A 115,343-nucleotide genomic window follows, 5' to 3' on the forward strand; every position below is an offset into this window, starting at 1 on the left:
TTCAGTTCCTTGGCAAGCTGTGCAAACGTGTTATTGCAGCTTATGGCAAAGCTATCCGAAAAACTTCGCATCCCATAGGTATGGACTGAATCAAGTTGGCCGTTTATTTTTCTGCTGCAATCGAATAGCCTTGCGGGATTGTCGAGGCCATAATCGATGGCAGCGGCCGCAATGGCTGTTTTAAAAACGGAACCCATGATCTGCTCTTTTAGCATATGGTTCGCCAGCCCATCAAGTGGGCTCGCACCCTTCGTACCAGATCGCGATACAATTGCCAGGATGCTGTTTGTCGGAATATCCAAGAGGACTATGCCTCCTTTTTTTATTCCGTGGCTATCTGCAAGCTGTTCGGCTTTTTTTTGGATTTCAAGGTCAATTGAACTCCGGATATTTGCTGGATAAAAAGGGCTCCTTTCTCCCGCCAATCGGATATTCGCCCCATAAAGCGGCCGGCCTTTTCCATCGACATGATAGACAAGCTTCGTACCGCCATCACCAATCAAAAATGGGTCAAAGTTTTTCTCCAGTCCCGAGATGCCAATAGCTGTCCGGGGTGAAAACTTTTGCTTCGGATAGCGTTTCGTTAATTCTTGTTCATTTTCGCCAACGGCCCCAGCTAGCTGCTGAGCCACGCCATATCCCTCTGCTGCTTTTCGTTCTGCGGCAAAAACTCCCGGAATCTTCAATGCATTGATTGCCTTTACTTCATCTGCGGATAAGATCCTCGGTGCAGGTGCACCAAATGCGAACGGTTCCTTTGATTCCCTTACAGCCGCATTCAGTTCCTCCGCTGATCCACCTATAATTCCTGCAACTCTTGCCGCATCCCACTCCATGTTTTTCAAAAAAGGAAAAAGCATTAATACAGGGAATCTCGGACCTGCCAAAGCGAGGCCATTGCGGTCAAGAATGGAACCCCTGCCATTATCCAAAGGGGCCACCTGCGTCCTTTGCCTTACACTCTCTTCAAGGAGATTGATGTGGCGTGAGGAAAAGCTTTCCGGTTCGGCCAATTGAATCTGAAAAAGCCTGCCAAGTAATAGTAAAAGACCGAGGGAATACACGAATCCCATGGCTAAAGCACGTTTCTTCCACATAAAAAAACACCTCGTCAAAAGCTTTGACGAGATGCATTTTTTTCAAACATATTAAAGTGATTTACTACTTAATCGAAGTGATTCTTACAGACAATTCACCGCCTGGCGTCTGTACGGAAACAACATCGCCTACTTTTTTACCTATCAGGCTTCGGGCAATCGGGGAATCATTTGAAATTTTGCCGTCGAACGGATCAGCCTCCGCACTTCCAACAATCGAATACGTTTCTTCATCCCCGTCCGGAAGCTCCACGAACGTTACGGTCCTACCGAGCGCTACAGCATCGCCGGTAATTTCGCTTTCATTGATGATTTTTGCATTCCTGATCATATTTTCAAGTGTTGTGATGCGGCCTTCTACAAATGCCTGCTCTTCCTTCGCGGAATCATACTCGGAGTTCTCGGATAAATCGCCAAAGCTCCGTGCGACTTTAATCCGCTCCACCACTTCTTTACGTTTTACGGTCTTTAGGTGTTCAAGCTCCTGAACCAATTTATCTTTTCCCGCCTGTGTCATTGGAAATACTCTTTCTGCTGCCACTATGTTCACTCCTTCGATTCTGTCCACTCAATGTTTTTTTCTTCCGTATGTACGGGCATACCTTGATACGTTTCTAGCGCGTCCTGTTTCAGGGCGCGCAGTGTTTTGTTTCTATAGAAGGAGGGCAGCCCTTTGCAAGGCGCATTCCTCCGTTTGGCTTTGGGTAAGCGGGCTTCAATCGAACAGATAAAAAAGTTCCAACTGCATTTTCAGGTCTGCCCAACCCAGTATTCGGAAAATTTTTTCCAATTTCCTCTTCTATTTCTATGTTATTGTTTCATAAAATAGACTTTTGTTCAAGAATAGTTTGAATTTTTGTTACCATCAAATCAATGGCGACATGATTATGGCCGCCTTCTGGTATGATGACATCGGCATAGCGTTTGGATGGCTCAATGAACTGGTTGTGCATTGGCCTGACTACATTGACGTACTGGTCAACAACCGATTCAACAGTCCTTCCTCGCTCCTTAATATCCCTTTGCAGCCTTCTAAGGATGCGTATATCCGCATCTGTGTCTACAAACAGCTTAATATCCATTAGATTGCGCAAGCGCTCATCTTCCAGGATCAGGATTCCCTCAAGAATAATAACATCCTTTGGCTCAACATAGATCACTTCTTTTGATCTCGTATGAATTGCGTAATCATAGACTGGCTTTTCAATCGGTTCCCTGCTTAGGAGCATTTTTAAATGCTCTATCAACAGGTCATTATCGAAAGCGAGCGGATGGTCATAATTCGTTTTCAACCGTTCCTCGAAAGGAAGGCTGCTCTGGTCCTTGTAATAGTAATCCTGTTCGATCATCAGAATCGAGTGGCCTTTAAAGCTGTCAAAAATTGCTTTTGTAACGGATGTTTTCCCGGAGCCTGACCCGCCGGCCACCCCGATGACAACTGGTTTGCGTCCCATACTAGTTCTCCTTCCGCATCATGTTGTTCGGGTAGACTGGCTTGTCCAGCTGGAACTTTACGATTTGCAGAGGATGGCGGGCAGCGTCAAGCTCATTTTCGCCTTCATCCCAAATCTTTTCAATTACAGCCTTAAAGTTTTCGATTTCCGGTCCGAAAAACTCAACTTCATCGCCAGGTTTGAAAAAATTCCGCTGTTGCATGGTCACAATTTTCGTCTCTTTGTCGTAACCAAGTACAAGTCCGGCGAAATCGAATCTTGTCTTTTTGCTATGATTGCCAAACATTTGCTCTTTATACCCGGGAACGCCTTCGAAGAAAGCTGTTGCTGTTTCCCGGTTTGCGCACTTGTCGAGCTCTTCAATCCATTCCTGCCTGATGGAAAAATTGGCCGGGTCGGCACAGTAGGCATCAATCACCTTCCGATAAACACTAACGACAGTAGCGATGTAATGAATTGATTTCATCCTTCCCTCGATTTTGAGGCTGTCGATTCCAAGCTCAATCATTTTTGGGATGGATTGAAGCAAATTCAAATCCTTAGGGCTCATTGCAAAAGGCGAATCGGCCTCATCAAAAAGAGCCGTTTCCCCGTCGCCTTCCTGCCTATACAAATCGTAATCCCAGCGGCAGGACTGGCAGCAGCCGCCCCGGTTCGAATCCCTGGCCGTCATATGATTGCTGAGTGTGCAGCGCCCGGAATAAGCAATGCACATTGCACCATGAATGAAGGTTTCGATTTCAATATCCCCTTTTTCCTTCATCTCGCGGATATCTTCGGCACTCGTTTCGCGGGCAAGCACCACCCGTTCAAGCCCCTCCTCTTTCCAAAACTGGACTGCTTTCCAGTTGGAAAGGGATTGCTGTGTGCTCAAATGCACCTCGACACCAGGTGCCACCCTGCGGCATGTTTCGATAATAAGCGGGTCAGCCACAATGATTCCGGCGACTCCTGCCTCTTTTAGACCCATGAGGTACTCTTCAAGGCCGTCAATGTTTTCGTTATGGGCAAAGATATTCGTTGTTACATATATTTTCGCTCCATATTTTTTAGCGAATTCAACGCCTTCCTTCATTTCCTCAAAAGTGAAATTGTCGGCATTGGAACGGAGGCCATATTCCTGGCCGCCTATAAAGACAGCATCCGCTCCGTAATGGACGGCGATTTTCAGCTTCTCAAGGTTTCCGGCAGGGGCAAGCAGTTCGGGTTTTTTTACAATAACCCGCTTGCCATCAATGATTTCAGATATTCTGTCCTTTACCGCGCTCACAGCCAACTACCTCCTTTATTCAATTCTCCCCTGCATATCAATAAACCGTTTCTTTAAAGAAAAATCCGGTATCCAGCTGCCTTGCGGGTGGTTGGATTTCTTCAATCCTTGCAAGGAGTTCGCCCTTGGCCTCTTCATACCTTTCCGGATCCTCAAAATAAAGGTCTATCGCTTCTCTATATAGGCGGGTAACCTCAATAATATAGTCAGGAGACTTCATAATCCCGTCAATTTTAAACGAGTCAACTCCCGCTTCAAGCATGTCCTGCAGTTCGTCAATCATACACATATCGTTAGGGCTCATGATATGTGTCCCATTTGAATCCTCGAAAATGGGGTATTTATTCCCCCGCTCCTTGTCATGGAGGATCATATCCTTCTCGAGGCGGCGGTTCTCAATTTCCATTTCTTTGTCCTGGTAAAGGAAATAGTTCCCTAGAAGGGAACGCTTTGATTGAAACATGCAGCTCATTCCATGGACTTGGACTTCTATCTCGACTTCTGCGTTTTCTTTTATCTCGACAATTGCATCCATATTGATTTCTCGCGCCAGCACTGCCCTTTTGGCGCCTTTTCTGCCCCAATAGTTGCATGTATACCAGTTCGTTGCCGTCGTCTCAGTGTTCCAGTGAAGCTTCATCTCGGGAGCGGACTCACGTGCAGCAATCAATACAGCCGGATCTCCGAAAATGACCGCATCCGCTCCTGCATCAGCGGCAAAGGCGAGGTAGTCACCCAGTTCTTCCACCTTTTCATTATGAAAGATGGCGTTCATAGAGACATAAACCTTTTTCCCTTTGGAATGGCCGAGCCGGATGGCTTCGCGAACCTCGTCGCGGCTGAATTCACCGGCAAGCCTGAGCGCATATCTTTCTTCGCCTACTACAAATGCATCAGCACCTGCTTCTGCAAGCGGCATTATATCATGAATGCTTGTCGGTGTAACAAGCAATTCTGCTTTTTTCATTTCCTTCACCCCTTTTTATAGCTGATCGCTACCCCATCCCCTACAGGAAGGATGGTTGTTACATATTCTTCGAGGCTAGTAAGCCAAACATTGTAACCATGTATTTTTTCAGCAAGCTTCCCGAGCCTGCCGCTATCCGGTTCACGGCCATAGACAAGTCCTTTGAACAGCACATTGTCGGTAACCATGATACCCCCCGCCTTTAACAGTGGAGAATAGAGGGAAAAGAATTTCCTGTACTGTCCCTTCGCGGCATCTATGAAAATCGCATCATAGGGTGCTTCAGATGCCGCTTCGCCTGCGGTTTCAAGGGCATCGCCAAGAATGAGCACTACCCTTTCGGATTCGCCTGCGGCTTCCACATTGCTGCATGCAAGGCTGAATCGGTCAGAATCCCGTTCAATTGATACAATTTTTGCTTCGGGAAGCGCCTCTGCCATCCGGAGAGCGGAATAGCCAATAGCAGTCCCAATTTCCAAGATGCGGGCAGGACGATGAATTCTTAAAATTTGAAGAAGAGCCTCCATACCGGCTGGCTCCATAATCGGGACGTGATGCTCTTTTGCATAAGCTTCCATCTCAGCGAATAGGCCATTCCGCGCAGGTATTAAGCTGTCTATATAGGTCTGCAGTTTTTCATCCAACAATGGCAACCACTCCAAAGTTTTTTTGCTTGTCCCTCTTTAAACACGAAAAAATAGCGTTCACAGCAAGCAGCATAACAAGTATCTAATGGCTACGCCTGCTTGCCGTAATGGACGCTATTGTTTATTAAAAGGGAAATCATTCCTTTTTTTCTGAAACCTATTCCGCTGAGGGTGTATTTTCCCAAACAGAATAAAACACTTGAACAATTTTAACACAAAAGGCTTAGGAAATCCATGGTTTTTCCAGCCTCTTGGCTACTGGCTGTTTGTAATGTACTTTGCCTTTAACCGGTTATGCTCCTGCAGAGTTTTTGAGAAGTGAACTTCCCCATCCTTCGAAGCAAGGAAGTAGAAATAGCCGGTGTCTTCCGGATTCAGCGCTGCCTCTATTGACATCTTACCAGCGTTCGCAATCGGCCCTGGAGGCAGGCCTGGATATTTATAGGTGTTGTAAGGCGAATCCACCTCAAGATCTTTATACAGAACCCTGTCCTTATGTTTTCCGTGAGCGTACAGGACAGTCGGGTCTGTCTGCAATGGCATGCCCGCTTCAATCCTGTTATAAAAAACACTGGAAATCAAATGCCTGTCGGCTTTTTCAGTTGCTTCTTCCTCAATTAACGAAGCCATTGTCAATAATTGGTGAGGAGTGAGCTTCTTCCTCTTCATTAATTCCGAGTAAGGCCCAAGGACAGCTTTTGTTTTATCCAGCATGATAATCACAAGCTCATCGACTGTCGGCTTTTCTTTTGAAATCGGATAGGTGGCCGGGAACAAATAGCCTTCAAGCGGATATTTAACTTTATCGCCCAGGATATCATTGGTCAGCAATTCTGGATATTTAGCCATAAGGCTTTTCACAAATTCAGGATTGTTAAGCCTTTGGAAAACCTCCTCCTGGCTTTGGCCGGTGGCCTTTGATATCAGGCCCGCAATTTCTGCCAATTGCTTCCCTTCTGGCACAGCTATCCTATACTTTTCCTTTTGGACCACCTTGCCGGTTTTCAAGCTTTTGATGATTTCAGGAATGGTCATGGAAGGTGTCATTTTATAATCCCCAGCCATGAACCCAGATTCATTATTAAATTTTACATAGTATTTGAAAATCCTGGCGTTTTTGATAATCCCATTCTTTTCGAGTGTGTTGGCAATTCCTGATACCGATGAACCGATGGGAATGACGATCTCTTTAACATCCTTGCTAGACGGATCGACAGGCTCAAGGGCTGACTTTACATATAGATAGCCTCCGCCGCCGATTAGGCAGACGAGTATGATGGCTGTCAGCGAAATTGAAAGGACTATCTTCCTGACAATTTTCGCCTCGCTTTGATGCTCCATCATTTTTTTGCGGATTAACTCTCTTTTTGTATTTTTCGTATCAGCAGACATTCTGCTTTTCCCCTCCTGTTTTCGACAGGACCCGCTTATCGCTGTGGATTGGTCTCTGCATTTTGCCTATTATACAATATTTTAATAAAAAACTACCGTCTCCATTTCAGCATAAGTTGAATACCTTGTCAATTTAACAAAAAATGGGGCAGCGATGTCTATAAAAATAGGGCCGGCTGCATGCCGGCCCTAACCTGTTGTTAATCTTCGTGGTCTTCCTGGTCGTCAAGGAAAGTATTCAGCACTTCCTCAATCAAATCCCATTCTTCTTCGGTTTCAATCGGAAGAAGGTCGCCCGCTTTCCCCTCTGCTCCTGGAACAAAGGATGAAGCATGGATTTCAATTTCTTCGTCTTCGCTGTCGTCCGCACCTGCAGCGTAATACAGGACGTACGATTTTTCAAACTCTTCCGATTCGAAAGTATAAAGAATTTCATAAAGCTGTTCGTTTCCGTTTTCGTCTACTACTACAATCTGGTTATCACCGTGTTCCATATTTTTCACCCTTCACTTTTTACTATCAAGATAGCCTTGCAATATCATGACTGCAGCCATCTTATCGATGACCTTTTTTCGCTTTTTTCGGCTTACATCCGCTTCAAGCAAAACCCTTTCCGCTGCCATCGTGCTAAGCCGCTCGTCCCAAAGGACGGTTGGCAAGGAAAAGAGCCTTTCTATCTCATCCGCAAAGCGTATGCTTGCCTCTGCCCGCGGGCCAATTGTGCCATTCATGTTTTTTGGCAGGCCGATGACCACCTGATCAACGCCATACTCTTTTATTAATTGACCTAAACGCTCAAAACCAAACTCGTTTTTTTCCTCATCGATCTTAATCGTTTCCAGACCTTGCGCGGTCCATCCAAATTCATCGCTGAGGGCGACGCCGACCGTTTTTGAGCCGACATCCAATCCCAGAATCCGCATTGATTAGCCTCCGCGCTTTTGCTTTAGATAAAATTTCACAAGCACCTCAATGATTTCATCCCGCTCCAGCTTCCTGATGATGTTGCGGGCATCTTTATGGCGCGGGATATATGCAGGGTCGCCCGAGAGAAGATAGCCGACGATCTGGTTGATTGGGTTGTACCCTTTTTCCTGAAGCGCTTCGTGCACCTGGAAAAGGACTTCATCTACATCGTGTTCAAATGGCTCTTCGGGAAAATTGAATCTCATCGTCTTGTCTAATGAGCTCATTGCATGCACCTCGCCTTTTCGTTTCCATTGAAAATAAGATGTAACATGTTTATTCTACACTAATTGCCATGATTATCAAATTGATTTAACCCATTCTTCCGCGAATTGAAGTGCTGCTTCAAGCTTGGAGGGGTCTTTTCCGCCTGCCTGCGCCATGTCAGGCCGGCCGCCGCCGCTGCCGCCGCATCTTAAAGCGATTTCCTTCACAAGCTTTCCGGCATGGAATCCCCTTCCAAGAAGGTCTTCGGTGACAGCCGCAATAAGGTTGACCTTCCCTTCATTTACACTGCCAAGTACAATGACCGCCGAGCCAAGCTTTTGCTTCAGGTCATCGGCCATTCCGCGAAGCCCAGCCATATCCTGCCCTTGGACGCTTGCTGCAAGGAGGGTAATCCCATTAACCTCCTTCGCGCTTGAAGATAGGTTTCCTGCTTCAATATTGCCCAAACGCGCTGTGAGTGATTCATTTTCACGCTGGAGGTGCTTTAACTCCGATAGAAGGCCGTCAATCCGTGTTGAGATATCTTTAGGATTGGCTTTCAGTTTTTCTGCAGCATCTTTCAGTAAATCGATTTGGCTGTTCATCAGCTCATAAGCTCCCTCGCCAGTTACAGCTTCAATTCTCCTGATTCCCGCGCCAATCCCGCTCTCCCCGGCAATTTTGAACAATCCAATGACAGATGTATTTGGAACATGGCATCCGCCGCACAATTCAAGGCTGTAGTCCCCAACCCTTACGACGCGGACAATATCCCCATATTTTTCTCCAAATAGCGCCATTGCTCCCATTGCCTTTGCCTCGCCAATTGGCTTAAGCGAGATATCGACCTGTATATTTTGCCAGATTTTCTCATTGACGATTTTTTCAACTTGCTCAAGTTCCTCTGGCTTAACCTGGCCGAAGTGGGAAAAGTCAAAGCGTAGGCGGTCCGCTTCAACGAGGGAACCAGCCTGGTTGACATGTGTTCCCAGGACATCCTTTAGCGCCTGGTGCAGAAGGTGGGTTGCAGTGTGGTTTTTGATGACTTTAACCCTGTTTTCCCTATTTACTGTCGCAGCAACACTTTGGCCCTTTTTAAAGGTACCCTCCTCAACGATGGCACGATGGAGATTCTGTCCATTCGGCGCCTTCTTAACATCCTTTACAAAAACCTTTACCCCATCGCCAATGACATATCCCTGGTCAGCAATCTGGCCGCCGCTTTCAGCGTAAAAAGGTGTTTGATCGAGAATAAACTGGACTTCCTCCCCGGTTGCAGCCTGCTCGGCCAATTCGCCGTCTTTTACGATAACAAGCACGTTTGCCTGCGTTTGAAGCTGATCATAACCGACGAATGTGCTTTCGGCTTTAATCTCACCGAGAACTCCGCTTTGAACCTGCATGGACTCGACATCCTGCCTTGCAGAGCGCGCGCGTTCCCTTTGGGCTTCCATTTCCTCTTCGAAGCCATTGTGGTCTATAGACATTCCGCTTTCTTCCGCATATTCTTCAGTCAGTTCAACGGGGAATCCGTACGTGTCATACAGCCTGAATACGTCAGCACCCGAAATGACCGAACTGCCTTTTTCTTTTTCTTTTTTAATGACGGATTCGAGAATCGCAAGGCCTTCATGCAAGGTCTCGTGGAACCGTTCCTCTTCATTCTTAATGACCTTCTGGATAAATTCCTGTTTATCCTTTACCTCCGGGTAAAAATCATGCATGATTTCCCCTACCACAGGTACCAATTCATACATGAATGGACGATTTATGCCAATCTGCTTTGCATAACGGACTGCACGGCGGAGGAGACGCCTTAGAACATAACCCCGTCCTTCATTTGAAGGAAGCGCACCGTCACCGATAGCGAAGGAAACCGTCCGAATATGGTCAGCAATAACTTTGAAAGCAACATCGGTTTCCTTTGATTGTCCATACGTAGTGCCCGAGATTTCCTCGGTCGCCCTAATGATCGGCATAAACAGGTCGGTATCAAAGTTGGTAGGAACGTTCTGGACAACGGAGGCCATCCGCTCCAATCCCATTCCGGTATCGATGTTTTTCTTTGGCAGCGGTGTATACGTACCATCCGGATTATGGTTGAACTGGGAAAAGACCAAGTTCCACACCTCAAGGTAACGCTCATTCTCTCCACCTGGATACAGTTCTGGATCGTTTTGATCATTTCCGTAATCCGGTCCCCGGTCATAGAAGATTTCCGTATTTGGGCCGCTCGGACCTTCGCCGATGTCCCAGAAGTTGCCTTCAAGCCTGATGATCCGCTCGGCTGGAATGCCAATATTCTTATTCCAGTAATCATATGCTTCATGGTCTTCGGGATGGACGGTAACAGACAGTTTGTCTGGGTCAAAGCCCATCCATTTTTTAGAAGTCAAGAACTCCCATGCCCATTCAATCGCTTCTTCCTTAAAGTACTCACCGATTGAGAAGTTTCCGAGCATTTCAAAGAATGTATGATGGCGCGCGGTTTTGCCGACATTTTCGATATCATTTGTCCTAATGGATTTCTGAGCATTTGTGATTCTCGGATTATCCGGGATTACGCGTCCGTCAAAATACTTTTTAAGCGTTGCTACACCGCTGTTGATCCATAGTAACGACGGGTCGTCATGCGGCACAAGCGGCGCGCTTGGCTCAACATGGTGATTTTTTTCCTGAAAAAACTCCAAAAACATTTTCCTAATCTGAGAACCTGTTAGATGTTTCATTCGTATGCCTCCCTAATATTTTTGAATAAATTTTAAAAAAGAACACAAAAAAGCCCTCATCCCTGGACAGGGACGAGAGCTTGCCTCGCGGTACCACCCTGATTATGGGCGAAACAAACAGCCCATCTCTCAATGCTGCCTTAACGCGGCATAACGGCAGTAATTAGCTGCACTCAGGATTAGCCTTCTGCCATTTTTCACCCCGGACTTCTTCCAGCCATGGAAGCCCTCTCTGTCCGCGGAACGCGGTTGGATTACAAAAGGCATACTCGATCCATCATCATGTTATCCAATACAAATTTCATCTATAGCAAGCATTATAGCGATGCGGAACACGTTTGTCAATTCAGGCGGGATGCGAAAATGTTTTTTCTAATCAGCCTTGGCCGCTTGCGAAAATGGTAATTGCATGCAGGACGGCTACTTTTAAAATGGCCAAAACAGGCACCGCCAGAATCAGCCCTGGTATCCCCCCTATTTCCCCACCCGCAAGCAATGCCATTATGATTAACAATGGATGCATGTGAAGGCTTTTGCCAACGATATAGGGCGACAAAATGTTCCCTTCAATAAACTGGAGTGAAAATACAATTGCCAGGGTGATGAACATCAACTTAACCGAAGAAGAAGCAGCAATGATGACAGCCGGAACAGCACCAATAATTGGCCCAAAGTAAGGGATTACGTTGGTCAGGGCGACGACAAGGCCGAGCAGCAGCGGAAAACGCAGCCCAAAAAGCCAGAATAGCAAAGACGAAATCACTCCCATAATCGTACAAACTAGCAGCTGCCCCCTAATATAGCCTCCAAGTGAATCATCTACATCACTAAGGAAACGGATCCCCTGCCTGCGCCATTTTTTCGGCGTCAAATACCAGGCCGCCTTTTTAAGCAAAGCAAAATCCTTAAGCATATAAAAGGCGATAAAAGGAATGACCGCTATTATTAGAATTGAATCCGCAAAACCGGCAAGCGAGCCGATGACGAGGTCGAATAGGCTATTAAGCTTTTCTTCCATTCCAGTAATTCCAGTGTCAATCCTCTTTTGCATGCCAGTTGGCCAAGCCTTCGTTTTTTCCTCCAGGCTGGAAATCAGCTCCCTATAATGGTTCGCAAAATCCGGCGCACTGGCTGACAGTTCTTGGATTTGCGAGACAAAGGCCGGGATTCCTTTGTAGAGGGCAAGCCCTATTCCCCCGAAAAAGATGATATAAATAAGCAAAACCGCTATTCCCCTATGAATCCCCCGCGCATTAAGCTTTTCGACCACTGGATGGAGAAGGTATGTAATAAATCCAGCTGTTAGGAATGGGACCAATAAATGGCTAATAATGCGGGCTGCCGGAATCCAAAACGGCTTAAGCTTCATCAATACGAAAATAGTGGATAGCAACAAAAGGATAAATACAATCCGGTAAACCCATTTCATTTGAATGTTCATTAGCCTCACCGCCTTCATTGTGTAGTTTTTGAAGGAAGGCGCGGGTTTATGCCTTTATTATGGCAAAGGAAGAGGCCCAGGCAATGGCCCGGGCCTCATGGCCTTTTAGCTTGAATAACGGCGCTCATTTTCATCGAAAAGATCATCAAGCGAGCTCAAGGTTCCATCCTCTTCGACCTGATGGGTATGGATGAGCCCTTTCTCAAGGGACAGCTCAATAAAGCAGTTCCAGCAATAATACTGGTTAATGCCTATTTTGCCGATATCCTTGCTTTGGCAATTTGGACAGCTGAACATAGGAAAGGCACCTCACACATTGTCGGGATTAACGATAATGGCATCCTTTCCTATTGCCGGGGGGCCGCTTGGTTTAACGATTTTTTTGCCGTCCCGCAGGTCCGAAAAGAGTCCATCCGATAGTTCATACCCCACAATTGTGCCCACTTCTTCCAAAAAATATACGTCATTCAAAAGCCCAAGTGAGTCTCCTTCCTCCGACAGGACCATTTTTCCGGCAAGCGGGCTGTGATGGGAAAGAGTATACCCTTTTCTTTCTTTTCCGCTCCGCTCAAGGCTTTCGATGGATGGAATAATTATTCCGTCCGGTCCAATTGAGGTAATGGAGGCAATTGCTAGAAAAAGCGTCTGCTTCAGAAAGCTTCCTCTTTTCACTAGCAGCCCCTGTACTTTATCCTCAGCAATGCACAGATCTGAAACAACGCCAACCTGCTCCCCGCTATTTTCTAAAATAATAGGGAGGCCTTTCATTAATCCGAACGTCCGCAAGACTTCTCCCGCCTTTCCGAACATGGTACCCCAGACGGGCTCACCCTTTAAACCATAGGGGACTTGGCTTATAGTTTCAGGCAAATCACATGAAATCATAAGGGGAAACGTTTTCCATGCCGATTAACGGGTCTGTTTTCATTAATACTTCCTCAAGTGAAGGTGCGCCGTACGCTCTGCGATTTTCTTTCAATTCAAAATTGCAGCCTAAATCGCCATCCGGCTGCGCATTAGAATGCTGTTCATGATTACCGGCTTCAATTGCCTCCATCAGCTTATCAGCCAAGGTGGTCTGCCTTGTTTGTTCATCATTCCGCTCCACTCCAAGGCGGAAGGCATCTTCCTCACCGCATAAAATGAGGAATTGCCTGCTCCGGGTAATGGCAGTGTAGATCAGGTTTCTCCGCAACATCCGGAAGTAGCTTCTCGTCACCGGCATGATGACAATTGGAAATTCGCTTCCCTGCGCTTTATGGACTGAACAGCAGTATGCATGAGTAATCTGGTTTAAATCCTGACGCGTGTAGGTCACTTCAATTCCATCAAACGAGATAATTGCCATGTCCTGTTTTTCGGTGTTTTCCTTTGCGTAAAAAATGGACACAATTTCGCCAATATCCCCATTGAACACATTGCTTTCGGGCTGATTGATGAGCTGGAGAACCTTGTCGCCAATCCGATATTTTACATCACCGAATGCTAATTCCTTCTTTTTCCCTTCAGAATTTGGGTTGAACAATTCTTGGAGGATGACATTCAGCCTGTCGATACCTGCTGGCCCTTTGTACATTGGAGCGAGCACCTGGATATCTCTCGGGTGATACCCTTTTTTCCTGGCATTTGCGGCAACCTTCTCAACGACCTGGGCAAGCTGGCTGCCATGGCATTTGATGAATGACCTGTCCGGCTGCTGGGCAGCAAGGTCAACAGGCAGTTTGCCTTTTTTAATCTCATGGGCGAGCCGAATGATTGAAGAGCCTTCCGCCTGCCTGTAAATATCCGTCAGCCTGACAGTCGGAATCCGTTCGGATCGTAGCAAGTCCTTTAGTACTTGGCCGGGCCCGACTGAAGGAAGCTGGTCTTCATCGCCGACTAGTATGACCTGGATTGAGTCCGGGAGCGCTTTAAATAACTGGTGGGCCAGCCATATATCGACCATGGACGTTTCGTCAACAATCAGCAGTTTCCCTTCGAGTGTCGTTTCTTCATCATGGCTGAAGCCTTCACTCCCATTAAAACCAAGCAGCCTGTGGATCGTTACAGCGGGGAGTCCTGTAGATTCACTCATCCGTTTTGCGGCTCTTCCAGTCGGAGCGGCCAGCAAAATGGGAAATGCTTGATCTTTTTTCATGTAATCCTTCGGGTCAAGCGAGCAGCCGTGAAGCTCCGCATAAAGCTCGACAATCCCTTTGATGACGGTTGTTTTCCCAGTACCCGGCCCTCCGGTCAAAATCATCATCGGCGACTGAATCGCTGTCTGGATCGCTTCTTTTTGGGAAGGAGCATATTCCACTCCAATCCTTTCCTCAAGCTCGCCAAGTGCCAGCAGGAATTCCGACTCCGGAAATTGGGCGCTAAAATCCGTTTGCTCAAGTATCCGTTTAATATTCGTGACAAGGCCTTTTTCCGAATAATAAAGAGAAGGAAGATAAACATGCTGGCCTTCTCCAGCCACCTTTCCCTCTTCCTCCAGCTTAATCAGTTCGGCTGTAATGTCCTCGTATTCAATCAAGTCACGCTGGTTTTCTTCAAGCAGAGCCTTTACTTTTTCAAGCAAATCGCGGGCCTCAAGGAAAACATGGCCAGCCTGCATGCTTTGGGCTTCAAGCGTATAAAGGCACGCCGCCTTTATTCTGTCGGGGTGGCTTCCCGAAATCCCCAGCTGGTAGCCCAATTCATCGGCACGGCCAAATCCGATTCCCTCTATATCTTCGACAAGCTTATAAGGATTTTTCTGGATGATTTCAATGGTGGTTTCCTTGTAAACCTGATAAATTTTCATCGAAAGCTGCGGCCCGAAGCCGTATTGGTTCAATGCTACCATTACTTGTTCAAGCCCTTGGTGTTCCATTAAGGTATCGTACAGCATTTTTGCTTTTTCAGGAGGAAGCCTTGGTATGGAATCAAGGAGGGAGGGCTGGTTCAAAATGCGTGAAATGGCATTTTCCCCAAGAACCTCGACAATGCTTTCGGCTGTTTTCCGGCCGATTCCCTTAAACATTTCACTTGATAGATAGGCAATAACGCCTTGCTTAGACTGCGGGATGTCTTTCCGAAAATGGGTTACCTGAAACTGCAGCCCAAATTTCGGATGGTCCTTGAATTCGCCAAAAAAGAGGTAGGATTCCTGGTCATGGAGCTTTGGAAAATAACCGGTAATAACCGCTTCCCTGTCTTCATAGGTGTCATTCGTCTCATCGACGCGAATCCTGGCGACTGTATAAAGGTTGCTTTCATTGTGGAAAATCGTTACAATCGGCCTTCCTTTTACAAACTTCCCCTGTTCCGAAAATAGATCGAGAGAATTCTGCTGGTCCACAACCGTCCCTCCTTTCAAACAAAAATAGCCAAACCATACCGGCCTTAAATTTTTCTATTCATTATTCATCGCATCTTCTAAAAAACTTTTCACACTCAAAGCCATTTCGTGGCCGGGGTCGATTCTTATTGCCTCATCCAGCATTTCAAGGGCTTTGTGAGCCTGTTCCTTGAACGCAAATGCAACCCCTAAATTGTAGTAGGCATCTGCATGTTCCGGTACAAGACTGGTACACTCTTCAAACTGGGGAATCGCCAAATCGATCATGCCTTCTTCCGCAAGGCAAAGCCCGTATTGGAAGCGCGCATCCACATCGGTTGGCGCAAGCTCTGTGCTCCGCTGTAAGTATGGAAGAGCAAGCCGCTTATTCCCAAGCTGGGCGATTGTCATCCCAAGCATAAAGTAATTGTCGCTGCTATCGAGCCCTTTTTTCATGGCGGCCTCGAACATCCCTTTTGCATGTTCAAAGTTTTGATTATTATAATAAATGGATCCAATGCTATAATAAGCCGCCCCCGCATGCTCATCCAGTTCTATCGCTTTTTGGAAAAATTTCAGCGCCCGTTCTTCATCACCTGTTGCAGCAAGCAGGTTTCCAAAATTTATGTATGCGACCGGGTCAGCCGGATTTTCCTCAATAGCTTCATTAAAGGCCATGGCTGCTTCTTCCCAGTTCCCGGCCTGCATCAATTCGATTCCTTTTAAGTTTTTATCCATCAATATCACTCTCCGTCACGTGAAAGTATACCATAATCTCCGGGTAATTTTCTCCGTATTTTAACCAGAAAGAATGGGGGAAAAACCAAACAAAAACACCCGGCTCCCTTTGAAGGGAATCGGGTGTGCTGTTTCATCCATTATCGGTTCTGCCTATCCAACATAGTCAAGCATTTGGCCATCCCTATAAACATCGTCAATCGTACCGCCGCCGAGGCATTCATCCCCGTTATAGAATACCACTGCCTGGCCTGGGGTGACAGCCCGGATTGGCTCATGGAACAGAACCTGAACACGTTTGCCTTCCATCAGGCGAACTGTAACTTTGTTATCTTCCTGGCGGTAGCGGAATTTGGCTGTGCATTCAAACTCCTCAGTATTCGGCACATCCGAAACCCAACTGACATTATCGGCAAAAATGGAATCGGAATAGAGCAGTTCGTTGTGGAATCCTTGGCCAACATACAGGACATTCCTCTTTAAATCCTTGCCAATTACGAACCACGGGTCGCCCTGTCCGCCAATGCCAAGGCCATGGCGCTGGCCGATTGTGTAGTACATCAGGCCGTCATGCCTGCCTTTCACTTCGCCGTCCATCGTTTCCATATTGCCTGGCTGCGCTGGAAGGTACTGGCCAAGGAATTCCTTGAAATTCCGTTCACCGATAAAGCAAATGCCTGTACTATCCTTTTTCGTGGCCGTGGCAAGGTCCGCTTCTGACGCAAGCTTTCGGACTTCGGATTTTTCAAGGCTCCCGATAGGAAACATGACCTTGCTCAACTGGGCTTGTGTGAGCTGATTCAGGAAATAGGTTTGGTCTTTGTTTTCATCAAGGCCGCGAAGCATTTTGTACTCGCCGTCCCTTAATTCCACTTGCGCATAGTGCCCGGTTGCAAGATAATCCGCGCCAAGCTGCACCGCATGCTCAAGAAAGGCTTTGAACTTGATTTCCTTGTTACACATCACATCAGGGTTCGGCGTCCTTCCCGCCTTATATTCATCAAGGAAGTAGGTAAACACCTTGTCCCAATACTGTCTTTCAAAATTCACGGCATAGTATGGTATGCCAAGTTGGTTGCAGACCCGGATGACATCTTCGTAATCCTCGGTTGCTGTGCAGACGCCGTTCTCATCAGTATCATCCCAGTTTTTCATGAAAATCCCGATGACATCGTAACCCTGCTGTTTTAAAAGAAGCGCCGCAACGGATGAATCAACTCCACCCGACATGCCAACGACAACCCTTGTGTCTTTCGGCTCTTTACTATTCAAATCGTTCACCACACTTCTATATAAATGCCGGATTTAGAGCCCGGCCTGATGGAAATTTCAGGTTCTTCAAAATAAAAAGTGGTTTTATCGAATGTGTTGATTTGCGCTACGGGCACACGCTTTCCGCGGGGCGTCAGTGGAGCCTCCTCGGCGCTTGCGCCTGTGGGGTCTCCACCTTGCCGCTGCATCCCGCAGGACAAACCCGCTTCCTCGAAATGGCATTGCACGAAGGAAACGCGTTAGCGTTTTCGAGGAGTCGGTGCCCTCCGCTCCAATCAACAATTAAGTTAGGAATTTTAATCATAAACCAGCACTTATGGTGAAGAACCAAATTTCATTAAAAAATCCCACAAATCTACTTGCGCAGCCGTTTTACAATTTTGGCTGTTTCATGCGCAGCCTTCAAAATCGATTCTTCCGTTGTACCGAGCCCGAGGCTGAAGCGGATGGAACTCACCGTCCGTTCAGAATCCTTCCCAAACATCGCGACAAGGACATGCGATGGTTCAATGGACCCTGCCGTACAGGCGGAACCGCTGGAAGCGGCAATCCCGGCGAGATCGAGGTTTACAAGCATCGCCTCGACATTCGTCCCGGGAAAACTTAAGTTTACTATATGGGGCATGGAGTGGGCAAGCGAACCATTCAATTGGAAGGAGACAGATTCTTCGTTTAGTGTTTCTATAAACAATGTCTTTAAGCGCAAGTATTCCTCTGCCTTATCGGACATATCTACACGCATAATCCTTACCGCTTCCATAAATCCTGCAATTGAGACCAAATTCTCCGTACCCGCACGGCGCTTCCGTTCCTGTTCGCCGCCGTACAAACGCGGGGAAAGCTTTACCCCTTCTTTTGCAAAAAGGAAACCGATCCCTTTTGGTCCGTTCACTTTATGGGCGGAAACAGACAGCATGTCCACTCCTGCTTTTTTCACATCAAGCCTTAAGAGCCCGTAAGCCTGTACCGCATCGGTATGGAAAAGGGCCTGATGGCCGCTCAGCAGCTGGCCGATTTCTTCGATTGGCTGGATGGTCCCGACCTCATTGTTCGCATACATGATAGTAACAAGGATTGTATCATCCTTTAACGCCTGTTCAACATCGGAAACGGAAATCCGGCCTGTTTCATCGACAGGCAAATAGGTAACTTCAAAGCCATTCTTCTCAAGCTTTTTGCATGCGTTTAGCACAGCGTGGTGCTCAATGGATGTTGTGATGATATGCCGCCCATTGCCGCTGTTTGCCTCAACCGCTCCGAAAATAGCCATATTGGCGGCTTCCGTACCACCGCTCGTAAAAATTAGTTCGTTTGCCTTTGCACCGATACTCGACGAAATCGCTTGCCTGGCTTCGTCCAGCTGATGCCTGGCTTCCCTTCCAAAAGAGTGGATGCTTGATGGGTTTCCAAACAGTGTTCCCATCGCCTCGGACATCCTCTCAATCACCCGTGGGTGCATTGGGGAAGTGGCGGCATGGTCCAAGTAAATCCGTTCCATGATATCACCTTTCATCATTAAGGTCTTTACCCTATTGTTCCATTAAATATAAAACATATAAGAATCTTGGCTGCCGTGATCCGTATGGTTCGCCAAGTCTTCAAGTGTCGTGCTGTCAAGGACTTCTTTGATCGCGTCCCTGATCCTCGTCCATAGCTCCCGCTTCGCAGGTTCTTCATCCTCTATTCCTTCGACCGGCGTAATCGGCCCTTCGAGAACACGGATGATATCTCCTGAAGTAATATCGCCCGGATCCCTTCCAAGCAAGTAACCTCCATAGGCGCCCCGGATGCTTTTTACAAGGCCGGCGTTCCTTAAAGGTGCGATTAATTGTTCCAGGTAATGCTCGGACAAATCGTTGGCCTGGGCGATTGACTTAAGGGAGACCGGCCCCTCTCCATGCTTTTTCGCCAATTCTATCATGATTGTCAGTCCGTAACGCCCTTTTGTTGAAATCCTCAAATTCCCGCACTCCTATCCATTGGCACTTCTTTTACTGATTGCGTGCCTTTCAAATTATCTAAAATCCTGTCAGTCAGGGCAAAACATTGCGGCAATGCAATGCCGGCTAACGGGCCTATTGCAATACAAAAGGCAATCGTTCCCCAGCTTACCGGGCCGCCAAGCCTCCAGCCAATAAGCAGGACCGATAATTCAATAGCCCCTCTGACATTGCGCACCTTCCAGCCGGTTTTTTCAATGATCGCCGCCATGAGGCTGTCTCTTGGCCCCGTGCCAAGGCTGGCCGAAATATAAAGGCCCATCCCGTAGCCCAAAAAAAGCAGCCCCGAAATGAACATTGCAATTTGTCCGAAAAATCCAGACGGCTCCCTTAAAAAAGGGATAAGCATAAACATATCGATAAAAACTCCGACAAAAAGCATATTTAAAAAAGCCCCGACATGGGGAAGTTCCCGCGATAAAATCGCCGAGGCTGCCAAAATGACAATTCCCACGATGATGGTCCAGCTGCCGACAGTAAGCCCGAGATGTTTATAAAGCCCAACATGGAAAACATCCCAGGGAGACGCTCCGGCTCCGCTTCTAATGAGCAAAACGACTCCAAGAGACATGGCCATGAGGCCAATTGTATAAATCGCAAACCGCGCCCCAATTTGTCCCTTTCTTTTCTTGAACATGAATGAACTCCTTTGCTGCTGGCAATTACCATTGCTTTTTAATATTCATAGTAAGCTGATAGGCTTTTAAAATTATAGCATACCGGGAGGCAAAGTGCATTACCCCTAAGGATTCCGCCTTGGTCCGCTTAGCACTTGCATGATACACTTATACATAGACTTGCTAATTGGAGAGATGGACAATGATGCAGCAAAAACCGCTCGCCTTCCGAATGCGGCCAAGGACGTTGGAAGAAGTCTGCGGCCAGGAGCATCTGGTCGGCGAGGGAAAAATCATATCAAGAATGGTCAAAGCGAAACAGCTGGCCTCAATGATTCTTTACGGGCCCCCGGGAATTGGGAAAACGTCGATCGCAAGTGCGATTGCCGGCAGCACCCGGTATGCCTTTCGGACATTGAATGCAGTAACCAACAATAAAAAAGACATGGAAATAGTCGCAGCAGAGGCAAAAATGTCGGGAAAGGTCATCCTCCTCCTCGACGAGGTACACCGTCTGGATAAGGCAAAACAGGATTTCCTCCTTCCCTATTTGGAAAACGGGATGATTACAATGATTGGTGCCACGACGAGCAATCCGTACCACAGCATCAATCCCGCCATCCGGAGCCGGTGCCAAATTTTCGAGCTGAAGCCGCTCGAGCCGGAGGATATTAAAAAAGCGATTTTCAGAGCTTTAGAAGACGAGGAACGAGGACTTGGCTCAAAGAAAATCGAACTGGACAACGATGCCTTGGATCATTTTTCAAAAGGGTCCGGCGGGGATGTCCGCAGCGCCTTAAACGCCGTCGAACTTGCGGCGCTGTCAACTGAACCGGATGCAGATGGAATCATTCATATCAACCTGAAAACGGCCGAAGAATGTCTGCAAAAGAAGAGCTTCGTCCACGATAAGGATGGAGACGCCCATTACGATGTTCTGTCCGGATTCCAAAAGTCCATTCGCGGCAGTGATGCAAATGCGGCACTCCACTTTCTTGGGCGCCTGATAGAAGCAGGCGACCTGCCAAGTATTGCGAGAAGGCTGCTTGTCATCGCATACGAGGATGTGGGGCTGGCCAATCCCCAGGCGGGTGCGCGGACCCTGGCAGCCATCGAAACCGCCGAACGGGTCGGATTTCCGGAAGCGAGGATACCGCTGGCCAATGCAGTCATTGAGCTTTGCCTGTCCCCGAAATCCAATTCGGCCATCCTTGCGATTGACGCTGCTTTGGCTGACATTCGCAAAGGGGTGTCGGGAGAAGTGCCCGACCATCTTCGAGATGCCCATTACAAGGGAGCGAAAGATCTCGGCCGCGGCATCGATTACCTCTACCCGCATGATTATGATTCAGGCTGGGTCCGCCAGCAATACTTGCCAGATAAACTGAAAAACAAACAGTATTACACTCCGAAAAAGAACAGCAAATTCGAACAGGCTTTTGCGTCGGTTTATGAAAAGCTGAATGTCAAACATTAAATTGCTATTATGCCGTACGGCTGTTAATTATGCCGAAAGTTGTCCCAAAAAGGCATCTTTTCAAAAAAATTTCCCAATATGAAAATCCCCCGGGCGGCCGGGGGATTTCTTTTAAGATTATTTTTCGCCAGCATCGGCGACACGTTCAATTTTAATATCCTTCAACAGTTCTTGGACAACATAGCTCGCCATGATTAGACCGGCAACCGAAGGGACGAATGCGTTGGAGGACGGCGGCATTTGCGCCTTCCGAATTTCCGCCTTGTCATTGCCGACGACTTTTCGGACATCTTCCCTAATGACAATTGGGCTTTCATCGGAGAAAACAACCGGAATACCTTTGCGGATGCCTTCCTTCCTAAGCTTTGTCCGAATTACTTTTGCAAGCGGGTCTGTATGCGTTTTGAAAATATCGGCAATCCGGAACCGAGTCGGGTCCATTTTATTGGCCGCGCCCATGCTTGAAATCATCGGGATCCCTCGGTTCAAGCACTCTTTTATTAGGTGGATTTTATAAATTATCGTGTCAGAGGCGTCTATTACAAAATCCGGCTTATACTCGAAAACTTCCTCGTATGTTTCTTCGGTGTAAAACATTTTTAGGGAGATGACTTCACAATCCGGGTTAATGTCGGCAATCCGCTCTTTCATCAGATCTGCCTTTGGTTTCCCGACCGTGGACAAGAGCGCGATGACTTGGCGGTTCACGTTTGTTATATCGACGACATCCTTATCGATGAGGATCAGGCGTCCGACCCCTGAACGCGCAAGCGCCTCAGCTGAAAATGACCCGACTCCACCAATCCCAAGCACCATTACCGTGCTGTTTTTTAAAATATCCAAGCCTTCCTGGCCGATTGCAAGCTCATTTCGTGAAAATTGATGCAGCATTATACTCACTCCATTTTAGGTTTCCGGTTTGATATGTATCTTTTACCCGTAAAAATATATAACATACCACATTTAATAGCAAGCAAATATTACAGGTGGATATTCCGCACCACATTTTAGCTAGATTCATCCATATCGGCGGCTTTATTATGGATATCGAAAATTCCGAGGTGGATATCGAAAATTTTTTAAATATATCGCCACCTTTTGGGCGGATATCGAAAACTTTTTTAATATATCGCCCACTTTTTGACGGATATCGAAAACTGTCAAATTTCCGTCACAATTACCAGTGCAATCACATTTCCAATCGCAAGGGCAATTTTCGTTAAAAACCTGCCGGCTTCCGTGAACAAACACCAAAAAGCCCCCGGAACAAGTCCGGAGGCATATTATCATAGCTTAGTAAATGAGCAGAAGAGTCCCAATTTGTGCCGTTGCCAATTTCCTTCGTTTTGGCCCGCATAAAGCAGGTGGGTGTCCTGTTCACTGTATTGTAAGTCCCCGGGAAAGGGGCTTTTACGCAACAGAGAAACTCGGACTCCCGAAGAAAAAATGTTCGGTCAAAACATTTAGGCGATACAACGTACACTTCAGGACTCTTCTTAATTGACTACATCATAACATATTATGGTTGTGATTTTCAAGAAACAAGCTATGTTCCAATATCTTCCTCAAAGCCCTCTTTTCTGAAGACAAAAAGAAATTTTCCCAACCTCAGTCTACTCGCTTTTTTGCGTTTTCAAGGTGAGGTTTAACTCATCCAGCTGCGCGCTGCTGACCTCTCCCGGAGCATTTGTCAACAGGTCGCTGGCCGATGCGGTTTTCGGGAACGCGATAGTGTCGCGCAGGTTTGTACTGCCTGCAAGCAGCATGACAAGCCTGTCAAGCCCAAGTGCAATTCCGCCATGCGGAGGAGTTCCGTATTCAAATGCTTCAAGCAGGAACCCGAATTGCTCCTTTGCTTCCTCTTCACTAAAGCCGAGTATCTTGAACATTTTTTCCTGGATGTCCCTTTCAAAAATACGCAGCGATCCACCGCCTAGCTCATAGCCGTTCAACACAAGGTCGTACGCCTGGGCGCGGACTTTCGACGGGTCTTCATCAAGCAGGGCAAGGTCTTCCCTGAACGGCATTGTGAACGGATGGTGGGCGGCATAGTAGCGGCCATCTTCCTCTGAATACTCGAGCAACGGCCAATCTGTAATCCATAGGAAATTGAATTTGCTTTGGTCAATTAGGCCGAGATCTTTTCCTAGCTTTAGCCTCAAAGCGCCGAGAGCATCGGCAACGACTGATTTTTTATCAGCGACGAACAGCAGAAGGTCGCCTGCTTCGGCATCTACTACCGCGCTGAGTGACTGCGCTTCTTCCGGAGAGAAAAATTTTGCGATCGGGCCTTTCAAACCATCTGCTTCAACCTTTAGCCAAGCAAGGCCTTTCGCACCGTAAACAGCGGCAAATTCGCCGAGAGCATCGATATCCTTCCGCGAATACTTTTCTGCTGCGCCCTTAACGTTGATCGCCTTAACCTGTCCGCCGTTTCCAACCGCAGCCGCAAATACTTTGAAGCCTGAAGCCGCAACAACTTCGGAAACGTCTTTCAGCTCCAATTCAAAGCGGGTGTCCGGCTTGTCCGAACCATACCGGGCCATCGCTTCCTCGTAACGCATACGTGGGAATTGGGCAGAAACCTCGATTCCCTTTACTTCCTTCATCAGTTTGGACATCATTTTTTCCATCATTGCGATGATGTCGTCCTGGCTCATGAAACTCGTTTCAATATCGATCTGTGTAAATTCCGGCTGCCGGTCCGCACGGAGGTCTTCATCACGGAAGCAGCGGGCAATCTGGTAATAACGCTCGACTCCGCCAACCATCAACAGCTGCTTGAACAGCTGCGGCGATTGCGGAAGTGCGTAAAATTCGCCGGGATGGACGCGGCTCGGGACAAGATAGTCACGTGCGCCTTCCGGGGTGCTTTTTGTCAAAATAGGAGTTTCGATATCAAGGAAGCCTTCGCGATCAAGGAATTCCCGGATTGCCTTGGTTACACTGTGGCGCATTTTCAGCGTTTCAAAAATAACAGGACGGCGGAAATCCAGATACCTATACTTCAGGCGGACATCCTCTGAAGCGTCTGTCCGGTCCGAAATGATAAATGGAGGAGTTTTCGCTTCATTAATAATGGTAACACTTTCGGCGTGGATTTCGATTTTACCGGTTGCGAGATTTTCGTTAACGGTTCCTTCTTTACGCGCAACAACCGTCCCCCTAATATCAAGTACGTATTCATTACGGATTTTTTCTGCTGTCGCGAGCGCTTCCTCAGACAAATCCGGATTGAAAACTACCTGGACAATACCGGTCCGGTCACGGAGGTCGATGAAAATAAGGCCGCCAAGGTCACGCCTTTTTTGGACCCACCCTTTTAAAAATACCTTTTCTCCAATTGCGGCTTCAGGAACCTCACCGCAAAAATAACTTCTCCCGTACATACTGTTTCCTCCTTACTCCTGCTGTTCCCGGAATTGTTTTACAAAGGAAGCAAGCTCCACTTCCGCCTGGTCACCAGTTTCCATATTCTTAAGATTGATTACGCCTTTATCAAGCTCATCATCGCCAAGTACGGCTACAAAACGGGCATTCAGCCTGTCAGCGGCCTTGAATTGCGCCTTCAGCTTCCTGCCAAGGTAATCCCGCTCTGCTGAAACGCCCTCATTGCGAAGCTTCTGAAGCAGCCCGACTGTGTAGTCCTTTGCTCGGTCTCCGAGAGACACAAGGTAGCAATCGATTTTTTTCTCTACCGGAAGTCCAACTTTTTCGGCCTCCAGCGCAGCTATGAACCTCTCAATGCTTAATGCAAAACCGATTCCTGGTGTTTCCGGCCCGCCAAGATCTTCTGCAAGCCCATTATAGCGGCCTCCGCCGCACAGGGTTGTAATTGCCCCAAAGCCTTCCGCGTCACTCATAATTTCAAACGCTGTATGATTATAATAATCAAGCCCCCGGACTAGATTCGGATCGACCTCAAACGGAATGTCCAATTCGCGGAGATACTCCTGGACTTTTTCAAAATAGGCCCGTGATTCCTCGTTCAGGTACTCGACGATTGAAGGAGCGGTTTTCATTAATTCATGCTCGCGGTCCTTTTTGCAATCAAGGATCCGCAGCGGATTTTTTTCAAGCCTGTTCTGGCAGTCACCACAAAATTCGCCAATCCTCGGTTGAAAGTGGCGAACGAGCGCGTCCCTATGCGCTTTCCTGCTTTCGGCATCGCCAAGGCTGTTGAGGATAAGCTTCAGCTTTTTCAGGCCAAGATCCCCATATAATTTCATGGCCAGGGAAATGACTTCCGCATCGATTGCCGGGTCATTGCTGCCTAGCGCCTCGACGCCGAACTGGACAAACTGGCGGAAACGCCCCGCCTGTGGCCTTTCATAACGGAACATCGGCCCCATGTAATAAAGCTTTACAGGCTGATCTGGATAGCCGAACATCTTTTTTTCGACGAAGGATCGGACAACCGCCGCTGTCCCTTCCGGCCTTAGGGTAATACTTCGGCCGCCCCGGTCTTCAAATGTATACATTTCCTTCTGGACGATATCAGTTGAGTCACCGACGCCGCGGCTAAATAGTTCCGTATGTTCAAAAATCGGTGTCCTGATTTCCTGGTACTGATAAAGCCTGCAAAGCCGCCTAGCCGCCTCTTCAATCAGCTGCCACGTTTCGACCTTGCCAGGCAGAATATCCTGAGTTCCCCTTGGTATATTGATTGCCATGAGAATTCCTCCTTTTGTATGTAATGCAGGTGCCTTGCACCCATTCGCGCTAATTTGTGAAAATAAAAAAACTCCCCTCCCCTGTTTATTGCTAAACAAGGGACGAGAGTTTTGGATTCCCGTGGTGCCACCCTAATTGAAGCCCAAATGCGGGGCTCCCTCTTTTACAGTTAACGCCTGCAACGTTCTCCCCTACTGTCAGTTCAAGGAGAAACCTACGGAGTGTTCATTCATTAAACCTTCATGCGGAATTGCTTTCAGCCCGGGGCAATTCCTCTCTGTCCATGGTTTATGGCTTAACTACTATGCTCCATCATCGGTTTTGTCTAAATATGTCCATTGTCGCTAATCTAGGCAGCCTGTGCTTTTCTATTATCATAATGAGCCAATCAAAAGATGTCAATACCGGATTAGGAACGTTCCAGCCGTTTCTTTAATTTTCGGACATCCCTGATCGTCAACCCGAATTCACTGGCGAGTTCATAGGTACCAGACTGCTGTTCTTTTTCAATGAAATCGTGAAAGTCTACGCCAAAAACCCCTTTGCCAGCAGCATTTGCATGCATCCCTTTATCGCTGAACCTCATCCGCCTCATCCTCCATTGTGGGATTGTTTTACTAGTCTCTCCACTTTCCCGGAAAAAGTTTCAAGAATAAAAAAGTTAATTTCCCAAGTACCTTTTAGCCTAAAATGGATATATTGAATGAAATTTTCCAAACTTTCCGCTAAAATGATAACTAGGATAGGAGGTTGCGAATGGAAAGAAGATTTTTATTGCTGCTAGCATGCTGCATATTGGTAATCGGGACAGTTTTCCCCTTAAAGGAAGCCGCTGCCGGCCAAACAGCCGCCGCGGCCGTCGACAGCCTCAATATCCGGAGCGGGCCGGGCTTAAGCTTTAAAGTGGTATCCACAGCTAAAAAGGGCGCCAAATTTCCGATTATCGGCGAATCGGACGAATGGACCCAGCTGCAGCTGCCTTCAGGCGGGACAGGCTGGGCGGCAAACTGGCTTTTAACGCGAAAAAGTGAAAGCACTGCCGCAGTATCGTCCGTGGATAATTTGAGGATTAGAAATGGACCCGGCAATGGCTATGGAGTTTTAGGCTATTTGGCTAAAGGACAAGCTGTCAATGTTATGGAAAAAGACGGGGAATGGTGCAGGATAACAAGCACTTCGGGTAATGGCTGGGTTTCGGCCCAATTCCTGAATGGGTCGGTAAAGGACGAAAAAAAGGAAGCGGTCAATCCGCCTTCATCGGAAGAACAGGCCATGAAAACAGTCAATGCCGATCTCCTGAATGTTCGTTCAGAAGCTTCCCTTACTAGCACTCTTATCGGCAAACTGGCCAATGGCACGAAGGTTGAAGTAATATCGGAAGGGAACGGCTGGGCCCTTATTTCATTTTCGGGTAAAAAAGGCTGGGTAAGCTCTGAATTCCTATCATCACCGGTTAATGAAACTGTCCAAACCGCGCCAAAGCCAGCTGGGGTTACAGGTACCGTTACAGCAACTGCTTTGAGCGTACGAAATGAAGGTTCGCTCAGTGGCAAAATCGTTGCCACTGTAAATAAGGGACAGACTTTCAATATCTTGGCGGAAGCGAATAATTGGGCTAAAATTGAATACATGCCAGGCAAGGCTGGATGGGTCGCCGGTTGGTACCTGAATAAAGCAGCGGCAGGAACAGCACCCGTACCTCAGCAAGTGAAGGAAAGCTGGGCCGCGATTCTCTATGATGGCACAAATATCCGCCACAAAGCATCTCTCGATTCGAAAGTTGTCGCCCGTGCAAACAAAGGATCCGAGTTCAGGATTAAAAACATTTCCGGAAGCTGGTATGAAATCGAACTCAAGGGCGGCCAAACGGGGTTTGTCGCAGGATGGATCGTCGAGGTATCGGGCCTGGCCCCGCAAATAAATAAATCGGGCGGGGAAGCATACTTGAAAAACAAGGTGATTGTCCTTGACCCTGGCCATGGAGGGATAGACAATGGCACGACCGGGGTAAGGGGCACCTATGAAAAAGGGCTCACCTTGAAGACTGCCAATCTCGTCTATACGAAACTGGCCGCAAAAGGCGCGAAGGTCATCATGACAAGGGACCGGGACACCTATTTATCGCTGCCGTCACGTGTCAGTTCGGCCCACAACCATGGTGCCGACGCGTTCATCAGCATCCATTATGATTCCAACTATGACCGAAGCGTAAGAGGAATGACTACATACTATTACCATTCCTATCAAAAAAATCTTGCCGGAGCTCTCCAGGCATCTGCCTCAAGCACTACAAAGTCGATCAGCAGAGGGGCCAGATTTGGGGATTACCACGTCATCAGGGAAAACAAGCAGGCTGCCGCATTGATTGAACTTGGCTATTTAAGCAACGCCGAGGAAGAAATGGCTGTCCTCTCAAATTATTTCCAGGACGCAGCATCCACTGGGATCGTTGAAGGGCTTGCACGGTATTTTAAAGAGAATTGATTTACTGCTAATTCGCAGCGTGCCCCGGTAGTTTCAATTTACACTTTTTAATGTAAAAAGTCCCCTTTAATAGAGGGGACTTTTCTTTATGATGAAGATATCGATTAATTATTTAGGTATATCGATCAATTATTGAGATTTATCGATTAATTATTTAGTTATATCGATTAATTAATGAGATTTATCGATTAATACTGAATTTTAGCCAACGAAACACCCGCCAGATTCCCGGCGGGTGTTCCAATTTTCAAGCATTAAGCCTGAGTATCCAAAATAAGCGTAACGGGCCCGTCATTAATGAGGCTGACATCCATCATTGCCCCAAACCGGCCAGTCTCAACTTTTATCCCTTTTTCGCGCAGGAGGGAGTTGAACGTCTCATAAACTGAGTTGGCAAGTTCCGGCTTCGCGGCCGCCATGAAATTCGGTCGGCGGCCTTTCCGGCAGTCCCCGTACAGCGTGAATTGGGATACTGACAAAATGTCGCCGCCAACATCAAGGAGGGAAAGATTCATCTTGCCTCCCTCATCCTCGTAAATCCTAAGGTTGACAATCTTTTCAGCCAAAAAGGCAGCGTCTTTCTCTGTATCGTCATGAGTTACGCCCAGTAAAACGACAAGGCCCTTGGAAATTTCCCCAACTGTCTCCCCGCCAACTGTGACGCGTGCTTCCTTGCTTCTCTGTACGACTGCTCTCATTGTGAAACTCCTTAGTTCATTATTCTCCGAACCGAATAAATATCGGGAATTTGTTTTATCCTATCAACGACCCTTTGCAAATGGGCCACATTATGAATCGCTATCAACATGTTGATGGTCGCCATTTTATTTCGGTCAGACCTTCCGGAAACGGCGGTTATATCCGTTTTTGTTTCATTGACAGCCTGCAGGACTTCATTGAGAAGGCCTCGCCGGTCAAAGCCGTTAATTTCAATCTCAACATTGTATTCCTTCCGGTCATTGAAAGCGGACTCCCATTCAACAGGTATGAGCCTTGATTGGTCTTCACCCGGGTCGATATTCGGGCAATCCAACCTGTGTACCGATACTCCGCGCCCTTTTGTTATAAACCCGATAATTTCATCGCCTGGTACCGGATTGCAGCATTTGGACAGCCTGATTAATAGGTTATCGATGCCCGCAACTCTGACACCGGAATCGCGCTTTTTCACAGCGGGAGGCGGTGTTTTCAGATCGGTAAGAGCGGTGGCAATCGTGGCTTCCTGTTCCTGGTCTCGCTTTTTCCGCCATTTTTCAGTCAGCCGGTTAGCGACCTGGAGAGCGGTTACCCCGTTATAGCCGACAGCCGCGAACATATCCTCTTCATTCATAAAGTTGAATTTTTCAGCGACTTTTTTAATATTTTCGGTAGTCAGGATTTCTTTCAAATCAAAATTCATTGCACGGATCTCTTTTTCAATCAGTTCCTTGCCCTTGTCGATATTTTCATCCCGCCGCTGTTTTTTGAAAAATTGGCGGATTTTGTTTTTTGCCTGTGAGGTTTGAGCGAGCTTCAGCCAATCCTGGCTTGGCCCATAGGAGTGTTTGGATGTTAAAATTTCAATGATATCCCCGGTCTTCAGCTTATAATCAAGCGTGACCATTTTCCCGTTCACCTTCGCCCCAATGGTCTTGTTTCCAATTTCCGAGTGAATCCGGTAAGCAAAATCAATTGGCACCGAGCCGGATGGAAGTTCAATGACATCCCCTTTTGGAGTGAAAATGAATACCATATCGGAAAATAAATCAATTTTAAGCGACTCCATAAATTCTTCGGCATTCGCAGTATCATTCTGGAATTCAAGAATATTTCTGAACCAAGTCAGCTTTTGGTCGAAGGAAGAACTTTCACTGATGTTCTTTCCTTCCTTGTATGCCCAGTGGGCGGCAATACCGAATTCGGCAATCCGGTGCATCTCGCTCGTCCTGATTTGGACTTCCAGCGGGTCGCCTTTCGGGCCGATAACGGTCGTATGGAGGGATTGGTACATATTCGGCTTTGGCATGGCGATATAATCCTTAAACCGGCCTGGCATTGGCTTCCAGCATGTGTGGATAATGCCAAGCACGGCATAACAATCCTTGATGCTGTTGACGACGATCCTGACAGCAAGCAAATCATAGATTTCGCTAAATTGCTTGTTCTGCAAAACCATCTTCCGGTAAATGCTGTAAATGTGTTTAGGGCGCCCGGAGATTTCCGCCTTAATTGAAACCTCTTTTACACGCTCCTTAACCTCATTAATAACATCGTCAAGATATTGCTCACGCTCAGCACGCTTTTTCTTCATAAGGTTAACAATCCGGTAATATTGCTGCGGATTCAAGTACCTTAATGCAGTATCCTCGAGTTCCCACTTAATTTTCGAAATACCGAGCCTGTGGGCAAGCGGCGCGAAAATTTCCAATGTCTCATTGGCAATACGCTGCTGCTTTTCAAAAGGAAGATGCTTCAGCGTCCGCATATTATGCAGGCGGTCCGCCAGTTTTATCAAAATGACCCGGATATCCTCGGCCATAGCAACAAACATTTTCCGGTGGTTTTCCGCCTGCTGTTCCTCATGTGATTTATATTTAATTTTTCCCAGCTTCGTCACGCCATCAACAAGCATTGCAACTTCATGATTAAATTCCGTTTGGATATCATTGAGCGATACGGCTGTATCCTCAACGACATCATGAAGGAAACCCGCGGCAACCGTAGCGGGATCCATCTCCAGGTCTGCCAGGATGCCTGCTACCTGGATGGGATGGATGATATACGGTTCACCCGATTTCCGGAATTGGTCATGATGGGCCCAGGCAGCATACTCGTAAGCTTTCCTTACAAGCGCGACATGCTCCTCATTTAAATAGGCCTTTGTCTTGTCGATGACTTGTTCGGCGGTTAGCACCTGATCGTTCGCCATGAAATCACCTTTGTTTCGTATTAGGAAAAGATTCTTTTTAAAAAACTGCCGTAATTACCAATAGGGCAGCCTTTGCCTCAGTTCTATGATTAAATTAGAATGATTGTTACTATTATCGAGAAAAAAAACAAAGATGTAAAGGGAAAGGACGGTATTTTTCCAGGATAGCAAGAATTTCCCGGTATTTCGGCCAGTTCTTTCTTTATTTTGGAAAATTAACTTAGCTACTATAGAGATGTTAGTGGATATATTTGCCATAGAAGATGATAAAATCAAGAGAGCACCCGTGTGAGTGCTCCCCTCGTAACTAAAACTGCATCAAAGTCAATAAATCGTATCCTTCAAGCTTTTTGCGGCCATCCAGGTAACCCAGTTCAATTAAAAACGCGATACCCGCTACAACTCCGCCGAGCTCTTCAACAAGCTTGATTGTTGCCTCAATAGTCCCGCCGGTCGCAAGAAGGTCGTCTGTGATGAGTACACGCTGTCCTGGCTTAATGGCATCTTTGTGGATTGTCAGGACATCCTTGCCGTATTCAAGGCCATAGCTTACCTTAATCGTTTCACGTGGCAGCTTGCCTTCCTTCCTTACTGGCGCGAAGCCAATCCCAAGAGAATAAGCTACCGGGCAGCCGATGATGAACCCGCGTGCTTCCGGGCCGACAATAAGATCAATTTCTCTCTCACGGGCATATTCAACAATTTGGTCAGTCGCATATTTATAGGCTTCCCCATTATCCATCAGGGTCGTAATGTCCTTAAAGTTAATCCCTGGCTTTGGCCAGTCGGGTACAATGGTTACAAATTGTTTTAAATCCATTCCTTAAGTGCCTCCTCATTTTCAACAGACTCCATCAGGACTTGGGAGAACCAGCTCCTAAGCTGCTCGTAAGATGAATAGAGCAAATCCTTTTCAAGAGCGATTTGTGCAAATTTCTTTCGGTACGCACCCGACTCTGTCAGGTCACGTTTGGATGATGATTTCAAAATGGAAATGAATCCATTGTTTATTGTAACAAATTCCAGTTCAAAAAACACCTCGGACATAAAATCAATTGTTTCTTTCGTCCAGCCTCTTCTCTTTGCAAGCTGACTGCCATATCTACTTATATCAAAAGGGGAATTTTTCAAAAGAAAGGCATAATACCATTTAAAATGGTCCCTGCTTGGCATTGTGCTGAAAAATTCACTTGTTTCTTGGTAAAAAACTGCGTATATCCGTGCCGGGCTTTTCCCGGACAGCAGTTCTTCCAGAATTTCCTTGGATGGCGGCAGGTCGGCAAGGACGATGCTCGCCCCGTCAATCCTTGCTGAACTGGCCTCGGCAGTTGAAGAGATTGAGAGAATTTCGTCCTCAACCCCCTGTTTTCCCACGGAGGCAAGATTGGCTTCATTGAAAACAATGAACGTTTTCTTGATTTCGGGAAGCTTGCCGCGAAGAGAACCAATTGTCCTGGCTCCTCTAAAATCAAATAGCTGCCAGTTTCTGACGGCAATATCCTGGAGCATAAGCTGGGGCTTCCGGATATTGTTCCATTCATTAATTGACAACTCTCCTGCGACAGCAACCCTTGAGGATGGGGAAATTTGGTCAGCCAAGGCTCCTATGCCAAAGCCGATCCCGTCCAATGAAGCCTCCCCGTTCGAAAGCGTCAATTTTAAGTGGTTGCTGTCGCTACCAATCCTGCGAAGAGAAGTAATGGCGGCATCCTCGATCGATATCCTCGGTTTCGGATTATCCATACCGAATGGAGCCAGAAGAAGAAGCTCTTCAAGGGCGGAAAGAGTAGCATCAGAAATTGAAATTTCCGCATCCAGCTTAAGTAAGGGGACAAAGTCTTCATCACTCATTTGCATTGAAGCAAGGTTATTCAGCCTTGTACGAAAATCGGCTATATCTTCAATCTTTAATGTCATACCCGCCGCCATTGGATGTCCCCCGAAATGCGGAAGGATGTCCCTGCATTCAGACAGGTTCTTGAACAAGTCAAAGCCTGGTATGCTCCGAGCTGATCCCTTTGCCAGCCCCTTTTCCAAATCAAAGCTTAGGACAATGACCGGCCTGTAATATTTCTCTACAAGCCTTGACGCAACGATTCCTATAACGCCTGCATTCCAGCCCTCATTCCCGACTACAAGCACTTTATTCGCATCGGGAGGGTAATCTCGATCGACTTGTTCGATCGCCTCTGCGGTTATTTCCTGTACGATTGACTGGCGTTCCTTGTTAAGCCTGTCCATTTCTAGTGCGAGCTCTTCGGCTTCCAGCACATCACTTGTCAATAGCAGCTTGACCGCCATACTTGCATGTTCAAGCCGTCCGACAGCATTGATTCTCGGAGCAAGTGAAAAACCGATTGTTTCTTCATTAATAGTGGCCGGGTCAACCCCCGCACACTTAAAAATTGCCCTTATTCCGATATTTTTCGTAGCCCTCAGCTTTTCAATCCCCGATTTCGCAATCAGCCGATTTTCCCCCTTCAGGGAAACCAGGTCAGCAATGGTTCCAATTGCCGCAATTTCCAGGAGGTGCTCGGGAACATAGCCATAAAGAGCATGGGCAAGTTTAAAAGCAACACCGACACCGGCTAGTTCCCGGAACGGATAGATGCTTTCAGGAAGCTTAGGATGGATGATGGCAAGCGCATCAGGAAGGATCGGACCTGGTTCATGGTGGTCGGTGATAATTAAATCAACGCCAAGCTCCCTGGCAATGTCGGCTTCATGAACGCCAGCAATTCCTGTATCCACAGTAATGATCAGCTTAAAACCATTTTCAGCCGCTTTTCTAAAGGCAGCTTCATTTGGCCCGTACCCTTCTGTAAACCTGTCAGGTATGTAATAGTCGGCGTTCGCCCCCAACTCTTTTAACGTAAGCATCAAAACCGTTGTGCTGCTTACTCCGTCGGCATCATAGTCGCCATATATTAAAACAGGTTCCTGCCTATCGATTGCTCTTTTAATCCGAGAGACTGCCAATTCCATCCCCTTTAGTAGATAAGGATCGTGGAAATTTTCCCCGCCAAATAAAAAAGCCCGTGCGGCTTCAACAGTATCCAGCCCCCGGTTTACTAGCATTGAGGAAACAAGGTGAGAAATATTCAATTCCGCCGTTAACTTTTTCGCAATACTTTCATCGGATTCGCGGACAATCCATCTTGTTTTCGATTTTAACAAAACGTTCACCCCTCAACTGTTCCATTATACAGGAGAGGGAAAATCTATACAATGAAAAATATGGCACATCCAACTTGGAACCTGGCCGTTTATTTCCTCTCCAGGCACTTCGCTTTCCGTGGAGCGTCAGTGGAGGCCCCTCGGCGATTGCGCCTGCGGGGTCTCCCCTTGCAGCCGCATTCCACAGGAGTCTTCGTGCCTTCCGCTACAATCAACTAGCTTTTCAATTTCATTTGTGTTAAAAAATTCAGCCTATTGGTTAATATTAGAGCTCCTATCAAAGAAAAAAAGATGGCAAGTAACAATGCCATCTTATTATATAGCTATTCTACTTTTAATTTTATTGCTTTACCTGTCATTCCACCACGGGCATGTAAAACAAAACCTTTTGCATCAACAGGAACTTCAAAAACAATTTTTCCTGTTAAAGTTAAGCCGGGATTTAATGATTTTAAGAAGAAATCAATATTTCCATCATTTTCGCCAAGATCATAAGCAATTTGACCATCGGAAGAATAAGTGAACTCCCTACCTTGATCGTCAACTAATTTAAAGCTATTTGCATCCACAGTTATTGCGTCTTTTTGATTGTTAGTTAGGGATACTTCTACAATTTTATAAACGCCTGAGGCTTTCTTTTTAGTGTATTCATTTCCTACCTCTTGTCTATCTTCAACTGAACCAACTTTAATTGTTACGTCAGAGGAAACACCTTCATTAGACAAAGGTTTGTCTTCTATCTTTGGTGCTTTTTTACTACTACTATTACTCTCCGGTGTGCTGCTAGCTGGTTTAGCATTATCATCACCGCCACCTATACTTGCTATGATCCCGATAACAATTAGAACTGTTATACCAATTAGTGCTTTCATAAAAAAGCCCATTTTTAACTTTTCCCCACAGTGAGGACATCTTTTAGCAGATTTTGCAACTTCTTTACCGCAAGTCTTACAATTTTTCAGTTTTGCCAATTCTATCTCCCCTATTCTCTTATGTATAAAAGCAATACCTTACAATTATATTATAATTTGCAAAATATTGGAACATCAAACCGAAATAATTATATTGCAAAGACTTTGAGGTTAGAAGTACTTGGGTTACTTACTCAATTATTGAAAAAGTATTTTGATATCTAAACAAAACGATAAAAAAAAACCTCAGGAAATCCTGCGGTTCCAGAGTGTCGACAAAAGGCCGCGAGAGGGCATCTTCTCGCGGCCTTTTGTCATTTTTGTGGAAAATCCCAAGATTAATCGCAAGATAATTTTCCCCAGGACCTTACTCTTCGAGTATTCTTATGCAACTTGCCATGTCCAATTGGCAAGTTTCTTCAAATTCATTGCAGCAAAAGTAAGCATCGCCTGCATGGACAATTTTTTAAGGCCTCGTAAGGTTGTCCACCGCATACCATGCTTTTCTTTTGCGTCCGCAAAGACACGTTCAATCGTTTCTTTTCGTTTGGCGTATATCTGTTTAATCTCATGCGTGTGTCGCAAATGTTCTGCCTCTTCCAGGTAAGGCTCCCAAATGTGGCGCTGAATGAGCTTTTGATGGTTTTTACTTTCTGTACACTTTGATAGAAATGGGCAAGAAGCGCAAATTGCTGGATTTGACTTATACTGGCGATACCCTTCTTTCGTTGTTGTCGTGTACTTTAATTCCTGCCCTTCAGGGCAGAGGTAGCAATTGTAGTACTCATCATAAACATAGTCATGCTTTCGGAAGAACCCTTCTTTCGTTTTTGGACGCGTATAAGGAAGAACAGGCAACATCTGATTCTCTAATAGAAAATTAGTGATTGAGTGTGTTTTATAGGCTGCATCAGCTGCGACAGCTAGCGGCTTCTTTACCTTTTCAATTATCTTTTCGACAAGTGGCTGTAAGATATGGCTGTCATGTATGTTGCCAGGAGTGACGATGGTCCCCAACACAAATCCTTTTTCATCCGTGGCTGCATGAAATGAATAGGCAAACTGTTTCGTTCGCTCATCCTTTACATAATAGCCGCTCTCAGGATCTGTCGTACTCTCCTTGATTTCCTTCCACTCCTCCTTTTCAAATTTCTCAGGAGAAAATGGCTTTTTCCCGTGTTTCTCCCGATCTAAATTAAGCTCCATTTGAAGCTTTTCTTCATAGGCGCGGGTTTCCTTTCGAACGAGTTTCTTGCCATACTTGCGTTTATTGGCATTCGCTTTTACATGTGTAGAATCTACAAATACATGTTCAGGAGACAACAACCCTTTATCCATAATCTCCATTAAGATCCGATAGAAAATCTGTTCAAACACATCGGAATCATAAAAACGGCGTTCGTAATTTTTACCGAAGGTAGAGAAGTGCGGAACTTCCGTGTAGAAACCAAACCCTAAAAACCAACGATATGCCATGTTGGTTTCAATCTCTTTAATGGTTTGGCGCATGGAACCTATGCCAAATATGTATTGTATGAAAGTTATTTTAAATAGTACGACTGGATCAATACTAGGCCGGCCCAGTCCGGAATACAAGTGTTCTACCAATGGATAGATGAATGAAAAATCAATCGCAGATTCCAGCTTGCGCACTAAATGATTTTCAGGAACTAATTGATCGATGGTCAGCATTTCAAATTGTTCACGTTCATTGGCTTGATTTTTAGTCATCATGGCAGGTCACCTCATACATAGTGTTCTTTATATAAAGGGAATACTAGTCGATTGGAATGGAGGGTGGCGACTCCTGCGGGAATAGCGGGATAGTCGAGACCCTGGACTGAGCGTAGCGAGGGAAGCGGCTCGGCCCCGCCCACGGAAAGCGTCCACCCGGAATGGAAATCTAGACGCACTGTCATTTCAATTTATATTTTAAATTAAAAAAGACTGTAGGCAAACCCGAAACTCTTCGAGTTTGTCTACAGTCTGACCGCAGGAAATCCCGCGGTTCTTTAAATTATACCTGCGGCTGATCGGAGTACTTTTTCTTTTCCTTGTACGTGATCAGGACGCCTTTTTTCTTCAGTTCTTTATTTTTCCACTCTACCCAAATCTGGGCGGCGATGAAAATGGACGAATACGTACCGACAATCAAACCGACGAGCAAGGCGAGGGAGAAACTCCGGATCGATTCGCTTCCGAAGATCAGGAGCGCCACAACGGACAGTGCGACCATAAGAACCGTATTGACGGAACGGCCCAGCGTCTGCCTGATGCTAGTGTTAACAACATCCTCAATTTCCTGTTTTGTTTTCAGGCGGCGTCGCTTCTGCATGTTCTCGCGCATCCGGTCAAAGGTGACGATCGTATCATTGATCGCATAACCAACAACGGTAAGAACCGCGGCAATATACGTAATATCCACTTCCCAGCGGATAATGCTAAACAGCGGGAAGACGAAGAATGCCGCAAACAGCAAGGCAATAATCGCTGAAACACCCATCGGCAATTCGAAACGGAAGGCCACGAATATAATTAGACCCAAGCAAGCAAGCAACAACGCGTACATAGCGTTTTTCGCCAATTCCTTACCCACAGTCGGGGAAACGCTGTTCACAGTCGGGTCTTCGCCGAACACTTTATGCATTTCCGATTTCAGTTTAGTAACTTCATCCTTTGAAAAGTCCTTTTTAAAACGTGCCACACCGATATTCTTCTTATCGCCGGAAATTACGATATCATCCGTTTCAAATCCAGCTTTTTTCAGCTCGGAAGCAACTTTTTCAGTTGTAAGCGGTTTGGCCGAAAGAATATCAACCCTTGTTCCGCTCGTAAAATCGATGCCAAGATTAAGCCTAAAGATAAGAAGGATGATAATCCCTAAAACGGTAAGCGCACTGGTTGCTATGAAAAAGGCTTTCCTGTTTTTAACGAAATCGAAACGGTCGAACTTCGTTGGTAGTTCAAGTGTATCGACATTTTGGTCAAGGCTGTAAATCTGGCTCTTTTTAACGCCGAACCAGCTTGCCCTTTTATTCAGGAAGCCGCTGTTTACCCAAAGACCGAGCAGCCATCTTGATAAATAAACGTTTGTGAAAAAGCTTCCCAGAATACCAATGATCAAGCCTGTCGCGAATCCTTTGACGGAGCTTGTCCCATAGAAGAAAAGAACTGCCGCCGCAAGGAGAGTCGTAAGGTTGGCGTCGGTAATTGCGGAGAAGGAGTTTTCATTCCCCGCCTTGAAAGCGGCCTTGATCGATTTGCCGACCTTGATTTCTTCCTTGATCCGTTCATAGGTAATGATGTTCGCATCAACCGCCATCCCGACACCCAGGATAAGGGCAGCTATACCCGGAAGCGTTAGGACTACATTCAGCCAATCAAATATGAGTACAGTCAGGTAGATGTAAATCGTAAGAGTCAGTGTCGCGATGAATCCAGGGAAACGGTAGTACGCGATCATGAACAGGAAGATCGCCAATACGCCGATGATGCCAGCGAATAATGTTTTATCCATTGCCTGCGCACCGAATTGCGCGCCAACCGAAGTCGAGTAAATTTCCGTAAGCTTTACTGGCAGAGCCCCTGCGTTGAGAAGACTCGCTAGCGTCTGGGCTTCTTCAGGCGTAAACGATCCTACTATCGAAACTGTATTTTGGTTAAAGACTTCCCTCACGGTCGGGGCCGAAATGAAACCCGGCACTTCCTTGCCCACTTCTCCTCTGAAGGAATCTTTGCCTTCTTCAAAATCCAGCCAGATGACCAAATAGTTGTCTGGCGCCTTGTTGACAATTTCCTGCGTTACTTTCCGGAATTTGTCCGCGCTTTTTAATTTCAGAGAAACGCTTGGCTTTCCGTCCTCATCAAATGTTTGTTTGGCTCCGCCCTCCGCAAGGTCGGCACCGTCCATCATCAAATTGTCATCGGCATCCCTGAATGTCAGGTTTGCTTGTGTCGACAGGATCTCACGGGCTTTTGCCTGATCGGTTACGCCTGCAAGCTGGACCCTGATCCGGTCGGTGCCTTCAATTTGAATATTCGGCTCGCTCACGCCAAGCGCGTTGACACGCCTGTCCAGAGCTTCGGCAGTATCAATGAGAGCCTTTTTGTCAATTTTCTGGCCTTTCTTAGCCGGCTTCACTTGGTAAAGAATTTCAAATCCGCCCTGCAAATCGAGGCCGAGTTTAATATCTTTTAAGATGTTTAGTGATGTGGCGCCTATTAGACTTCCAACCAAGGCGATAACAAGTATAAAGGCCACAATCCTGTTGCGCTTAACCATTCAGTTGTTCCTCCTTCAATTCCATGCACATAACCTATTGCTACTTTTAACCAATATTCTCATTATGAATTATCAGCAATATCCTGTCAATTTGCTATAATTGGGAATTTGTACTAAAACGACCCTAATCCAAATGGCTCAAAAAAATAATAGCTCCGCATGGATAGCGGAGCCGCCGTCACAGGCATTATTTTAACAACTCTTTCCACTCTTCTTCGTTATCAAGGGAAAAGGGCGATTCCTTATACGTTTCCATTGTTGCAAAACTGATGAAGTCACTCATCTTTACCGTTAGGATATCCTGGACAATTTGATGGAATAGCTTTTCTCCTTTGTCCTTTTTCCATTTTTTCTTGACGAGATACATCCATAGCTCCTCTTTGCTAATTGAATTGTTCCCGAGAAGCCGGAATTCATCCAGCTTGCTTTCGAGGACAGGAGCAAGCGTTGACCGGTATTGATCGTAAACATGCCCTTTTTCCATTTGGCCCTCCCGTAACTGTTTGTCTTTTTAAGCCATCCGTGTGTCTTCTTGTCCACCTCGCTGCATATAGTTAATTGTATATGATATCCACTATTTTGAGAAGGTGGGAAACGAATGTCTAAGTTTTTAAAAGGGACAGCCATCCTGCTCTTGGCAGGCTTTATAACGAGGGTGCTTGGTTTCATCAACCGGATTGCCATTGCCCGCTTCATCGGCGAGGAAGGGGTTGGCCTGTATATGATGGCCTATCCAACCCTTGTCCTCGTCATTACAATTACGCAGTTCGGGCTCCCGGTGGCTATTTCAAAAGCCATTGCAGAAGCAGAGGCTCGCGGGGAATATGGTAAAATCAAAAAAATCCTCGTCGTTTCCCTTGCGACAACCCTTACCTTGTCTGCAATTTTCACACCCGCACTCATTCTGCTGGCACCATGGCTTTCCGAGACGCTGTTTACAGACAACCGTACATTCTATCCTCTTATAGCTATTGCTCCGGTGGTTCCAGTCATCGCGGTTTCATCGGTGCTGCGCGGCTATTTCCAGGGGCGGCAAAACATGAAGCCGGCTGCCTATTCCCAGATTCTTGAACAATTTTTCAGGATTGCGTTAATTGCCGTCATGACTAAAGCATTCCTTCCGTACGGCATAGAGTATGCAGCCGCGGGAGCAATGCTTTCAGCTGTTATTGGTGAAATCGTCTCATTGATTTACTTAATGACCGCTTTTAAACTGAAGAAAAAATTCCGATTGCGAAAGGATTTCTTTAAGTTTGTCCGGTCCGGCAGGCAGCCCTTTAAGGAACTAATGAATGTTGCAGTGCCTACAACAGGCAGCAGGCTGATCGGCTCCATCTCCTGGTTTTTTGAGCCAATAGTCGTCTCGCTCAGCCTTGGGCTCGCGGGAATCGCCGCGGCGGAAGCAACGAAACAGTATGGGGCGCTTACCGGATTTGCGATGCCATTACTCCTTTTGCCATCGTTTATCACTTATTCGCTTGCGACTTCACTAGTTCCTGCCATCAGCGAGGCGAATTCAAAAAATGACGGCAATTTGATTGAATACCGCTTGCAGCAATCGCTCCGTTTTTCTTTTTTAACCGGCGGAATTGCTGTTGCCGTGCTGTATGTCCTTGCTGATCCGCTAATGATGTTGATGTACGGTTCCAGTAATGGAGCGCAGTTCATTCGGATTATGGCTCCCTTCTTCTTATTCTATTACTACCAGGGACCCCTCCAGGCAGCGCTTCAGGCCATGAATCTCGCCAAGGCTGCAATGATTAACAGCCTTATTGGCGCTATTGTCAAAACAGCTGTCATATTTGTATTAGCATCCCAGCCTTCGTTCGGGATTAACGGGGCCGCGCTCGGCATGATTACCGGTTTTGTACTGGTCACCCTACTCCATTTTGCAACAGTATTGAAAAGAATATCGTTCTCATTCCATATAATGGAGTACCTTAAAGGTTTTCTTGCAATTGCTATTTCAGGAATATGCGGTTCTTTCATCTACATAAACATTGCGGGTGGGAATTCCCTTTTATTCCGTGTCGTACTTTCGGTAGCTAGCATGGCGACAATATATGTAATCCTTGTCCTTTTCCTAAAACTGATTAGGCCTGCGGAGCTAAAAAGAATTCCTTATATCGGACCTTTCCTATCAAGGCTTTCTTATTAAAATGGACCTTCAAAAATTAAAGAGGCTGGTGACAGGATATTCCACATTCCTGAAGCCAGCCCTTACTTTTTATCAAGCTTATCAATATAAAGATCTCCCCGGTCATAACTGCAAAAAGAAATTTTCCTGATTTCGGGTGCGCCCTGCTTCTTTAATTCCTGTCGGAGCCAAAAGCTCGTCTTGTTGATTCTTTTCAGGTTTTCCTCCTGGATAATCCCGTCAATTATTAAGGGCATCGTAATATCCCCCTCGGGAGCATTCTTTTTTTTCTTTCCTGGCGGCTCCTTTTTAAAAACGGAAAGCTTTCCTGAAGGCTCCAGAATCGCAAATTCTACATCGGAGATATTCCGTATGTTTTTTTCCCTTAGCTGAACAAGCAGGTCGTCAAAATTATAGCGCTGCTTCTTCATCGTTTTTTCATCAATTGTGCCCTTGTTGATGATAATGGACGGCCTGCCATCTATCAAATCCCTGAATCTTTTGCTCTTTAGGGATATAAATGCAAATACTATCTGAAGTGTCACAATTGCAATGATTGGGATAAGGGTATGGATTAAATGGTCATTCGTATTTTCAATCGCCATTGAAGCAATTTCCGCGAGCATGATTGTAACAACGAGATCAATGACGCTAAGCTCCCCAACTTCCCTTTTCCCCATCAAGCGAAAGGTAACAATTATAAGGAGATATAAAAGGATAGTCCGGAACAGTATCTCCCAATGATGAGCCATATTGACGCCTCCTGGATATCGATACCCTTATTCTCTTCACTCAGGCCCAAAAAAGTACGGTACATTTTTCCACCTGGGGCAATTTTGGAATTCTAATTTTAATCTTTGCGAATATGCTTGTACTAGGCAAAGACTTGGGCCTTGCTATTGGATTAAAGCGGGGCCGGAAGGGGAGGATGAAAATCGAGACCAGAGGCATCGGGAGAGGAATCGTTTTTGGGCTGATCTTCATATTTGTATTTGCAATGATCAGTTCATTAATCTTTTCGTTAATTTTGAGGTTTACGTCTGTTCGTGAGCTGTCGCTCGAGTATATTATTACAGCTATGTCCTTTATCGGCCTGTTTGGCGGAGGATTCCTAGCCGGCGGCAAAGCTGGAGAAAGAGGCTGGCTGATCGGGGGCATGACCGGGCTGATTTATTCGTTGATTGTCCTTATGTTTCAGTACCTGGGATATGACAGGCTGTTTGACGCGCAGCAAATCGTTTACCACATTTGTTATATCCTTATATCCATGATGGGCGGAATCCTTGGCGTGAATATTGCTTCGCCAAAAAGGACAGCTTCCTAAAAAGATGGGGTTCGGCTTATCCAGTGAATGAAGCAGTAGATACGTCCCCTGCTTCATTCGGCTTCAAACAAAAGGCATCCCACTCGTTGTGGAATGCCTTTTTTGTGTTGTTTAGCTGTTTGTTGTTTCAGAAGCGTGAACATCGCGGATTGCCGCACGATCATATGTAAGCCTGCTTCCATCCCCACAGCGGATGACAACTTTGTCCTCATCCAGTGAATCGACAAAACCATGAAGGCCGCCAATTGTTACAACGCGGTCCCCCTTTTTCAGTTCGCTCTGCATTTTCTGAACTGCTTTTTGGCGCTTCTGCTGCGGACGGATCAATAGAAAGTAAAATAGGACAAACATTAGGATTAATGGTCCTATTGTACCTAGAAGATTACCTCCACCCATATCATTACCTCCTTTCAGTACAATCTATTTAGAAATTTTTCGCATCGGGCTTATTGAAGCCATAACGCTCAAAATATTCTTCCCTGAAGTCCCCCAGACGGTCTTCCCTAATTGCCTGTCTGACTTGCTCCATCAATTCTATCAGAAAATGTAGATTATGATAAGATGTAAGTCGAATTCCGAATGTTTCTTCGCATCTAATCAAGTGGCGGATATATGCCCGGCTGTAATTTCGGCATGTGTAGCAGCTGCAATTCTCATCAATCGGCCCGAAGTCACGCGCATACTTGGCGTTCTTCACGACAAGCCTCCCATTGCTTGTCATCAAGGTGCCATTTCTTGCAATCCTTGTCGGAAGGACGCAGTCGAACATGTCGACTCCGCGGATCGCGCCATCAATCAAGGAGTCAGGCGATCCAACCCCCATCAAATACCTAGGTTTATTTGAAGGCAATAGCGGCGTTGTGAACTCAAGGACGCGGTTCATGACATCCTTTGGTTCCCCGACGGATAAGCCGCCAATCGCATAACCAGGGAAATCAAGGCTAACAAGGTCGCTGGCGCTTTGTTTGCGCAGGTCCTCAAATTCGCCGCCCTGGACTATTCCGAACAGCCCCTGGTCCCCTGGACGCTGATGTGCGTTCAGGCAGCGTTCTGCCCATCTTGATGTCCTCTCAACCGATTTTTTCATATACTCATGGGTTGCAGGAAATGGCGGGCATTCGTCAAACGCCATCATGATATCCGACCCGAGAGCATTTTGGATTTCCATTGCCTTTTCCGGTGAAAGAAACAGTTTGTCACCATTCAGGTGGTTTCTGAAATGGACGCCTTCTTCTTCAATTTTACGGAATTCACTCAAACTGAATACCTGAAAACCTCCGGAATCTGTGAGGATAGCCCGGTCCCAGTTCATGAACTTATGCAGGCCGCCAGCTTCACGGATGATTTCATGCCCAGGGCGTAGCCAAAGATGGTACGTATTGCTCAGGATGATTTTCGCTCCCATTTCCTTTAAATCTTCCGGGGACATCGTTTTTACTGTAGCCAATGTGCCAACCGGCATGAAAACCGGGGTCTCGAAGCTGCCATGCGGGGTATGGACCCTGCCAAGGCGTGCACCGGTTTGTTTACATGTTTTTATTAATTCGTATTTAATTGCAGCCAATGCAATTTACTCCTTCCATCGGTGAATTGAGCCATAAAGTGAGTATGGCAATTTCCCGATTCAAAAAATGAATACTATTTAAATAATCAGCATAGCATCGCCAAAGCTGAAGAATCTGTATCTTTCGCTGACTGCGGTCTCATATGCGTGCATGATTGTTTCCCTGCCCGCGAGAGCGCTGACAAGCATGATTAATGTCGATTTTGGCAAATGGAAATTGGTAATCATCCCGTCAATTGCCTTGAACTCGTAGCCAGGGTAAATAAAGATGCTCGTCCAGCCGCTGGACGCTGCGAATTGGCCATTTTGTTCGGATGCGACTGTTTCAAGCGTCCTGGTTGAGGTGGTTCCAACCGTAATGATCCTGCCGCCGTTTTCTCTCGTTTCGTTCAGAAGCCGGGCGGTGCCTTCTGTTACAATGTAAAACTCGGAATGCATATCATGCTCCAAGACATCATCCACACTCACTGGCCTGAAGGTGCCAAGGCCGACATGGAGTGTAATAAAAGCGATTTTGACACCCATTGACCTGATTTCGTCCAGCAATTCCTCGGTAAAATGAAGTCCGGCTGTTGGGGCAGCCGCGGAACCCCTCTCTTTCGCAAAAACGGTCTGGTACCGGTCTTTGTCCTCAAGCTGTTCCTTTATATAAGGTGGCAGAGGCATTTCACCAAGCTGCTCAAGAATCTCATAAAAAATCCCGTCATATTTGAATTCCAGCACCCTTCCGCCATGCTCGGCTTCACCCGTGCAAACGGCCGTAAGGAGCCCATTACCGAATTCAATTTCCGTTCCAACCCTAATTCTTTTTGCTGGCTTAGCAAGTGTTTCCCATGTATCTCCCTCAAGCTGCTTTAAAAGAAGAATTTCTATCTTCGCTCCAGTATCCTTTTTTGCTCCGTACAGCCGAGCAGGCAGGACTCTAGTGTCATTTAGGACAAGGCAGTCGCCCTCGCGCAAATATTCCTTTATATTCTTAAATATCTCATGTTTAATGCCGCCTGTTTTTTTATCGACAACCATCAGCCTGCTATTGGACCTGTTTTCAAGAGGAGTCTGGGCAATCAGCTCCTCAGGCAGATGAAAATCAAATATATCCACTTTCATTGGTAACACCCTTACTGTTTATAAAATAAAGGACAGGTGGTTAGCCTACCTGAACTTCCCGGCTATATAAAGTACAATCGATAAAACAACGCTAATCACAATGGATGTCACAACAGGGAAATAAAAGGTAGTATTTCCTTTTTTAATAAAAATATCACCTGGAAGCTTTCCCAGCTTTAGAATAGGCATAAGCAAGCCTATCAAAAAAATGATTGCGCCAATTGCCATCAGCATTTTGGACAATCCGGTCATTTTTCGGGCACCTCCAAATGGAAATGGCGGTAAACCAGCTCGGTTACAACCCGCCCCCTCGGCGTTCGCTGAAGGAAACCGATTTGAAGAAGATAGGGCTCATACACATCTTCAATCGTATCCGATTCCTCGCCAATAGTAGCTGCGATTGTATCAAGGCCCACGGGTCCGCCCCGAAACTTTTCAATGATCCCGGTTAAAAGCTTGTGGTCGATATGGTCAAGGCCAAGCCTGTCAACCTGAAGGAGTTCAAGTGCTTCCACTGCCATGGCAAGATCGATTTCTCCATTTCCCTTCACTTGGGCAAAATCACGGACCCGGCGGAGCAGCCTATTGGCGATCCTTGGGGTGCCGCGCGACCTTCTCGCGATTTCCCCGGCTGCCGGCCCAGAGATTGACGTATTCAGGATGTCAGCCGTCCGTTCAACAATTTCCTTTAGCTGTTCTTCCCTATAATACTCGAGGCGCGCCAAAACTCCAAACCGGTCCCGCAAAGGCGCGGAAATTGATCCAGCTTTTGTCGTGGCGCCAATTAGTGTAAACGGAGGCAAGTCGAGGCGGACCGAACGTGCTTCCGGACCTTTGCCAATGACGATGTCCAGGCAGAAATCTTCCATTGCCGGGTAAAGAACCTCTTCTATTGATCTCGGAAGCCTGTGGATTTCATCAATGAACAGCACATCCCCGGGTTCAAGCGAAGTGAGTATTGCGGCGAGGTCACCGGGCCTTTCAATCGCCGGACCCGAAGTGGTTCTCATATTCACGCCCATTTCGTTTGCGATGATTGTGGCGAGTGTTGTTTTCCCAAGCCCCGGCGGACCATATAATAGAACATGGTCCAGCGTTTCCCCACGCATTAGTGCGGCGCGAATGAACACATCCAGGTTCGATTTGACCTTATCCTGGCCGATATACTGGGACAATGTGCGTGGCCGGAGGCTTGTTTCAAAAACGATGTCCTGCTGGTCCGCCTCACTTGAAATAACTCTTTCGTCCATTCCTATCACCCTATTTTAAAAGTCTTTGCAGAGCTTTTTTAATATATTGGTCGGTTGACATTTTCTCTTTCTTTAATTCAGGTGAAATTTTATTGATTTCCCTTTCGGAATAGCCAAGTGCCTTAAGTGCCAAAACCGCTTCTTCAAACTCCCACGAACCGGTCCCCGGAGCAGGCGTCCCCTCATCCGGATTAAACAAATCAGGAAACAGGTTGGGGGTGATATGCTGAAGCTTCCCTTTTAAATCTAGAATCATTTGCCGCGCAGTTTTTTTGCCTACCCCCGGAAACTTCACAAGAAACGCTTCATCCTCATTTTCGATTGCCTGGACCACCTGGACCGGCTCCCCGAATGCAAGAATAGCAAGCGCTCCTTTGGGCCCTATTCCAGAAACGCTTAAAAGCTTAGTAAAAAGTGTTTTTTCTTCCCGTGAAGAAAAGCCAAACAGACCCATTACATCTTGCCTGACATAATGGTAAACAAAGACTTTCACATCGCTCCCGATTTTCCCCGTATAGGCAAAGGGATTCGGAGTGGCGATTTGCCAGCCAATTCCGGAATTTACAACAACTATGTATTCAGGACCTGCAAAGTCCAGTTTCCCACTAATAAAATCAAACACTGCTCTCTCTCCTCTTTCTTGCTGTACTCCATTCTACCATATTATTTTAATGAACCTGAACAAAATGGTTGCTTCAATTTCATTATTTCACTATAATTAGAAAGGTCTTAATTTTCAGATGGGGGTTATTAACAAATGAAAAAACTATTAGCATTACTGGCTGTTTTCACTCTGGCTTTCGCGGTGGTTGGCTGTTCCGACAAGGAAGGCTCCAATGGAGCAGAGGATAAAAACAAAGAAGAAAACAAAGCCGAGCTCACTGACCAGGCTAAATCAAAGATGTACAATGCTGTCCGTATGGCTGAAAACAAGGTTGATACTGTTTATGCCCATGACGCAGCTGAAGACGGAACTCCAGTTCTAAACGCTACTTTTGCTGACGAAGCGGCTGCCGAAACATTTTTAACAAAATACTACAGTGAAGATGTTGCAAAACAAATTTCAGAGCACTATTCAACAGGTGAAAAGACTCCTGAAGGACAAATCATCGTAAAAGCTGATCCATTCTTCGCACATCCGATTGCTGCGACAACCCAGAAAGATGTAACAATCGAAGGTGATGCAAACAAAGGAACGGTTAAAACTCAGGACGGCGTTACTTATACGGTTGAACTTAAAGACGGCAAGTATTTCGTTACAGGCGTTGAAAAGTAATAGAAAAAAACGATTGGGCATTTATTTCCAAGCGTTCAGACTGTAGACAAACTCGAAGAGTTTCGGGTTTGCCTACAGTCTTTTTATTTTAAAATATAAATTGAAATGACAGTGCGTCCAGATTTCCACTCCGGGTGGACGCTTTCCGCGGGCGGGGCCGAGCCGCTTCCCTCGCTACGCTCAGTCCAGGGTCTCGACTATCCTGCTATTCCCGCAGGACATTGAATGGCATCCTTGAATATGCCTACACACGAAGGAAACGCGGTAGCGTTTTTCGAGGAGTCGCCACCCTCCATTCCAATCAACTAAAATTTCCTTTATATAAAGAACACTATGTTTGAAGTGACCTGCCATGATGACTAAAAATCAAGCTAATGAATGTGAACAATTAGAAATGTTGACCATTGACCAGTTGGTTCCAGAATATCATTTAGTACACAAGCTGGAATCGGCCATTGATTTTTCATTCATCTAGTAGAACACTTGTATTCCGGGCTGGGTTCGGCCGGCCCAGTATTGATCCAGTCGTTCTTTTTAAAATAACTTTTATATAATTGCCATTCGCTCCATGCACCAAACCAAATTCACCTTATAGATTTCTCAAAAATGACAAAAGGCCTCGAGAGGATACCCTCTCGGGGCCTTTTGTCGACACTCTGAACGCTTGGGCATTTATTTCCAAGCGATTTATTTGCGCTATTCAGCTGAAATAGTGGCCTGACCAACCAGTTTTGGGTGTTATGAACTAGTTTTTCCAGACATTATTTAAGTTGCCGCCCTTAAATTGGGGGCGTGTTAGCGGATATCGAAAATTTCCGGTCCGATATCGAAAATTTCGAGACTGATATCGAAAAAATTTTTAAGATATCGAAAATTTCAAGGTAGATATCGAAAACTGTCAAATTTCAGACACAATTTCATTTACAAACCCTTGGTTGCTGCATCACCCCAAAGGATACCATTTTGCAGAACAAAAGGGAAAAACGCCTTCGAGACAAGCACAATTCCTATACAACGAGAACGGACCAGGCCAATTGCGGCCTGGTCCGTCTTTTTGGTTCCATTGCTGCAAGAGCAGCAAAACATTTATTCTATTCATGTCCTGTTTCAAAGGTAGAATACGCTTTAAAACTCTCCAACACTTCCACATACCGATCCTTCGTTTTTATTGGAATGCCTTTGCGCAATTCTGCCTGTTTCCTGCTCTCAAGCTTCTTAACATCTATTTGGAAAAACGATTGGATAATTTGGGAATAAGGAGGCCTTCCATTGAAAATGGCGAGGACCCCTTCCCCGTTCAGACCGAAATAACCATTTGTCTTAAGAAGAGGAGAAATATCCTCAATCTGTTTCCTCAGAACAACGGACTCCCTGCCAATATCAACCGCGGACCACCCTTGGTACTTTGCCCAAAATTCTTCCCAGTTTTCAGCCGTTTCAATCAGTTGCTCCTGGCTGACTTCCCCGTCAACATATACTTCTTCCAAGGTAACCTTTAAGCGAAGAGGTTCCTGCTGCCCGCTTGCATGTGTACTGGACATCCTTTCAGCCGCAAACGTCCTTAAATCCGGACAAATGAGCCCGCCAAACAGAATGATGAAGAATACAGCCGCCGTTAATGCTGATTTCCGCTTCATTTCGCCCACCTCTTCCTGGTCTCTTATCCTTTTGCCTGGTAATTTCTTTTATAGCATTTCCCGGTTTTGTTCGATTATCCTTATTTGGAAGAATTCAAAAATGAGGGGTGGGGTTAGTATGGATAAGTTAGCAAAAAGGCCAGATTTTATAAAAGAGGGATTTGTCCTTCTTTGTAAACAGGCTCCTTAGCAGGGAAACTAGCATCAACAACGCAATGGCGAATGACAAAGTTCCGAGCTTCGTTCCTGCTTGTCCTCTTTTTTTTACCTCTAATATGGGGACAAAGCCAAAAAGGCATTGCCCCCGTATGAAATTTAGGTTGAATCTATCATTGACTTAATCGTTTTTATAAATTTCCGCCTGGCGTTGAATTGATGTAAAGTTAAATCCTTAACCTGGCTTAACATACGGAAATCCAATGGGTCTCCCACTTTCACCAGCCTATTCCATTCCCTTAATATATCCGTTGGGTATATTAGAGCGTACAAGAACGCTTCATTTCTCATTAATGCGGCAAATTGGTTAAAAGCGATAAGCTTTCCGAGTGACCATTGTATAAAGGGGAGAATCCGGTTTGCATATTGCAAATAATCCAATACAGGAGGCCCGATGGACAGTAAGTCGAAGTCGATCAAATAAATCCTCCCATTTAAGGCTCTGAGGAAATTATGGTGGGCAACATCCCCGTGCAGAACCACCTTAGGCCCGTTTGAAAAGATGCCCGCATTTTTTTTCATCCCCTTAAGCCCAAAGTCAGCCCAGTTAATAATTTCTTCGAAAAGCTTGGTCCCTAGGTAAGGCTTAATGACTGATTCATTCGCAGAGAAGCGGTTCAACCTGTCCTTCCACTTTTCGATTTGCTTTGCGAGAGGTATGGTCAACTGATAACTTTCCGCGATTTCTTCGGTAACGGAATGGAATTTTTTCAGAACCATTAATCCACCTGCGCGGTCATCGCCATTACTGAATGAAAAATGCTTAGGGTGGTGTGGAATATATTGTATATACCCAAAATACAAACCATCAGCATAAAACGGCTCTCTTTTGCCTGGTCGCATGAAGGAATATGAATCGCGAAAGCCATGCTTTTTTAATATTGCCGTGAAGTTTTCCTGGAGGATCAGGCGGTTTAATGAAGAATAGCCTTTCACTATGAATTCACCCATAGTGGAGCGAATATAAAAAACGGCAGGCCGAATTTGTTCGAGCTCAAGAATAGTAGCAGGGAATGATTTTTTTAAATAAGAGAGGAGACGATTAATTAACTCATCGTCTCCTTGTGGTCTGTTCCCTCTAATCCTTGCTTTCATCGGCGAATCCGAACTGGCCTGGACCTGAAGGACCAATTCCGTAAGGATGCAGAAGCGGCGGCTGCGCAAAAGGGAACGGTGGAGCGAATATCCTTGGAATCAAAGGATCAAACTCCCTTTCAGCCATTTTCCTTTGTTGCCCATCCATTTGCCGGGATTGGGTGGTTTCCGTTCCGGGCTGGCTGCCCATCATTGGCAGTTGTTGCTCGCCATATGGCATTTGGCCGCTTAAAGTTGGCAGCTGCTGCCCGCCAAAGGATGGTTGGCCAAATTGCCCCATCATTGGGAGTTGTTGTCCGCCCATCGGGAATTGCTGGCCGTATGGCATCTGGCCGCCCATTTGAGTCGGCTGGCCGTACATCTGCTCACCGCCCATCGGGAACTGCTGGCCGTATGGCATCTGGCCGCCCATTTGAGGCATCTGGCCGTACATTTGCCCGCCGCCCATCGGGAACTGCTGGCCGTATGGCATCTGGCCGCCCATTTGAGGCATCTGGCCGTACATTTGCCCGCCGCCCATTAGGAATTGCTGGCCGTATGGCATCTGGCCGCCCATTTGAGTTGGCTGGCCATACATTTGCTCACCGCCCATCGTGAATTGCTGGCCGTATGGCATCTGGCCGCCCATCTGAGTCGGCTGGCCGTACATTTGCTCACCGCCCACCGGGATTTGCTGGCCGTATGGCATCTGGCCGCCCATCTGGGTCGGCTGGCCGTACATTTGCTCACCGCCCACCGGGAATTGCTGGCCGTATGGCATCTGGCCGCCCATCTGAGCCGGCTGGCCGTACATTTGCCCGCCGCCCATCGGGAATTGCTGGCCGTATGGCATCTGGCTGCCCGTTTGAGTCGGCTGGTACGGACTTCCGCTATATACAATTGATGATTCATCTTCCGCCATGCCTGCCCCAGGCATTTGTTGGCCATATGGAAGCTGCCTGCCTATATAGGAAGGCATTCCTCCAACCTGCTGTTGTCCGTATCCCATCTGAGGTATTTCTCCGGGATTTGGCTGCATAAACACCTGCTGGCCTCCCGTGGGCGGTGCCATATACATTTGCTGCCCGGAATACGTACCTGGCTGGAATTCAACAGGGTTCCCATACCCATACTGCTGGCTGCCATATTCACCATAATGCCCATAAGGCTGCTGGCCGTGGCCCATATGATGCCCCGATGGCATGGAAGATGAGGATGAGGAGGATGATTCCATCTCGTAGTGCGGCGAATACATCGTACCAGCAACTCCTGTCATCATTGGCGCTTCAGCTCCCATCATATATGGCTGTTCCCCGTACATTTCACCTTGGACAATTGGCTGCGGATAACATGGATCTGACTGATACATGACCCCCTGTACCTGTGGCTGCGGATAACATGGATCTATGGCCATTGCTCCTTGTACCATAGGATAAGGCGGGCAGTTCTCCACCGACATAATCGGTTCTGTCATTGGAGGGCACGGTACTGGGCATGGGTAACAAACCCCAGGCATCACCGGCGTAACAGGATAGCAATATTCTTCATACATAATTGGCTGTTCCTCGTAAATTGGCATCACTGGTGCCGGAGCAGGAGCTTGCTTCGGGACCTGAATTGGTATATTTGCCTTGGGTGGAACTGGAATTTCCTTCATTGGTGGGGGAACTGGCACTTCTTTTATAGGTATTATCGGCTTTTCTTTTACAGCCTGAATGGGCACTTCTTTTTTCGGCGGTATTGGAACTTCCTTTTTAGGTTGAATGGGAACTTCCTTTTTAATCGGGATTTCTTTTTTAATCGGCATTTCCTTTTTAATTGGCATTTCCTTTTTAATCGGCATTTCCTTTTTAATCGGCATTTTCTTTTTAATCGGCATTTCCTTTTTAACCGGGAATTCTTTTTTAGGCGAGATTTGCTGGACGGACATGTTGGCCATGTTCAACAAATAATTATTTTCGATGTCCACTTCCTGGATGCTCTGCTGGGGCATTTTAGGAGAATATGGTGCGATTGGCGATTCTAATGGCTGCGCTGGAATCGGGACATCTGGGGACTCCTCTGGCTCAGGCCCCTTTATGTTGGCGAACGGATGCTCAGCAATAGGCACTTCCTTCTTAACTCCGAGATGAATGGTAACCCCCGGTTTCCCTCCGCCTGAGGAAGATTCTTTCTTTATATTGCCTCCTCCGGATGGAACTTTCACTTTCATACCGGGCATTATCATATCAGGATTGCTGAGCTGTGAATTCAGTTTCTTCAGCTCTTCAAAATTCACGCCGTACTTCTTGGCGATTTTCCAAAGAGTATCCCCTTTCTGTACGATATGGATCTTCACTATGATTTCCCTCCTATGGCATAAGTCCATATAGTGTATGTCGGTCTGGGCAAAATGCTAACAATCTACATAGAAAGTTATGCCATTGCCCTGTAGAATATGATTGCGCCTTGCCGTATCCACCTTTGCCCAAGCTGTCGCAGGCTCGCCTTAGGTTATGTTAAACTAATAGTAAATGGAGATTACTTGCTTTAGGAGTGGTATATATGCAAGAGGAAAAGAAACTGCTCGGAGAAGAACGGAGGCAAAAGCTGCTTTCCCTTTTAAAAAATAGCAGCACGCCGATTACCGGAAGCGAGCTGGCAGCCACAGCAAAGGTCAGCCGGCAAATCATCGTCGGGGACATAACGCTGCTAAAAGCGAAAAACGAACCAATTATCGCTACAAGCCAAGGATACCTTTATTTAAGGCAATCCACGCTCTCCCCTACTTTCGAGAAAACAATTGCCTGCTTCCATCCCCCCGGCAAGACCGAGGAAGAATTAATGCTAATTGTCGATGAAGGAGTGACTGTAAGGGATGTTAAAATCGAACATCCTGTCTACGGGGACCTGACCGCCTCCATTATGGTTTCAACACGCCAGGAGGTTAAGCAATTTATAAAAAAAATCCAGGAAACGAAAGCGGCCTTTTTATCCGAACTGACTGGCGGCTACCATCTTCACACCCTGTCAGCTTCATCGGAACAGGCTTTGGCAAAAGCGGAAGCTTCACTTGAAAAAGCGGGATACCTGATTGAAATTGGCTAATCTTGGACCTGTACTGTTTGGATAAAGAGGATTTTGGAGCATGCTTTTTTGAAAAGATTGGGTTTAATAGCCACAAGGATTCATAAATTTACATAACGGTAGTTCCAATTTACACTTTTATTGTAAAAAAATCCCCAAATGTATGGGGATTTTCTTTTTGCGAAAATATATCGATTAATTATTTCTTTTATCGATTAATTTCTTCATTTTATCGGTTAATTATTTTCAAAGATCCATTTGACAACAAGCATAATCTAAAAGGCGCCGCGGCTCATTGCCCGGCGCCTTTACTATCAATAGATACATATAAAAATTAACTATGCCCCGGTTCCTACGACTTCTACCTTTTCCACAAAGTCCAGGCCCCTCAATTTTTCGAGAAGTTCTTCAATGTCCCCTTGGATTGCAGAGATGTCCAAGGAAATGGTTACATTTGCTCTGCCTTGAAGCGGGATTGTCTGATGGATGGTCAGGACGTTGCAGCCTGCATCCGCCACGATGGCAAGCAGCCTTGAAAGCGAGCCCGAACGGTCCTCCAGATGGAAGAAAAGCGTGATTAGCTTTTCCTTAATGACTGCAGAAAAGGGGTAAACGGTGTCTCGATACTTGTAATAGGCACTTCTGCTCAAATTAACGATTGCAGCCGCCTCACCGACGGATTCCGCCCTCCCTCTGTCCAGCAGTTCCTTTGCTTCAAGTGTCTTTTTCATAACATCCGGCAAGACATCTTCCCTCACCAGATAGAATTTTTTATCAAATCGCTTGGATCTCATCATGACACCTCTTTGGCCAGAACCTTACTCAACAAATTCAAACTCAAATTCAAGCAGCCTGACTGTATCGCCGTCCCGCGCGCCTCTTTCCCTTAAAGCATCGTCAATGCCCATGCCGCGCAATTGGCGGGCAAATCGTTTTACTGATTCATCACGGGAGAAATCGGTCATTTTGAAGAGGCGTTCTACGCTGTCGCCGACGATGACATACGCGCCATCCGGGTCCCTCGTAATTTTAAACTCCTGCTCTTTCTCATGCTTGTAAAGAACCCTGTTGACGCTTGTATCCTCAAGCGCTTCTTCATAAAGCGGGAATTCAGGGGTTTCCGCAATTTTATCCGCAATCGCGAACAACAAATCACGCAGGCCTTGCCTTGTAATAGCCGAAATAGGGAAAACGGGGAAGTCTTCCTTCAGATTCTCCTTAAATCGCTTCAGGTTTTCTTCTGCATCTGGCATGTCCATTTTGTTTGCGACGATGATTTGCGGCCTTTCTGTCAGCCTTAAATTATACTGCTTCAGCTCAGCGTTGATTTTTTGGTAATCGTCAATCGGGTCGCGCCCTTCAGACGCAGCCATATCGATGACGTGGACAATAACCCTTGTCCTCTCAATATGCCTTAAGAACTGGTGGCCAAGCCCCACTCCTTGATGGGCCCCTTCAATCAGGCCAGGAAGGTCGGCCATGACAAAGCTTCGGCCGTCTTCGGTTTCAACCACCCCGAGGTTTGGGACAATTGTCGTAAAATGGTACTCGGCAATCTTCGGCTTCGCGGATGAAACGACCGATAGGAGAGTCGATTTTCCGACACTCGGGAACCCGACCAAGCCAGCATCGGCAAGCAGCTTCAGCTCGAGAACAATGGTGCGTTCCTGACCAGGTTCCCCTTTTTCCGAAAGCTCGGGTGCAGGGTTCGCAGGTGTGGCGAACCTTGAGTTCCCTCGTCCGCCGCGGCCTCCTTTGGCGATAACGGCCGTTTGTCCATGTTCGATCAAATCAGCGATGACTTCATTTGTTGCTTCATCGTATACAACCGTGCCTGGCGGAACCTTAACGATCATGTCTTTGGCATTTTTTCCATGCTGGTTCTTTGACATGCCATGCTCTCCGCGAGGGGCTTTGAAATGGCGCTGATAGCGGAAATCCATCAGTGTGCTAAGGCCTTCCTCGACTTGGAAGATGACATTTGCCCCCAGGCCGCCATCGCCGCCTGCGGGACCGCCCATCGGCACATATTTTTCGCGGCGGAAAGCGACCATTCCATCTCCGCCATCCCCGCCTTTTACATATACTTTCACTTGATCAACAAACATATTTATTTCCTCCCGTCTAGCTGCAATACTGAAAAAACACGGCAAGGCTCCAATTTCCCTTCCGCTAGCGAAACGGCAAGAACACCTCGATGGCAAGCTCATTGTCCGAAAAATTCTTGACAGTGACGCCTGTGCTCTTCGATTGTTCAAGGAATTCTTCCAGCAGCTTGGTCCCTGTTATTATTCCGCTAAAATCAAAAATGAAACAAATCCCCTCATCCACCTGGTCAATGCAGACCGAAAGGCTGTTCTCCTGGAAAGGTTCCAAGGAACTGTCCAATAATGTAATAAATGCAGTTGTCCATTTTGTGATTTCGCTATCATTTACAGGCCTCGTTTCCGTTTCATGGAGCACCTCATATTCAAGCTGAAAATGATGGCCTTCCCAGTTTGCCGTTAACAGCAGCGACGCAAACATGGGCATTTTCAGATTAGATAGCTTTGATTCATGCTGTGTTTCAATGATGATCTGGTCAACAATGGCTTTGGCGCGGTCTACTTTATTCAAATCAAGATTCCCTTTGATGAGCTGCAATCGATTGAGCCAATCATGGCGGGAATATCTGAGCACTTCGACAACATTCCAATTTTTCTCCATATGCTACTCCTTGTACCCGTTCCTGTTTGCCCATAGTATAACAAAAAATGAAAGCCGCGTATGCAAATATGGCCTCTTGCGGAAAATCCTGCTATGTATATGGCCAGCTTTTTTCAAAAAAATGACATCAGTAATGAGAAAAAAAGAAACTCCAACCATGAAGGCTAGAGTTTCCATTGATCATTTAAACTTAAGCTTCTTGAGCTGCTGGATAAACGCTCACTTTTTTGCGGTCGCGTCCCATGCGTTCGAACTTCACAACGCCGTCAACTTTTGCAAAAAGAGTGTCGTCTCCGCCGCGGCCTACGTTTTCACCTGGATAGATCTTTGTACCACGCTGGCGGTACAGGATCGATCCACCTGTAACGAACTGGCCATCCGCACGCTTCGCGCCAAGGCGCTTAGAGATGGAGTCACGGCCGTTCCTTGTAGAACCTACTCCCTTTTTGGAAGCAAACAATTGAAGATCCAATTTCAATAACATTTATTCCACCTCCTGTTTTTTGAAGGTAATACGTATGTGCTTTCCGTACTCTTCCTCAATCGTCCTCAATGAGACTGCCATTCCTTCGAGAAGGATTTGGATGGTCTTCTGCTCCTGCGCCGGAATGTTTTCCGGAAGTGCGCAGCGGAGCAAGCCTTCACCATGTTCAAAGTCGGGAACGATGCCCGTCAATTCATGGATGGCGTTAATGGCTCCAACTGATACAGCGGATACGCCCGCACAGACGATATCCTTGCCTCTGTTGGCAAAAAACGCGTGGCCCGAGATGGAAAACGACTGAATCAAGCCGGTCTCATTTCGGTAAATTGCTGCGTCAATCATCAAATCACGCCTTACGCGTTGATTTTGCCGATAACTACTTTAGTGTACGGCTGGCGATGACCTTGCTTCTTACGATAGTTTTTCTTCGCCTTGTATTTGAAAACAATGATTTTCTTCGCACGGCCCTGCTTTTCAACAGTAGCTGTTACAGAAGCTCCTTCAACAACCGGGCTTCCAACTTTCACGTTTTCTCCGCCTACGAAAAGAACTTTATCAAAAGTAACTGTTTCGCCTGCTTCCGCGTTAAGCTTTTCGATGTAGATGGCTTGGCCCTCTTCTACACGGATCTGCTTACCGCCAGTTTCGATAATTGCATACATGAACTTGCACCTCCTCATAGTCTAAGACTCGCCATCACAGGCGTTTTGCGTGAAGCAAAAGCTTATGGCCTGCTCCTGAGCGGTTGTAGCACGGGTGCTACAAACATAACATGAAAATACTATCATAAGATGATGGACAGTGTCAATACGTATCTTCCGCTTTCTGCCTTAGTTCAGCGGCTTTTCCAAACTGCTTGATTGAATAAAAGTGGACAGGCGCCACTGCCGCTTTAATGATAATCTCGATTCCAAGCGATTCCTCAAGCCGTTTGAGATGAAATTTCGCCTCTCCTTCAAAAACGGACTTTACTTCAGGGGTTGCTTCAACAAGCACAGCCTCTTCCAGCAAGCCCCGGTGTTCCCATAGCTCCCGTTCAAGCCTGAACGCTTCTGTTTCAGGGCTTGAAACCCTGCCCGTCCCTTCACAGGCCTGACATTTTACGGCCAATGTTTCCGAGAGCGACGGCCCCAGCCTTTTTCTCGTAATCTGGAGAATTCCAAGCGATGTAAATCCGGCAATCCTCGTCCTGCGTCCATCCTTCCGCAATGCGGATTCCATTTTGGCTGTGACGAGGCCGCGGTCCTCCTCCGTTTTCATATCAATAAAGTCAACAAGGATGATCCCCGCGAGGTCACGGAGCCTGATTTGCCGCGCGATTTCATCGGCAGCAAGCAAATTCGTTTTTAGGACCGTTTCTTTCAGGCTGTTCTTTCCGGAAAATTTCCCTGTGTTGACGTCAATTGCAGTCAGTGTTTCCATTTCCTCAACCAGCAAATAGGCGCCGTTCGCAAGCCAAACGACCCGTTTTTGAAGCTTGCCGATTTCCGCCTCCGCGCCATGTAAGCCAAAAATATTTGCCTTGTCTGAATAATAGCTGAAGGCGGGGCTGTCTTCCTGCTTTTGAATACGCTTCTTTAGCTCGTTTAATAGTGCGGCATCATCGGAAACGACTTCTCCGCCGGCCATTTTTTCAATCATCGGGACTAGCTGTTCAACAAATGGATCCCTTTCTGCAACAGGACCCGGCTTTTTTAAGGATGCGGCTTTTGGTAAGAGCTCCTCCGATGCCTTCCTGAGCTCGCCTAGTTCTTGAATGAGTTCAGTATCCCGTGCATCTCCAGCAGAGGTCCGGAACAAAATCCCTTCCCCATCCATTTTTTCTCTCCCCCCCAACTGGCGAAGCTCCTCCCGCCTTTCCGGGCTGGCGATTTTTTTTGAGACAGCGAGGTAATTCCCAGATGGCATATACACAAGATGCGTGCCGGGCAGTTCAAGGATTCCCGAAACCTTGGCCCCCTTTGTGCCTGCAGCGTCCTTTTCCACCTGGACCAGGAGCCGTTCACCTTGCCGGACAAAGGCCGTGATGCTTTTCTTATCCTTTTCCGTGGATTTGTCCAAAACATACTCAGGCAATGAATCGCGGTGCAGATACGCATTCTTATCGGTACCAATATCAATGAAGGCCGCATTCATCCCAGGAAGGACCTTCGTAACGATGCCTAGAAATATATTCCCTACAAGTGATTGCCCTCCGGCTCTCCCGATTTCCAGCTGTTCCAATCTTCCATTATGAAAATAGGCGGCCCGCTTTTCCCTCAAGCCGCTATTAATAATCAGTTTATCCACGTGCATTCCCCGCTTTACAATTTCCTTTCTCCATTATAGACGCAAAAAAAAGCGTTCGCCAGGAGTAGCCCAGGAACGCTTTTCAATATGCATAAAACAAGTCGCTAATTTTCCCGGATGCCTTCTTTTCGGAAAAAAAGTAATGAAGGATCTCGTTCTCATCAAGGATGCCCTTATCGCCGCTCTCCCCTTTGACGACAATTGAATGCTTGCATCCGCGGCGGAATTTTCCGAGGACATGAAGGATGCCTTCATATTCCCAGGCGTTGATTGGCGTCAAAACTGGAATGGATGAACCGTTTTTGCCGTAGTACCGTTCTAGTAGAAATCTCATGAATACGAAGTGGCGCTGTTTCCATTCAAGGTAAAGGGAAAAATAAAGAAAGCCAGCCACAAGCCAAATATTCAAATGGAGGGGAACGGTCAACAATGTCGCGATTGAAAAGAAAGTCAGGCATGTGAACGAGGAGATGAGCATCCATTGGTGCGCGACAGGAAACGGCCTCCAAGTGGACAGAAGCAGAAACAGAAGCTTCCCCCCATCAAGCGGCCAAATCGGAAAGAGATTGAACAAAACGATCATCAAGTTGTACTTCATGAACAAAAGATAAGTCTGGTCGGGAATCAGTCCGTTGGCATGCAGCAGGTACGCCCCCCCCATCATCCAAATATGCTGGGCAGGGCCTGCAAGGATAACGATTGCTTCCTCCTTCAATGGGCGATTCCCGTGTTCGTCCATCTCGGCGACTCCGCCGAAGGGAAGGATCGAAATCCTTTTGATGCGCCATGAAAAAAACATCGCTGCCAGCGCATGCCCTATTTCGTGGATAAAAATGATTGCAAGGAGCAGGCAAAGCTCCAAAAAATGCGCAGTGAGCGTTGCCACAGCCGCTGCCAGCCAAAGCAGGGGATGGATATAGACAAGCTTTAGGAGGGATAAGGCTTTATTCAAAACGAATCACCTGGATCGGGTCGATAAAATCCCCGCCCTGTTTAATCGCGAAATAAAATTCCCCCTTTAATTCATCGGATCCCTGCCCTACGGTTCCAATCTCCTTTTTCTTATCGATGTATTCATATAGCCCTACTTCAATCGAATCGAGATTGCCATACCATGACTCCGTTTTATCGCCATGCTGGATGACCACTGTTTTGCCGAGTCCTTCCTTTATACCTGCGAACATGACAAATCCTTCGTTGATGGCCTCAATCGGAGCGCCTTTATCCGTTTCAATCATGATTCCCTGGCCATTTTTTTCGAAGTTCTCAAGAATTTTGCCCGAAGCGGGGACGGAAAAATTCTGCTCTGGCTCATTTTCTTCCTTTGCTTCTGGAAGAAGGGCGAGCGGCTTGCCGAACTTTTCCTCATACCATTGGCTTGCCCAAGCGAACTGGAAATCCTGGCTGAACCCTTTTACAATCAGGTTCTTTGCCGGTTCAAGTGCAGGCGCCTGGCTCTTGAATGCAATGGCAATCACAAGGAATAGGACGGCCGAGGCCAATAGCTTAAAGAAAAACACTTCCTTCCGAAAAAGCGGATGCCCATCCTCTCCAGGGCCGCCTTCAAAGGAGACCATATCATTAAAGCCATATTTTTCTTCATCCAAAAGCCAGCTTGTCGGCTTGCTTCCGGTTGTATTCCGATTATTCAGCCCCCGTTCTTTCTTCCGCCTTGCGATCCGCTTCCGGATTTCCTCCCTTTTGTGTTGCATGCACCCCACCAGCCCTTTTATCCCTTTTTGTACAAGTCTATGAAGGAGTTGTCCTCCGTATGACTGCCTGGGTTGCCAGAAGGGGATCCGGAAGCAAAAAAAGCCCCGTCCGGCAGTAAAACCGGGCGGGGTTTTTGGCATTCTATGAACGGACTCCGAAGAATCTCTTAATCTTTGTCAGCACGCTATGGTTTTCCTCACCCAATTGCTGAAGGGGGATGGACTCACCAAGAATCCTTCTCGCGATATTTCGGTAGGCAATGGCTGCCTTGCTGTTTGGATTCATGGCGATTGGTTCGCCATAATGCGATGCCTTTATGACTTCATCATCATCGGCGACGATGCCGAGCAGTTCAATCGACAAATGTTCGGTAATATCATCAACGTCCATTGTTTCGCCATTCCGCATCATGTGCGGGCGAATCCGGTTGATGATCAGCCTTGGCGGTTCCATATTGTCCTCTTTTTCCAGGAGGCCGATAATCCTGTCTGCATCACGGACAGCGGATTTTTCCGGGGTCGTGACAACGATGGCCCTGTCTGCGCCGGCTACTGCATTCTTGTAGCCATGCTCGATTCCAGCCGGGCAATCGATGAGAACATAATCGAAATCCTGCTTCAGCTTTTCGACCAGGTCCTTCACCTGTTCCGGCGTCACAGCCGTTTTGTCCTCCGTCTGCGCTGCAGGAAGCAAATAAAGCAGCCCGTCGAAGCGTTTATCCTTTACAAGGGCCTGATGCATTTTGCATCGTCCGGCCGCAACATCGACAAGGTCATAAATAATCCTGTTTTCAAGCCCCATGACAACATCGAGATTCCGGAGGCCGATATCCGTATCAACCAAGCAAACCTTCTTCCCCATCAGCGCCAGGGCAGTCCCCAAATTAGCAGAAGTCGTTGTTTTGCCGACGCCGCCCTTCCCTGATGTGATTACCATTGCTTCTCCCACGTTAACGCCCTCCTTCAAATCTAGTCAATCCAGGCCTGATGCCTGCCAGAGATTGCAGCCTGTCAAATACAATCTCATTCATTTCATTTATGTAAGCGCACTCTAAATCGCGCTGGCTTTCATTTCCCAGTTTTTCGGGTGAACTGGTCAAATAATGGCTAATCCGCAGCTGCGATGGCTTCATAGCCGATGCGGCGATTACCGCGTCCATGTTCCCATAGCATCCAGCGTGGGCGATTCCCTTCAGGACGCCCATGATGAAGATATTGCCGCCTGCCATCACCATTCCGCCGGGATTTACATCCCCAATCAGCAGCAGGTCGCCAGGCACCTCAAGTACCTGTCCCGATCTGATCATTTTCGCAACCGTTGTAACGGATTGCTCTTTCCAGCGCTTTTCCGCTTCCTCTTTCGTAACGACATTCGAATCGATTGCATCCACGATAAGGTTTTTCTTCTGGCCGATGAGCTCCACCAGTTCTTCCCGCTGAACCGCTGTTAAATAGCGGTTGCCGGTATTCACCTTAACATGCAGCAGTTGGGATTCCGCGTCCCTTTCATGCTGGCTGGAAAGCTTCCCAGCCAATTCCCTCTTCAATTCCTCATAGGAACACAAATCGTCCAGAAACAGCGTGATGCCGTCCTTCGTCCCTTTTATCATTACATTTTGCATCTTATTCATGGCCTTACTTCACCTCAATTGTCAAAAACACACAGATGGCCCTTCCGCCTGGAGGCCAGGCCAAAGGCGGTTGGCCCTCCCTAAATCATTCGACATTCCCTGCCAAAATTCCTCTATCAAAGGATCTCCTGTTCAGCCAATTTTTCAAAATAGCGCTTAAGCGGGTAAAAAGCGGCAACGACGAAAATCAAATTCAGGCATACGGTCGGCAGGAGCCTCGCATCGGCAAACTCCTTCAAGCTAATGTCGGTTATATGGATGAAGCTGTTCATTTTATAGATTACAAGTTCGAGAAAGGCAATGCCGGCCAAAATCACGAATGTTATGATAAACGCGTTCGCCTGGAGTACCTTCATCACCCTCATCACCAAATAGATTGTGAGTGGAAAAAGAAATAAATAAATTCCGATGATCTCCGTATAGACCATATCGAATAACAGCCCAAAGGCGAACCCGTAGAGAATTGCGTGCTTTTGCGACCCGTAAATAGCTAGGAGGAGCAGGGCGGCAATCAGGAACCTTGGTACAAGAATCCATTTTCCGTAAAAGAACTCCGAGGGAAGGAGCTGGACGAAAATGCTTTCAGCTGTAAAAAAAACGAACAATAAAAGAGGAAGAAAGAAACGGTTCACAATTCTTCCTCCTTATCATCGACCATTTCCGCTTTCTCCGGCTGCATCATCAGCCTTTTCATGACAATCACATCACCGATGTCATAAAAGTTTGCGCCCGGCTTCACAAGGGCAATCTGGTTGAGCCCATATTGATCAGGCTCTACTTCAACCACCTTGCCGACAAGCAGGCCTGCCGGGAATACGCCGCCGAGGCCAGACGTTATAACTGTCTGCCCTTTTTCTACTTTTGCTTCATAAGGGATTTTCTTCACCTTCAACAGCTTTTTCTCTTCATCATAGCCTTCTACAAAACCATAAATCTGTGATTTTCCTTGTGTGACAACGGAAATCCTGTTTTTCGGATCCATTGCGCTCAGGAGCTGGACCGTTGATGTAAAGTCATTGGCATTCTTTATTTTGCCAATCAGCCCTTCGGATGTAATGACGGCCATATTCTTGCCGACTTTATCCGAGGTTCCCTTATTAATGATAATCAATTCATTCCATCGGTCCGGATTGCGGCCGATGACAGCCGCATGGATTGTGTCCGAATCGCCAAGCGACTCACTTTTTCCAAGGAGCTTGCGAAGCTCTTCGTTCTCCTTTTTAAGCTTGTAAACTTCGGATTCAAGCCGGACCATATCTTCAACGCGTGATTTCAGCTCTTTATTTTCATTGTATGTATCCTGGAGGTCTCCGACATTTTCAAAAAAGCCCGCCACATACTGGGTTGGCCTAGAGATGAGCGACTGGGCCCAGCCGGTGCTATCCTTCAAAAATTGCTCCGGCCAGGACAGTTTGTCGCGCTCCCTTAACGAAAATCCGATCAATGCGACCAGGATGATAATACTTACAAGCAAAATAATGAGGCGTTTATTCAAAAACGATTGGGGCATGATTCTACACCTCTATTTACAAACATTTATCGGGAATCCCTTGGCCTGTTTTTAAACAAGTTGATATGGTCGAGAGCCTTCCCGGTTCCGATTGCGACGCAGTCAAGCGGGTCTTCCGCAATCAGCACCGGCATATTCGTTTCCTCGCCGATTACCTTGTCCAGGTTCCGTAGCAGGGCTCCGCCTCCAGTAAGGACGATTCCCCTGTCCATGATGTCCGCTGCAAGTTCCGGCGGAGTCTTTTCAAGAGTATTTTTAACGGCTTCCACAATCGCATACACCGTATCATGAAGCGCTGTAGCTATTTCCGCCGCAGTAATTTCTATTGTTTTGGGCAGGCCTGTCAAAAGGTCCCGGCCGCGGATTTCCATATTATCAATGCCCTCAGGCGTCCCGGCGGAACCGATTTCCATCTTAATGATTTCCGCTGTACGGTCACCAATCATGAGATTATAATTCTTCCTGATATATTGGATGATCGATTCATCCATTTCATCACCGGCGATACGGATGGACTGGCTTGTGACAATGCCGCCAAGTGAAATGATCGCCACTTCGGTCGTTCCTCCGCCAATGTCAACGACCATGCTCCCGGTTGGTTCCCAGACAGGAAGATTCGCTCCGATTGCCGCGGCGAACGGCTCTTCGATCGGGAATGCATCCCTTGCGCCTGCCTGCTTGGTGGCATCAATCACAGCCCGCTGCTCGACGGCTGTGATTCCCGATGGCACACAAACCATTATGTACGGCTTTCCGCCCCAAAGACTTTTATTTTTCATAGCCTTTTTAATGTAATCCTTCATCATTGTCGCTGTTGTTTCATAGTCGGCGATAACGCCATCCTTCATCGGCCTGAGCGCGACAATATTCCCCGGCGTACGCCCAATCATATTTTTCGCATCATTTCCGACAGCGACGATTTGCTTTGTGTCGGTTTGAAGGGCAACAACGGACGGCTCCCTTAAAACAATACCCTTTCCCTTCACATATATAAGTGTGTTGGCAGTCCCCAAATCAATGCCAAGATCTCTCGTTCCAATTCCAAACATACAAGTATCTCCCTTTCCCGTGCAAAAATGCAATCAATTTTGTGCCGAAATCATTCTATCAAAAATGGTTTTTATGTCGTTTTTTATCTGATTTTTTTCAGGCATCGCCCGGAAAAATCATAAGTAATATTATAGCGTAACGTTAAATAAAAGCATAGTGTTACAAATACCCTTTTTCCTTCAGGCTGACGAATTTATTTTCGCCGATGATGAGATGGTCAAGCACATCGATGCCGATTATCTTCCCGCATTCCGATAGCCTTTTTGTCACCTCTATATCCTCACGGCTCGGAGACGGGTCTCCGGAGGGGTGGTTATGGAGGCAAATGATCGATGCCGCGGAGCGCCGGAACGCTTCCTTGAAAACCTCGCGCGGATGGACAATCGAGGCATTCAGGCTGCCGATAAAAATTGTCTGCTTGTGGAGAACCTGGTTCTTCGTATTCAAGTAGAGGCAAACAAAATGCTCCTGGCTTAAAAAACGCATTTCATTCATGACATAGTTTGCCCCGTCCTCTGGCGACCTGATGACATATCGGTCGTTGTTCGTCATGTTGGCCACACGGCTGCCAAGCTCAAGGGCAGCCATAAGCAGGATCGCCTTTGCGGTCCCGATTCCCTTTATTGCGGTAATTTCCTCGAGCGATGCGGCTTTCAGGAGCCTCAACCCTTCAAAATGGGACAGAAGGCGGTTGGATAGCTGAAGGACCGATTCATCCTTTGTACCGGTCCGGAGCAATAGGGCGATCAGTTCATGGTTTGAAAGGCTTGCCGGCCCGCCTGCAATAAAGCGTTCACGCGGCCTTTCTTCCTGGGGATAATCACGGATCATCAATGAATTGGCAGTCAAACAAATTCCTCCCTGTTAGTAAGGGAGCCTGGGTTGGGAAAAAAGCGGAAAGCGGAAAGCCTGTCACAGGCACTCCTTTTCCCTGGCCCAATTGGTAAGGTATGAATTTTTTTAAAAGGGAAGCGGATAACCTGACTCCCCGAGTTCGCGGACCAAACGGGATACAGGCAAGCCCATGACGGCGAAATAATCGCCCTCAATCCGTTTGACAAGCATGCTGCCGAGTCCCTGGATGCCATAGCCGCCCGCCTTGTCATAAGGCTCGCCGCTCTCTGCATAATACTCGATTTCCCCGTCCGTCAACTCCCAAAAGTGGACTTCTGTTCTTTCGTAAAAACGGACTTCATTGCCAGGGCTTATAATCGCAACCCCGGTAAAAACCTGATGCGTCCTGCCTGACAAAAGCTTCAGCATCCTTATCGCTTCCTCGCGGCCCGATGGCTTGCCCAAGATGGCGCCATCACAAACGACGATCGTATCGGAGCCGATGACAAAATCATCTGGATGCCCGGCAAAAACGGCTTTTGCCTTCCGTTCGGCAAGGCCCATGACAATTTCCTCAGGAGACGTGCCCGGTTCGAAGCTCTCGTCGACATCTGAGCTGTAAATTTTGAATTTCAAGCGGAGATTTTCCAGAAGTTCTTTTCTTCGTGGAGATGAAGAGGCTAAAATGAGGTTCGGCATGCAATCACCTTTCTTTTTACTCGGTTTGGGGAGATACAGATTAATCGTATCAAACTTCCACCCATCAAACAATTTCTAATGGTTAAAGTGGCGAAACTTTTTGCTTCTTATTCATCTCCAAAAATTCGAGGCGAACCTGATTGCCGAAAAAAGAACGCCGCGGCATTCGCCAGGGCGTTCATTTCCCGAGGAATCGAATTAATATGTTTGATACTTTGCGAGAAAATTCAGGAGGTGTACCTGGGCAGCCTGCGCGGATTGTCCATCCCCCGCTTTTTCATAGCTTTCCAGGCTCTTAACGGCGTTAGCCAATTCGTTATAGAGCGCACCGATTGCCGGATTGGCAAATTCGCCGGCATTGATAGCTTCCAAGTCCTTTTTTACCGAACCAGCTACCGCGGCTTCCTTGCCGGCCATCGCCAATCCAGCTCCTGGGCTCAATAGGGCGAATAGCTCTGGCGCTTTTTCAAGGAACTGCTTTTCGTCTGCAGCTACTTTCCCCGCTTTTCGGGAAGGCAAAGTAATTTCCTTTGCGTAGATAGCAATCCCCTTTTCCTTTAATCCTTCACCAATTTCCTTTGCGCCTTCAATGCTGCCGGCAATTCCAATGAGAAGCATGGCCTGTCCATCTTTATCAAGGACTGCTCCAGGTATGCCCAATCCTTCAAGGTTTTGTTTGGCGGCCTCCGCTGAATCCCTGGTTGAGTAAAGGCCTTCCTGGATAACAAAGGCTGAGATGGGGAGCAGCTGGACCGTTGCACTTTGGGTTTTGGCATCTCCTGTTGCAGCTGGCTTTTCATCTCCATTCGGCTGCATTGCGGTTACAGCAGGTTTGTCGGTTAGAAGCAGCTTCAGCATAGCGGCTCCCAATCCCACGCCTACAATTATCGCAAATACAACAGTGAGGACGGCCGGCTTCATTGACCAGCCTTTCCTCTTTGAAGGCCCGGATGAGTGCTTTGGATAGATGGAGGCCGAATCGGACGCCTCTTTAATCACGAACGTTCCTTGCTCCGCAGGCTCTTCCTCAGGCAAAATCCAGTCGAAGATTTCTTCGCTCGCTTCCGCTGCCGCAGCCGCTTCCATATTTGCTGGCTGAATATCCTCGGTTGATTGTTGTTCAATTACTGGCGGCCTGTCCAAATTGGATTGTTCAGGGACGGGCCTTGATTCATTGTTTAATTTAATATTAATCGTATTTTGTTTCTTCTTGTCCACAATCAGCTCCCCTTTTGCCACCGGCTGGTTTTTTCCATCCTACCATAGGGGCAAAAAAAAATAACAAGGTTTTTGTCGCCTTGTTATTAGATGCTTTCGCCAATAAGCGATTCAATTTTCATTTGTCTCATTTTCGGATACCTCTTCGCCAAATGTGGTGAGAGGGTCCCGTTTCCTCGCTGGTTCCGGAGCACCGATATCAGGAAGCTGCTGGACAAGGTCTTTCAGCTCCGGCATATAGAATGCGGAAACAGTGATGCTGAATTTAATTGGTTCATCCTTTTCCTGAAGCGAGGTTAATTCCGCTCCTCCGGTATAGTCGATTGATTCGACAACTGTTATCCGTTTCATGCTTTCAAGTGTTTTAATGAACTTCTCAAGCTCGGCATAGCTTGGTGATTCAACGGAAAGCTGGACGGTGACTTTTTTGACACCTTCCGGGACCTTTATTACCGATTTTGGTGGTGCGGCCGTTTCATCCAGCTGCCCTTCATCGGTTTGGGCGTTTTCGCTGGATTCGCCGTTCTCCGATATCGTTTCTTCAGCCGCCGCCTCTTCCTCTAGTGCAGCGACGTCGCTATCTTTCGCAAAGGACATTGACAGGATTTTTGAGCGCGATACAACCTCGGCTTTTTCAAAGTCGAGAATCATTTGCTCGACTAGAGGTTTTACAGGTATTTGATACTGCATTTGCGTGGAGCTGTTGGCGGTAAACTCCTTGGCTTCTTCATCTCTCCCCTGGATAATGGAAAGCAGCTGTTCTTCTGTTTTCAGGCTGGCCTCTTTCGCCTCCAGGTCAGCCTTTAGCGGCTGGATCGTAAAAAAGTATGCACCCGCTGAAAAAACGATGAACAAAATCGCTAAGGCAGCGGGTATCCATTTTTGCTTATTTGATGAATGAAGCCTCATAAACCATCCTCCCCTTCACTTCGGATTTCAGCCTTTACAACATCCTTGTTCAGGGTAATCTGGAACTGGCCGGTGTATCGAGGCAGAAATTCCGTATTTGAGGAATTTGCAGCAGCCTGCAGTGTGCCATCAACATTCGCTGATTCTTGTTCGGTTTGGGCAGCGGAAAGGCTTGAAAGATCCGCCTCTTCGACCCACTTCGATTCGTTCAGGCGATTCAGGAAATAGGCTGCTTCACGGCTCGAATCAAACTGGACTGTCAACGCTAGCTCTCCTGTTTCCTGATAGCCAAAGGTTAGAATGAAGCCCCGTTCTGGCAGCATGGACGTGAATTCCTTCATGACCGGCACAGATGGTACTGTATACTGTTCCGCCCATTCAATTGCCTGTTCTAGCTGGGAAGCGGAATTCGCCGATATGATTTCAATGGCCTTCTCTTCCTCCAGGGCAGCAATCTTTTTTGTCGTGTCGATTCGATTTTCAACTACCGCAATATCGTTTTTAAGTGTGGTTGTCTGCCAGTAAAGGAACCCGCCCGCGGCTAGGAATAATACCGTAAAAGCCAATGCGGTGAAAATAATGCCTGAGCTTTTTCGCTCCTTCTTTGGAAGCAGGTTAATATCAATAAGCATTATTTCACCTCTTTCAAAGCAAGGCCCAGCGCCAATGTATGGCTTGGCGGAAGTACCCTGTTCCGGCCATTATGGACAGCCTCGGATGGAAGCGTGGCAACAGGCAGGCCGAACTGCTCGCCAAGATTAATGTGAATTTTATTCAGCATAGGATGGTCGCCGTCCAAAAGGATTTTTGTAACCCCTTTTGTCCCTCCGGAGGCGGAATACCGGTAAAAGTCCATCAGCTTGCCCATCTCGCTATAAATCGAGGAAAACTGAATTTCAAGCTCCGCGGGATCACCTTTAAAAAGGTATTCACATGTCCCGGCACGTTCACGCCGGACATCCCAACGATCGATATCAAAATCCAAAGGAAAATGCCTCATGTAATAAGGGATATGCCCTTCAAAAATGCACATGCTGACGCTTGTCAGGTTGATATGGGCTGTAAACAGATTCTCTTCCCTTTGCGCTTTGTCCATCATATAGTAAATGCGGTAAAGGGCTAATGGCGAAATATCCGCTGCCACTGGCTGCAGCTTCATACCCGACAGGAGATTCGAGTACTCCATTACGTATTTTTCTGGTGATGCGAACAAGAGAAGCTCCTTTTTCCCATTTTTTTCACCTAGCGGGTAGGCGTCAAAAACAGGGTCTTCAAAAGGTAGATGGATGCTCGAACCCAGTTCCATATACAGATGGCTCTTCACTTCATCTTCCCGTACATCCATCGGTATTGAAATTTTACGGATAATGACTAGCGGGTCGGGGACGATAAAATTCACCTGCCGCCTCTGAATCTTCCATTCTTCAATGCATTCATCCAGAATGGTGGACAGCGTTTCATCGTCGACAATTTTCCCATCAGAAATAATCCCTGGCGGGAGGAAGCGTTCCCCCCACTTTAAAGCAATTGGGGGATTCACGCTTTTTAGCTCCAGGTAGCGGATGGAGTGATCGTTGAAAATAAGGTTGATAATTCGTTTGTTGCCGAAGGAAAGGGAAAAGGCCATTGAAACTACCCCTTTATCTATATAAATCATAATGCTATGAACTCAATGGAGCTTTGTTAAGAATCTAATTATATATAGGTTGAATCAAAAATTTATATCCTCATGGAACCATGCCGTTGATTTCCTCTTCAGGCACTTCGCTTTCCGTGGGGCGTCAGTGGAGCCTCCTCGGCGCTTGCGCCTGCGGGGTCTCCCCTTGCCGCTGCATCCCACAGGAGTCTTCGTGCCTTCCGCTACAATCAACTAACTTTTCAAATTAATTCGTGTAAAAAAATTATTTCAACCGATGTAGTAAACTTAAGAATAGAAAAGATTCAGGTACAGGTCAATAAGTTCCGATCCATAAAAATATGCAACGAGCGTACCAAGGGCAATGAACGGCCCAAACGGTATTGGCTGGCGACGTTTTACAAGCTTGAGCATCAAGGCAAGAACGCCAAAAACCGCTCCAAACAACGTGGCAAGCAAGAAGGAAAGCAAAACAAGCTTTGTTCCGACCGCAAAACCGATGACCGCAAACAGTTTTATATCGCCGCCGCCCATACCCCCCTTGCTTACGAGGGCAATCAGGAGCAGAAGGATAAAACCAACTGCCGCGCCAAGCAGGGAATCCCACCACGGAGAAAGCGGCCAAAGCACTCGTTCAACTAAAAAAATCCCTGCAAACACAAGCAATATTTTATCAGGGATGATCATATAGTGGATGTCCGAAACAAAAATGATCATAAAAAGAGAAATGAGCGTCCAGGCAACCACAAGCTCCCACGACCAGCCGAGAACGGCGGGCGCCATGGCAAACAGGATGCCGGTCAACAGCTCGGTTATTGGATAAATAGGGGAAATCCGCGTACGACAGCCGCGGCATTTCCCCCTAAGGAATACATATGAAAAGACTGGAACCAAGTCCCATGGCCGCAGCTGCTGCCTGCAATTCGGGCAGGCAGAGCGCGGCTTAACGATTGATTGTCCTTCAGGCACCCGAAGTCCGACGACGTTAAAGAAGGAGCCTAGGGTGATGCCGTAGAGGAAAATAAAAATTAGGATGATGTAATTTATTAAAGTCATTGAAATTATTATCTCACGTTTGCACGATTAATGTCAGCGGGAAGTACGCCTGCTCCACCGGTTCCTTGGATTCCTTTGCTACCATTATTTACCAATTTAACTAAATCTACTTTCCCGTCAACTACCTTTACCCAAGATCCCGAAGTAGGAGCTGTAGTCCCTGTAGTAATTGTTGTAAGCCCTAGTTCATAATTTCCTCCATCTGGATCTTTAAATGTATCAAGATAGTTGTTAGCAGTTAAATATCCAAGTGGTACAAAATGTGTATCCTTTTGCAATAAAGTTTCGGTCGTAACTGCCAATTTTGTCGAACTCACCATTTGTTGAGCATTTGCTACATGCGCATCTTTCTTGGTGTTGCCAATCAACCCACCAATAGCCGGTACCGCAATAGCCGCAATAATCCCCAAAATAACGATAACCGCTAGCAATTCGATCAGGGTCAAGCCGCGCTGGTCTTTCATTTTTTTCTTTAAGCTTTTGAACATTTTTCCCACTCCTTCTAAGGTTATGAACCTAATATAATATTTCACTCCTATTATACAACAGCGAATGTTGTCAAACCTACAAATTTTTGGAAGATATTCGTCTATTTTTAGTATTTATTATCAAATTGATTGAACATTTCGAACATCGGCACCATGATGCTAGTGACGATGGTACCAACTAGGGCCGCAAGGACAACAATCATTAGCGGCTCAATCAATGATTTCAACTTGTCTGTGCCAATATCGACTTCTTTTTCGTAAAACTCGGCCACCTTTGTTAGCATCGCATCGAGTGAACCTGTTTGTTCGCCAATTGAAACCATTTGCGTTACAAGCGGCGGGAATGCCCAGTGATGCTCCATCGGAATTGTCATTGACTGTCCTTTTTCAAGAGAATCACGGGACTCCCGGATCACACGGGCAATCACTTCGTTTTCAACAACGTTCTCCACAATAGACATGGCTTGAAGAATCGGGACCGAGCTTGAGAATAACGAGCTTAATGTCCTGGTCATCCTCGCCAACACTGCTTTTTGCAAAAGCTTCCCAAAAATCGGCATCCGGAGCAGCGCGTAATCGAGATAATACTTGGTTTCATTCTTCCTCCGTATGGCCATTATGCCGCTGACAAACAAAATCGCAATAAGCAGCAGTAGCCACCACCAGCCTTGGACAAATTCGCTCGCCCCCATGACAAAACGGGTTATGGCCGGAAGTTCCCCTCCCAAATCATCAAACATTGTTACAAACGTAGGGACGATTGTCGTTAGGAGGAAAATGACAACCCCGATGGCAAGGATGCCGATTACAGCCGGATACGTCAAGGCAGAGACAATTTTTTGCCTCGTCATATGCTGCTTTTCAAAATGGTCGGCAAGCCTCTCAAGTGTCCCATCGAGATTTCCGCCTACCTCCCCGGCCCTTACCATATTTACAAACATGGGCGAGAAGATTTTTTTATGCTTTGTGACTGACTGTGAAAGCGGACGGCCTTCCCGTAGTTCGGATTCAACTGCGATCAGCGCCTTTTTAAGATGTTTGCTTTCAGTCTGGGAGGCGAGAATGGACGTCGCGTCAACAACCGTTACCCCCGCCTTTAAAAGGGTTGCAAATTGGCGGATGTAAATTACAAAATGCTCGAGTTTAACGGGATTCCCAATGGTTATATCCTTGGTGAGGAACGTTTCCGGCACTTCGGTGATGTCGACAACCCGGACCCCATCTTCCCTTAGCTTAAGGAGCGCCTCACGTTTGGAGACAGCATTGATGGTTCCCTGGCGCGTCCCTTTCCGGTCACGGCCCTCATATTTAAACCTGGCCATTTCTACACCATCTCCTGCAAATATGGCTCGGCCACTTCTTTTTGGATAAATCCTCTTTCAATCAGCTCTTTAATATTCGATTCAAGTGTATGCATCCCGAGGGCGCGCGACGTTTGCATCACACTCGGAATTTGGTGTATTTTCTCATTCCGAATCAAGTTTGCAATCGCCGGATTGTTTATCATAATTTCGGTCGCGGCCTTCCTCCCTTTTTTGTCGATGGTCGGGAAAAGCCGCTGCGATATAATCCCCATTAGGACAGATGCTAGCTGAATGCGGATTTGCGCCTGCTGTGCCGGCGGGAACACGTCCAATATTCGGTTAATGGTTGCCGGAGCGCTCGACGTGTGCAATGTACCCAGCACCAAATGGCCGGTTTCCGCCGCTGTGATGGCCGTTTGGATCGTCTCGAGGTCACGCATCTCCCCTACGAGAATAACGTCCGGATCCTGGCGGAGTGCTGCACGGAGCCCGTTCGCAAAATTGCCGGTGTCCATCCCCACTTCACGCTGGTCAATAATCGAGTTTCCATGTTTGTGAAGGTACTCGATCGGGTCCTCGAGCGTAATGATATGTTTTCGCATTGTCTGGTTCATGAAGTGAATCATCGATGCTAGAGTGGTTGATTTTCCGCTTCCGGTCGGTCCTGTCACCAGAACAAGGCCCTGCGGTTTTTCAGCAAGCTTCAGCAAAATTTCAGGCATGCCAAGTTCTTCTATGGTTGGTATCCTTGATGGGACCGTCCGAAGCGCCATCGCGATGCAATTCCGCTGGTGGTACGTATTTACCCGAAAACGGGATAACCCGGGAATGCTGTAGGAAAAATCCAATTCTCCTTTTTCCTTAAAAGCACCCCATTTATTATCAGGAATGATCGCTCTTGCCATTTCTTCCGTATCTTCCGGCCTTAAGGCAGCCGCATCAAGCTTCCTAAGTTCTCCGTTTATCCGGAAAACGGGAGGGATGCCCACTGTCAGATGAATATCGGATGCCTTATGTTCAAATGCAGCCTTTAGTATAAGGTCAATTTTCTCTCTCATATGTGCTCTCCTACTCCATAATGGCTACCCTTAACACTTCTTCTGTCGTCGTCAATCCCTGTTTTATTTTGAGCAGTCCGTCATCAAGCAGGAAGATTGTCCTGTTCCTTACAGCAATGTCACGCAAAACCTGGAAGGATTCCCCGTCCATAATCGCCTTTCTTAATTCATCATTAATGACAAGTACCTCATGGAGGGCGATCCTTCCCTTGTATCCAGACATATTGCAAGATGAACAGCCTTTGCCGCGCGGCACTGTTTCGATTTTAATCCCGCGCCTTTGAAAAATTTCAAGCTCCCGCTTAGATGGCTCGACGGTTTCCGCGCAGTCCCGGCATACTTTTCTGACTAGCCGCTGTGCAACAACGCCACTCAATGCGGATGCCACCATGAACGGTTCGACATCCATATCAATGAGACGCGTAATCGTGCCGAGAGAGTCATTCGTATGGAGCGTGCTAAGGACAAGGTGCCCCGTCAGCGAGGCCCTGATTGCGACATCGACCGTTTCCTTGTCGCGGATTTCCCCGACCATGACAATATTCGGGTCCTGGCGGAGAATGGACCGCAAACCGGCCGCAAACGTCATCCCTACATTCTGGTTCACCTGAATTTGATTGATTCCTTCAAGCTGGTACTCGACCGGGTCTTCAATTGTAATAATATTAACTTCCTCGCTGTTTAACCTGTTTAAGGCGGCATAGAGGGTAGAGGACTTACCGGATCCCGTTGGCCCTGTGATCAGGACTATTCCGGTCGGTTTTTCAATCATTTCCATGAACCGCCTGAAATTCAGCGAGTTGAAGCCCAGCTTGGTCAAATCGTTCAGCGTGCTCCCCATATCAAGGAGGCGCATAACAATTTTTTCACCGAATACGGTTGGAAGGGTCGATACCCTCAAATCGATTGGATGGAAATCAAGATTGACTTTGATTCTGCCATCCTGAGGGACCCGGTATTCGGTTATGTCGAGGTTGGCCATGATTTTAATCCTTGCCGCCAGTACACTTTGCATGCTTTTCGGGAGTACGCGTTCAACCCTTAAGACGCCATCGATCCGGTACCTGACGACCACTTTTGTTTCCTGCGGGTCGATGTGGATGTCGCTTGCCTTTTGTGCGGCCGCATTTGAAAGTAGCATATTGACAAGGCGGACGACTGGCGAGTCAAGGTCAGTTACGTCAACCTCGCTGGCAATATCCTTTGTTGGAAGGTCGCCAAGGAACTCCTCCAGCGCATCATCAGTGTTGTAATATTTATTAATTGCCCTAACAATATCATCTTTGGTCGCAATGGCAACCTCGATCTGAAATCCGGTGGACAGCCTCAAGTCATCGATTGCGAGGAAATCCAATGGGTCTGACATCGCGATAAACAGTTTGTCCCCTTCTTTTTTCAACGGAATGACAAGTTGCCTTCGCGCCATTTCCTTCGAGACAAGGTTGAAAAGATTTTTGTCAAACGGGTAGCTGAACAGGCTGATATGAGGTATCCCAAGCTGGATTTCCAGAACTTCGATTAATTGTTGCTCCGTGATGGTCCCGCGTTGGACGAGTGCTTCCCCAAGCCGTTGCCGCGGAGCTTTTTCAGCAAGGGCGGCCTGAAGCTGCTCCTCTGATAATAGACCCGCTTCAATAAGCAAGTCGCCAAGCCGTTTTTTCGTTCTAATCATAACTATCCCTGCTTATCGTCTTTTTATTTGGGAACTTCATTTGGCTTTCCCCAAAGTGTTCCGCCATCGTCGGCAGCCTGTCCGGGACCGGCTGAATCTTCTCCAGTTTCCGTTGGAGCATTGGGAGGAAGTTCCGGGTCTTCTGTGTTTGTTTCATCCGTTGAAACAGGAGAAGCCGCGTTGTCTCCCGGGCTTTCAAGTGGAGTTGTCCCAGGAGGCTGCTGGGTTTCTCCTACTAGGAGGGCATGGACTTCTATCCGGTGCACCGGAGGATAGTAATCCTCAGCTATGAAAATGGTTTCTAGCAGATTGCCCTCGCTATAGACCTCCCGATAAATTTTTATAATGGAGCCCTGTTTGCCCTCTTCTGTAATGTTTACTTGGCCAGCTTTTAATAACGGGCTAAATTGCTTGATTGTTTTTGGCTTAAACGTTTCTTCGTTGTCTGCTACTGCTTTATAGGCATACAGGAATTTGCTGCCCGTAATGCTTGCCGTCAATGTGCCGTCAGAGTAGCCAAAGCTGAGTTCAAATGAATCGGCGTTCGGGTTTTTGAAAATGAAATCCCTTCCGGTTACGGTGTCTACAAATGCCTCGGAACCTAGCTTTGAATAGTCAGGCAGTTCTTTGCTGATGTTCCGCTCAACGATTTCAAAATTTGTTTGCAGGATTGCAATATATAAGGCAGTGGCCATCATGCTAAGCGTTTTAGAGGAAAGGCCGCTGATTTCCTGTTTTTCAACAAATCTATTAAAAGAAAACTCGGAATCTCCTTCAATCTTAACACCTGAAAATTCCTTAACTGCCACTTCCAGCTCATAAGGAGAATCTTTTTCAACGATTGTTCCGGTCGCTATCGTGCCAGTGCCTTCAGATGGATTTTCCAAAAATTCACCCAGCCCGATTATAAACTCTCCGGAATTAAGCATCTTGGCAGGCTCAGTCAGCTTGGCTGCCAAATCCTTCAAGTTTATTTCCTCTCCAATCAGTGCGGGAGAAATTAAGTTAATCCATTCAACCAGGGCTGTTTCATCCAGGCTTACCCGCATCGCATTTTGTCTGCCGTCGACAAGCGTGGAAAGGGTTCCTGCCGGGTCGAATGCTATTCTTGCCGTCTCAAGGTCAATGGTTTTTTCTTTAAAATGCATTTTGTAGGTTGATTTTCCCTGCCAGTTGGCAACGGCTTCCTCCAGCAGCGGAAGTGCTTCCTTCGGGGTCTTTCCTTCTAGATTTACGCTTCCGACAGCTGTTCCAGGAAGATAGCCTTTCTCGCCTGGAAAAAGGGCTCCAAATACTTTTAGGCCATATTGTGAAAAGCCGAATACATACGCGGTACTTAGGACGAGTACAACAAAAAGCTTTAAAACCTGCTGATTTTTTTTCATTCGATACCGTCCTTCCCGGTGCGGGCCAAAAAATGCCTACACATTTCTGTTCCCCTCCGCTGCCTTTTCCAACCCTGCAGCCGTTTCTTGCAAGGCAGTGAGATAATCGTCATGTTCTTCAAATTGAAAGATATCTTTATGCGGATTGTTAAAATCTAAAACCGGCTGCCCGGCTTCTTTCTCGTTATGAATTAGGATTTCCAAATCCCCTTCTTCAAATGGACTTGTGATAACTTCACTAAACGGAGAAACCGGTCCAGTTTTATCAAAATAGTCTTCCAGTGCTTCAAGCTGGCCAATGTCTTCAAGAAACGGGATATCTGCTGGCTGCTCAATTCCAGGTTCGTTCTGTACAACTGGGTTTATTCTTTCGATAGGTTCGAGGATATCCCCTTGGCCAAATTGTTCTAAACCTATCAAACCCTCCAGTTCATCATTGGAAAATAGGACAGCCGCCTCTTCTGCCTCTAACCACGGAACAATCGTATCCTCCTTATCTGGCAAAAGAAGATCTTCCTTCACTACTGTTGGCACTACTGGCTCAATTTTTTCAAAAACAGGTATTGCACTATCATGTTCAGACGCTAACGATTCAATCCTGCCGATATCCTCCTGGTTGCTATAAAAAAAGGATCCAAGCTTTCGGTCGAACAGGAGCGCAGTCCCGCCTCCAATCGCAATAACAAGAAGAGCATTTTGCCATAAAGGAACAATCTGTGCCACAAATCCAGCAGCAACGGCAAAAATTAATGCAATTAACGCGATAACAACCTTTCCCTTACCCGTTATGCCAAGTGGGAGAAAATATAGAACAGGCAGAAGCAAGATAAATGAAGCCAGCCCGAATATCAATTCCAAATGCAAAACCCCCAATTCCCTCAAAAACTGGCAATATGTTTCAAGGTATTTCAAATTTACTAGGAAACTAAGATATAATGACAAAATTCTACTTTTTCCTTATTGTATAATAAACCAAAGACGATAAAAAGAGGACGGTGACCCATAATGGTGAAAACTTTCCAAAAACAAGGAGGGTTTTCACGGCTGTCCAAATTATTTTAAAGTTTTCTCCACAGCAAAAAAGCTGGCTCCATTAAAGGAACCAGCTTTTTTATGATTTCATTATTTTACATACGCTGCGACCCTGTTCCTGCCCGCCCTTTTCGCCCCAACGTAGAGGGCACGGTCAGCATGGCGGATGAGGGCCAGCGGGTCATCGGCATCTTCTGGCGCGGTGGCGATGCCAAAAGATGCTGTTATTTTAATAGAAAGCATTGGGCTTCTGCCTTCCATGTGTTCAGATAGGATGAATGGCCAATTGGCAATCGATTCCCTAATCAGTTCGGCTAGGTTGTACGCTTCACGGCTTGTCACTTCCGGCAGGAGGATGACGAATTCCTCGCCCCCATACCGGGCAACCGTGCCGGACTCCCCAACAATGTTTTCAATTCTCGATGCCAGTTCCCTCAATACTTCATTCCCGCTTTGATGGCCATATGTATCATTGACAGCTTTAAAATGGTCGATATCAAGTATTATTAGCGCGAGCCTCTCACGAACATTCTTTTCAAGCATTCCGAATTCCCTGGTCAATACCTTTTCAAAATAACGGTAATTATGCAGCTTAGTCAGGGAACAGCGCTCGCTATCTTCCTTTGCCTGCTCGTAATGGCGGGCATTTTCAACAGCGATTGCGTAATGTGAACACAGGATATCAACAATGATCAGCTGCGATTTTTCATACGCGCGCTTCCTCCTCGAAGCAAGGACTACAACCCCGACAATCTTCCCGTTTTTCATTGTTGGGATACCAAGGATACTCTCGGCATCAAGAGGGATATTCGCGCTCGCAATGTGGCGCCATTCCTTTCTTGAACCAAAGAGGACAGGTTTTCCGGTGCCCCACACAGTTCCGCTTATTCCTTTATGTTTTTCGAGGCCCATATGGGTGTTAGGCAGGACTACACCATTTTCAACCCGCCTTGACAGGTAAATGTCATCATTGTCCTGTATTTCGAGAACATAAGCGTAATCGACAGGCAGCATGCCCGTAAGCTTTTGCAAAAACAGGTCAGTAACCTCGTCAACATTGATTCTCTCGGCCAGCTGGTGGCCGATTTCAGCAGCTTTCTGGAGGTATTCGTTTATATGCTGGCTCGAATCGTACATTCGCAGGATAAGGGACACGCTTGCAAACGGCCCTCCTATGAAAATCAGGGCTAGCAACCCAAGATCCCGATGGAGCATATATAAGACAAAACCAAGCGGCAGTGTTATTACACATGTAATGGTCTCCCAGATGAAATCCTTGCCGAAAAACGATTCCTTGCTCCTGTATATCACCCTTTGATTAAGCATGACAATCAACTGGTTAAGAACGTAATAAATTGTGGCGTAGAAAGTTGCAAATAAGACGGCTTGCTTACCATCTCCAAAGTCTGGAAGAATTGTACCGCCAATTTGAAAATAGGCAACCCCGCTCAACAATGAAACAATAAAAAACATCAGTGAATTCAAAGGAAGCCTGAACATCCCTTCCTTAGGGATGCGTAGCTTGAATAATAGAACAAGCACCGACAGCTGGACCGCAATCATTTCAACGAAAAGTCCGTACCTGAGGAAAACGGCAATAGACACCCATTGGATTAAAAAGATAGGTGTGCCGTTGATGACCATAGGCATAGAGGCTACAATCGCGCACAGGATTAGATAGCCTAATAGTTCAATGCCATTTATGCCGGCTGGTGGAGGCGAAATCATGTATGTCAAAACAAGGCCGGGAGGGACGAGCAAAAGCCATAGAATAAATATCCATTTTTTCATACCCGGGGCTACCGACAATACATTCCCACCTCCAGGAAAATAGTCACAATATTTAAACTTATATTACCAAATAAATCCACACTTGTCACATTAAGTTGACTTTTTTATTAAAAATTTTCAAGTATAAATCGCCTTGCCTCGGAAATGAAGTATAAAGAGCCTGTTATGGCCAGAATCCACCCATCGGGAGTTTCCTTGATTTCATTAGTAAGGAATCCTCTCCAATCATTCTCCACTCCACTTCCCGGCTTGCCACTTAGCACGGATAGTTCTTCTGCACTAGCAGCCCTCGGGAAGTCAAAGGAAACGAATGTCATCCTGTCGGAAACTTCTTCGAGGCGATGAATCATGCTCCCGAGCGGCTTATCCTTTAACGCAGCGAACACGATGTGGACTTTTTTATCGGAAAAGCGTGTTGAAAGTTCAGCAGCCAGCGATTCGATTCCTTCCGTATTATGGGCGCCGTCAAGAATAACAGTTGGTTTTTCCGAAACAAATTCGAGCCGACCCGGCCAGAAAGCATTCTTAAGCCCTTTTCTGATTTCCGGTTCCCCAGCTTTAATATCACCTTTTTCAATCAAGTATTGAGCCGCGGTCACTGCGAGGGCCGCATTCGCTGTCTGGTGGATGCCAATCATCGAAACCTCAAGATTGGCCAGTTCGCCAAAAGGGGTAGAGACAGTAAAACGTTCCCCTTTGTGTATTTTTGAATGGCTGCTCACACGGATTTCCTCCCCGAGCTTAAAGGTGGAGGAATGCTTTTCTGCGGCCTGCTTTTCGATTACAGCAAGCGCTTCGGGATGCTGAGTTCCGGTTATGACCGGGAGGCCTTCCTTAATAATCCCCGCTTTTTCAAAAGCAATCTCCGCATATGTATCGCCAAGAATGGAAATATGGTCAAGCCCGACATTGGTAATGACAGATACAAGAGGCATGAGAATATTCGTCGAATCGAACCGGCCGCCAAGCCCAACTTCATAAATAGCAAAATCAACTTGTTTTACCTCTGCAAAATAAACAAATGACATCGCCGTAATTACTTCAAATTCGGTTGGCCCGCCAAGCTCTGAATTGTCCAATTCGTCAGCAAGCGGCTTGATCCGATTCGCGAGTTCAAGTAATTCCTCATCCGATACCTGCTTGCCGTTTACACTGATTCGCTCATTGAAGCTCTCGATGTAAGGGGACGTGAAGGTTCCGATTGTGTAGCCTGCATCCGCAAGAATCGAGCGTAAAAACGTAACGGTCGACCCCTTCCCATTCGTCCCTCCAATATGGACGGTTTTAATTTTTCTCTCGGGATTACCGAGCTTCTCCATCATCCACTCCATTCGTTTTAGCCCCGGCTTGATGCCAAGCCTCAGCCTTGCGTGTATCCAAGTAAGCGCTTCATCATATGTTTGAAACATCGTTCTTGCCCTCCAAAGGAAAAGCGGAGGCGCCCATTCTGTCGGGCGCCGCAACCAATCCAATTCAAAGATATGTGTTTTATTTTTTTAATGATTCAGTGATCCGGGTCCGGCTTATAAAGAACTTTTACGTTTATATCAGGACCGTTTTACATCGGATTCTTGATCGAAACGGTCTTGAGAACCTCTGTCAGGACCGTTTTACATCGGATTCTTAATCGAAACGGTCTTGAGAACCTCTGTCAGGACCGTTTCACATTGGTTTCTTCATCGAAAAGGTCTTGAGGGCCGCCTGCTAACTTAACAGCCGGAAGACGAACCCCAGTTGTGATTCGTCTTCCGCTGTCTTATTCCAAACAGGTTTAGCCTCTCAATTCCTTAATGCGTGCTTCGACGATCGCGCGTTTTTCGGAGTAGTCCTTTTCCTTGGCGCGTTCTTCTTCAATAACGCTTTCAGGTGCTTTTTTGACGAAGCCTTCGTTGCCAAGCTTTTTCTGGACCCTTTCAACCTCTTTATCAAGGCGGGCCTTTTCTTTTTCCAGGCGGGCAATTTCTTCTTCGATATTGATCAGCCCTTCAAGGGGAAGGATAATTTCAACACCAGTAATGACCGCTGTCATCGCCTTATCCGGAGTGGAAATGTCTGTTCCTATCTGGAGCTCTTCAGGGTTGCAGAAGCGCTCGATGTAGGCGCGGTTCTTTTCAACCATTCCAAGCACAGTTTCATCCTTCGCCTTAACGAGCATTTTTATTTTTTTGCTCAAAGGTGTATTTACTTCGGCACGGATATTTCGTACTGAGCGGATCATTTCAACCAGCAGCTTCATTTCGGCGGCAGCTTCCTCATCCGTCAGCGAAGCATCCGCTTTTGGCCACGCAGCAACGATAATCGATTCGCCTTCATGCGGGAGGTGCTGCCAAATTTCTTCTGTGATGAACGGCATGAATGGATGCATCAGCCTCATTGTATTGTCGAGTACATAAGCCAAAATGGAACGGGTTGTCTTTTTGGCAGCTTCGTCTTCGCCGTAAAGCGGAAGTTTCGCCATCTCGATATACCAGTCACAGAAATCATCCCAGATAAAGTTGTACAGAGCGCGGCCGACTTCGCCGAATTCGTAGCGCTCGGACAGGCGGGTTACCGTTTCAATCGTTTCATTCAGCCTTGTCAAAATCCATTTATCGGCAGTCGATTTCTCACCGCTTAAATCGATTTCTTCATATTTCAGGCCGTTCATATTCATCAAGGCGAAACGGGAAGCATTCCAAATCTTATTCGCGAAGTTCCACGTCGCTTCAACCTTCTCGGTGCTGTAACGAAGATCCTGGCCTGGCGAGCTTCCTGTTGAAAGGAAGTACCTTAAGGAATCAGCGCCATACTGGGCGATAACATCCATCGGATCAACGCCGTTGCCGAGCGATTTACTCATCTTGCGGCCTTCCGCATCACGAACGAGGCCGTGGATCAGAACATCCCTGAACGGGCGCTCTCCTGTAAACTCAAGGCTTTGGAAAATCATCCGCGATACCCAGAATCCAATAATGTCATACCCAGTAACGAGTACATCTGTCGGGAAGTAACGCTTGAAGTCGGCAGCATCTTCATTCGGCCAGCCCATTGTCGAGAACGGCCAAAGCGCCGAACTGAACCAGGTGTCGAGTACGTCGTTGTCCTGTTTCCAGTTTTCTTCATCCGCAGGAGGGTTTTCACCAACGTAAACCACGCCTGTTTCCTTATGGTACCAGGCAGGAATCCTGTGGCCCCACCAAAGCTGACGTGAAATGCACCAGTCGCGGGTGTTTTCCATCCAGCGCAAATAGTTTGTTTCAAAACGGTCCGGAACAAAGTTGACTTTGTTTTCCTTCTGCTGAAGGGCAATCGCTTCATCAGCGAGTGGCTGCATTTTTACGAACCATTGGGTTGAAAGATAGGGTTCAACAACAGCGCCGCTCCGCTCTGAATGGCCGACTGAATGCAAATGGTCTTCAATTTTGAAAAGGACGCCTTCCTCCTGGAGGTCATTGACAATCTGTTTGCGGCATTCGAAGCGGTCCATGCCGTTGTACTTGCCAGCGCGCGCGTTCATCGAGCCATCTTCGTTCATGACGAGAACGCGCTCAAGGTTATGGCGGTTGCCGATTTCAAAATCGTTCGGGTCATGGGCTGGCGTAATTTTAACAGCACCTGAGCCAAATTCCATATCAACGTAATCATCACCAACAATCGGAATCTCACGGCCAATGATTGGCAGGATAACTGTTTTTCCAATAAGATGCTTGTAGCGATCATCTTCCGGATGGACGGCAACCGCTGTATCACCGAGCATTGTCTCAGGGCGGGTTGTCGCAATTTCAATGTGGCCGGAACCATCAGCCAACGGATATCTCATATGGTAAAACGCGCCCTGGACATCCTTGTGGATAACCTCAATATCGGAAAGGGCTGTTTTAGTGGCAGGATCCCAGTTGATGATGTATTCGCCGCGGTAAATCAGGCCTTTTTCAAATAGTGCAACAAAAACCTTTTTAACCGCATCGGATAGCCCTTCATCCAATGTGAAGCGCTCACGGCTGTAGTCAAGGCCAAGGCCAAGCTTTGACCATTGTGTGCGGATATGGCCGGCGTACTCATCCTTCCAGCGCCATGTTTCCTCAACGAATTTTTCGCGGCCAAGATCATAGCGGGTTTTTCCCTCGTTGCGCAGTTTTTCTTCAACCTTCGCCTGGGTCGCGATCCCGGCATGGTCCATCCCCGGCAGCCAAAGAACGTCAAAGCCCTGCATCCTTTTCATCCGGGTGATGATGTCCTGGAGCGTTGTATCCCATGCATGGCCAAGGTGAAGTTTCCCGGTTACGTTCGGCGGCGGGATGACAACCGTGTAAGGCTGTTTTGTTTCGTCATCCTTCGCTTCGAAAAATTTTCCGTTAACCCACCAGTCATAGCGTCCCTGCTCGATCGACTGCGGGTCGTATTTCGTCGGCATGCTGATTTCTTTTTGATCCATCGTAATTCCTCCTTGATAAACTTTAAAAAACGGGGTGAGGCGATTAACTTTGCCTCCGCTTTTCCTTGTCTAGCTACAGCGAGCAGCGCCTTCGCTTTTCCAATAAAAAACTCCACTCATCCAATAAAAGGACGAATGGAGTGCGATCGCGGTACCACCTTTTTTCCGGCAAAAAACACCGGCTCTTAATTGAATAACGGAGTCGATCCGTCTTCCGTTACCGGGCGCGGAGCCTTTAGCGGAAGAAGCTCAAGGGTGACGTTCCAATGGGCTGCATGGGAAATCTTTCAGCTGGCAAATTTCCCTCTCTGGAATGCAACGGGGCACTGTACTTTTCCCTGTCACTGCTTTTTACTATTAATTTATATCTTATACTACCCAAAAAGATAGGGGAACGTCAATCAGGATGGCCAATTTTTTTCGTTTTTAACCCTTTATTAAAAATAGGTCCACACAATCTGGGCTGTGCCAGCATATAATGGTGTACTATACACCGGGAGGGATGTTCCATGAAAAGATTCAACCGTTATATGTATCCTTCATGGCTGAGGAGGATTCGGGTAGTGGCCGTGCAGTTCAGCATCCCGTTTTGCGTTTTCCAGGGAATTCGGACGATTATTTTTCCAACGTCGTTTGATGTAATTTTTCTGGCCGTTCTTATTTTACTTACTACAGCAATTTATATGGAAATTATTTAAGGAGCCCTGGTGGACAGATCACTGGGCTCCTTCTTTTGCTGCCTGCTGCATTTGATCAATTTCGGATAGTCTCATCACAACATATTCAGTATTTTTAAGATGCCAATATTCCTTCAATAGCTTCCTCGAAAACTTGAACTCGTTTTTCGTCCCACGTTTGTTGAAGTAAGCTTCGGCCACACGGGTTATTTGTAGCGGATGCGATAGATAGCTGTAAAACAGCAGCTTTTCATCCGGTTTCAACGGAAAGTATTTAAAGTAATGGGTCACCCATTGGACTGCTTCCTCGCTCCGCCTTGGCTGGGTTTCAAGCATCCTCGACATGAATGGGAGCAGGTCATGGGTTGGCGAGCCATAGCCCGACTGTTCAAAATTAATGAAATAGCCTTGCCCTGTTTCATTGTAAATGAAATGTTCGGGAGACAGCTTCCCATGGATGATGACCATCCTTGCCTTCTCAAGTTCCTTGCTTTCCTCTTTCCAAGCGTCAAGCTTTTCCTTTGAAAACTTCAATGCTTGGGAAATCTCATTGTAATATAGGCAAAACTGCAGTTCAAACGGGGACATATAAATCTTTTTTTCACACTTTTCTATGAATCCATCTAGGAATTCCTGGTTTTTCTCGTACTGCCTAGACATTTTTTCAAAATGCTCCTCGCGTGCTTCCTTCCCGACTTTAACCTCACGCGACGAAAGAGTGTGAAGTCTTGCCAATTCACGGACCATCGAGAGGTTCCTGTCATCAAGCCCATCCTTAAGGTCATTCGGAAGCCAGGGCATGAGATAATAGAGTTTTTGGCCAGAAAGAATCCCATACCTTCCATCCAATGCGGGATAAATTGGGACAATCCGGTTATAGCCGCGCTGGTATAAATCTTGGACATACCGGATGAAGTCGATTCCTTCACGGGCATCGATTGATTTCAATGCAAAAGTTCCTTTGCTGCTGTAAACCTTTTTAATTTTCCCATAATCCTCTACATAATAGGGATTGATCATGTAAGGCTCCAGGATTGGGGCGAATTCCCTCAGGCGGTTTGTTTCATTCATTGGTTTTCAGCTCGCTTTTTGGAAAGTTCCCTTTTTAAAATAAACAGTGAGCGAGTTGTTCGCCCGCTCAACTGCATGTATTCGGCTATTTCTTTGCTAAGGCTGCGGGAATGTACAGCACCTGTCCCTCGTACACATCCTGGTTTAAATCAAGACGGTTGTAGCGCAGAAGGTTTTGGATGGACACAGAATACCTGTCGGAAATACGGTCAAGCGTATCCCCCTTCTGGACGATGCATACCTTCAGTTTCGTATGCTCATCGCCCTCATCCTTCCGCGCAAAAAACTCGGTCAGGGACATGCTTTTTTTCTTGCCCTTTTTCTTTTTTGCCTGCACAGGGGACGAGGAAGAAGATTCTACCTCTTCAGCTTCCGAAGTGTCCGTTTCAGCGTGTTTCTCTACAACAGTTTCCTCTGCGGCTTCTGACTGGACGGGCGGCGCAAATGGCACGGCATTCAAATCTTCCTGCTGTATATTTTCGCTCCTTGCAGGATTAAATGGGAGCACTCCATGAAATTGGTTCCAATAGGAAGGGAATGGGAAGGTTGAAAAAGCAGCCGGGTTATCCACGGAGTCCTCCTCGGGAGCACGCCTGGCTTCCGCTTCAAAAACCAACTCCTCTTCTTCCTCCTCAAACTCATATGCAACTAGGGCCTCTTCGTCTTCATCCTCCGTGTCAGCATCCAAAATCCGGTCCAAAATGGAGATTTCTTCCCTTTCGTTTTCTGCTTCCGGTTCCTCTGACGAACCCTGGCCATCATAGAGGCCGCTGATAATCAAATCCGCGGTCAGCTTCATACAGCTTCTTTCCGGAAAAGAATAATCAAAAGAATCCACAATGACGTCGATATCATAAATGCTCGAAATACGGTTTACCGGAATGGTAACGTCAACCGGGAAGCGGTGGACAAATTCGCATATTCCGGCCTCCCTTGGCGCGACCGACTGAACATATCTTAGGCCTGGCGATCCCTCGGAATCCTCTTCAAGGCCGCCCGATTTGCATTCATATTCCCCGGACAAATCCAGCGCGCCGCGGATGTTCACATACTGATCGTTCTCCTGAATCGTAATATCCGGGCTTAATGAAATCGATACAAGCTCATCGACTTCCTGTCCTTTCCGGAACCACAAGGATTCCTCTAAAGAAAATCGCAGAGACGATTGTTTCTCCTGGGACAAAGCGACTCCTCCTTTCATGTCCTTCATAAAAAATCACCATGTCACTTACACTTTATGAATTCTGGAAAGGCTTTATGATAAAAAATCGCTATTGTTCAAGACTATCTTCCATTCGTTACGAGTGGCCGTCCGCGCATACTCGTACATAGGAAAAACGCATGGGGAGCCCATGCGTTTACTTTTTAACTGGTTTTAAAAGAGTTGCAATTTTTTCGGAGCCGGTATCGATCGCATGCATATAGGCGGTCATATTTTGATAGTCCATAAGAGACGGGTCTGCACCATACGCCAGTAAAAGTTTTACCGTTTCCTCGTCCTCACCCATAGCAGCGTACATAAGCGCTGTCATCCCCGCATCAGACTCCTGGTAATTCACTTTTGCTCCTGCGGATTTGAGAAGCTCGAGTATTTCTGGATTGCCCTTTTCGGCAGCTGTCATTAGCGGCGTCATTGAATAGCCTGTTTCATAATTCGGGTCTGCCCCTTCATTAAGAAGCATCTTCACCAGTTCAGTATCGCCTGATTTTATTGCCCAATCCAACGCCGTATAGCTGTTATAATCCTCGAATTCAAGGTCGGCTCCATCCTGGGCGAGCTTCTTCGCCTTTTGGGTGTCACCCATGATGACCGCCTGGATGAGAGGAGAAGTTTCCTCTTCGCTCCAGGCTTCCTCTTCCATATCCGGAAAAGGATCAAACGAACCAATGGCTGCAAGACTTGTAAATATCGAAGCTACGAATCCGCTGAATAAAAACACAATAACTAAGCCGTAAGCTGTGCTTCTCAGCCGGCTTTTTTTAATAATTTCAGATGCTTCCCCATCTGCAAAGAAAACCTGAATCTCATGAATTCTTTTCGGCAGCGGAGGATGCGTTGATAAAATCTCGCTAAGCCAAACAAAAAAACCTTTTTCCTGGTTGAGTTGGTTCATATACTCCTGCTGGTTCACGCGGTAAAACACTTTTTTGCCAATCGCCAGCATGGCAAGGCTCGTTTTGGCAGCGGCCGGATTGCCGCTATAGTAAGCTGCGTACCGGTCGCATGTATACTCGCATGCACGCAGATACATTTCTGCAAGGCCGGGAATCCACATTGCCGGAAGAATAAAGGCCATTTTCACTAAATGGTTCCGTTTAATATGGGCTAGCTCGTGAGCCAGGACAAACGTGAGTTCCTCCTCACAGCCTTCTTCGATTAAATCAAAGATTTCAGAGTATACGACAACCATATTTTTTCTGAAAAAGCGGGTAGCAAACGCATTCAGGACGCCTCCCGACTGCATGACGTACACATCGGGGACCTTTCTCAACTCCATTTTCCCGCATAGCTCTTCGACTTTGTTGTAGACTTCCGGGAACTGAGCAGGTGATAGCTTAACCGCATTCGACCTGATTTGCCCCATCATAATTCCATGCAGCAAAAATGAAAAAATAAACAGGCCGACCAGGATCGGCAGCCCAATAATAGACACCGCAAAGAGAATATAAGAAAGGATGCTGCAAAGAAAAACAACCCAAAAGTAAATTTTTTCCTTTCGATAAATCAAATCCCTCGGTGCCGGTTCGTGGTGGTTCAATGAATTCTTTGTCCCCTTTAAGTCAGATAATAGAAATTATAAGTGGTTTATAAGCGGCTGTCACTTGCCTCTTTTTACCATAATTCACACGAGCCATCGGAATGAGGGTTACCTCTTCCCGAAACTGTCTTCTTCGGGGTAATGAAGACAGTTTGGAGCCCATGCACACGCTGAAACTGTCTTCATCCCGGCTCCTGCCACTCATAGTTCACCGCTTTTTAATGTAAAAACTCCCGCCGGAGACCCGGCGGGAGCTGCAACAAATTATTTCAGCCTCGAAAATGCGATTTCGGCAGCTTGGATTGTTTTTTCAATATCTTCGTCCGTGTGGGCAGTCGACAGGAACAGGCCTTCGAACTGGGACGGCGGCAGGAATACGCCTTGGTCAGCCATTTCTCGGTAGTACTGTGCGAAAAATTCAAGATTGGATGTCTTGGCCTTTTCATAGTTTGTTACTTCTTCATTCGTGAAGAAGAAGCCAATCATTGAGCCGGCACGGTTAAACCGGAGCGGGACGCCGTGTTTCGCAGCTGCCTCAGTCAGGCCTTTTTCCAGCATGTCGCCTTTGCGAATGAATTCCTCATAATGTTCAGGTGTCAGCTGGCTCAAGGTTTCGTAGCCTGCTGTCATGGCAAGCGGGTTCCCGGACAGAGTTCCGGCCTGGTAGATTGGACCGCTTGGAGCGATTTGCTCCATGATTTCCGCGCGGCCGCCATATGCGCCAACAGGCAGGCCTCCGCCAATGACCTTGCCGAGGCAAGTCAAATCAGGCGTAACGCCGAAGTATCCCTGTGCGCAATTGTAGCCGACACGGAAGCCAGTCATGACCTCATCGAAAATCAACAAGGCGCCATACTCGGATGTAATGTCGCGCAAGCCTTCAAGGAAGCCAGGAAGCGGCGGAACAACGCCCATATTGCCTGCAACCGGCTCAACGATGATGCCAGCGATGTCCTCTCCAAACTCTTTGAACGCGTAACGGACGCTATCCAAGTCATTGTAAGGAACAGTAATTGTATTTTTAGCAACACCCTCCGGAACTCCCGGGCTGTCTGGCAAGCCGAGCGTCGCAACTCCGGATCCGGCTTTGATCAGCAGGGAATCGCCGTGGCCGTGGTAGCATCCTTCAAACTTGAGGATTTTATTCCTGCCCGTATAGCCTCTTGCAAGGCGGAGTGCGCTCATCGTCGCCTCGGTGCCTGAAGAAACCATCCGAATGATCTCTATAGATGGAACACGTTCCATTACCAGCTTGGCCAATTCATTTTCCATTAACGTTGGCGCGCCATAGCTTGTGCCCAGCTCCGCAACCTTTTTAATTCCTTCGACTACTTGGTCGTTTGTATGGCCAAGAATCAGCGGGCCCCATGAAAGGACGTAGTCAATGTATTCATTTCCATCGATATCGTAGATTTTCGAGCCTTTCCCGCGTGCCATGAAAATCGGGTCCATATCGACCGACTTAAAAGCGCGGACAGGGCTGTTTACCCCGCCAGGCATGAGCGTTTTAGCTTCTTTGAATGCTTCGATTGATTTATCGTATGAGCGCATGAGCTTTCCCTCTTTCTATTTTAGGATGAGCGAGAACCGAACAAAAACAACCTGTCCAAACTATTTAGCCAGCCTTTATTTTTGCTCCTTCAGCCAGCGTGCAGCGTCTTTCGCATAATAGGTGATGATCAAGTCTGCGCCTGCGCGTTTCATCCCTGTCAGCATTTCCAGGACAACCGCTTTTTCATCAATCCAGCCGTTCTGCGCGGCGGCTTTCACCATTGCATACTCGCCGCTGACATTGTAAATGACAACCGGCAAATTGAAGTTGTTTTTCACGTCACGGACAATATCGAGGTAAGGAAGGCCTGGCTTGACGATGAGGAAATCCGCTCCTTCAAGCACATCGGATTCTGCTTCCCTCATTGCTTCAATCCGGTTCGCAGGGTCCATCTGGTATGTTTTCCTGTCTCCGAACTGCGGTGTGCTGTCTGCAGCATCTCGGAAAGGTCCGTAAAATGCGGATGAATACTTGACCGCATAGCTCATGACGGGCACATCTTCAAAGCCAGCCTCATCAAGGCCAGCACGGATTGCTGCAACAAAGCCGTCCATCATGTTGGAAGGCGCGATAATATCAGCACCGGCTTTTGCCTGGCTTATGGCCGTTTGGACAAGGAGCTCAAGCGACGGGTCATTCAGGACGCGATTCCCTTCAACGACACCACAATGTCCATGGCTGGTGTATTCGCAGAGGCATGTATCCGCAACAACAATCAGTTCTGGGTGGCGTTCCTTAATAAATCTAGTCGCCACTTGGACAATCCCGTGATCATGGTAAGCTCCTGATCCGCAATCGTCTTTTGTCGCGGGTACACCGAACAGGATGACGGACTTGATGCCAAGTGAGACAATATCATCGATTTCTTCACCGAGGAGATCCATTGAAATCTGGTAAACCCCTGGCATGGAAGGAACCTCATTCTTGATTTTCTCTCCTTCGATGATGAAGAGAGGGTAAATAAAATCCTCTGCATGAAGATGGGTTTCCCTAACCAGGGCTCTCATATTTGCGCTTGTGCGCAGACGGCGATGACGTGAAAATTGAAGTTCCATTCTGCTAACCTCCGGACATTTCTGGCAAAAGCCAGATTTTCATTTCTTTCTACATTTTATCTTTTTTCTGTATGCTTTCCAAATAATCGATTGTACTGTTTAACATGTCTTCCACAGTATATTGGCCAGGACTGACATGGACGGTGACACCCAGAGATTGCAGCCTCTTTTGGGTAACCGGTCCAATACATGCTACAACACAGCGGTTTGCCAGTTCCCTAAACCCTGATTCTCCAGCTACTTCAATAAAATGGTCGACGGTCGAAGGACTAGTGAACATAAGGACGTCCAGTTCACCCTTTGGAAGCATTTCTTTAAGCTTCGTTTTGCTATCTTCAGGCATATACGTTTCATAGACGACAATTTCTTCGGCAATGGAACCGTGCAGCTTCAGCATTTTGGCAATATGCTCCCTAGCCAGGTTTCCTTTCGGGATAAGGACTTTGCTTCCTTGTTTAATATGTGCGATAAATTCATCAGCGAATACTTCGGCAACGTATTTGCTCGGAATAAAGTCCGGTTCGAACCCTTTTTCTTTTAAAAAGCGACCGGTCCTTTCCCCGATGACTGCTATTTGTGGCAGCTTTTCGGGCTTTCCGTTCGAAAAAAATGATAGGAAGGTTTCAACTGTCACATTGCTTGTAAACACAATCCAGTCATACGTATCCACTGAGGCAAGCACTTTTTTTAGGGAATCGTCCATCCCGACAGGCCGAAAGGAAAGAAGAGGGATTTCAACAGGAATCCCTCCATGCTTTTCAATGAGCCGGGAAAACGGCTTGGCCTGGCTGGCTCCCCTTGGTATAAGCACTTTTTTATTGCTTAGGGGCAGCGGCCTTTTCATTCATGGTCCAGCTCCTCTTTAACACGGTCAATCAGCTCTTTCGCACCTTTTTCAATCATTAATTCTGCAGCCTTTACGCCAAGTTCTTCCGGATTCTGGCCAGTGACAGTTTCCCTGTACACTTCTTTTCCATCCGGTGAGGCGACAAGCACGTTCAGTGTAATGTCACCATTTTCTTCAGCAGTAGCAAAGCCGGCAATTGGAACCTGGCAACCGCCCTCCATCTCTCTGAGGAAGGCACGCTCTGATTGAACCGCCAAGGCAGTCTTTTTGCAGGTGAATTTTTCAAAAATCTCAAGCAGTTCGCTGTCGTTCTCACGGCATTCGATTGCAAGCGCCCCCTGGCCGATTGCCGGGATGCATACTTCGGCATCAATGAACTCCGTAACGACTTCCTTTTCCCAGCCAAGGCGTGAAAGCCCAGCCGCAGCAAGGATGATGGCATCGTATTCACCATTATTCAACTTATCAAGCCGCGTATCAACGTTGCCGCGAATCCATTTAATTTCAAGGTCCGGCCGCTCCAGCAACAGCTGGGAGCTGCGGCGCAGGCTGCTCGTTCCGATGACCGAGCCAGCAGGCAGGTCGGCAAGCTTAACATGTTCTTTTGAGATTAGCGCATCACGGTGGTCTTCCCTGAATGGAATACAGCCGATTGTCAGCCCTTCTGGCAAAACAGCCGGCATATCCTTCATGCTATGGACAGCCATATCGATTTCTTTATCGAGCATTGCCTGTTCGATCTCTTTTACAAAAAGGCCTTTGCCTCCAACTTTTGATAATGTAACATCAAGGATCCGGTCCCCTTTCGTCACAATCTCCTTCACCTCGAACTCGAAGGAAGGGCCGGCAATTTTCTTCAATTGTTCAATAACCCAATTCGTCTGGGTTAATGCCAACTTGCTCCGTCTGGAACCTACAATAATTTTTCTCATTTTAAAAGCCTGGTAACAAAAAGTGTAACAAACTGTAACACTTACCTTATTATGCTACCAGGATTCACCTCCTTCATTTGAATTTATTAACCAATAAATCTTGTTAAAACGCCATAGTAAGGATAGTCTTGAAAGACCGTACCTTTTCAAGATCTTTCCATCAATGGTTGTCATGTTACATTGATTTCTTTCTGGATATAAAGCCGTGATATAAGCAATATAGGATTCCCCGTTACGTTTTGTATACCTTACAAAATCCCGGTGATAAATACCGTTTGCCGATTTTATTTTCTTGTTTGACCTTTTTTTCATGGGTTTTATGACCCAATCTTTCATCTCACATTGTTCTGGATTTACTCTTAAATTACAAATTACAATGGAGTCATTTGCATGAGTCTTTTCAATATCCCAATCAATTCGCTTATTTGCTGTATCTCCACCGGTTGTAGGGTTTAATGGGGCTATTTCTTTCAAAGCTTTTTGCAGATAGGTTTTCCCTTGCATTACATGCATTGCATCCCTGAAAGAAATGCTTTTCCCTTTAATTTTTTGATAGAATCTTTGACTGTGGAGTAACTCTTCCCCTGCTATTTTTTCATGACAAGTTAAACAGAGTGTTATTAAATTATGAATGGAATCACTGCCGTTTAAACGCCTTGGGGTAATGTGGTGCACTTCCATTCTGGTGTTTGTTGCACCGCAATCTTGACACGTATTTCGGTCCCGAAGAATGGCTGCCTTTCTTATATTTTCATCTAGGCGGTTGCTTAGTTGGTATTCCCATCGATATGGGTTATAGCCTTTTTCCAGCGCACGAATATCGATTAAGACATCTTCTAAAAATATTTCATCGATACGCACCCATTTGGTTAGCTGCCTCACTACTCGCAAAATAGAATCTTTCTTCTGTCTGATGCTTGGAGGAATTCTCCCTTCTTTTCTTGAAGAAGAACGATTATCAAACCGAGCTGGACGATACTTTTTGTGATGTCTCCTGTATCGTCGATACCCGCGCCTTACTGCCAATTTTTCCTTTACATCAATTCGAAGTTCAATGGTTCCTTTGAATACAGGTTTATTTTCTGTCCTGCATTCTTGTACTAAAGCAATCCCAACTAACTTGGAACCATCGTCAATGCCTAGATGTATGGGTGTTGAATCAATCTCTTCCTCCGGCACTTCCCTTACAAGTTGAATCACCATAGGAAATTTGCATTTCAAAATAGCTTTCTGTTTCCGAATTAAATACCAAGCTCGTTTTTCTTTTGTTGGAGATAATTTGCGGCCTTGAGCATCTAACACAAAACAATGGGTCATTTCTGACCAACCTCCATAACGGGTATTTTCCTCCTTGCCAATGTCAATGGATAGGACATGCTATTTCGGTGTTTGGTTTCCAAACCCTAGGAAACGGTCTTCCTTATAGCTAACAGAGCAGCAGACTGGTGGACACATCCGCAGGTGTTTCTTTACCTGATTCCACTAACGTAGTTCATCGTGCTATTTCCCTTTCAGGAAACTACACTCACTTAGGCTTGAGAGCACGGAACAGTCTCATCCAAAACGATTGGGTTTCATTTTAGTATGGTTTGATGTAATTTGTTATGGTTTTTCACTAACTGTTCCGAGCTCCTAGTTTACGAATACCAAAAGTGGAATGAAGACAATTTTCCAAACAGGAAAAAATTAATCAATACGATCAGAAATGAAGCAATATTCCATAATGCAAGCGATTTGCCGGCCATGCTCTTGGCAATCCGTAAATATAAATAAATGCTATAAGCGGTCAGCAGCAGGAAGGAGCCGATGACCTTCATATCATACCAGGGCATGTCAGGTACTTTTAAAAATGCCCATTGCATCCCGAGAATAAGGCTTAACAGCAGCATTGGGACGCCGATTACGGCATGTAGGTAGGAAAGCTGCTCTAGCCGGGAGAGGTCCGCTATCCTAACAAGCCTCGTACCCCATTTCTTCCTTTTAAGCAAATCGTATTGGAGCAAGTACAGCAAGGAAAAAACGAACGACATAGAAAATGCCCCGTACGAAAGAATGGCCATTGTAATGTGGATTAGCAGGAGTTCGGAAATGAGCTGCTCGCCTATTACGTGCGATTCATATTGAAGCGGCGCGAAGATATGGATAGCCATGACGATGAAACCAAGGATATTTGTAAAAAAAACGATGAAATCCATCTTCAGCAGCCGATTAATGCCAAGCGACAGGGAAACCAGCACCCATGCATAAAAATAAAGCCCTTCCATGATGGTGAGAACCGGGAACCGGCCTGTTTTTAACATGTAAAAAAATAAAAATGCCGTTTGCAAAACCCATACAAATGCAAGTAACCAGAAGGCAACGCGGTTCGCCTTCCGGTTATGGTGGATAAAATCAAAAAAATATAAAAGCACACTTAAGGCGTAAATAATAACAGTCAATTCGTGCAGTCGCGTCATATGGATGTCAAACATAGACAATACCCCTCTTATTACTGAAAGGAAGCCTGCGGTGCATGAACCATTTCTTTATTGGTTTCGGCTGCTTTCGTTTGTTGTTGCTCTTCGACAAGTTCCTTGATATCAAAGATTGTCATAAACAAATCCAGCGCCTCTTCGGCATCAGGGCGTGCTGCAAGCTCTTTGGCCTGGAGAATCGGATCTTTAAGCAGCTGATTAATTATGCTCTTTGTATGCTTGTTCAATACCTTCTTTTCTCTGTCGGTAAGGTGAGGCAGCTTTCGCTCGATGCTCGTCATCGTATCTGACTGGATTTCATGCGCTTTTTCCCTAAGCGCTGAAATGACCGGGATAACGCCAAGCATGCCAAGCCATTGCTTGAAATCGACAATTTCCTTTTCAATCATCATCATGATGACTGCGGCTGCTTTTTTGCGTTCCTGGAGGTTCGCTTCCACAATACCTTCAAGATCATCGATGTCATATAAAAAGACATTATTCAATTCGGAAATACGCGGGTCAAGATCACGCGGGACAGCAATATCCACCATGAAAAGAGGCTTGCCCTTCCGGAGTTTCTCGACCTGGTCCATCGTTTCCTTCGTGATGACGAAATTATCCGAACCGGTTGAGCTAATAACAATATCTGCTTCAACAAGTGAACACTGCAGTTCCGAAAGCAGCTTTGCCCGGCCTCCAAAACGAGAAGCAAGCTGCTGTGCCTTTTCAAATGTCCTGTTGATGACTGTAACGCTGCCAACCCCGTTTCCATGCAGGTTCTGGGCTGCAAGCTCGCCCATTTTGCCGGCACCAAAAATCAGGACATGCTTATCTTCAAGCGATCCGAATATTTTCTTTGCGAGTTCGACTGCTGCATAGCTTACGGACACGGCATTCGCGCCAATATCTGTTTCAGCATGGCCACGTTTCGCAACTGTAATAGCTTGTTTAAAGAGATGGTTGAATACGGTTCCAGTCGTCCCCTCTTCCTGGGAAAGGAAAAAACTCGAACGCACCTGGCCGAGAATCTGCGTCTCGCCAAGAATCATCGAATTCAGGCCGCAAGCGACATTGAACAGGTGTTCAACAGCTCCATCCCCTTCATAAATGAACAGGAACGGGGAAAATTCACTTTGTTCAAGGCCGAACCACTCAGCAAGAAATTCCTTCATATAATATCGGCCGGTGTGCACCTGGTCAACGACTGCATAGATTTCTGTACGATTGCAGGTCGACAGGATGACGTTCTCAAGAATCGCCTTTTTCCCTTTAAGGGTCCTTGCCGCCTCTCGCAAATCTTCCTGTTTAAATGTAAGCCGCTCACGGATTTCCACTGGGGCGGTTTTGTAATTGATTCCTGCCACTAAAATATGCATCTAGTTAATAACACCCCCAACTTAATCACGTAACTAACTACTCAGATTATATCATGGCCGATTTCTCTATTTGCCCGAAAAATGTGAACAGAAACCGAAACTCTATGGTATCATTAAAAGCGCAGGCGCCTTGGGCAGCCCACTATTGGGTGTCAAGGTACGCCATCTTTTGGTTTAAATAAATTTGTCCATCCTTATGTACATTAGCAAATAAACCGCCATATATCAAGAGAACTCTACTGGAAGCGAGTGTTGGAACAATGAAAAACCAGCAATTATTTCCTGGAATTGTCCTGATTGGTTTCGGGGCTTATTTTTTTCTTCAGCAATCAGGGGTTTCCTTCCTTAAGGACTATTACACATGGCCGACTCTCCTCATTATCGTCGGGGTGGCATTCTTGGGACAGGGGTATTTCACAAGGGACCATGATGCCATCCTTCCCGGGACGATTTTAACGGGATTTGGCCTTCATTTCCACGTAGCCGGCAAGGTGCCGTTTTGGCCGGCCCATATCGGCTCGTTCATCGCAATCATTGCCATAGGCTTCTTGCTCCGCTACCAAAAGACGGGGAATGGCCTGTTTCAGGGGCTCCTTTTCCTTCTGGTCACCATCCTTCTCCTGTTTACGGATAAAGTAGGCGCTTGGCTTGGCGTGGTCCAAAGCAATATGTCGCTTGCCTGGAAATTTTGGCCGGTCCTCCTTATCGCAATCGGCGCTTGGCTTGTATTCGCCAGAAAGAAATGACCGAATGCTTTCTTACCACGGGCGAAAAACAACTAGGGTCGGCAATTTTAAAAAAGGCCTGGCATAGGGTTGAAAACCAACCTTTCTGCCAGGCCTTTCCCTATAGTATTCTACAAACAAATCAACCCATATATTCCTTGAACAGCGCCCACACCTTGTCCTTTCCTTCCCCGGTTTCCGATGAAAAAAGGACAATCGGGTCAGCGGGATCGACATCAAGCGTCTCTTTTGTTATCTTTAGGTGCTTTTGCCATTTTCCCTTCGGAATTTTATCAGCTTTTGTCGCAATAACAATGCAAGGAATCTGATGATGCTTAAGGAAATCATACATCATCCTATCATCCGCGCTAGGCGGATGGCGAAGGTCGGTAATCATGACTACCGCCTTCAGCTGCTCGCGCGACGTGATATAGGTCTCAATCATCTTCCCCCACGCCTCGCGCTCCGTCTTCGACACCTTTGCGTACCCATACCCCGGGACATCCACGAAAAACAGTTCTTCATTAATAAGGTAAAAATTCAGCGTCTGCGTCTTTCCCGGCTTTGAAGATGTACGGGCAAGGTTCCTCCGGTTTAGCAACTTATTGATAAACGAAGACTTGCCAACGTTGGAACGGCCAGCAAGGGCAAACTCCGGCAAAGCAGAATCAGGATACTGTTCCGGCTTCACCGCGCTTATTACAATATCCGCGCTTATTACTTTCATTCTTTTCCCCCATCCGACAGTGCGTGCTTCAGCACCTCATCCACATGGGAAACAAGTACGAATTGCAGTTCATTGCGCACACTTTCAGGTATATCATCAATATCTTTTTCATTATCTTTTGGTAAAATCACTTTCGTGAGCCCCGCGCGATGGGCGCTTAGCGTCTTTTCCTTCAAGCCGCCAATCGGAAGTACCCTGCCGCGCAACGTAATTTCGCCAGTCATTCCGACTTCACGGCGAATCGGCCTGCCTGATAGCGCCGAAACAAGAGCCGTTGCGATCGTAATCCCCGCAGATGGGCCGTCCTTCGGCACAGCACCCTCTGGAACGTGGATATGGATATCATGCTTCTCATGGAAATCCGGTTCAATTCCCAACTCTTCTGCCTTCGAACGGACGTAGCTGAATGCCGCCTGTGCGGATTCCTTCATTACATCGCCAAGTTTTCCTGTTAAGACAAGCTTTCCTTTACCTGGAGAGATGGAAACCTCGATTTGCAGCGTATCTCCGCCTACCGTCGTATAGGCGAGGCCTGTCGCAACGCCAATCTGATCCTCCAGCTCGGCCTGGCCATAGCGGAATTTTGGCTTGCCGAGGAAATCTTCAAGGTTCTTTTCCGTGACAACAACCTTTTTCTTTTCGCCGGCAACGATGATTTTGGCCGTCTTCCGGCAAATCGTGGCCATTTGCCTTTCAAGGCTACGGACACCCGCTTCCCTTGTGTAATAACGAACGGTTTTCAGAATGGCGTCTTCCCTGACCTGCAGGGTACCCTTTGAAAGCCCGTTTTCCTTGAGTTGTTTTGGCAGCAAATGGTCCTTTGCAATGTGGACCTTTTCGATTTCGGTATAGCCTGCAATCGTGATGATCTCCATCCGATCACGGAGCGGTCCCGGGATGGTTGCTAGATTATTCGCAGTCGCAATGAACATGACTTTGGAAAGGTCATATGGCTCTTCAATATAATGGTCACTAAAGTTATGATTTTGTTCAGGATCCAGGACCTCAAGCATCGCAGCCGATGGATCACCGCGGAAGTCGCTTGACATCTTGTCGATTTCATCCAGAAGGAATACAGGATTTATCGTGCCTGCTTTTTTCATCCCTTGAATAACCCGGCCCGGCATAGCGCCGACGTATGTCCTCCTGTGGCCGCGAATTTCCGATTCATCACGTACGCCTCCAAGCGAAACGCGAATGAAATTGCGGTTCAGGGACCGTGCAATCGATCTGGCCAGGCTTGTTTTTCCGACACCCGGAGGGCCTGCAAGGCATAGGATCGGACCTTTCAAGGAGTTGGTAAGCTTTTGCACAGCAAGGTACTCCAGCACCCGTTCCTTGACCTTTTCCAATCCATAGTGATCCTCATTCAATATTTTTTCCGATCGGTCAATATCGAGGTCGTCCTCTGTTCTCTTCGTCCACGGCAATGATACAAGCCATTCGATATAGTTGCGGATAACAGCGCTTTCCGCAGAACTCGAAGGAACTTTTTCATACCGGTCCAGCTCCTTGAACGCGGTCGCCTTAACGTTTTCCGGCATGCCGGCGAGTTCGATTTTCTCCGTCAGTTCAGCAATTTCACCAGTCTTGCCTTCCTTTTCGCCAAGTTCCTTCTGGATGGCCTTCATCTGCTCGCGCAAATAGTATTCCTTTTGGGTCCGCTCCATGGACCTCTTTACACGCTGGCCTATCTTCTTTTCAAGATTCAGGACTTCCTTTTCGTTATGGATGATGTCGACAACCTTGGACATGCGTTCCTTTACATCGATTGTTTCAAGGATTTCCTGCTTGTCCTTAAGCTTCAGGGGCAGATGGGAGGAAATGATATCCGCCATCCGGCCTGGCTCTTCAATATCCGCCACGGATGAGTAGGTTTCAGCAGAGATCTTTTTGGACATTTTTATGTATTGCTCGAAGTAATCCAGCATCGTCCTCATCAAGGCCTGGTCTTCTACATCCTTTGTATTCCTGTCCTCGTATGCTTCGACGCTGACAGAAAAGTAGTCGTCCAAATCATCGAAGGAAACAATCCTTGCCCTTTGAAGGCCTTCGACCAATACACGGATTGTGCCGTTCGGAAGCTTCAGCATCTGCTTGACCTTTGTCAGTGTGCCGATATTGTATAAGTCTTCCTCAGCCGGCTCATCTATCGAAATATCCTTTTGGGTTGTTAAAAAAATCAGATGGTCATCAACCATCGCTTTTTCGAGTGCCTGAACAGATTTTTCCCGTCCTACATCCAAGTGGAGAACCATTGTAGGATAGACCAGCAAACCCCGAAGCGGCAGAAGGGGGACGATTTTATCATTGGTTTCGGCCATTACCCTTGCACCTCCAAAATGCAATCAATTATCCTAAAGTTAGGATTTGTCTTTGTACAATTCTATCTTATTTAAGAAAGCGTGTCTAATATATCGTTATAGAACTTGCCCGATGATAAACACGTTGGCCACCGCTTAGTATCCTTATGGCCGCTAGTTTTATTTTTCCTGAAAAAAGAAACTTCGGGCCTGCGATGCAACCGAAGTTTCTATTTATTATACGCTATTGCCCATACAAACGACCAATTAAACGGATTCTTTTTCGGAAAGCTGGTTTGCAGCGGTAATGACCTTTCCTTCCCCAATATCAGGAACAAGGTTTGCAACGCCTTTTGGCGAGGCTGATCCTTTGGGAGCATCCTTTGTAATCGCCACTTCCAGCACCTCGCTTAGATGGCTGACCGGCACAATCTTGATTCCGTCAATTTCCTTCATAATGGACTGCATATTTTCTGCGGGAACGATAGCCGTTTTGGCTCCGGCCTTCTTGGCGGCCATAACTTTGGCAAAGACCCCCCCAATTGGCTTGACATTCCCATGGATGGAAATTTCGCCTGTCATGGCCACTTTATTATCCACTGGAACATTGTAAATGGCTGAATAAATCCCGGTCGCCATAGCAATGCCAGCGGATGGCCCATCTACAGGGATACCGCCCGGGAAATTTACATGGATATCATATTCACCCGCAGGCACTCCCATTGTCCTTAGCACGGTGATTACATTTTCAATCGACCCGCGTGCCATCGACTTACGGCGGATTGATTTGCCTTGCCCGCCAATGCTTTCTTCTTCAACAATGCCGGTAATATTAATGGACCCCTTATCGTTAGCAGGAATCACAGTTACTTCGATTTCCAAAAGCGCTCCTGAGTTTGGGCCGTATACAGCTAATCCGTTTACAAGGCCTATGCACGGAATATCATTGATTTTCCGCTCCATCCTTGGAGTCGCCTGGCTTGAGTGGATAACCCATTCAATATCCTCTTCTTTAATAGTGTTCCTGTCCTCGGTAATTGCGAGCCCGGCAGCCGTCTGAACCATATTGACCGCCTCGCGCCCATTTCTCGCGTAATTCGATAGGATATCCAATCCCGTCTCCGGAATGGCCATTCCCACTTTATCGGCGGCCTTTTTCGCAACAGTGTTTATTTCTTCCTGGCTTAATTCCCTGAAGAATACTTCCATGCAGCGTGACCTGATGGCTGGCGGAATTTCACTTGGCGTCCTAGTCGTCGCCCCGATTAGGCGGAAATCCGCCGGCAGCCCGTTTTTAAATATATCGTGAATATGGGTTGGAATTGAACCATTCTCTTCGTTATAGTAAGCACTTTCAAGAAATACTTTCCTATCCTCGAGAACTTTGAGGAGCTTGTTCATTTGGATGGGATGGAGTTCGCCAATTTCATCTATGAACAGTACGCCTCCATGGGCATTTGTTACCGCGCCCTGCTTCGGCTGCGGGATGCCGGCCTGTCCCATTGCTCCGGCACCTTGATAGATCGGGTCATGGACAGATCCAATCAGTGGATCCGCAATGCCGCGTTCGTCAAATCTCGCTGTCGTCGCATCTAATTCAACAAAGACGGAGGATTGTTCAAACGGGGATTTAGCATTCTTTTTCGCTTCTTCCAAAACGAGTCTTGCCGCTGCTGTCTTACCAACTCCCGGTGGCCCGTAAATGATAACATGCTGAGGATTGGGACCGCAAAGTGCGGCCTTAAGCGCCTTTATGCCCTCTTTCTGGCCAACGATGTCGTCAAAGCTGACTGGCCTGACCTTCTCTGCCAGCGGTTCCGTAAGTGAAATAGCCCGCATCTTCCTGAGCTGCTCCATTTCCTTTCTCGATTCTTTATCAATTGAGACTTTCTGTGTCCGTTGATTCTTTAATAAATTCCAAAAATACAACCCGATAATTATCCCAAAGAAGAGTTGTATAAATAGAGCGATTCCGGTCCAACTCATCCTTTTCCCTCCTGAAAAATATAGTTCTGATATTTGTTAGTATTTCCGTTGAAAGGAATCACTAAACAAAAACCTAAAAGAAACTCGTTTTAATGAGGTAAACAGGAATGGGGAAAGGCCGCAACCTCTAACGTCCATGAAAAATAAAAGAAAGCTGCCCAGTATTAACGCTGGGCAGCTTTCTTATCTTGTATGTTTTTTTAAAAAATCAACTCAAGCGGAATTGCGCTCTTCCTCAATGACAGTGCCATCTTCAAGGATGAGCTTCGGAATGCTGTTGTCAGCGACCGATTCCTTCGTAATGATACATTTTGTAATATCATCACGGGATGGCAGGTCGAACATAACATCTAGCATAATTCCTTCGATAATGGAGCGGAGTCCGCGTGCTCCTGTTTTACGTTCAATCGCCTTCTTTGCGATCTCAGCAAGAGCCTCATCTTCAAATTCCAACTCAACCTCGTCAAGCTGAAGCATTTTTTGATATTGTTTGACGAGTGCATTTTTAGGCTTTGTCAGAATTTCAATAAGGGCGTCCTCATCCAGCTGCTCAAGGCTGGCAATGACCGGCAGACGGCCGATGAATTCAGGGATAAGCCCAAATTTAAGCAGGTCTTCAGGAAGAATCTTTGAAAGAAGTTCCTTTTGGCTGATTTCCTGCTGCTTTACATCGGAGCCGAAGCCAATAACTTTTTGGCCAAGGCGGCGTTTGATAATCGGTTCGATTCCGTCAAATGCCCCACCACAGATGAATAGGATATTTGTTGTATCGATTTGAATGAATTCCTGATGCGGATGCTTTCTTCCCCCTTGTGGAGGAACACTTGCAACAGTGCCTTCAAGGATTTTCAACAAGGCCTGCTGAACACCTTCACCGGAAACATCCCTAGTAATCGATGGGTTTTCTGATTTCCTGGCAATTTTATCGATTTCATCGATGTAAATAATTCCTTTTTCAGCCTTCTCGACATCATAGTCGGCAGCTTGGATCAATTTCAACAGGATATTCTCAACGTCCTCACCAACATAGCCTGCTTCAGTAAGCGAAGTGGCGTCAGCAATCGCAAACGGTACATTCAGGATGCGCGCGAGTGTTTGGGCAAGGAGCGTTTTTCCGCTTCCTGTTGGCCCGATCATACAAATATTGCTCTTGGACAGCTCGACATCGTCAATTTTGCTGTTGGAGTTGATTCTCTTGTAGTGGTTGTATACGGCAACAGAGAGCGATTTTTTCGCCCTTTCTTGGCCAATGACATACTCATCAAGGATTTCACGGATTTCCCTTGGCTTAGGGACATCTTTAAATTCGACTTCTTCCTCGGTCCCAAGCTCTTCCTCAACGATTTCAGTACATAATTCGATACATTCGTCACATATATATACACCAGGCCCGGCAACCAGTTTTCTTACCTGATCCTGTGTTTTCCCACAGAAGGAGCACTTTAATTGCCCTTTTTCATCATTAAATTTGAACAAACCTTTCACCCCTCAAAGAACGGATTAACATTATTAAAAGCTGCAACTACCGGCAAGCTTGCAGGAAATAGGTAATTCCAAAAACCATTGTAGCGTTATGTATTGCATTGTACCACATTTTGTATGTCAATCGGAAACAATAACACTCAATCCAATTTAAGCCAGCGTAACCTGCTTGCTTGTCCGGCAAAAAATATGTACTCCCTTAAGCTTATCCAGAATTGCCGGTAATTAAGCCTGGAATATGTCCTACAATCGCGAATTAATTTTATGTATTTATCTTGATTATAATATGTTTCCTTAAAAATTGTATAAAACAAGGCACGATAAATCGCGCCTTGTTTGTTTTTGTACATTTCTCTTTATGGGCATTATTTTGAAACAGTTTTGCTGTTTTCAATCAGGAAGTCGGCTGCTTTGTTCTTTTGTAGGTCGGATTTAATGCCTTCATTACCGCCTAACGCCTTAACAATGTTGTCCACAGTCATATTGTACATACCAGCCATTTTTTCAAGCTCGGCATTGACTTCATCTTCAGTCACTTCAAGCTTCTCTGCCTCTGCAATCGCATCAAGAACGAGCGTTGCCCGTACACGCTGCTCAGCATCGCCTTTCATTTGGCCGCGGAGAGCTTCTTCATCCTGGCCGGAGAACTGGAAGTACAGCTCAAGGTTCATGCCTTGCATTTGCAGACGCTGTTCGAATTCCTGCATCATACGGTCAGTTTCTGTGCGGACCATAACTTCAGGAATCTCAACTTCTGCGTTTGCAGCTGCTTTTTCTACCACGGAGTCACGGACATGGTGCTCTTTCTCGTGGTTCTTGTCATGCTCAAGGCGAGCTTTAATTTTTGCTTTCAGCTCATCAAGAGTTTCAACCTCATCATCAACATCTTTAGCAAATTCGTCATCAAGCTCAGGAAGTTCCTTCGCCTTGATTTCATGGATCGTCACTTTAAAGGTTGCAGGCTTTCCAGCAAGCTCAGCAGCATGGTATTCTTCAGGGAAAGCAACTTCAACATCCTTCGAATCGCCAGCCGCTAGACCGACAAGCTGTTCTTCAAATCCAGGAATGAAAGACCCTGAACCAAGTTCAAGAGAATAGTTAGTAGCTTCTCCGCCTTCGAATGCTTCGCCATCAACAAAGCCTTTGAAATCGATTACGACTGTATCGCCGTTTTCAGCTGTTCCTTCTTCTTTTACAACAAGCTCGGAATGGCGTGTTTGAAGTTCTTCAATTTCTTTGTTCACGTCCTCATCGCTGACTGTTGTATCGAATTCTTCAACTTCAAGGCCTTTGTAGTCCCCAAGCTTCACTTCCGGCTTTACTTCAACAGTAGCCTTGAAAACGAAGCTTGAGCCCTTTTCGAACTTCTCAACATCGATTTCCGGGCGGTCGATTGGCTCGATTCCTGTTTCGTCGATTGCATTGCCATACGCTTCAGGAAGAAGGTGATCAATTGCATCCTGGTACAATGCTTCAACACCGTACATTTTTTCAAAAAGCGGACGAGGCATTTTGCCTTTACGGAATCCAGGAGCATTCACTTTTTTAACAATCTTTTTAAAAGCGAAATCCAATGCTTCCTTAACTTTTTCTTCGCCAACTTCTACAGTAAGAACCCCGCGGTTCCCTTCTAATTTTTCCCATGTAGCAGACATTTTGTTCCCTCCAGCTATCGATTTCCTATTTTACCGATGGTAGAATCGGACTTTTTTTATGTAAAGCATTGTATGTTTACATATTGCAACCACTACATTATAACACACGATTTTGTTCTTTCAACTCTGGCGGCTAAATTATCGGGTAAGAAATTTCCTCCACTTTTTGTATCCAATTCACCGCTGTTTCGACCTTTTCCTCTTTCACCTTATAAATCCTGGCCATCTCTCCCAAATCAGGCGAACCGCCAAGGTAGGAAAGGCCAATCCAATGGAAGGCCGCAGCCCATGCTGAAGGCAGCTTCGGATCCAGCTCGATTGGATAAGATGCAAAGAAGTGCCTCTGCATAAGGCTAAGGACATTCTCAAGCAAAACAGGATCACTGTGTTCTAGCTCGCCTGCTAGAATACCGCTCGCTTCCAACTCCAGTGGCAGGGAATGAAGGGCGGACATTCGTACTGGATTAACCGTTTGGACAACTCCAAACTTCTTAACGATTATTTCGCTGTCGACTGATTGCTCCTTTAATACGTTCAGAAGAATTGTTTTAAAAAAGGGATGCCCTTTTTCCGAAGCCAGGAACCGAAAAATTTCCGGTACTAGCGGCTGGATATTTTGGCTGGCCAATTTCCCCGCTATCATCACCTGGTCCTTTAAATCGTTTACTTTGAAAAAATCAATTTCTCCGGGCCGGATTGTTTCTTCTTCCTCTTGGCCGTCCTCTGTTTCTCGGTTGGCGGAAGGAAGTGGCTCATTGTCGGCCATTCTCTTGCAAAATTGAAGAATTGTCTGGAAATGCTCCCGTTTTTCAGCCGGGACCTCCCCTTCATCAAACAGAGCTTCAAGTACTGAGGTTATTTCCCGATATTCATGAAGCTGAATCAAGATAGCCATGTACATTTCCACAAGCTGAAAATAATCGCCGGTCCCAGCCAGAAGCATTTCTTTGCAAAGGCTCTTCGCCTTCTTCAAGGCTCCTGCTTCAAAATAGGCAAGGACAAGCGCGGCTTTTATATCGGTGTCAGCAGGATCAAGTTCATAACCTTGCTCAAGGAGTTCAATCGCATCACGGTATCTTTTTTCCTGCAGAGCCTCGATCCCTTTTTCAGCCAGCCGCCTCTCCACATCCGGAAAAAAGACAATATTGTCGCGGCCCTTCTTTTTCATGGCAGATCATCCTCAGGTAGTAGTTGAAAAAAGTGTAGCATGGCAATGGACAAAAAACAATTTGGAAGGTATCACAGTTGTGATTGGGGGCACTCAGTAAACAATGCAGTTTTAATGTATAAAAAAACCGGCCACCTCAAAATGAGATGGCCGGTTTTCCGGTTTATAGCGTCCCAGGAGAGATTCGAACTCCCGACCGTTCGCTTAGCAGTCCACTAAGGCTTTCGCCATCAAACCTTGTCACGTCTTGGTTGCTACTTGTTTATGTACAACGGTCACTTGTAGAACTTTGACCCCCATCGCTTCTCCAGGAATCCAATTCTTCAATATGAAGCAAAATTCCTTAGTAGGACCATTCCCCAAATTCAAATTTGAATCATTACCTTAATTTTGTTGAGAATAAACCTATCCGAAAAATGCTTAAACACAAGAAACATGAGTATAGTTAAGGGTTTGAATCACCTTTTTTTCTACCCTTGTACACTCTAATAAGTTAGGTTCAAATACCATTAAATTATATCCGCTCGTGCTTACTGTACTCTCAAAGACGATACCAAGATAATCTGCCGACTCAGTTTCGTTAAGACTTTTAATGAAATCAACTATAAATTGCGTTGGTAAATAATCTAGTTTACTATCTCCGCTGCGTACAGGTTTGGATATAGCCTTACTCAATTCATTGAAAATCTCTAAATTTATTGCATACATTGCAGGGTCAGTAAATCCAAAAACATCCAAATTTTTCAACAATCTAAAGTCAACTACTTTTAAATCTCGTGTTATTGGGAACTTCCCTATAAAAACTGTATCACTTAGGCTCGGTCTGATCTCACTAATAACAGTTCCAATGTCACTCGACAAGTATAAGTGACTAATTCCTTCTGAATTTGCTCTGCCTGCTGTTGAAAATGTAGAGGGAGGCGCTCCCATTTCGCCTGCAATTAATTCTTTATTATTTGAAATTCTACCTCTATAAAACATATCGTCTTCTACAGTTGTTGTAAGCTTGTTTAGATAATCCTTTAATACCTCATAGTTGACATGATTAGAATGGAATCTATTCTCATGCTTGATGTATCTAACAAATTCTCCCCACGAACATCCTTTTAATACTGATTTCTTCTCAAGGTAATCCGCATTCATCCATTCTATGATCCCTACTTGATTATTTAATAAGTGTATTTTATCTGGATATTTGTTTTCAAGAAGAGAATGTAAAAATAGATGTATCTTATGCCCATCAAAGTTATTGAAGATATTCCACTTTTTTTCAAACTCATCTTTTATACTGATTAGTTTATATTGAGAATAACCGTCACCAATTAAGTCGGTACTCAATTTAAATATACCTAGAATATCATTGAATAAGTCATCTATACCTACATCACTGTTCAAATCATATACATAAACATAGCTACTATCGCAAAAATCACAATTACCAACATTATTTAAACTCTTTATGATGCTTTTAATTTCTTCTGACATAAAACACTTTGTACAGCAGTTCATACTTCCCCCTCCTATTCCAACAAATTACCGATTAACTCTAAATGATGCATAATCGATAACTTTTTCAGAGTTGGTAGCCCTGGGTATGTTCCCTCCCTGTAGTGTTGTATAAATGATTGCATGGCCAAAGTGTCCATTTTTTCATCTGATTCAAATGCTTGATACCATTTAATTAACTTCTCTAATGCTTCTGAGAACTTTCCAGCCGGGTCACTTGTGTCATTATTGGAATCCGAAACAAAGTGTATTATTTCTAAAGCCCCTTCTGGATTTGGATAAACAATATGAATTGCAACTGCATAAGGAGCAAAACCACTTTCGTTATACTCTTCTCCAACTACAGAGAAGTCTGAAAAACCGATATATCCTTCGTCTCTAAAGAAAAGATGCTCCTCTGAAAAGAATTCATTTTCTTGCTCTAGATAATCAGCATTTCTAGACAACTTATTAAACTTATTACTTAATCCAACTAAATCCTCCCCTCTCATTTGCCTCTTAAACGAGTTATCTGATGGGATAATATTTAAATTGGCTTTTTCTCCATTAAAAATGTCTTTGTAAAGGCGTACAAGGTTTCTTTCAGAGTGGATAATAGCTAAATCACTCAATTCTATATCAAACTCGTTCTGTAAGTGTGCTATCTGATATCCGGAATCCTTGTTTAAATGATGACTAACCATAACAGACTCACATGACATCATTGCCTTAAACTGTTGATAAATGCTAGATAGACCTAGTTCACCAGTAAATGAGCCTACCTTTGGGTTTACTATAATTAATAACTTTCTCCCATTATCCTCAAACGCTTTAACGGTAGAAAGCAGGGTAGAGCTTAATTTAATTGGCTCAATTATAGGCACAACTCTTTCACTGAGTAGCTTTTTAGTCTGTAACTCCCTAATTGCTAATAAGTCATACTGTCTTCCCCTGATAACCGGAAAATACATATCTTCTCCCCCTAGATCCCTTCTAACTTTTCATATATCTCACTCAACTCTGTATGTTTGAGATTTCCTGTGTAAATTAACCATCTTATAGGTACAGGTAAACGCTTCAAGGATTTATAATCCTCTGCAGGTATCCTTTTTTGAAGTTGATACAAAACCATATCCTGTGCTTCCTTAACATCTAACGTTTTAAACCATTGAAGAGATATCTTAAAATACTGCACAGGCTTCACTTCAGGTAAACAGCCGAACTTTAAAGAAAGAATTTGCTCATATTCATTTTTTCTTAACAACTTGAATAGTACTTCATGATTTAAATGGCTATCATCCTTAACAGCTTCTTTTCTAACGCTCAGACAAACTTTATCTGTCAAGACAATGATACCTACTGATGGATTTGATTCTCGTAAAACCCTGTAGACTGGATAGTAATTTCTTTCGGAAGTCACAACATACACTTCACTAAAGGCCTTAGAATAGTCCTCTAATTGGTAAACTAGCCTATCAAGATTATCAAGGTCAGTCTTAATTTCATAAACCATCCCCCTAGTACGATTAATCACGACTAAATCTGCTTTTGACTTTCCAACTGCTACTTCACTATAAGCAGCAGTTGTATTTATACTAAACCTTCCTAATACCAGCTTATTGAATAAGGTATTTTTAAAGAAAAATTCGTTCCTGTACTTTTTGGTCATGATGTCATAGTTTTTGTAGATTTCTTCTTTGAATATTTTTAAGTTAAATTCTTCTGCAAATAAAGTATCCATTAGATTTTTCTTGCTAAAAAATCTGTTTAGATGCATATAATTCATAATAATCACACTTCCTGGCACTATACTGTTTATTTTAACATTTTTAGCAATTTTTGAAAAATATGTGTTTCTTTCTCTATTCCTATAATTTATGAAGAATCTCCACATTGTTGTGTCCTCTAAGCCCTACGTTCAGTTTTGGATCCAGAGGCCCTTCCGGAAAGACTTCAACTACCTCAATTCTTTCTTTCGTGCTACGAGCCAGATGGTCTAGTTTTGTCTCCCCCAAGGTGTTACCCTTTGTAGTTCTTGGATCAGTTGCGTGAGCTTTGGACGAACTGTAACTTGTACCAGTTCTTTTGATATGTTTAATTTTACTGGATAGGATTATTGGGTTCAATACTGTTAAGTCATGACACTTGAAGGAGTATTATTGAATATTGATTTTCATGACAAAAAGTCTCATGAGTACTGAGCACTTTCCCGGGGGATAGCGGCGGCTGTAGATGGGACGAGTTTGGATTTTTGCAAACGACGGTATACGCTAAAACGTGGCAATAACTGGCTTTTCCACTTCAAGTTTATATGGTAAATTATTGTATCTTTTTAATTTTGTACTTTAACAGAAAATAAAAAGAGCGCAAAGCTACATAGCCTGCGCATTAAATCTTTTAATCATTTATCAACCCTTTATATCTTTTAACTTTTACTTTTAAACCATTATACTTAGGGATTTTTATTCTTCTATATAACCTTGGCATAAGGTATTTGCAGTCATCAAGTAACAAATTATTTAAAAATGCCATGCTTACTTTCGCTAAATAATCCGCTTGAATTTTCCGTAACCGTAAGTATCGCTTTCTTTTCGTCATAAAACAAAAAAACCTCCTATGCCTAAATGATAAGTCGACTTCGGTTACACTTTCGCATTTGACCGATACATTGACCGTTTCATTTATCGTCATAGAAGGTTGATTTAGCGGGCTTTATCGCCGCTTTTGGTAGCGTCCCAGGAGAGATTCGAACTCCCGACCGACGCCTTAGAAGGGCGTTGCTCTATCCAGCTGAGCTACTGGGACAAAAAATAAAATAAATATTTGGTTTTTACTTTCACAAGAAGCTTGCGTTATCCCACCCCTGCCTCAATATATGAAATCAATTAAGTGCGACAACATTTATTATTATAGTAGGCAAGCAATTGATTGTCAATGAAATTTTATAGGAAAAGCGGCAGAAAATCCGCCGCCCTTACTGTTACAAGGGGAAGACTCGATGGAGATCAGGAAGTTCCCCTCGTTCATAATCAAACACGGATAATTGAACTTTATCCTTTTCCACTTTGAGAATGAGATAAGTCCGTTCTTTCATCCCTTTTGGGAGCCTGAGGCTACCGGGATTCATAAACAGGATTCCCCCTGACATTTCCGCACCAAGCAAATGGGAATGGCCGAAGCAGACCATATCGGCGCCTACCTCCCTTGCGCGGTACTGGATGTTCATGAGGGTGGATTTCACCGAGAAAAGATGGCCATGTGTAACGAAAATTTTTTTGCCTTCCACCTCGATAATCTCCTCGTTTGGATAACCAGGATTAAAGTCGCAATTTCCGCCTACCGTGATATAACCTTTCAGCGCTTTGTCATCTTTTGGCAATTCCGAGTCGCCGCAATGAATGAATACGTCAACATCGGAATGCCTTTCCTTTATTACCGAAAGCGGCGCCTCCAAACCGTGGCTGTCGCTTACTACCAAGACTTTCTTCATTGCAAATCCATCATCCCGGCAGAGTCTAGGACATGGCTTAGTGCCTTCAACGCATTGGCGCGGTGGCTGATTGCATTCTTTTCATCCTTGGAAAGTTCGGCCATTGACCGGTCCAATTCGAGTACGTAAAAGATTGGATCATAGCCAAACCCATTCGTGCCTCGGCGTTCCTCCAAAATCCGTCCTTCACATGTCCCTTCAACAGTTATCGTTTCTTTCCCAGGTACGGCCATGGCCAGCGCGCAGAAAAACCTTGCTGTCCGCTGTTCCGCGGGAACACCTTCTAATTCGGAAAGTACTTTGTCAATATTCGCTTCATCGTTTTTCTGTTCACCCGCATATCTTGCCGAAAAAATCCCCGGGCGGCCATCAAGGGCATCCACTATCAAACCGGAGTCATCCCCAATGACAGCCTTACCCAGCTTTTGAGAAATCGCCTCAGCTTTCAAAATCGCATTTTCCGCAAAAGTGGTTCCCGTTTCCTCAACATCCGGGGCATCAGGGAAGTCCAGGAGCGTCAATACCTGGACTCCTCTCTCAGCAAAAATGGCTTCAAACTCTTTTGCCTTCCCGGGATTTTTTGTTGCGATTATTACTTCCTTCAAGGTTATGTCTCCCTCCTGACTATTTATTCCTTCTGCTGTCTATTTTACCCGAAATGGATTCTCCAAGCGCATCTCTTTGCTTTTCAAACAATTCGAGCAACCCTGCTTCCGCTGCTTCAAGCATTTGCGCCAACTGCTCTCTTGAAAAAGTCGACTCCTCACCTGTTCCCTGTAGTTCGACAAATTCACCATTTCCCGTCATGACAACATTCATGTCTACAGAAGCACTTGAATCCTCGACATAGTTTAAATCTAGCACCGGCTGCCCATCCGCAAGAATTCCGACACTGGTGGCTGCCAGGAAATCAGTAATCGGAAAACGAGCAAGCCCCTTTTTTTCCACAAGTCCGTTCAACGCGATTGCCATTGCAACAAATGCACCGGTTATGGATGCGGTCCTTGTTCCGCCGTCTGCTTGAATGACATCGCAATCAATCCAGACGGTCCTTTCACCAATCGCCTCGAGGTCGACAATGGCACGGAGCGCCCTTCCGATAAGACGCTGGATTTCCATCGTCCTTCCGGAAACCTTTCCTTTTGAGGATTCCCTTATGTTCCGTTGATCGGTCGCCCTAGGGAGCATCGAGTATTCAGCAGTGATCCAGCCTTTTCCCTCGCCCCTCATAAAAGGAGGAACCCTTTCTTCAATGCTTGCTGTGCAGATAACTCTTGTATCTCCGACCGAAATTAAAACCGACCCTTCTGGATGCTTTAAAAAATTAGTATTAATATGTATTGGCCGTAATTGCATCGGCTCTCTGCCATCAAAACGCATTTCATTTCCTCCCTGCATTTCAGGTTTTTGTTGCCAATAAAGAAGAGGCGGCTTTTTTAGGCCGACCTCTTTCACTTCATTTCATTATATAGTATAACAAATTTTACGATTTAAAAACTGCCAGTGTTCACTTTTTCGGGACGAGTTACGGGCTCCGAGAGTTTCTTGCCATCTTCTCTGACAAGCTCGGCTTTTCCGTTCACTTGGACTGAAACCTCTTTAATGTCTTCCAGTTCAGTCAGTGAAAGGACCAGCGCATTTAAAAGATGCTGAGAAATAATTTTCTCCTTTTCAAAGCTGCCGTATACCGCATCATTGAAGTTCAAGGTTACCTTGCCTTTTTCAACCTTTGGCTTTTCGACAAGCTGGACATTGGTCATAAAGTCACTGTCAAGGCTTGCAGACGACGGACCTTTGGCCAATTCCATTACGGCAGCCTCAATTGTATTTTTAACCGAGTTGCTAACGCGGCGTGTTACCGGCACATAATAATAGGAGCTCTCTTCACCGCCAATGTAGTAAACCGTAACCGGCCTGGTATTCATAATGTCCGATACTCCGGATGAGTCGGTATTGATACCTGATTCCCGGGAGAGTGTGTCGCTGATTGGAGTACCGTTTACAGGCATTTCAGTTAATTCATGCCCATTCATTTTAAGCTTTACTTTTTTGAC

The 115,343-nt window shown here is 46.2% G+C and carries 105 protein-coding genes, 1 tRNA gene, 1 other RNA gene, 1 pseudogene and 3 other annotated features (1 of these 111 only partly in view); of the genes and pseudogenes, 9 read left to right on the top strand and 99 right to left on the bottom strand.

Annotated features, from left to right (window positions below; genetic code table 11):
• The 21 genes from AR337_RS06610 to AR337_RS06710 form a co-directional block, all read right to left on the bottom strand.
• The coding region (locus AR337_RS06610) for a penicillin-binding transpeptidase domain-containing protein (protein WP_253701540.1) at positions 1-1,097 on the bottom strand (1,097 nt) is incomplete at its 3' end.
• Positions 1,098-1,161: 64 nt separating this feature from the next.
• On the bottom strand, positions 1,162-1,638 hold the full coding sequence (gene greA, locus AR337_RS06615; RefSeq protein WP_059171228.1) for a transcription elongation factor GreA: 477 nt from the start codon (positions 1,636-1,638) through the stop codon (positions 1,162-1,164).
• Positions 1,639-1,915: 277 nt separating this feature from the next.
• Complete coding sequence (gene udk / locus AR337_RS06620) at positions 1,916-2,551, bottom strand: uridine kinase (protein ID WP_059171229.1); 636 nt, start codon at positions 2,549-2,551, stop codon at positions 1,916-1,918.
• 1 nt (position 2,552) lies between these two features.
• Positions 2,553-3,821 (bottom strand): U32 family peptidase, encoded by a 1,269-nt coding sequence (locus AR337_RS06625; protein ID WP_059171230.1) that lies wholly within the window; start codon positions 3,819-3,821, stop codon positions 2,553-2,555.
• Positions 3,822-3,858: 37 nt separating this feature from the next.
• Entirely contained in the window at positions 3,859-4,788 is a 930-nt protein-coding gene (locus AR337_RS06630; protein ID WP_059171231.1) for a peptidase U32 family protein, read from the bottom strand.
• A 5-nt stretch (positions 4,789-4,793) separates the two neighbouring features.
• On the bottom strand, positions 4,794-5,435 hold the full coding sequence (locus AR337_RS06635; RefSeq protein ID WP_059171232.1) for an O-methyltransferase: 642 nt from the start codon (positions 5,433-5,435) through the stop codon (positions 4,794-4,796).
• Positions 5,436-5,690: 255 nt separating this feature from the next.
• On the bottom strand, positions 5,691-6,827 hold the full coding sequence (gene mltG, locus AR337_RS06640; RefSeq protein ID WP_059171233.1) for an endolytic transglycosylase MltG: 1,137 nt from the start codon (positions 6,825-6,827) through the stop codon (positions 5,691-5,693).
• Between the two features lie 200 nt (positions 6,828-7,027).
• Entirely contained in the window at positions 7,028-7,321 is a 294-nt protein-coding gene (locus AR337_RS06645) for a DUF1292 domain-containing protein (protein WP_059171234.1), read from the bottom strand.
• Positions 7,322-7,333: 12 nt separating this feature from the next.
• Positions 7,334-7,750 (bottom strand): Holliday junction resolvase RuvX, encoded by a 417-nt coding sequence (ruvX, locus tag AR337_RS06650; RefSeq protein ID WP_059171235.1) that lies wholly within the window; start codon positions 7,748-7,750, stop codon positions 7,334-7,336.
• A gap of 3 nt (positions 7,751-7,753) precedes the next feature.
• Positions 7,754-8,020 (bottom strand): IreB family regulatory phosphoprotein, encoded by a 267-nt coding sequence (locus AR337_RS06655; RefSeq protein WP_048825694.1) that lies wholly within the window; start codon positions 8,018-8,020, stop codon positions 7,754-7,756.
• Between the two features lie 75 nt (positions 8,021-8,095).
• A complete protein-coding gene (gene alaS, locus AR337_RS06660) occupies positions 8,096-10,729 on the bottom strand; it encodes an alanine--tRNA ligase (RefSeq protein ID WP_059171236.1) in 2,634 nt (877 codons plus the stop codon).
• Positions 10,730-11,105: 376 nt separating this feature from the next.
• Positions 11,106-12,170: an AI-2E family transporter gene (locus tag AR337_RS06665; protein ID WP_059171237.1), complete on the bottom strand. Its 1,065-nt coding sequence runs from the start codon at positions 12,168-12,170 to the stop codon at positions 11,106-11,108.
• A gap of 105 nt (positions 12,171-12,275) precedes the next feature.
• Positions 12,276-12,467 (bottom strand): hypothetical protein, encoded by a 192-nt coding sequence (locus AR337_RS06670; protein ID WP_059171238.1) that lies wholly within the window; start codon positions 12,465-12,467, stop codon positions 12,276-12,278.
• A gap of 12 nt (positions 12,468-12,479) precedes the next feature.
• Complete coding sequence (locus tag AR337_RS06675) at positions 12,480-12,956, bottom strand: PRC-barrel domain-containing protein (RefSeq protein ID WP_059171574.1); 477 nt, start codon at positions 12,954-12,956, stop codon at positions 12,480-12,482.
• 85 nt (positions 12,957-13,041) lie between these two features.
• Positions 13,042-15,495 (bottom strand): ATP-dependent RecD-like DNA helicase, encoded by a 2,454-nt coding sequence (locus AR337_RS06680; RefSeq protein WP_059171239.1) that lies wholly within the window; start codon positions 15,493-15,495, stop codon positions 13,042-13,044.
• A gap of 54 nt (positions 15,496-15,549) precedes the next feature.
• Positions 15,550-16,212, bottom strand: a complete 663-nt coding sequence (locus AR337_RS06685; RefSeq protein WP_059171240.1) for a lipopolysaccharide assembly protein LapB — start codon at positions 16,210-16,212, stop codon at positions 15,550-15,552.
• 153 nt (positions 16,213-16,365) lie between these two features.
• Positions 16,366-17,484 (bottom strand): tRNA 2-thiouridine(34) synthase MnmA, encoded by a 1,119-nt coding sequence (gene mnmA / locus AR337_RS06690; RefSeq protein ID WP_156424329.1) that lies wholly within the window; start codon positions 17,482-17,484, stop codon positions 16,366-16,368.
• A gap of 5 nt (positions 17,485-17,489) precedes the next feature.
• Positions 17,490-17,684 carry a hypothetical protein gene (locus AR337_RS06695; protein WP_059171241.1) on the bottom strand — a complete coding sequence of 65 codons (195 nt, stop codon included), beginning with the start codon at positions 17,682-17,684 and terminating at the stop codon, positions 17,490-17,492.
• A 155-nt stretch (positions 17,685-17,839) separates the two neighbouring features.
• Entirely contained in the window at positions 17,840-18,982 is a 1,143-nt protein-coding gene (locus AR337_RS06700) for a cysteine desulfurase family protein (RefSeq protein WP_059171576.1), read from the bottom strand.
• A 42-nt stretch (positions 18,983-19,024) separates the two neighbouring features.
• A complete protein-coding gene (locus AR337_RS06705; protein ID WP_059171242.1) occupies positions 19,025-19,444 on the bottom strand; it encodes an Rrf2 family transcriptional regulator in 420 nt (139 codons plus the stop codon).
• Positions 19,441-20,121, bottom strand: a complete 681-nt coding sequence (locus tag AR337_RS06710) for a YitT family protein (protein ID WP_059171243.1) — start codon at positions 20,119-20,121, stop codon at positions 19,441-19,443. The genes AR337_RS06705 and AR337_RS06710 overlap by 4 nt, the downstream gene beginning before the upstream one ends.
• Before the next feature lie 185 nt (positions 20,122-20,306).
• On the opposite strand from AR337_RS06710, the gene AR337_RS06715 reads away from it, so the two are divergent.
• Positions 20,307-21,578 carry a replication-associated recombination protein A gene (locus AR337_RS06715; protein ID WP_059171577.1) on the top strand — a complete coding sequence of 424 codons (1,272 nt, stop codon included), beginning with the start codon at positions 20,307-20,309 and terminating at the stop codon, positions 21,576-21,578.
• Between the two features lie 117 nt (positions 21,579-21,695).
• Here the strand turns inward: AR337_RS06715 and AR337_RS06720 are convergent, their stop codons facing one another.
• From AR337_RS06720 to AR337_RS23470, 5 genes are all read right to left on the bottom strand, one after another.
• Complete coding sequence (locus AR337_RS06720; RefSeq protein WP_059171244.1) at positions 21,696-22,469, bottom strand: ThiF family adenylyltransferase; 774 nt, start codon at positions 22,467-22,469, stop codon at positions 21,696-21,698.
• Between the two features lie 417 nt (positions 22,470-22,886).
• Positions 22,887-23,072: non-coding RNA, 6S RNA (gene ssrS, locus AR337_RS06725), on the bottom strand.
• Positions 23,073-23,191: 119 nt separating this feature from the next.
• Positions 23,192-24,967, bottom strand: coding sequence for an aspartate--tRNA ligase (gene aspS / locus AR337_RS06730; protein ID WP_059171245.1), 1,776 nt, complete (start codon positions 24,965-24,967; stop codon positions 23,192-23,194).
• Between the two features lie 12 nt (positions 24,968-24,979).
• Positions 24,980-26,251, bottom strand: a complete 1,272-nt coding sequence (hisS, locus tag AR337_RS06735) for a histidine--tRNA ligase (protein ID WP_059171246.1) — start codon at positions 26,249-26,251, stop codon at positions 24,980-24,982.
• 95 nt (positions 26,252-26,346) lie between these two features.
• Positions 26,347-26,577, bottom strand: a binding site (T-box leader).
• Between the two features lie 84 nt (positions 26,578-26,661).
• Entirely contained in the window at positions 26,662-26,838 is a 177-nt protein-coding gene (locus AR337_RS23470) for a hypothetical protein (RefSeq protein ID WP_059171247.1), read from the bottom strand.
• Positions 26,839-27,008: 170 nt separating this feature from the next.
• On the opposite strand from AR337_RS23470, the gene AR337_RS06745 reads away from it, so the two are divergent.
• Positions 27,009-28,736 carry an SH3 domain-containing protein gene (locus AR337_RS06745; protein ID WP_059171248.1) on the top strand — a complete coding sequence of 576 codons (1,728 nt, stop codon included), beginning with the start codon at positions 27,009-27,011 and terminating at the stop codon, positions 28,734-28,736.
• A 254-nt stretch (positions 28,737-28,990) separates the two neighbouring features.
• On the opposite strand, the gene dtd is transcribed toward AR337_RS06745, so the two are convergent.
• The 8 genes from dtd to AR337_RS06785 form a co-directional block, all read right to left on the bottom strand.
• A complete protein-coding gene (gene dtd, locus AR337_RS06750; RefSeq protein ID WP_059171249.1) occupies positions 28,991-29,434 on the bottom strand; it encodes a D-aminoacyl-tRNA deacylase in 444 nt (147 codons plus the stop codon).
• Between the two features lie 11 nt (positions 29,435-29,445).
• Positions 29,446-31,644, bottom strand: coding sequence for a bifunctional (p)ppGpp synthetase/guanosine-3',5'-bis(diphosphate) 3'-pyrophosphohydrolase (locus AR337_RS06755; RefSeq protein ID WP_059171250.1), 2,199 nt, complete (start codon positions 31,642-31,644; stop codon positions 29,446-29,448).
• Positions 31,645-31,951: 307 nt separating this feature from the next.
• Positions 31,952-32,464: an adenine phosphoribosyltransferase gene (locus AR337_RS06760; protein ID WP_059171251.1), complete on the bottom strand. Its 513-nt coding sequence runs from the start codon at positions 32,462-32,464 to the stop codon at positions 31,952-31,954.
• Positions 32,455-34,821, bottom strand: coding sequence for a single-stranded-DNA-specific exonuclease RecJ (gene recJ, locus AR337_RS06765; protein WP_059171252.1), 2,367 nt, complete (start codon positions 34,819-34,821; stop codon positions 32,455-32,457). Before recJ ends, AR337_RS06760 begins: the two co-directional genes overlap by 10 nt.
• Positions 34,822-35,144: 323 nt before the next feature.
• Positions 35,145-35,705, bottom strand: coding sequence for a DUF4352 domain-containing protein (locus AR337_RS06770; protein WP_082686904.1), 561 nt, complete (start codon positions 35,703-35,705; stop codon positions 35,145-35,147).
• Positions 35,706-36,116: 411 nt separating this feature from the next.
• Positions 36,117-37,466 (bottom strand): IS1182 family transposase, encoded by a 1,350-nt coding sequence (locus tag AR337_RS06775; protein WP_059171254.1) that lies wholly within the window; start codon positions 37,464-37,466, stop codon positions 36,117-36,119.
• A 283-nt stretch (positions 37,467-37,749) separates the two neighbouring features.
• A complete protein-coding gene (gene secDF, locus AR337_RS06780; RefSeq protein WP_059171255.1) occupies positions 37,750-40,014 on the bottom strand; it encodes a protein translocase subunit SecDF in 2,265 nt (754 codons plus the stop codon).
• Between the two features lie 187 nt (positions 40,015-40,201).
• A complete protein-coding gene (locus tag AR337_RS06785; protein ID WP_059171256.1) occupies positions 40,202-40,498 on the bottom strand; it encodes a post-transcriptional regulator in 297 nt (98 codons plus the stop codon).
• A gap of 114 nt (positions 40,499-40,612) precedes the next feature.
• Between AR337_RS06785 and spoVB the strand changes: the two genes are divergently transcribed.
• Positions 40,613-42,172, top strand: a complete 1,560-nt coding sequence (spoVB, locus tag AR337_RS06790) for a stage V sporulation protein B (RefSeq protein ID WP_059171257.1) — start codon at positions 40,613-40,615, stop codon at positions 42,170-42,172.
• Between the two features lie 62 nt (positions 42,173-42,234).
• Here spoVB and AR337_RS06795 read toward each other — a convergent pair whose 3' ends face one another.
• Positions 42,235-42,903 (bottom strand): DUF421 domain-containing protein, encoded by a 669-nt coding sequence (locus AR337_RS06795; protein ID WP_059171258.1) that lies wholly within the window; start codon positions 42,901-42,903, stop codon positions 42,235-42,237.
• Between the two features lie 176 nt (positions 42,904-43,079).
• Here AR337_RS06795 and AR337_RS06800 point away from each other — a divergent pair, with 176 nt between their 5' ends.
• Positions 43,080-43,475: a TIGR04086 family membrane protein gene (locus AR337_RS06800; protein ID WP_059171578.1), complete on the top strand. Its 396-nt coding sequence runs from the start codon at positions 43,080-43,082 to the stop codon at positions 43,473-43,475.
• Positions 43,476-43,586: 111 nt separating this feature from the next.
• Here AR337_RS06800 and yajC read toward each other — a convergent pair whose 3' ends face one another.
• The 6 genes from yajC to ruvA form a co-directional block, all read right to left on the bottom strand.
• Positions 43,587-43,871, bottom strand: a complete 285-nt coding sequence (gene yajC, locus AR337_RS06805; protein ID WP_059171259.1) for a preprotein translocase subunit YajC — start codon at positions 43,869-43,871, stop codon at positions 43,587-43,589.
• Between the two features lie 28 nt (positions 43,872-43,899).
• Positions 43,900-45,045, bottom strand: coding sequence for a tRNA guanosine(34) transglycosylase Tgt (gene tgt / locus AR337_RS06810; RefSeq protein ID WP_172797526.1), 1,146 nt, complete (start codon positions 45,043-45,045; stop codon positions 43,900-43,902).
• 72 nt (positions 45,046-45,117) lie between these two features.
• Positions 45,118-46,146 (bottom strand): tRNA preQ1(34) S-adenosylmethionine ribosyltransferase-isomerase QueA, encoded by a 1,029-nt coding sequence (queA, locus tag AR337_RS06815; protein WP_059171261.1) that lies wholly within the window; start codon positions 46,144-46,146, stop codon positions 45,118-45,120.
• A gap of 45 nt (positions 46,147-46,191) precedes the next feature.
• Positions 46,192-46,398, bottom strand: a complete 207-nt coding sequence (locus AR337_RS06820) for a DUF2905 domain-containing protein (protein ID WP_059171262.1) — start codon at positions 46,396-46,398, stop codon at positions 46,192-46,194.
• Entirely contained in the window at positions 46,395-47,396 is a 1,002-nt protein-coding gene (ruvB, locus tag AR337_RS06825) for a Holliday junction branch migration DNA helicase RuvB (protein ID WP_059171263.1), read from the bottom strand. The genes AR337_RS06820 and ruvB overlap by 4 nt, the downstream gene beginning before the upstream one ends.
• A 10-nt stretch (positions 47,397-47,406) precedes the next feature.
• Entirely contained in the window at positions 47,407-48,018 is a 612-nt protein-coding gene (gene ruvA, locus AR337_RS06830) for a Holliday junction branch migration protein RuvA (protein WP_059171264.1), read from the bottom strand.
• A 135-nt stretch (positions 48,019-48,153) separates the two neighbouring features.
• Here ruvA and AR337_RS06835 point away from each other — a divergent pair, with 135 nt between their 5' ends.
• Both AR337_RS06835 and AR337_RS22655 read left to right on the top strand, forming a co-directional pair.
• Positions 48,154-48,672 carry a hypothetical protein gene (locus AR337_RS06835; RefSeq protein ID WP_059171265.1) on the top strand — a complete coding sequence of 173 codons (519 nt, stop codon included), beginning with the start codon at positions 48,154-48,156 and terminating at the stop codon, positions 48,670-48,672.
• 352 nt (positions 48,673-49,024) lie between these two features.
• A pseudogene (locus tag AR337_RS22655) lies at positions 49,025-49,223 on the top strand (IS5/IS1182 family transposase); the annotation flags it as partial.
• 540 nt (positions 49,224-49,763) lie between these two features.
• Here the strand turns inward: AR337_RS22655 and AR337_RS06840 are convergent.
• From AR337_RS06840 to safA, 3 genes are all read right to left on the bottom strand, one after another.
• A complete protein-coding gene (locus tag AR337_RS06840; protein WP_059171266.1) occupies positions 49,764-50,309 on the bottom strand; it encodes a BofC C-terminal domain-containing protein in 546 nt (181 codons plus the stop codon).
• 315 nt (positions 50,310-50,624) lie between these two features.
• The gene (locus AR337_RS06845) at positions 50,625-51,620 is read right to left on the bottom strand and encodes an aminoglycoside phosphotransferase family protein (protein ID WP_082686886.1); all 996 of its coding nucleotides are present in this window, start codon (positions 51,618-51,620) and stop codon (positions 50,625-50,627) included.
• The gene (gene safA, locus AR337_RS06850; protein ID WP_059171268.1) at positions 51,604-53,937 is read right to left on the bottom strand and encodes a SafA/ExsA family spore coat assembly protein; all 2,334 of its coding nucleotides are present in this window, start codon (positions 53,935-53,937) and stop codon (positions 51,604-51,606) included. Before safA ends, AR337_RS06845 begins: the two co-directional genes overlap by 17 nt.
• Before the next feature lie 206 nt (positions 53,938-54,143).
• Between safA and AR337_RS06855 the strand changes: the two genes are divergently transcribed.
• Complete coding sequence (locus AR337_RS06855; protein WP_059171269.1) at positions 54,144-54,686, top strand: transcription repressor NadR; 543 nt, start codon at positions 54,144-54,146, stop codon at positions 54,684-54,686.
• A 317-nt stretch (positions 54,687-55,003) separates the two neighbouring features.
• On the opposite strand, the gene AR337_RS06860 is transcribed toward AR337_RS06855, so the two are convergent.
• From AR337_RS06860 to AR337_RS07005, 30 genes are all read right to left on the bottom strand, one after another.
• On the bottom strand, positions 55,004-55,459 hold the full coding sequence (locus AR337_RS06860) for an ACT domain-containing protein (protein ID WP_059171270.1): 456 nt from the start codon (positions 55,457-55,459) through the stop codon (positions 55,004-55,006).
• Positions 55,460-55,483: 24 nt separating this feature from the next.
• A complete protein-coding gene (gene obgE / locus AR337_RS06865; RefSeq protein WP_059171271.1) occupies positions 55,484-56,773 on the bottom strand; it encodes a GTPase ObgE in 1,290 nt (429 codons plus the stop codon).
• A 64-nt stretch (positions 56,774-56,837) separates the two neighbouring features.
• Positions 56,838-57,371: a Spo0B C-terminal domain-containing protein gene (locus AR337_RS06870; RefSeq protein ID WP_059171272.1), complete on the bottom strand. Its 534-nt coding sequence runs from the start codon at positions 57,369-57,371 to the stop codon at positions 56,838-56,840.
• Positions 57,372-57,561: 190 nt separating this feature from the next.
• Entirely contained in the window at positions 57,562-57,855 is a 294-nt protein-coding gene (gene rpmA, locus AR337_RS06875) for a 50S ribosomal protein L27 (RefSeq protein WP_059171273.1), read from the bottom strand.
• A complete protein-coding gene (locus AR337_RS06880; RefSeq protein WP_059171274.1) occupies positions 57,856-58,197 on the bottom strand; it encodes a ribosomal-processing cysteine protease Prp in 342 nt (113 codons plus the stop codon).
• Positions 58,198-58,208: 11 nt separating this feature from the next.
• Positions 58,209-58,517: a 50S ribosomal protein L21 gene (gene rplU / locus AR337_RS06885; RefSeq protein WP_059171275.1), complete on the bottom strand. Its 309-nt coding sequence runs from the start codon at positions 58,515-58,517 to the stop codon at positions 58,209-58,211.
• Positions 58,518-58,531: 14 nt separating this feature from the next.
• Positions 58,532-58,612, bottom strand: a sequence feature (ribosomal protein L21 leader region).
• Positions 58,613-58,659: 47 nt separating this feature from the next.
• Positions 58,660-60,144: an Rne/Rng family ribonuclease gene (locus AR337_RS06890; protein WP_156424331.1), complete on the bottom strand. Its 1,485-nt coding sequence runs from the start codon at positions 60,142-60,144 to the stop codon at positions 58,660-58,662.
• Between the two features lie 82 nt (positions 60,145-60,226).
• Positions 60,227-61,096 carry a M50 family metallopeptidase gene (locus AR337_RS06895; protein ID WP_059171277.1) on the bottom strand — a complete coding sequence of 290 codons (870 nt, stop codon included), beginning with the start codon at positions 61,094-61,096 and terminating at the stop codon, positions 60,227-60,229.
• Positions 61,089-61,856, bottom strand: coding sequence for a M23 family metallopeptidase (locus AR337_RS06900; protein ID WP_059171278.1), 768 nt, complete (start codon positions 61,854-61,856; stop codon positions 61,089-61,091). Before AR337_RS06900 ends, AR337_RS06895 begins: the two co-directional genes overlap by 8 nt.
• Before the next feature lie 142 nt (positions 61,857-61,998).
• A complete protein-coding gene (gene minD / locus AR337_RS06905) occupies positions 61,999-62,805 on the bottom strand; it encodes a septum site-determining protein MinD (protein ID WP_059171279.1) in 807 nt (268 codons plus the stop codon).
• 1 nt (position 62,806) lies between these two features.
• Positions 62,807-63,487 (bottom strand): septum site-determining protein MinC, encoded by a 681-nt coding sequence (gene minC, locus AR337_RS06910; RefSeq protein WP_059171280.1) that lies wholly within the window; start codon positions 63,485-63,487, stop codon positions 62,807-62,809.
• A gap of 116 nt (positions 63,488-63,603) precedes the next feature.
• Positions 63,604-64,119: a rod shape-determining protein MreD gene (mreD, locus tag AR337_RS06915; protein ID WP_059171281.1), complete on the bottom strand. Its 516-nt coding sequence runs from the start codon at positions 64,117-64,119 to the stop codon at positions 63,604-63,606.
• Positions 64,116-64,997, bottom strand: a complete 882-nt coding sequence (gene mreC, locus AR337_RS06920; RefSeq protein WP_059171282.1) for a rod shape-determining protein MreC — start codon at positions 64,995-64,997, stop codon at positions 64,116-64,118. Before mreC ends, mreD begins: the two co-directional genes overlap by 4 nt.
• 26 nt (positions 64,998-65,023) lie before the next feature.
• Entirely contained in the window at positions 65,024-66,046 is a 1,023-nt protein-coding gene (locus AR337_RS06925) for a rod shape-determining protein (RefSeq protein WP_059171283.1), read from the bottom strand.
• Between the two features lie 160 nt (positions 66,047-66,206).
• A complete protein-coding gene (radC, locus tag AR337_RS06930) occupies positions 66,207-66,896 on the bottom strand; it encodes a DNA repair protein RadC (protein WP_156424332.1) in 690 nt (229 codons plus the stop codon).
• A 111-nt stretch (positions 66,897-67,007) separates the two neighbouring features.
• Complete coding sequence (locus tag AR337_RS06935; protein WP_059171284.1) at positions 67,008-67,580, bottom strand: nucleoside triphosphate pyrophosphatase; 573 nt, start codon at positions 67,578-67,580, stop codon at positions 67,008-67,010.
• Between the two features lie 198 nt (positions 67,581-67,778).
• Positions 67,779-68,798 carry a hypothetical protein gene (locus AR337_RS06940; RefSeq protein WP_156424333.1) on the bottom strand — a complete coding sequence of 340 codons (1,020 nt, stop codon included), beginning with the start codon at positions 68,796-68,798 and terminating at the stop codon, positions 67,779-67,781.
• Between the two features lie 111 nt (positions 68,799-68,909).
• Positions 68,910-69,707 carry a hypothetical protein gene (locus tag AR337_RS06945; RefSeq protein ID WP_059171286.1) on the bottom strand — a complete coding sequence of 266 codons (798 nt, stop codon included), beginning with the start codon at positions 69,705-69,707 and terminating at the stop codon, positions 68,910-68,912.
• Positions 69,704-70,339, bottom strand: coding sequence for a PilN domain-containing protein (locus AR337_RS06950; protein ID WP_059171287.1), 636 nt, complete (start codon positions 70,337-70,339; stop codon positions 69,704-69,706). Before AR337_RS06950 ends, AR337_RS06945 begins: the two co-directional genes overlap by 4 nt.
• Positions 70,339-71,334 (bottom strand): type IV pilus biogenesis protein PilM, encoded by a 996-nt coding sequence (gene pilM / locus AR337_RS06955; RefSeq protein WP_059171288.1) that lies wholly within the window; start codon positions 71,332-71,334, stop codon positions 70,339-70,341. Before pilM ends, AR337_RS06950 begins: the two co-directional genes overlap by 1 nt.
• Before the next feature lie 297 nt (positions 71,335-71,631).
• On the bottom strand, positions 71,632-72,399 hold the full coding sequence (locus AR337_RS06960) for an A24 family peptidase (RefSeq protein WP_253701543.1): 768 nt from the start codon (positions 72,397-72,399) through the stop codon (positions 71,632-71,634).
• An 8-nt stretch (positions 72,400-72,407) separates the two neighbouring features.
• Positions 72,408-72,887: a type II secretion system protein gene (locus tag AR337_RS06965; protein ID WP_059171289.1), complete on the bottom strand. Its 480-nt coding sequence runs from the start codon at positions 72,885-72,887 to the stop codon at positions 72,408-72,410.
• A 107-nt stretch (positions 72,888-72,994) separates the two neighbouring features.
• The gene (locus AR337_RS06970) at positions 72,995-74,209 is read right to left on the bottom strand and encodes a type II secretion system F family protein (protein WP_059171290.1); all 1,215 of its coding nucleotides are present in this window, start codon (positions 74,207-74,209) and stop codon (positions 72,995-72,997) included.
• Between the two features lie 2 nt (positions 74,210-74,211).
• Entirely contained in the window at positions 74,212-75,249 is a 1,038-nt protein-coding gene (locus tag AR337_RS06975; protein WP_059171291.1) for a type IV pilus twitching motility protein PilT, read from the bottom strand.
• Between the two features lie 10 nt (positions 75,250-75,259).
• Entirely contained in the window at positions 75,260-76,921 is a 1,662-nt protein-coding gene (locus AR337_RS06980; RefSeq protein ID WP_059171292.1) for a GspE/PulE family protein, read from the bottom strand.
• A 23-nt stretch (positions 76,922-76,944) separates the two neighbouring features.
• Positions 76,945-78,306, bottom strand: a complete 1,362-nt coding sequence (locus tag AR337_RS06985) for a VanW family protein (RefSeq protein ID WP_059171293.1) — start codon at positions 78,304-78,306, stop codon at positions 76,945-76,947.
• Between the two features lie 36 nt (positions 78,307-78,342).
• Positions 78,343-79,164, bottom strand: coding sequence for a hypothetical protein (locus tag AR337_RS06990; protein ID WP_059171294.1), 822 nt, complete (start codon positions 79,162-79,164; stop codon positions 78,343-78,345).
• Positions 79,165-79,428: 264 nt separating this feature from the next.
• The gene (locus AR337_RS06995) at positions 79,429-81,147 is read right to left on the bottom strand and encodes a sensor domain-containing diguanylate cyclase (protein ID WP_253701545.1); all 1,719 of its coding nucleotides are present in this window, start codon (positions 81,145-81,147) and stop codon (positions 79,429-79,431) included.
• An 89-nt stretch (positions 81,148-81,236) separates the two neighbouring features.
• Positions 81,237-82,538 carry a folylpolyglutamate synthase/dihydrofolate synthase family protein gene (locus tag AR337_RS07000; protein WP_059171295.1) on the bottom strand — a complete coding sequence of 434 codons (1,302 nt, stop codon included), beginning with the start codon at positions 82,536-82,538 and terminating at the stop codon, positions 81,237-81,239.
• A 362-nt stretch (positions 82,539-82,900) separates the two neighbouring features.
• Positions 82,901-85,543 (bottom strand): valine--tRNA ligase, encoded by a 2,643-nt coding sequence (locus AR337_RS07005; RefSeq protein ID WP_059171296.1) that lies wholly within the window; start codon positions 85,541-85,543, stop codon positions 82,901-82,903.
• A gap of 124 nt (positions 85,544-85,667) precedes the next feature.
• Positions 85,668-85,897 (bottom strand) — a binding site (T-box leader).
• A 155-nt stretch (positions 85,898-86,052) separates the two neighbouring features.
• On the opposite strand from AR337_RS07005, the gene AR337_RS07010 reads away from it, so the two are divergent.
• Positions 86,053-86,241, top strand: a complete 189-nt coding sequence (locus AR337_RS07010) for a hypothetical protein (protein WP_059171297.1) — start codon at positions 86,053-86,055, stop codon at positions 86,239-86,241.
• An 18-nt stretch (positions 86,242-86,259) separates the two neighbouring features.
• Here the strand turns inward: AR337_RS07010 and ysxE are convergent, their stop codons facing one another.
• From ysxE to hemA, 10 genes are all read right to left on the bottom strand, one after another.
• Entirely contained in the window at positions 86,260-87,291 is a 1,032-nt protein-coding gene (ysxE, locus tag AR337_RS07015) for a spore coat protein YsxE (RefSeq protein WP_059171298.1), read from the bottom strand.
• A gap of 85 nt (positions 87,292-87,376) precedes the next feature.
• On the bottom strand, positions 87,377-88,501 hold the full coding sequence (gene spoVID / locus AR337_RS07020) for a stage VI sporulation protein D (RefSeq protein ID WP_253701547.1): 1,125 nt from the start codon (positions 88,499-88,501) through the stop codon (positions 87,377-87,379).
• Positions 88,502-88,649: 148 nt separating this feature from the next.
• Positions 88,650-90,050, bottom strand: a complete 1,401-nt coding sequence (locus tag AR337_RS07025; RefSeq protein WP_059171300.1) for a M48 family metallopeptidase — start codon at positions 90,048-90,050, stop codon at positions 88,650-88,652.
• A 264-nt stretch (positions 90,051-90,314) separates the two neighbouring features.
• Positions 90,315-91,601 (bottom strand): glutamate-1-semialdehyde 2,1-aminomutase, encoded by a 1,287-nt coding sequence (hemL, locus tag AR337_RS07030; protein ID WP_059171301.1) that lies wholly within the window; start codon positions 91,599-91,601, stop codon positions 90,315-90,317.
• Between the two features lie 75 nt (positions 91,602-91,676).
• The gene (gene hemB / locus AR337_RS07035) at positions 91,677-92,657 is read right to left on the bottom strand and encodes a porphobilinogen synthase (RefSeq protein ID WP_059171302.1); all 981 of its coding nucleotides are present in this window, start codon (positions 92,655-92,657) and stop codon (positions 91,677-91,679) included.
• A 49-nt stretch (positions 92,658-92,706) separates the two neighbouring features.
• Positions 92,707-93,501, bottom strand: coding sequence for a uroporphyrinogen-III synthase (locus AR337_RS07040; protein ID WP_059171303.1), 795 nt, complete (start codon positions 93,499-93,501; stop codon positions 92,707-92,709).
• Positions 93,498-94,436, bottom strand: a complete 939-nt coding sequence (gene hemC / locus AR337_RS07045; RefSeq protein ID WP_059171304.1) for a hydroxymethylbilane synthase — start codon at positions 94,434-94,436, stop codon at positions 93,498-93,500. The genes AR337_RS07040 and hemC overlap by 4 nt, the downstream gene beginning before the upstream one ends.
• 54 nt (positions 94,437-94,490) lie before the next feature.
• Entirely contained in the window at positions 94,491-95,753 is a 1,263-nt protein-coding gene (gene iscB / locus AR337_RS07050) for an RNA-guided endonuclease IscB (protein WP_059171305.1), read from the bottom strand.
• 320 nt (positions 95,754-96,073) lie between these two features.
• Complete coding sequence (ccsA, locus tag AR337_RS07055; RefSeq protein ID WP_059171306.1) at positions 96,074-96,907, bottom strand: cytochrome c biogenesis protein CcsA; 834 nt, start codon at positions 96,905-96,907, stop codon at positions 96,074-96,076.
• A gap of 17 nt (positions 96,908-96,924) precedes the next feature.
• Positions 96,925-98,268 carry a glutamyl-tRNA reductase gene (hemA, locus tag AR337_RS07060; protein WP_059171307.1) on the bottom strand — a complete coding sequence of 448 codons (1,344 nt, stop codon included), beginning with the start codon at positions 98,266-98,268 and terminating at the stop codon, positions 96,925-96,927.
• 260 nt (positions 98,269-98,528) lie between these two features.
• Here hemA and AR337_RS07065 point away from each other — a divergent pair, with 260 nt between their 5' ends.
• A complete protein-coding gene (locus AR337_RS07065; protein WP_059171308.1) occupies positions 98,529-99,014 on the top strand; it encodes a DUF5668 domain-containing protein in 486 nt (161 codons plus the stop codon).
• 121 nt (positions 99,015-99,135) lie between these two features.
• Here the strand turns inward: AR337_RS07065 and yihA are convergent, their stop codons facing one another.
• The 15 genes from yihA to AR337_RS07135 form a co-directional block, all read right to left on the bottom strand.
• Positions 99,136-99,720, bottom strand: coding sequence for a ribosome biogenesis GTP-binding protein YihA/YsxC (gene yihA, locus AR337_RS07070; protein ID WP_059171309.1), 585 nt, complete (start codon positions 99,718-99,720; stop codon positions 99,136-99,138).
• Complete coding sequence (gene lon, locus AR337_RS07075; protein ID WP_059171310.1) at positions 99,717-102,044, bottom strand: endopeptidase La; 2,328 nt, start codon at positions 102,042-102,044, stop codon at positions 99,717-99,719. The genes yihA and lon overlap by 4 nt, the downstream gene beginning before the upstream one ends.
• Before the next feature lie 246 nt (positions 102,045-102,290).
• Positions 102,291-104,009 (bottom strand): ATP-dependent protease LonB, encoded by a 1,719-nt coding sequence (gene lonB / locus AR337_RS07080; RefSeq protein WP_082686887.1) that lies wholly within the window; start codon positions 104,007-104,009, stop codon positions 102,291-102,293.
• A 213-nt stretch (positions 104,010-104,222) separates the two neighbouring features.
• The gene (gene clpX, locus AR337_RS07085; RefSeq protein ID WP_059171311.1) at positions 104,223-105,485 is read right to left on the bottom strand and encodes an ATP-dependent protease ATP-binding subunit ClpX; all 1,263 of its coding nucleotides are present in this window, start codon (positions 105,483-105,485) and stop codon (positions 104,223-104,225) included.
• Between the two features lie 371 nt (positions 105,486-105,856).
• Positions 105,857-107,146, bottom strand: coding sequence for a trigger factor (gene tig, locus AR337_RS07090; RefSeq protein ID WP_059171312.1), 1,290 nt, complete (start codon positions 107,144-107,146; stop codon positions 105,857-105,859).
• A gap of 133 nt (positions 107,147-107,279) precedes the next feature.
• Positions 107,280-108,314, bottom strand: a complete 1,035-nt coding sequence (locus tag AR337_RS07095; protein WP_059171313.1) for a tetratricopeptide repeat protein — start codon at positions 108,312-108,314, stop codon at positions 107,280-107,282.
• 420 nt (positions 108,315-108,734) lie between these two features.
• A complete protein-coding gene (locus AR337_RS07100; protein WP_059171314.1) occupies positions 108,735-109,823 on the bottom strand; it encodes an RES family NAD+ phosphorylase in 1,089 nt (362 codons plus the stop codon).
• 11 nt (positions 109,824-109,834) lie between these two features.
• Positions 109,835-110,770 carry a sce7725 family protein gene (locus AR337_RS07105; RefSeq protein WP_059171315.1) on the bottom strand — a complete coding sequence of 312 codons (936 nt, stop codon included), beginning with the start codon at positions 110,768-110,770 and terminating at the stop codon, positions 109,835-109,837.
• 11 nt (positions 110,771-110,781) lie between these two features.
• Positions 110,782-111,693 carry a sce7726 family protein gene (locus tag AR337_RS07110; RefSeq protein ID WP_059171316.1) on the bottom strand — a complete coding sequence of 304 codons (912 nt, stop codon included), beginning with the start codon at positions 111,691-111,693 and terminating at the stop codon, positions 110,782-110,784.
• 503 nt (positions 111,694-112,196) lie between these two features.
• Positions 112,197-112,397, bottom strand: a complete 201-nt coding sequence (locus AR337_RS23070; RefSeq protein WP_156424334.1) for a hypothetical protein — start codon at positions 112,395-112,397, stop codon at positions 112,197-112,199.
• Between the two features lie 133 nt (positions 112,398-112,530).
• Positions 112,531-112,604 (bottom strand) — tRNA-Arg (locus tag AR337_RS07115).
• Between the two features lie 175 nt (positions 112,605-112,779).
• Complete coding sequence (locus AR337_RS07120) at positions 112,780-113,289, bottom strand: metallophosphoesterase (protein WP_059171317.1); 510 nt, start codon at positions 113,287-113,289, stop codon at positions 112,780-112,782.
• Positions 113,286-113,894 (bottom strand): XTP/dITP diphosphatase, encoded by a 609-nt coding sequence (locus tag AR337_RS07125; RefSeq protein WP_059171318.1) that lies wholly within the window; start codon positions 113,892-113,894, stop codon positions 113,286-113,288. The genes AR337_RS07120 and AR337_RS07125 overlap by 4 nt, the downstream gene beginning before the upstream one ends.
• Positions 113,895-113,913: 19 nt before the next feature.
• The gene (gene rph, locus AR337_RS07130; protein ID WP_059171319.1) at positions 113,914-114,669 is read right to left on the bottom strand and encodes a ribonuclease PH; all 756 of its coding nucleotides are present in this window, start codon (positions 114,667-114,669) and stop codon (positions 113,914-113,916) included.
• Between the two features lie 110 nt (positions 114,670-114,779).
• Positions 114,780-115,343, bottom strand: partial view of a GerMN domain-containing protein gene (locus tag AR337_RS07135; protein WP_059171320.1) — the 3' portion only. Its footprint extends 492 nt past the window's final position; only the last 564 of its 1,056 coding nucleotides appear in the window; its start codon lies beyond the right edge, outside the window; the stop codon is at positions 114,780-114,782.

This window comes from Bacillus sp. FJAT-27445 (genome assembly GCF_001510665.1).
Lineage (GTDB): Bacteria > Bacillota > Bacilli > Bacillales > Cytobacillaceae > Bacillus_D.

Excerpts from the sequence above, each read along its gene's own strand:
- udk (WP_059171229.1), bottom strand. The coding sequence starts at position 2,551 with ATGGGACGCAAACCAGTTGTCATCGGGGTGGCCGGCGGGTCAGGCTCC.
- AR337_RS06630 (WP_059171231.1), bottom strand. The coding sequence starts at position 4,788 with ATGAAAAAAGCAGAATTGCTTGTTACACCGACAAGCATTCATGATATA.
- mltG (WP_059171233.1), bottom strand. The coding sequence starts at position 6,827 with ATGTCTGCTGATACGAAAAATACAAAAAGAGAGTTAATCCGCAAAAAA.
- AR337_RS06645 (WP_059171234.1), bottom strand. The coding sequence starts at position 7,321 with ATGGAACACGGTGATAACCAGATTGTAGTAGTAGACGAAAACGGAAAC.
- ruvX (WP_059171235.1), bottom strand. The coding sequence starts at position 7,750 with ATGCGGATTCTGGGATTGGATGTCGGCTCAAAAACGGTCGGCGTCGCC.
- AR337_RS06655 (WP_048825694.1), bottom strand. The coding sequence starts at position 8,020 with ATGAGCTCATTAGACAAGACGATGAGATTCAATTTTCCCGAAGAGCCA.
- alaS (WP_059171236.1), bottom strand. The coding sequence starts at position 10,729 with ATGAAACATCTAACAGGTTCTCAGATTAGGAAAATGTTTTTGGAGTTT.
- AR337_RS06665 (WP_059171237.1), bottom strand. The coding sequence starts at position 12,170 with ATGAACATTCAAATGAAATGGGTTTACCGGATTGTATTTATCCTTTTG.
- AR337_RS06670 (WP_059171238.1), bottom strand. The coding sequence starts at position 12,467 with ATGTTCAGCTGTCCAAATTGCCAAAGCAAGGATATCGGCAAAATAGGC.
- AR337_RS06685 (WP_059171240.1), bottom strand. The coding sequence starts at position 16,212 with ATGGATAAAAACTTAAAAGGAATCGAATTGATGCAGGCCGGGAACTGG.
- AR337_RS06700 (WP_059171576.1), bottom strand. The coding sequence starts at position 18,982 with ATGGAACGGATTTACTTGGACCATGCCGCCACTTCCCCAATGCACCCA.
- AR337_RS06710 (WP_059171243.1), bottom strand. The coding sequence starts at position 20,121 with ATGTTCAAGAAAAGAAAGGGACAAATTGGGGCGCGGTTTGCGATTTAT.
- AR337_RS06715 (WP_059171577.1), top strand. The coding sequence starts at position 20,307 with ATGCAGCAAAAACCGCTCGCCTTCCGAATGCGGCCAAGGACGTTGGAA.
- AR337_RS06720 (WP_059171244.1), bottom strand. The coding sequence starts at position 22,469 with ATGCTGCATCAATTTTCACGAAATGAGCTTGCAATCGGCCAGGAAGGC.
- aspS (WP_059171245.1), bottom strand. The coding sequence starts at position 24,967 with ATGTACGGGAGAAGTTATTTTTGCGGTGAGGTTCCTGAAGCCGCAATT.
- hisS (WP_059171246.1), bottom strand. The coding sequence starts at position 26,251 with ATGGCAATCAATATACCAAGGGGAACTCAGGATATTCTGCCTGGCAAG.
- AR337_RS23470 (WP_059171247.1), bottom strand. The coding sequence starts at position 26,838 with ATGAGGTTCAGCGATAAAGGGATGCATGCAAATGCTGCTGGCAAAGGG.
- AR337_RS06745 (WP_059171248.1), top strand. The coding sequence starts at position 27,009 with ATGGAAAGAAGATTTTTATTGCTGCTAGCATGCTGCATATTGGTAATC.
- dtd (WP_059171249.1), bottom strand. The coding sequence starts at position 29,434 with ATGAGAGCAGTCGTACAGAGAAGCAAGGAAGCACGCGTCACAGTTGGC.
- AR337_RS06755 (WP_059171250.1), bottom strand. The coding sequence starts at position 31,644 with ATGGCGAACGATCAGGTGCTAACCGCCGAACAAGTCATCGACAAGACA.
- AR337_RS06760 (WP_059171251.1), bottom strand. The coding sequence starts at position 32,464 with ATGGATTTAAAACAATTTGTAACCATTGTACCCGACTGGCCAAAGCCA.
- AR337_RS06770 (WP_082686904.1), bottom strand. The coding sequence starts at position 35,705 with ATGGGCTTTTTTATGAAAGCACTAATTGGTATAACAGTTCTAATTGTT.
- AR337_RS06775 (WP_059171254.1), bottom strand. The coding sequence starts at position 37,466 with ATGATGACTAAAAATCAAGCCAATGAACGTGAACAATTTGAAATGCTG.
- secDF (WP_059171255.1), bottom strand. The coding sequence starts at position 40,014 with ATGGTTAAGCGCAACAGGATTGTGGCCTTTATACTTGTTATCGCCTTG.
- AR337_RS06785 (WP_059171256.1), bottom strand. The coding sequence starts at position 40,498 with ATGGAAAAAGGGCATGTTTACGATCAATACCGGTCAACGCTTGCTCCT.
- spoVB (WP_059171257.1), top strand. The coding sequence starts at position 40,613 with ATGTCTAAGTTTTTAAAAGGGACAGCCATCCTGCTCTTGGCAGGCTTT.
- AR337_RS06795 (WP_059171258.1), bottom strand. The coding sequence starts at position 42,903 with ATGGCTCATCATTGGGAGATACTGTTCCGGACTATCCTTTTATATCTC.
- AR337_RS06800 (WP_059171578.1), top strand. The coding sequence starts at position 43,080 with ATGAAAATCGAGACCAGAGGCATCGGGAGAGGAATCGTTTTTGGGCTG.
- yajC (WP_059171259.1), bottom strand. The coding sequence starts at position 43,871 with ATGGGTGGAGGTAATCTTCTAGGTACAATAGGACCATTAATCCTAATG.
- queA (WP_059171261.1), bottom strand. The coding sequence starts at position 46,146 with ATGAAAGTGGATATATTTGATTTTCATCTGCCTGAGGAGCTGATTGCC.
- AR337_RS06820 (WP_059171262.1), bottom strand. The coding sequence starts at position 46,398 with ATGACCGGATTGTCCAAAATGCTGATGGCAATTGGCGCAATCATTTTT.
- ruvB (WP_059171263.1), bottom strand. The coding sequence starts at position 47,396 with ATGGACGAAAGAGTTATTTCAAGTGAGGCGGACCAGCAGGACATCGTT.
- AR337_RS06835 (WP_059171265.1), top strand. The coding sequence starts at position 48,154 with ATGAAAAAACTATTAGCATTACTGGCTGTTTTCACTCTGGCTTTCGCG.
- AR337_RS06840 (WP_059171266.1), bottom strand. The coding sequence starts at position 50,309 with ATGAAGCGGAAATCAGCATTAACGGCGGCTGTATTCTTCATCATTCTG.
- AR337_RS06845 (WP_082686886.1), bottom strand. The coding sequence starts at position 51,620 with ATGAAAGCAAGGATTAGAGGGAACAGACCACAAGGAGACGATGAGTTA.
- AR337_RS06855 (WP_059171269.1), top strand. The coding sequence starts at position 54,144 with ATGCAAGAGGAAAAGAAACTGCTCGGAGAAGAACGGAGGCAAAAGCTG.
- AR337_RS06860 (WP_059171270.1), bottom strand. The coding sequence starts at position 55,459 with ATGAGATCCAAGCGATTTGATAAAAAATTCTATCTGGTGAGGGAAGAT.
- obgE (WP_059171271.1), bottom strand. The coding sequence starts at position 56,773 with ATGTTTGTTGATCAAGTGAAAGTATATGTAAAAGGCGGGGATGGCGGA.
- AR337_RS06870 (WP_059171272.1), bottom strand. The coding sequence starts at position 57,371 with ATGGAGAAAAATTGGAATGTTGTCGAAGTGCTCAGATATTCCCGCCAT.
- rpmA (WP_059171273.1), bottom strand. The coding sequence starts at position 57,855 with ATGTTATTGAAATTGGATCTTCAATTGTTTGCTTCCAAAAAGGGAGTA.
- AR337_RS06880 (WP_059171274.1), bottom strand. The coding sequence starts at position 58,197 with ATGATTGACGCAGCAATTTACCGAAATGAGACCGGCTTGATTCAGTCG.
- rplU (WP_059171275.1), bottom strand. The coding sequence starts at position 58,517 with ATGTATGCAATTATCGAAACTGGCGGTAAGCAGATCCGTGTAGAAGAG.
- AR337_RS06900 (WP_059171278.1), bottom strand. The coding sequence starts at position 61,856 with ATGCAACACAAAAGGGAGGAAATCCGGAAGCGGATCGCAAGGCGGAAG.
- minC (WP_059171280.1), bottom strand. The coding sequence starts at position 63,487 with ATGAATAAGATGCAAAATGTAATGATAAAAGGGACGAAGGACGGCATC.
- mreC (WP_059171282.1), bottom strand. The coding sequence starts at position 64,997 with ATGCCCCAATCGTTTTTGAATAAACGCCTCATTATTTTGCTTGTAAGT.
- AR337_RS06925 (WP_059171283.1), bottom strand. The coding sequence starts at position 66,046 with ATGTTTGGAATTGGAACGAGAGATCTTGGCATTGATTTGGGGACTGCC.
- AR337_RS06935 (WP_059171284.1), bottom strand. The coding sequence starts at position 67,580 with ATGCCGAACCTCATTTTAGCCTCTTCATCTCCACGAAGAAAAGAACTT.
- AR337_RS06945 (WP_059171286.1), bottom strand. The coding sequence starts at position 69,707 with ATGAGGCTTCATTCATCAAATAAGCAAAAATGGATACCCGCTGCCTTA.
- AR337_RS06950 (WP_059171287.1), bottom strand. The coding sequence starts at position 70,339 with ATGCTTATTGATATTAACCTGCTTCCAAAGAAGGAGCGAAAAAGCTCA.
- pilM (WP_059171288.1), bottom strand. The coding sequence starts at position 71,334 with ATGGCCTTTTCCCTTTCCTTCGGCAACAAACGAATTATCAACCTTATT.
- AR337_RS06960 (WP_253701543.1), bottom strand. The coding sequence starts at position 72,399 with ATGACTTTAATAAATTACATCATCCTAATTTTTATTTTCCTCTACGGC.
- AR337_RS06965 (WP_059171289.1), bottom strand. The coding sequence starts at position 72,887 with ATGTTCAAAAGCTTAAAGAAAAAAATGAAAGACCAGCGCGGCTTGACC.
- AR337_RS06970 (WP_059171290.1), bottom strand. The coding sequence starts at position 74,209 with ATGGCCAGGTTTAAATATGAGGGCCGTGACCGGAAAGGGACGCGCCAG.
- AR337_RS06975 (WP_059171291.1), bottom strand. The coding sequence starts at position 75,249 with ATGAGAGAGAAAATTGACCTTATACTAAAGGCTGCATTTGAACATAAG.
- AR337_RS06980 (WP_059171292.1), bottom strand. The coding sequence starts at position 76,921 with ATGATTAGAACGAAAAAACGGCTTGGCGACTTGCTTATTGAAGCGGGT.
- AR337_RS06985 (WP_059171293.1), bottom strand. The coding sequence starts at position 78,306 with ATGAAAAAAAATCAGCAGGTTTTAAAGCTTTTTGTTGTACTCGTCCTA.
- AR337_RS07000 (WP_059171295.1), bottom strand. The coding sequence starts at position 82,538 with ATGTTTCAAACATATGATGAAGCGCTTACTTGGATACACGCAAGGCTG.
- AR337_RS07005 (WP_059171296.1), bottom strand. The coding sequence starts at position 85,543 with ATGGATCAAAAAGAAATCAGCATGCCGACGAAATACGACCCGCAGTCG.
- AR337_RS07010 (WP_059171297.1), top strand. The coding sequence starts at position 86,053 with ATGAAAAGATTCAACCGTTATATGTATCCTTCATGGCTGAGGAGGATT.
- ysxE (WP_059171298.1), bottom strand. The coding sequence starts at position 87,291 with ATGAATGAAACAAACCGCCTGAGGGAATTCGCCCCAATCCTGGAGCCT.
- spoVID (WP_253701547.1), bottom strand. The coding sequence starts at position 88,501 with ATGAAGGACATGAAAGGAGGAGTCGCTTTGTCCCAGGAGAAACAATCG.
- hemL (WP_059171301.1), bottom strand. The coding sequence starts at position 91,601 with ATGCGCTCATACGATAAATCAATCGAAGCATTCAAAGAAGCTAAAACG.
- hemB (WP_059171302.1), bottom strand. The coding sequence starts at position 92,657 with ATGGAACTTCAATTTTCACGTCATCGCCGTCTGCGCACAAGCGCAAAT.
- AR337_RS07040 (WP_059171303.1), bottom strand. The coding sequence starts at position 93,501 with ATGAAAAGGCCGCTGCCCCTAAGCAATAAAAAAGTGCTTATACCAAGG.
- hemC (WP_059171304.1), bottom strand. The coding sequence starts at position 94,436 with ATGAGAAAAATTATTGTAGGTTCCAGACGGAGCAAGTTGGCATTAACC.
- iscB (WP_059171305.1), bottom strand. The coding sequence starts at position 95,753 with ATGACCCATTGTTTTGTGTTAGATGCTCAAGGCCGCAAATTATCTCCA.
- ccsA (WP_059171306.1), bottom strand. The coding sequence starts at position 96,907 with ATGTTTGACATCCATATGACGCGACTGCACGAATTGACTGTTATTATT.
- hemA (WP_059171307.1), bottom strand. The coding sequence starts at position 98,268 with ATGCATATTTTAGTGGCAGGAATCAATTACAAAACCGCCCCAGTGGAA.
- AR337_RS07065 (WP_059171308.1), top strand. The coding sequence starts at position 98,529 with ATGAAAAACCAGCAATTATTTCCTGGAATTGTCCTGATTGGTTTCGGG.
- yihA (WP_059171309.1), bottom strand. The coding sequence starts at position 99,720 with ATGAAAGTAATAAGCGCGGATATTGTAATAAGCGCGGTGAAGCCGGAA.
- lon (WP_059171310.1), bottom strand. The coding sequence starts at position 102,044 with ATGGCCGAAACCAATGATAAAATCGTCCCCCTTCTGCCGCTTCGGGGT.
- lonB (WP_082686887.1), bottom strand. The coding sequence starts at position 104,009 with ATGAGTTGGACCGGAATCGCTCTATTTATACAACTCTTCTTTGGGATA.
- tig (WP_059171312.1), bottom strand. The coding sequence starts at position 107,146 with ATGTCTGCTACATGGGAAAAATTAGAAGGGAACCGCGGGGTTCTTACT.
- AR337_RS07095 (WP_059171313.1), bottom strand. The coding sequence starts at position 108,314 with ATGAAAAAGAAGGGCCGCGACAATATTGTCTTTTTTCCGGATGTGGAG.
- AR337_RS07100 (WP_059171314.1), bottom strand. The coding sequence starts at position 109,823 with ATGAACTGCTGTACAAAGTGTTTTATGTCAGAAGAAATTAAAAGCATC.
- AR337_RS07105 (WP_059171315.1), bottom strand. The coding sequence starts at position 110,770 with ATGTATTTTCCGGTTATCAGGGGAAGACAGTATGACTTATTAGCAATT.
- AR337_RS07110 (WP_059171316.1), bottom strand. The coding sequence starts at position 111,693 with ATGTGGAGATTCTTCATAAATTATAGGAATAGAGAAAGAAACACATAT.
- AR337_RS23070 (WP_156424334.1), bottom strand. The coding sequence starts at position 112,397 with ATGACGAAAAGAAAGCGATACTTACGGTTACGGAAAATTCAAGCGGAT.
- AR337_RS07120 (WP_059171317.1), bottom strand. The coding sequence starts at position 113,289 with ATGAAGAAAGTCTTGGTAGTAAGCGACAGCCACGGTTTGGAGGCGCCG.
- rph (WP_059171319.1), bottom strand. The coding sequence starts at position 114,669 with ATGCGTTTTGATGGCAGAGAGCCGATGCAATTACGGCCAATACATATT.